Origin of the sequence: Corynebacterium meridianum (assembly GCF_016342265.1) — a bacterium.
Classification (GTDB): domain Bacteria; phylum Actinomycetota; class Actinomycetes; order Mycobacteriales; family Mycobacteriaceae; genus Corynebacterium; species Corynebacterium meridianum.
Window position 1 is genome coordinate 403,199 of the sequence record NZ_JAEIOS010000009.1, and the last position, 115,343, is coordinate 518,541.

Genomic DNA, 115,343 nt, shown 5'->3' on the forward strand with positions numbered 1-115,343 from the left:
CTATCTCCTCCTCCAGCTCGACTCTGCGTGCATCGAGCTCGACGAGTTTCGACTGGTCGAGGTTCTGCGCCGCCTCGGCCATCTCCGCCGCGAGCGAGGCCTGTCGGGACTGGAGTTTGCCCATCTTGCGCTCCACGGACCGCATCTCCTTCGTCAGTCTCTGCTCCTCCGCGGCCGACATCCTCCGTTCACCCCCACCGGCGCCACGGTCCGATTCTCCGGCGGCCGGCCCCCCGAGGTCATTGGCGGAACCCAGGTTCAGGACCCCCGTGTTCCCCTCCGCTTCCGCACGCGCCCGACGCTGCAGGTACTCGTCAATCCCACCGGGGAGATTGGTCAGGTCACCGTCCCCGAACAACGCCCACGTGCTGTCACACACCCGCTCGATGAGATACCTGTCGTGCGAGATCACGACCAGGGTTCCGGGCCAGCCGTCGAGCAGGCTCTCCAGTTCCTGGAGGGTGTCGATGTCGAGGTCGTTGGTCGGCTCGTCGAGCAGTAGCACGTTCGGCTCCGCCATCAGCACCCGGGTCAGCTGCAGTCGGCGCCGTTCACCACCGGAGAGATCTCCGACGGGGGTCCGCTGCCGTTTCGCGGAGAAGCCCAACCTCTCCGCCAGCTGTGAGGCACTCAGCTCGCGTTTACCCATTTGTACGTAGCTCGCCACATCCTCCACCGCATCGAGGAGCCGCTGTTCCGGGTCCAGGTCGTCTAGCTCCTGACGCAACCACCCGAGACGGACCGTCTTACCCTCGATCCTGCGCCCCGCCGCAAGCTCGTGTTCGCCGGCGATGGTGCGCAACAGAGTCGTTTTCCCGGAGCCGTTCACCCCGACCAGTCCGATCCGTTCACCCGGGTTAAGCCTCCAGGTGAGATCACGGACGAGTTCGCGGCCGTCCGGCGTCGTGATCGTCGCGTCCTCGAGCTCGATGACCACCCGCCCCTGGCGCTTCCGTGAGAAGGCCATGAGTTCCACGGTGTCGCGGGGCGCGGGGACGTTGCTGATCAATGCTTCGGCGGCCTCGATCCGGTACCGGGGCTTGGACGTCCGCGCGGGTGCACCGCGGCGGAGCCACGCGAGCTCCTTCCGGGCGAGGTTCTGTCGCCGTTGTTCGATCGCGTCCGCCTGCCGCGCCCGTTCGGCCCGCGCGAACATCCAGTCGTTGTAGCCGCCCTCGTAGGCGTCCACGACACCGTCGTGCACCTCCCACGTGCGGGTCGCCACGGTATCCAGGAACCAACGGTCGTGCGTGACGACGACGAGGGCGCAGCGACGTGCGACCAGGTGTGCAGCGAGCCACTGGACTCCCTCGATGTCGAGGTGGTTGGTCGGCTCGTCGAGGATGAGCAGATCCAGGTCCCGTACCATGGCCGCGGCGAGGTTGGTCCGACGGCGTTCGCCACCGGACAGCTGGCCGACGGGGGTGTCGAGACCGAGATCGACGATCCCGAGGCCACCCAGGACCTCCCGGACGCGCGCCTGCGACGCCCACTCGTAGGTGTCCAGGCCGAGCGGACGCAGCACGACGTCCGCGACGGTGTCGGTGTCGGTCAGGTTCGCCCGCTGGGTCACCACCGCCATCCGGAGATCACCGGTGTGGGACACCCGACCCGAGTCCGGCGGCTCGATACCGGCGAGGATCTCGAGGAGAGTCGTCTTGCCGCCACCGTTGAGCCCGACGACACCGATCCGGTCACCGGTCTGGATGCCGATGCTCACCGAGTCGAGCAACGTCTTCAGGCCGAAGGTCTTGGACACGTTCTCCAGATTGATCAGATTGGCCACAGCCGTCCTACCTTTCATCGTGGAACAAGTTGGGCCCCTGGTGCGGGGCCGGTGGCGGTCGCCGTCATCCTTATGTCGCAGCAGGCACCGGCCACCGCACCGCCGACCTCGCGGGCGGTGACTGCGTCGGCGCACAGGAAACCACAGGTGGGTCCCGACCCGGAGACGATTCCGGCCAGTGCACCGGCGCTCTCCCCGACCCGCAGTATCTCCGCCAGGCCCGGGGACAACCGCAGGGCGGGCGCACCGAGATCATTCGACAACAGTGGCGCGATCTCCTCGGGTCCCGCATCCGCGAGGAGTGCGGCAAGAAGCTCGGAGGTGTCGCCGGAGGCCACACAGCCCGCCCCCACACGCATCGCGTCGAGGGTCCGGAACACCTCGGGGGTTGAGAGTCCCCGACGGTTGAACGCAAGCGCCCAGTGGCGGGTCCGCGTCGCGGGTATCTCCTCGAGCAGCTCTCCCCGACCGGTCCCGCGGCGCGTCCCACCGAGGAGGGTGAACGGGACATCCGATCCCAGTGCTCTCGCGTGCTCCAGCAACTGCGCCTCTGAAGACCCGGTTCCGGTGACCACACGCAGGACCTCGGCGGTCGCCCGCAGCGCCGCCGCCGCATCCGCGGACCCGCCGGCCATGCCACCCGCGGTCGGTATCCCCTTCTCGATGTGGATGTCCACGGCGGGGACACCGGTGAGATCCCCGAGGACGAGTTCCGCCGCCCGCCAGGCGAGGTTCGTCCGGTCGGTGGGCACCGCATCTGCACCGAGCCCGGCGACGGTGAGTCGCCGGACCCCCGGAGGCCCGTCCACCGGTGTGACGGTCACCCGGTCGTGGATGTCGAGTGACTGGAAGATGGTGTCCAGTTCGTGGAAACCGTCCGCGCGCAGTGGCCCGACACCGAGGGCGAGGTTGATCTTCGCGTGTCCGAGCGCCGTGACCGGGCTCAACGGACGACACCCGCCAGTCGGACGAAATCGGCGACGCCGAGCTTCTCACCGCGGAGCCCCGGATCGATGTGCGCCGCTCGCAGTGCGTCCTCCGCGGCCGCACCGGACCCGTAGTGCCCGGACAGCGCCGCGCGGAGCGTCTTGCGCCGCTGTGCGAAGGCCGCGTCGACGAGCGGGAACACGGCCGCACGGGTCCGGGCATCGATCGGCCAGGGTTCTTCACCCCCGGGGAAACGGTCGATCCGGACCAGCCCGGAGTCGATCTTCGGCGCCGGCCAGAACACGTTCTTCCCGATGGATCCGGCACGCCGGACGGTGCCGTAGAACGCGGCCTTGACACTGGGTACACCGTAGATCTTCGATCCCGGTGCCGCGGCCAGCCGGTCGGCGACCTCGGCCTGGACCATGACCAGCACCCGCGTGATGGTGGGGAACTCGGCCAGCAGGTGCAGGAGCACCGGAACGGAGACGTTGTACGGCAGGTTGGCGACCAGCGCGGTCGGTTCCGGGGCGCCTGCCGCCCGCAGATCAGCGGGCAGCACCGTGAGCGCGTCCTGACGCAGCAGGTTCAGCCTGTCAGCGTGGTCCGGTGCCCGGTCGGCGACGGTCCGCGGAAGGCGCTCCGCGAGGCGTGGATCGATCTCGACCGCGGTGACCGAGCGCACGGTGTCCAGCAGTGCGAGGGTCAGAGAGCCGAGTCCCGGCCCCACCTCGATGACGTCGTCCCCGTCGGTTGCAGCGGCCGCCGACACGATCCTCCGGACGGTGTTGGGATCGTGCACGAAGTTCTGCCCGAGCTTCTTCGTCGGGGTTATGTCGAGTTCCTCGGCGAGCTGCCGGATCTCCACCGGACCGAGTAGTGCGGCAGGTCGCGGACCTGCGTGGGGCTTCTCCTGGGGGGTATCCATGATGCCGCCAAATCTACCGCAGCGCAGCGCCGGAACGACCATCGCCCTCCGGGCCCGCGGTAGTCGTCAGCGGATGCCGAGTTTTGCCGTGCAGGCGGGCCAGGCACCCCACCCCTGACCGGCCCGTACCTTCTCCGCGACCGCGATCTGCTGCTCCCGGGTGGCCTGCCACGCCATCGGTGCGTACTGTCCGCCGCCGAAGGCGAGCCAGGTGGACGGGGTGAACTGGAGTCCACCGGAGAATCCGTTGCCGGTGTTGATCGACCAGTTGCCGGTGGACTCGCACTGCGCGATCGCGTCCCAGATGGAACCGTTCGTCACGGCGGGCGCGGCCGGGCGGGTGCCACGGGCGATGGTCGCCGGGACCGCCGGTGTCAGTTCCGTGTCCTCGACGGTGACACTGGCGACCTCACGGCCGTTGACCCAGCGGACGTCGCGGACGACCCGGCGGGCGCCCTCGACACCTTCCGCGGTGACGGTCTCGGTGCCCTGCTCGGCCTCCGGATCATCGACGTAGACCGGGGGAACGCTGAACGGCACGGTGTCCGTGACGGTGTCGGTGCGGATCCGGTCGATGACGATGTTCATGCCCTCCGTCACCGGTGCGTCCACCGACGGGGAGATGGTGTCCAGCTCACCCAGGGTCACCCCCTCCGCGTCGAGGAAGTCACCGACCGTCGCCGCCGGTACCGTCGCGGTGCGCCGCGTTCCTCCGTCGAAGAGATCGACGGTCTTCGGGGTCGTGATCCCGAGGGTGAAACCGGAGACCGGGAGCGCGGTGTCCGGGGAGGCGCTGAGCCTGTCGTCGGGGCCGACCGTCCCCAGCTCATCGACGAAATCACCGACCGTGAGCGCGGTGGTCTCCACCGTGCGGGCTTCACCGTCGACGGTGACCGTCACGGGGCGCAGGGTACGCACGGTGATACGGGCGTCCTGGCCGTCGAGTTTCGCACCCAGTTCCGGGGTGACCACGGCCTGGGTCGAGCGGAGGTCCACTCCGGCCTCGTCGAGTACGTCGTCGACGGTGGTGGACAGCGTCGCGAGCCGGATCGTCTCCCCGTCGACGTCTAGCGCGACGTCCTTCTTGGCGATGACCGCTAGGCCGCCACCGACCATGAGGGTCGCGAGCATGCCGCCGGTGGCCATCCGCAGCGGAACGCTGTGGCTGCCGTTGAGACGGTTGATACGGGACTGCCGGTGCTGTGCTGTCATGATGGGGTGGGAGTACCTGTCTGCCTGGAGTAACTGGGGGCCGGGGTGATTCGGGGATCGTCCTCACCCGGCTCAATCACAGTCACGATACGGTAACGAAGGCAGCCTTGTCGACCTTTCAGCGGACGTTAAGCCACATGAGTCACAGCAGGTGACAGGCGGTTTCCCGGACACCTTCCGTTTCATCGTCGCCGTGATACCCGATGCCGTCATCCCAGCGCGAGAAGAGTCACGACGCTGGCGACGACGACTACGGCGGGAAGCACCCAGTGGACGGGGCGGAGTTCGATCGCGTGGTGCAGCGTCCGGGTCCGGTAGGCCCCGAAGGCCCGACCGTCGACCGCGACGGAGAGCTGCTCCCCCTGCCGCATCGACGCCGCGAGAACCGGCACGGTCGCCGCAGCCATCACCCTCGGCTGCGCCACCCTGTTCCCCCGGGACCGCAGCACGGACATCCGCCCGACGGTGAACAGGTCCCGACCGATGATGCGTAGATAGCGCAGTCCCAGTCCGAGAATGTCAACCACCCGGTAGCTGACCGGAATGTACCGGAGAACGGTGTCGGTGAACTCGCGCCAGGTAACCATGAGCAGCAGTGGGGCCCCGACGGTGCCCGCGGCCGTCGTCCGCAGGCCACCGGTCAGCCCCTGCAGCACCTTCTCCCGCGGCGGATCCCCGGGCAGCCAGTTCACCGGCGGCGAAGGCACCGGTGGATCCGGCAGCCAGAACAGGAAACTCAGACCCACGACGACCACGAGCACCGGCAGCGACAGCGTCGCCGCCAGCCCCCACCGGGGATTGAGCACCCAGATCGCGACGAGGGTGACAGACAGGACCACCGCGGGAAGCTCGGGTCCCCGGGCCATGAGGGTGACCACCATGGGTACGACCAACGCAACGGTCACGAGCAGCGGATGAGCCCACCGGCTTCGTGGTGTGCGACGGTCGTGGGCACGGACAGCCTCGGTTCTCTCCTGCTCCGTCAGCGTCCGCATCTTCTCCGGAACGGAACTCATGCCGGGGTCACTCCTTCGGTTCTTCCGCCGACCAGGCGCATCCGGTGGGTCGCCACCGCATCGGCGAAGTCGGGGTCGTGGGTGGCGATGACGGTCACCCGACCCGCGGCGTGGGTCGAGACGATGTCGGCGATCTGCCGGGCACCCGTGCCGTCCTGTGAGCTCGTCGGCTCATCGAGCAACACGAGTTCCGGGTCCCCGATCATCGCGGCGAGCACGGCGAGGCGCTGCCGCTGCCCGCCGGAGAGTTTCAGTGGATGCTTGTCTCCCGCGTCCGCCAGGCCTATCGTGCGCCGCCACCGGGCGAGATCATCCGCGGTGACGGTGAGTCCGGCGGCCCGGGCGGCCGCGGTCAATTCGGCGTCGACAGTACCGCTCAGGATGAGGTCGCCGCTGCGCTGCGGGGCCCAGCCGATACCCGCCCGGATCCGGTCCCGGCGATCCGGGGACACCCGGCCACGGAGGCCCCGACGCACACCCGACAGCACCCGGATCAGGGTCGTCTTTCCGGACCCGTTCGGGCCACGTAGTGCGAGGACCGAACCCGCAGGCACCTCCGCGTCGACGCCGTCGAGAAGCTCCCTGCCGTGCCCGTGGACACCGACACCTTCAAGGCGGATCCCGGGGTCCCCGTCCGCCGCAGGGCGGCTCGACGCCGTGGGACAGTCCAGACCGGAGCCGACGAACGTCTCATCGTGCGCCCAGGGTTCCGGCACCCGCAGCCCCAGTTCCCGGCATTCCGCGGAGTGGCGTCCGTAGACCTCCTCGGGTGTTCCGTCGACCGCCACGGAACCGCCCGGCGCGATGACGACGACCCTGTCCGCGAGTCCCATGTGTGCCTCCGCGTGGTGGTCGACCGCGAGAACGGTGATGTCCCTGGTACTCCGGATCCGTTCGAGAACCTCGGTGAACCGCTGCGTCGCCTCGTCGTCGAGCTGGCTGGTCACCTCATCCAGCACCAGCACCGGGGTGTCGAGGACGAGAGCGGCAGCGAGCACGAGCCGCTGCTGCTCACCGCCGGAGAGGGTCCAGGGGTCGCGCAGCGGATGGATGTGGGAGAGCCCGACATCGTCGAGGGCGGCGAGGGATCTGCGGGTCCCCTCCTCCGCGGGAACGCAGAGATGGTCCAGGCCCCGGCGGATCTCATCGATCACCGTCGCGGCGAAGAGCTGGCTCTCCGGATGCTGCCACACCGCGGCGACCCGTCGACTGACGTCGGCCACCGGAGCCACCGTGCCCTCGGGGCCGGCGACCGTCGTGCCGTCGATACGCACGGACCCGGTGGTGTGCGCCGGGAAGCCCGCACCCAGCACACCCGCCACCGACAACGCGACGGTCGACTTGCCGGATCCGGTCGGCCCGGACACCAGCGTGTAGCTGCCGGCTTCGAGGGTGATGTCCACCCCATCAACCGCGGGAGCGGGCGCACCCGGATACGTGACACTCAGGTGGTCGATGATGACCTCCGCGGAACGCGGGGCCACATCTCCCCCATCCGGAACCCGGGTGATCCGGTCCGCGTCCCGGGACCTCGCCTTGTCCAGCGCGATGCCGCGCAGGTCAAACCCGGCATTGACCAGACGTTCGGCCAGGAGCCAGGCCAGCCAGCCGTACACCGCACCGAGACCGATGCGCACGACTCCGGCCATCACGATCCAGACGGTGTCCAGCAGAAGGAACTCGCGGTAGAAGAACATCGAGATCCAGTTGACCGTACCGACCGCCATGCTCGCGAGGACGGCCGCGAGGAGCCAGCCACCGCTGGAGTCGCGGTTCCGGCGCAGGGTCCACGGCGCGAGAACCGCGTCGATGATCAGGCCCGATATCGGCGAGAAGGGGTTGAATCCGACGATGCCCGCGACGACGGAGGTGATCGTGGCGACCCCCGGGCGGCGCAGCAACAGGGCCGCGGTGATCATCGGCAGCATCCACGGGAAGGGCGTGGGAAAAGCGAGCCACGGAACCGTGACCTTGAGGACCCACCCCACGGGGCGGGCGATCTGGATGAGCAGTCCGGATGCCGCACCGAGGACGCAGCAGACGATGAGCGCCCGGGTGGTGAGGGTCGGGAGTCGGAACCGGCTCCGCGGTGGGACACCGCCGGAGGTTCTCGCCCCGCTCACAGCGGCATCAGCGGGCATCGGCCCCCGGACTCGTCGCGGTGCTGCGGAAGATACGGCGGTTGCGGTGACTTCGGGGGCACGGAGGGATCCTCTCGGCGGGGTCGGACGGAGAGACACGACCGCCGGGCTGGGAGCGGAGCGTCAGCTCCGTCCGGTGCGGTCCGGCGGAATTACCATCAGGCTAACCTTATCTCACCCGCGGGCTTCATCCGCGCTCCCCGGCCGCCGGGGACGGCTCAGCCCGGGAGATCCAGCCCGTAGACCCGGTCGAACGTCGCGTTGACCTCGTCCGCGAGCTCCCTGACCTCCACGCCGCGCACCTCGGCGATCCGCGCGTAGGTGTGCCCGATGAGCGCCGGTTCATTCTTCGCTCCGCGGTACGGGACGGGCGTCATGTAGGGCGCGTCAGTCTCCACGAGCAGTTGACCGGCGGGGGCGATCCGCGCGGCCTCCCGCAGATGGTCGTTCGCGTTGAAGGTGACGTTGCCGCTGAAGGAGAGGACGTATCCGCGGGACAGGGCCTCCTCCGCCACGTCCAGTGGAGAGGAGAAGCAGTGCAACATCACCTCGCGGGGCGCCGGGGAATCGGCGAGGATCCGCAGGAGGTCGGCGTCGGCCTCCCGGTTGTGGATCATCAGGGTTCGCCCGGAACTGACGGCGAGGTCGATGTGCCAGCGGAGCGCCTCCTCCTGGGCGGACATCGACGCGCAGGTGTCGGACCGGGTGATCCAGTAAGCGTCCAGACCGGTCTCCCCGATCGCGACGCAGCGCGGATCGCGGGCCATCTCGGTGAGTCGGGCGCGGACGACGTCATCCATCTGATCCGCCCGCGTGGGGTGCACGGCACACGCGGCGTAGACCCGCTCGTGGGTGTTGGCCGCCTCGAGTGCGGCGCACGCCTCCTCCAGCCCGTCGCCGACGGTGCAGAGCTTTTCGACACCGGCGTCCACGGCACGGGCGACGATGGCATCGACCTCCTCCGGAGTGCGGGCACCGCAGCTCGCGAGGTGCGTGTGGGCGTCGACCAGTCCCGCGACTCGGTCCGCGGGAACAGGTGTGGGGCGGGGCTTTTTGTTCTTGGCCATGTCGGTCGATTCTAACGACCCAGGACGGGGCACCCACAGAGGACCATGAATCCGGTACAGGGTTCCGGTCGGATGCCACCGGGCCACGGGGAAAGTCCCCATGAGCCACCCCGCCTCCCCTGTCAAAAAGGGTAAGCCTATGCTATTACTGAATAGCGATCACAGTTATGGGGAACGGGCCCCAGATACCCCATCCACAAACGGCACGACAGATCAAAAGACCAGGCAGTCGCGCCGCGACTCTCATCACCCCAAGGAGCAACGAGTGGCATCCCGCCTCGACACCAGAGATTTCATCAATGTCGGCATCTTCACCGTCATATACTTCCTCATCCTCTTCGCCACCGGCATGCTCGGGATGATCGGTCCCCTGATCATGTTCGTCGGGTTCGGACTGGGCCTGCTGCTCAACGGCACCGTCATAGCCCTCTATCTCGCACGTACCCCGAAGATGGGCGCACTGACCCTGATGAGCCTGATCGTCGGCATCCTCTTCGTCCTCACCGGCCATCCCTGGATCACCCCGATCGTCTCCACCCTCGCCGGGTTCTGCGGCGACATCGCCTTCGCCCGTCTCCGCGGCAGCTGGCGCATGCCCGTCGCCTACGCGATCTTCTCCCAGCTCTACATGGCACCGTGGGTGCCCCTGCTGTACAACTCGACCCGATACGTCGATGACATCGCCGGGACCATGGGCCAGGACTACATCGACGCACTGGAGTTCTTCCTGCAGCCCCGGTCCATGATCGTCTGGATGATCCTCGTCTTCGTCCTGGCCCTGATCGGAGGATGGATCGGCGTCCGCGTCGGGCGGCGGAACTTCGCACGGGCAGGGCTGGCGTGAGGCACGCCGATCCACGCACCCTCATTCTGTTGCTGCTGACCGTCAACGCACTGATGATGGGTCGGACCGATCAACTCGTCGCCATCGCGGGCGCACTGATCACGGTCATGGCTCTCCTGGTCACGGGACGGACCCGGTGGGCGATCCTGCTCCTGGTGTCGGTTGTCCTCCTGACGGCCGCCGCCTACTGGATCCCGGCCCACTGGGCGAACGCACCTACGGCACTGGTGGGGGTGCTGGCCTACTGGATCTCCCGGTTCACGGTCGCCGTCGGTATCGCCGCGTTCGTCCTCACTCAGCTACGCCCCACGGAGTTGAATGCGGCGCTGCGCAGGATGCATGCCCCGAACTGGCTCATCATCCCGCTGGCCGTGGTCGTACGGTTTCTCCCCGCGCTACTGGCGGAGACCCGTGCGATCAACGAGGCCATGAGCCTGCGCGGGATCCGGCCCGGCGCGCTCGGTCTGTTTTTCCACCCGGTGCGCTACGGCATCTACGTCGTCATCCCGCTGCTGTCCTCGGCGATCCGGATCAGTGACGAGCTCGCGGCCGCCGCGTTGATCCGGGGGCTGGGGGTCACCGCTCTGCCCGACGGATCAACCGTCCGCCCGACCACGGTGACCCGGATCGGGTTCGGGCTGACCGATCTGGTGCTGCTGCTCGCCATCACCGCGCTCGTCGGCCTGCACTTCAGCGGATGGGAACTGCAGCGATGACGGGCACGGGACGAATCACCCTCGACGGCGTCAGCTTCAGCTACCGCGCCGACCGCGCCGCCGGAGCCGACGATGTCTTCGGGGTCGTCGAGACAGATCCAACCGCGCCGGTGGAGCCCGGACGTGGGGTCAGCGACATCACCCTGAGCTGCCCACCGGGAAGCCTCACATTGTTGTGCGGTCCCTCCGGCTCCGGAAAATCGACCGTGCTCCGTCTCATCAACGGACTCGCCCCGAACTTCCATCCGGGCGACATCAGTGGGACGGTCCGGGTCAGCGGAGCCGACATGCCGACGACCCCGCTGGCGGAGGTCGGGGGATTGAGCGCCACCGTGTTCCAGAATCCCCGCACGCAGTTCTTCACCTCGACGGTGACCACGGAGCTCGCCTTCACCCCGGAGAACTTCGGCGTCACTCCCCCGGAGATCCGTGCCCGGGTCACCGCAGCGGCCGACCGGTGCGGAATCTCCGGATTACTCGGGCGGAAGCTGTCGACGTTGTCCGGTGGGCAGCTCCAACGGGTCGCCTGCACCTGTGCGGTCGTCGCCGGGGTACCGGTCCTGCTCCTGGACGAAGCCACATCGAACCTCTCGCCGACCGCCGTCGACGAGCTCGCGGAACTGCTCGCCGAGCTCAAGGCAGAGGGTACGACAATCATCACCGCCGAGCACCGCCTCCACCACCTGCGGGATCTGGCCGACACGGTGCACTACCTGCGCGACGGCCGTATCGAACGCAGCTTCACGGGGCGGGAGTTCTTCACCCTCGACGACGGTACGCGACGACGACTCGGGCTCAGATCCCTCACCCGTCCAGTGGCACCGGTCCCCACGGCGGACCCCGGAGCCCCGGCCGGTACCGCCGGTCTGGAGCTACGGGACATCCGTTTCTCGTACGGGTCACGGACCGTACTGGACATCCCCCACATGGTGTTCCCCGCAGGAACCGTCACGGGACTGACCGGACCGAACGGAGCGGGGAAAACCACCCTCGCCCGACTGATCTGCGGACTCGAGAACCCGGCCAGGGGTGGTCGCGTCTCGCTGGCGGGCCGTCCCCTCTCCGCCCGGGCCCGGGCGGCGAACGGGTACATCGTCATGCAGGACACGGGCCGGCAGTTGTTCGCGGACACCGTCATCGATGAGGTCACCCTCGGCACGGACGGCGACCACCACGGCGGTGACCACGCCGCCGAGCTGCTGGCGGCTCTGGGCCTGGCCGACACGGCCACCCGCCACCCGCTGTCACTGTCCGGGGGCCAACGCCAACGTCTGGTCATCGCCACAGCGCTCGCGCAGGACAAGCGGATCTACGTATTCGACGAACCCACCTCCGGGGTCGATCTCGCGCATCTGGACGCGATCGCGACCAAGCTGCGGGAGCTCGCGGAGACCGGCGCGGTGGTGATCGTCATCAGCCACGACGTCGAACTGCTCGCCGCCTGCTGCGACCGTGTCATCGAACTCACACCACACCGAACAGAACACGAATCCGAGGAATGACATGACAACCAACCACACGAAACCGGACGATGAGAGAATCACCGATGCCGCCGAGCGCTCCGCCGCGGAGAAGGCGGCGCTGAAGGAACTGCTCTCCCCCGTCGCGGGCGCACTGAACATCGGGCGGGTGTTCGGTGTGCTCTCCGGCATCGCCGCCATCGCCCCCTATATCGCCCTCGTCCGGCTCGGTGAGATCTTCCTCACGGCACGGGCGTCCGGGGTGTCACCCGACCGCGCCGAGGTGACCACCGTGACCGCATGGCTCATCGGCGCCTTCGCCGCCCAGGCGATGCTGATGCTCACGGGACTCGGAATCACCCACTACGCGGACCTGAAACTGGGCACCCTCGTCCGCAACCGCCTGGTCGCCCGCGTCGCCACCGCCCCGCTGGCGTGGTTCAGTGAGACCAATTCAGGACGGGTGCGCAAGGCCGTGCAGGACGACATCCGTACCCTGCACACACTCATCGCCCATGCACCCGTGGAGTCGGCCGCGGCATCGGCGGCCCCCGTCGCGCTCATCGTCTACGCGTTCCTCGTGGACTGGCGGCTGGGTCTGCTCGCCGTGGCGAACCTGCCCCTGTACATCCTGATCATGATCCTGTCGATGCGCGGCATGGCGGAGAAGACCACGGAGATGGATGTCCTGCTCGGCGACGTCTCCGCGACCGCGGTCGAGTTCGCCGACGGCATAGAGGTGGTCAAGGCGTTCGGGCAGACCGGTCGTGCCCACCGGCGGTACGCCGATGCCGCGGACCGGTTCTCCTCCTTCTTCTACGACTGGTGCGGACCGCAGATGCGCCGCTCGGCGATCGCGGAGGCGATCATCAGCGTCCCCCTGCTGATCCTGGTCAACTTCGCCGGTGGCTCACTGCTCGTGCGCAACGGAACCGTCTCCATCGCGGACGTCCTCGCCACGACCCTCATCTCCCTCGTCATTCCCACGGCCGTCGTCGTCATGGCCAACTCCTCCTGGGGCTATCTCACGGCCGGAGCCGCGGCGAAACGACTGCAGGAGACCCTCAACGCCCCGTCACTCCCGGTGGGCTCCGGCGGAACACCCGACGGGCACACCGTCCACTTCGAGGACGTCAGCTTCTCCTACGGCGACGGCACCGGGAACACCGCCCTCGATCATGTCGACCTGACCTGCCCGGAGGGGACCGTGACCGCACTGGTCGGTCCGTCCGGTTCCGGCAAGTCGACTCTCGCGACGATGCTCGCACGATTCACGGACCCCGATTCCGGACGCGTGCTCATCGGCGGCGTCGACGTCCGTGAACTCACCACCCGGCAGCTCTACGGCGAGGTCAGCTTCGTCCTCCAGAACCCCAAGCTCCTCCAGCTCACGATCCGGGACAACATCCGCCTCGCCACTCCGGAGGCGACCGACGAGGAGGTCTGGGCCGCGGCTCGGGCGGCTCGCATAGCCGAGGAGATCGAGGCACTGCCGGACAGGCTCGACACCGTCATCGGCGGTGAATCCGGGACGGACCTCTCCGGCGGCCAGGCGCAGCGCATCGCCATCGCCCGTGCGCTACTGGCCGACGCCCCGATCCTCATCCTCGACGAGGCCCTGGCCGCGACCGATCCGGACGCCGAGTCCGAGATCCAGCTCGCACTGAACAGACTCGTCGCCGGACGCACGGTGCTGGTGATCGCGCACCGCCCGGAGTCCGTCCGGGGCGCGGACCAGATAATCCGCCTCGAATCAGGCCGGATCACCGGCCGACTCACCGGCGACGAGGTCACCGACCACGCCATCGACGCCCTCATGGGCCTGACCACCGAAGGGAAGTGACCGTCATGGCCACACACGGAATCGATCCACTGCAGCTCGGAATCCTGCGCCGCCAGATGAGCGACAGCGGCATCCGCCAACTCAACAAGCACCTGTTCGCGAACGTCGCCAATGGCGCACTCGAGGGGATCTCCCTCCTCGCGCTCCTGCCCGCGGCGAGCACGCTCGCCACCGGAGACGAGGCACTGGGCATCCGGTTCAGCGGCTGGCTGATCATCCTCACGGTCCTCGCCGCGATCACCTTCTACTTCCGCTACACCCAGGCGGTGACCGGATTCACGGCCACCACCGACTACATGCGGCACACGCATCACGCGCTCGGCGACCACCTGGCGACACTGCCACTGGGATGGTTCAGTTCACTGTCCACCGGCGGATTGTCCAGACTGGTCTCCACCAGCTTCGTCCTCATCTGCCAGATCCTCGCCCACATGCTGCAGATGGTCATCTCGCAGGCGGTGTCGGTGTTCGTCATCCTCATCGGCTGCTGGCTGTGGGACTGGCGCATCGGTTTGACGATGACCGTCGCGACGCCGTTCATCTTCATCTCCCTGGCCGGACTCCGGGCGGTCAAGATACGCAGCGATGAACGGGTGAGCGCCACCGACGCGGTTCTCGCCGACCGCCTGGTCGAGTTCGCGGTGTGCCAACCCGAGCTTCGCGCGGCGGGTCTCACGGATGATTTCACCCCGCTGGTCGAGGCGGGTGAACGCAACGACTCCGAACGGCTCCGCGACTTCTTCATCTCCGCGGTGGTCCTGGGGATCAACGGTCTGCTCATCCAGCTGGTGTCGGTCGCGCTGATCACCACCGCGGCGATCCTGGCGACGAACGGCGCACTGGGACCGATCGAGACGATCGCGTTCATCGGCATGGTCCTCCGCTTCACGCAGAATCTGCAGGCACTCGGCGAGGGCTACGCCGGAATCAGCGTCGTCCGGACCCCGATGAAGGAGATGCGGCAGATCCTGGACGCCCCCGTGTACGAGGCCCCGGAGAACCCGGCCGGCGTGACGGAACCCGGGGAGGTCGTCCTCGACGACGTCGCCTTCGGATATGAGCCCGGTTCGCCCGTCCTGGAGGGTGTCTCCTTCACCGCGGGTCCCGGGACCCTGACCGCACTCGTCGGTCCCTCGGGTTCCGGGAAGACCACGATCGCGAGACTTATCTGCCGTTTCTACGACGTCGATTCCGGATCCGTGCGCGTGGGCGGGGCCGATGTCCGGGACCAGTCGACCGAGCAGCTGATGGAACAGGTCTCGATGGTGTTCCAGGATGTCTACCTCTTCGACGACACACTCGAGGCGAACGTTCGGATCGGACGCCCCGACGCCACCGACGAGGAGGTCCGGGACGCCGCGCGCCTCGCCGGGGTCGACGACATCGCGGACCGTCTCGGCTGGGACACCAGGGTCGGTGAAGGCGGCCGTTCCCTGTCGGGCGGCGAACGCCAGCGTGTGTCGGTCGCGCGGGCGCTGCTGAAGAAGGCGCCGATCGTGCTGCTCGATGAGGCCACCGCCGCTCTCGACGCGGAGAACGAGGCCAACATCGTGGCGTCCGTCGCGGAGCTCGCCCGGCATTCGACCGTCATCGCGATCGCCCACAAATTGGACACGGTCCGGGCCGCGGACCAGATCATCGTCCTGGATGAGGACGGGCGAATCGTACAGAAGGGTACGCACGACGAGCTCATCACCGAACAGGGCCCCTACCGCCGTTTCTGCGAACGTCGCGAAGCTGCCGCAGGGTGGCGGCTGACACATTCCTGATACCCTTGTGACCCATGGAACATCATCAGGCCCCACGTCGTAAGACAGGCCCCAAACCGGTCTTCACACTTGATGAGGCGGTGGATGCCGCGATCGCACAGGGAATCGACCGCTTCACCCTCACCGGTGTCGCGAAGAGTCTGGGGGTCGCCGCCCCCAGTCTCTACCGGGTGATCAACTCCCGGGACGATCTGCTGATGCACTGCTTCCTCCGGGTCACGGGCGATCTCGACCTGCCGGATCCGGAATCCAGCTGGCAGGACCAGCTCCGCGCGTACACGGTCACGGTGTGGGAGATGTGCGGGGCGTATCCGGGGATCGCCCATTCGCTGCTGACGTTCCCCGGTTCGCACTTCGCCATCCAGGACTACCTGGACGACCTCACCGAGGGACTGCTCCGCGGCGGTTTCCCCGGCGGAGACGACGACATGCACTTCATCGTGGACATGGTGGGGGACAATGTCCTGGTGGCGAGCATGGTCACCCAGTCCCTGCGTGACGGTGACGGGTTCGAGCTCGCCAAGCAGCGCCTAGGCTCCGTCCGCAGCGAGGACCGACAGCACTTCCCGATCCGGGAGGATCTCTGGGACTACAACTGGCTGCAGCGCAAGACCGAGTTCGTCATCCGGGGAATGGAACTGCAGCTGCGCGGATGACCGCGCAGCCGTGACCCGGATTCACTTCTTCTTCGACGAACCCTTCTCCGGTTTGAGCAGCTGACTCACACCGTCAAGCATCTCGTTGGCCTGGAACGGGAACTCCCGCACCGAGTCCTTCGAGGAGATTCCCGACAGCACCAGGACGGTGTACAGCCCGGCCTCCATCCCCGCGACGATGTCCGTGTCCATCCGGTCACCGATCATCCCGGTGTTCTCGCTGTGGGCACCGATCTTGTTGAGTGCGGAACGGAACATCATCGGGTTGGGCTTGCCGACCACGTAGGGTTCCTTCCTGGTGGCCTTGGTGATCAACGCGGTGATCGCGCCGGTGGCGGGAATGATCCCCTCCGAGCTGGGGCCTGTGGGGTCCGGGTTGGTCGCGATGAACCGAGCCCCCTCGTCGATCAGCCGGATCGCCGTCGTGATCGCCTCGAACGAATAGTTGCGGGTCTCCCCCACGACGACGAAGTCGGGATCCCGGTCGGTGAGTACGAAACCCGCCTCATGCAGTGCGGTGATGATTCCGGCCTCGCCGATGACGTAGGCGGTACCTCCCGCGGCCTGCTCCTTGAGGAACGTCGCGGTCGCCAGCGCGGAGGTCCAGATACGGTCCTCCGGGACGTCGAGCCCCGAGTCCTGGAGTCGGGCCGCGAGATCGCGCGGGGTGTAGATGGAGTTGTTGGTGAGCACCAGGAACGGGGTCTCGTCCTTCTTCCAGGTCTCGATGAGGTCCTGCGCCCCGGGGAGGGCCTTTTCCTCGTGAACCAGGACACCGTCCATGTCGGTGAGCCAGCTGGATACATCTGATCGGGTACGCATGCTCCCCACGGTAGTCCATCCGGACCGGCTCCGGCCGCGGGTCGGTGCGTGCGGAAACCACCGCTGCGGTCCATCCGCTACTGGTACCGGGTGGTTCCCTCCGGCCCCACGTCGTTGGAGACCAGACGGTCGTAGCAGTCGTCATGCCCGAAACCCTCGTTCCGACACCACTGTAGAGCACCTTCCGCGGTGGGGAACCCGATCCCTGAGAGGGTGACCCACCAGTCCTTGCGGTCATAGTTCCGCCAGTCGCCGCTCCACACCAGACGTGAGGTCGGGTACGGGTCCCGGAACTTCAGGTGGGCGCGGAGAATCGAATCGCAGTCGTGTCCCCCGGTCCCCGGGCGCATCGACGCCAGCTGTGGCTGCCACTGGCCGGCGAGTTCAGCGGCGACGATCGGCCGGTCGCGCCGACGGATCTCCTCGAGTGCCGCGCAGGCCGTTTCGACGACCTCATCGGCTGCGAGGCCGTTGTACCGGGCGACCCCGGCTTCCGCGGATCCGCTGAGGTCGACTTCCGCCAGTCTTGTCTTTCGGTCTCCTCCTGTGCCTTCACCGCGTTCACATTCGACGATGAGGGGCGCACCCGACAGTCGCACGGTTCCGGACGCCTCCCCCCGGGGCCGCGGCCCGGTCACCGGCGAGGCTGCCCGGGGCGATCCAGTAGCTGCCCTCGGGGAACACGAACCGGACGCTGCGTCCTGACGCCGGAATCCCGACAGGGGACGTGGAGAGATCGAACACTCCACTGGCGACGGTTGTGCCACCATCCGTGATCAGCCGGATCGTGAAGCCGTGTCCTGCGAGGACATCTCCCTCGGGGCAGGTGGGCTTCACGAACATGTCGGCGGTGAGGGTTCCGCCGTCGAGGGACATGGCCTCTGCCTTTAGCTCCGGTACAGTGCCGCAGGCGGTGATCGCCTCCGGTTCTGCAGTGGAAACCTCCACTGAAGAGACGGTGGAGGTGTCCGTCCCGCGTGTGTCGGCAGTTTCTCCCGGACCGGCGACGGCGATGCCCGCCTGCCCGGGGAGCGAGGTGACGGGATCGCCCGTCGCACGGTAGTAGTTGACTCCGGCCCGGTCACTCACGATGAGACCGTCCGGTGCCGTACCGACCCCGCCGCCGGAGCCTGCGACGGGTAGCGTCCACACCACGTCACCCGTCGCGAGGTCGACCGCCTGGCCGGTGGTGAAGAACAGAAGTCGGCCGTCTGTCCCCACAGGTTTCCCGGCTTCCTCAACTGGCCCGCTCCAGAGGAGCTCACCGGTCGCCAGATCGACGCCGGCACGTTCCTCTGTCGCGGTGAACACGGCGGTATCCCCGACCACGACCAGACCGGACATCCCCGGGTGGGAACCCGGCGTCCACGGGAGTAGATCGGCGGTGACACTGCCGGTGGCCAGGTCCACGAGATCACCGTCGGCGACGGCGACGTCCCTTGGCGTTGCACTCACCTGCCAGGACGGCAGAACCACGGACTCGTAGTCGCCGACGACACTCCCGTTCAGGGCGGTGAGTGTTCCCGGGCCTGCGGGACCTCCACTCGCACCGGGGCCGGGGTTGGTGCAGGGCCTGGCGAACAACGTTCCGTCCGGACCGGGGACCGCGGAAAAGTTGGCACTCGTCGTGAGGATCTCGAGGGTGTCCGGATCGAACACGAAGGCTCCCGCGCTGCCCGTGTCCAGTCCGATCGAACCGTTGAATGTCGCGGAGGACACCGGGTCACCGAGGATCGGGCACATCTGGGACGCGGCGATCTTCCCTGTCGACCACCCGGAGCCGTTGACGTCTCTTCTGGCCAGCAGGTAACCGTCCTCCCGCACCGGGATATCCGTGGAGGTACACCGAACCGCGGTACACGAATCCGCCCACCAGCATCCGCATGGCCCCCGTCGCCGTCGGACTCCCCCGAGCTCATCACCGACACCGGTGGCCGCGTCGATCAGTCGGAGACCCGTACTGCCGGAGCTGCACACGAGCTGTCCGGAGTGTGCGAAATCCGGGAAACACCGCAGTTCATCGTCCCGCCACACCTCCGCTCCGGTACCGGTGTCGTACGCAACGACACCATCAGAGTCGAGCACCGCCACACCCCGGTCGACGTAGAGCGGCGCCCTGGTGATGGGGTTTGACCCGGGGGCTCCGGCGGACCTCCCGGACAGGGCCGGCGCATGCCACCCACCGACAGGAGTCGTCGGAAACGTGATCTGCGACAGATACGGGGAGCTGACGGTGTCCGTATCCTCAGCAGAAGCACCCCTGCTCGAATCAGCTGCTGTGCCCCGGGATTCTCCGGGGCCCCGCAGGCGACGACACCGGGAAGAAGAAGCAACGCTGCGGCCGCCCCGAGGATCACCCGCCACGGCTTCGCGTCCGTGTCGGATCTGCCTGCACCATGAGGGTCAATCACTGCTGTCAGCTTCCGGTGTAATCGGCCGTCGCCGAGAGCGAGCCCTCAGCGGACCCCGGGAACCCTGGGCTACGTGCACGAACAACTGTCTCCATCCGAGACTACCGGTGTCGGTGCAACGGGTGACCGGGAAAAGGGGGAACGCTGAGGCGGATCAGCCCCTCACTGTACCGGCGCCCACTCCGGGCCGGTTTCCCCGAGTTCCGGATCGAGCTTCGCGATGAGCGGTTTCGGCTTCGCGAGCGCGGTCCCCGGAATGACGTCGGTGCGCTCCCAGCGGGCCAGCTGGTTGGCGTAGTCGCCCATGATGACCGGGTAGCTGCGTCCCTTCTCCGGCACGCCCACACCGACCGGCTCGACCGGCATGTCGTCGGTCACCTCGTGGATCTCGGGCATCGCGGCCCAGACACCGTCGCGACCGAGGGTCTCGTGGACCTTCTGCGCGGTGTGCGGCAGATACGGCGTGAGCAGGGTGTTGCAGTCGCTGACCACCTGCAGCGCGGTGTGCAGCACGGTGGCCAGTCGCTCGCGCTGCAACTCATCCTTCGCGAGCTTCCATGGTTCCTGCTCCGCGATGTAGGCGTTCGCCTCCCCGACGACGTGCATCGCGTGCGTGATGCCCGCCTTGAATTTCGACTGTCCGAGTGCCCCACCGACGACGTCGAAGGCCTCGGCGGCGAGGTTGAGAATACGGTGATCAGCCTCGGTGAGTTCGCCCGGCGTCGGAACCTCCCCGAAGTTCTTGTGCGCCATCGACACCGTCCGGTTGACCAGGTTGCCCCAGCCGTTGGCCAGTTCGTTGTTCACCCGGCGGACGAACTCGTCCCACGTGAAGTCGGTGTCGGTGTTCTCCGGTCCGGCGACGGCGATGAAGTAGCGCAGCGGGTCGGGGCCGAACTCCTTCAGGAAGTCCTTGACGTAGATGACCACACCCTTGGACGACGAGAACTTGGAGCCCGACATGGTGAGGTACTCGGAGGACACGACCTCGGTGGGGAGCTGAAGGGCACCGAACTCGCCCTGCTGTCCTCCCCTGGCGCCCAGGCCACGGTATCCCAGGAGCTCTCCCGGCCAGATCTGGGAGTGGAACGTGATGTTGTCCTTGCCCATGAAGTAGTAGGACAGGGCCTCCGGGTCGGTCCAGAACTTCCGCCACGCCTCCGGTTGCCCGGTGCGCCACGCCCACTCGATGGATGAGGACAGGTACCCGACGACGGCGTCGAACCAGACGTACAGCTTCTTGGCTCCGTTCTCGGACCAGCCGTCGATCGGGACCGGAACGCCCCAGTCAATGTCGCGGGTCATCGCCCGCGGACGTAGATCCCCCAGCAGGTTGAGCGAGAACTTCAGGACGTTGGGACGCCAGTCGGTGCGCCCCTTCAGCCACTCCTCGAGCACCCCGGCGAGGGCGGGAAGATCGAGCAGGAAGTGCTCGGTCTCGACGAACTCGGGGGTTTCACCGTTGATCTTGCTGACCGGGTCGATGAGGTCGGCCGGGTCGAGCTGATTGCCGCAGGCGTCACACTGGTCGCCACGGGCCCCTGCGGCGCCGCAGAGCGGGCAGGTTCCCTCGATGTACCGGTCGGGCAGGGTACGGCCCGTGGACGGGCTGATGGCACCCATGGTGGTTTCCGCGACCATGTACCCGTTGTCGTGGAGTCCCCGGAATAGTTCCTGCACCACCGCGTAGTGGTTCCGGGTCGTGGTCCGGGTGAACAGGTCGTAGGACAGGCCGAGTCCGGCGAGGTCCTCGACGATCTGCCGGTTGTACCTGTCAGCGAGTTCCTGGACGCCCACGCCCTCCTTCTCCGCCTGGACGAGCAGCGGGGTGCCGTGTTCGTCCGTACCGGAAATCATGAGCACGTCCGAGCCCGACATTCGCTGGAAACGGGCGAACACGTCGGAGGGGACACCGAACCCCGCCACGTGTCCGATGTGGCGGGGACCGTTGGCGTAGGGCCAGGCAACAGCAGTGAGCACAGACTTCGTCATGTGCACCAGCCTAATTTATCGGTTTCCCGGGTGCCGCCCCCGGGGCCCGGAGCACGATGAAACCCCGCCTCCGGATGAACCGTGGGCGGGGTTTCGGTGATGCGTGGAAAACAGTTACCTGCCGGTTTCCTTCTTCGCGGACCTGGAGGAGGCCTTGACCTTCGGCGATTTCGCCGCCTTGGCCGCCTTCTTGGCCTCCCGCTTCTGGTGCTCCGCGTGGATGCGGGCCTCGCGGGCGAGGTTCATGGCGAACTCGCGCTGCGCCTTGTGATCCAGGTAGAGCTGGTCGTTGCGCAGATCCTTCACGATCGCGAACATCAGCAGGAAGATCACGAGAAGGAAGGGGCTGGCGACGATGATGGTCACATTCTGCAGGTTGCTCAGGACGTCCTCGCCACCACTCATCAGGAGGGTGAGCCCGATTGCTGCGGTACCGATTCCCCAACCGGCGGTGACGAAGCGGTTGGCCTCCAGCCGGCCGTTCTGGCTCATCGAGCCCATCACCGTGGACGCGGAGTCCGCCGAGGTGATGAAGAAGGTGGCCAGCAGCAGCATCGCGAGGAATGCGGCGATGGAACCGCCGGGCAGGGTGTAGAGGAGATCGAACAGCTGACGCTTGGCGTCACCGTCGCCGTAGATGGACTCATCGATCTGCTCGAGGTGGATCGCGGTGCCACCGAAGATGCAGAACCACACGACGGAGACGGCGGTCGGCACGGCGATGACGCCGATGACGAATTCACGGATCGTGCGACCACGGGAGATCCGGGCGAGGAACATGCCGACGAAGGGGCTCCACGAGATCCACCACGCCCAGTAGAAGATGGTCCAGCCCGCGAGCCAGTCGCCGGCGGTGCCGTTGGCGGAGTCCGCGGTCCGGGCGGCCATCTCGAAGAACTCGAGGAGATAGTTGCCTGCGGCGGTCGGGATCATGTTGAGGATGTGGACCGTCGGCCCGAGGATGAACACGAACACGGCGAGGAGTCCGGCCAGGATCATGTTCACGTTGGAGATGTACTGGATGCCCTTGCCGACGCCGGACATCGCGGAGATGACGAAGGCGAGGGTCAGAACGAGCACGATCATGAGGATCGTGTTGTCGGAGGCGTCCGGGATCAGACCGGTCTTGTCCAGGCCGGCGGAGATCTGGACCGCGCCGATGCCGAGCGATGCGGCGGTACCGAACACCGTCGCGATGATGGCGAGGATGTCGATGATCTTGCCGAGCACGCCCTCTGCCCCCTTGACCCCGATCAGCGGGGTGAACGCGGAACTGAGCAACTGCTTACGACCGACGCGGAACGTGGAGTAGGCGATACCGAGACCGACGATGGCGTAGACGGCCCACGGGTGGAGGGTCCAGTGGAAGAGGGTCGTGGCGAAGGCGGTGCCCACCTCCTGCTCCTCGTGACCGGGGACCCCGGCGCGGTAGTGGCCGAGCGGCTCGGAGGTTCCGTAGAACATCAGACCGATACCCATGCCCGCCGCGAACATCATCGCGATCCAGCTCACCGTGGAGAACTCGGGAGCCTCGTTGTCCCGGCCCAGTTTGATGTGGCCGAACTTCGTGGCGGCGAGGATCACGATGAACGCGACGAACACCGTACCGAACAGGGCGAAGGCCCAGCCGAAGTTGTTCACGACGACCGCGAGGGTGTCGGAGGCGAAGTCGGAGAAGGTCAGCGGACTGACCAGCCCCCAGACGACGACGGCGATGACGATCGCCATCGCCGGTATGATCACGGGCCAGCAGAGCCGGTGGAACTCGGCGTCGGCCTCCGAGACGATGTCGTCGGTGTCATCGATGTGTTGGAGATGATCCGGCGATTCCAGCATCGACGCCAGTGTCTGCGTCGCTGACCGGGGCTCGGGTTCAGTCAGACCGTCCTTCGGTCCGCGCTGGTGTGTGTGGTGCGCGTCTTGTTCATTCGGGTCAGAGTTGGTCATGTTTCCAACATGGTGCCAAACAGCTGATTAATCAAACGACCAGCATTTTTTATCACCCGCTTAAGGAAATTACGGGGTCGATCGCAGCTGTGCGTTCCCGTCATATCCCCTGACCAGAGCGGATGCCGGACCATTTGCATAACAGATCGGCAACAGTTCAGTCACGGAATGCAACAACGCCGTCGTAAATCTGTTTCTTGGAGACGCCGTGCGCTGCGGCGAGTTCCGCACAGACGGTCTTCAGACGCTCCCCGGCCGCCGCCCGGTCGGCCGCTTCCGTGACGAGATCGGAAATGTCCTTCGTGACGGGTTGCGCACCCTCGATGACTACGGAGATCTCACCCCGGACACCCCCGTCGGCCCATCGGGCGAGCTCCTCCAGGGTTCCCCTCTTCACCTCTTCATAGGTCTTGGTGAGTTCCCTGCAGACCGCGGCACGCCGTCCGGCACCGAGCACCGCGACCGCATCGGCCAGTGTCTGCGCCAGCCGGTGCGGGGACTCGAAGAAACACACCGCCCGACGTTCGGTCGCCAGCTCCTCCAGCCAGGAGACCCGGGCCCCGTGCTTCCGGGGCGCGAAACCGTCGAAGCAGAACTTTCCGACGGGCAGTCCCGACAACGCGAGGGCCGTCGGTACCGCCGAGGGGCCGGGGAAACAGGTGACCGCGATTCCGGCGTCATGGGCCGCCTCGATGAGCGGAAAACCAGGATCGGAGACCCCGGGCATTCCGGCGTCACTGACCACGACCACGGTTCCCGTCCGGGCGACATCGATCAGCTGTTGGACCCGACCGACCTCATTGTGGTCGAAATTCGAGATGATCCGCCCCCGCGGTCGCACCCCCAACGCTGAAGCGAGTGCGGAGCACCTCCGGGTGTCCTCCGCGGCGATGACATCGGCGTACTCGAGGGCCGTGACGAGACGGGGCGACGCATCCGCGATGTTCCCCAGTGGGGTGGCGGCGACGATCACGCCTGTGGGTAGATGGCGGGGTTCGGACTGCATGCGCCAAGTCTCCCATATCGGGCTTCCGGCGCACCGCCCGCGGCGGATTGGGCCACCTGCACTGTCGCACCCGCAGCCCAACCAATAGACTCGGTCGGGTGACCGATGCAACCGCTACCCTATCGTCCGCCGAGCCCCCGGCCGTGGCCCCAATGGATCGGAGGACGGGACACCGTTTTCAACTACCTCCCCCCACCGGCCCGATGGTGCATCCGTGGACCCGCACAGATACGGCCACGTTCCTGGTGATCGGCCTACTCGCGCTGATCACCCGCTTCTTCAGGCTCACGGCAGCCACCGGTGACGGCACACCCGTCTTCGACGAGAAGCACTACGTGCCCCAGGCTTGGGACATGGTCCGGTCTTCCGGGAATCCGGTCACCGGGGGCATCGAGGCGAACCCGGGATACGGGCTCGTGGTGCATCCGCCGTTGGCGAAGCAGCTCATCGCCTACGGGGAGACGCTCTTCGGATATACCCCCATGGGGTGGCGTTTGAGCACAGCGGTGTTCGGTGTCGCGACTGTCATCCTCGTGATGGCACTGACCCGGCGCCTCACCGGTTCCCCGGTTGCGACGGCTGCGGCCGGGCTCCTCGCCGTCGTTGAGGGGGTACTCCTCGTGTCGTCCAGGTTCGGCATGCTGGACATCTTCCAGGCCTTCTTCGTCGTCGCCGCGGCCTACTGCCTGGCCCGGGACTTCGCGCAGGTCTGGGACCGTTACCACCGGGCGTGGACGGACGGTACGCTCCGGGCGGTGCCCTCGGCATTCGGCCCCCGGGCCGGATTCAGGTGGTGGCGGTTCGGTTGCGGGATCCTGCTCGGCATGACCCTCTCCATCAAATGGTCCGGCCTCTACTACATGGCCTTCTTCGGAGTCCTGACGGTCTGCCTCGACATCTGGCTCCGGCACCACTACCGCATCGCCCGCCCACTGACGGGGATGATCGTCCGCGACGCGGTACCGGCGTTCGCCTCCATCGTCGTCGTACCCGTCCTCGTATATGCCTGGAGCTGGCGGGCGTGGTTCGCCTCGGAGACGGGGGTGTACCGGCACTCGGCGGTCAACGGCGACATCTCCCCGGACTCCCCACTGACCAGGCTTCCCGATGCACTGGCGGGATGGCTGTACTACCACCACCGGGTCCTCGATTTCCATGCCTCGTTGACCAGCTCCAGCGGCCACAGTCATCCGTGGGACTCGAAGCCCTGGTCCTGGCTCGCCGCCACCCGCCCGATCCTCTACTACTCGCAGACAGGCCTCAGCTGCGGCGACGACACCTGCAGGCGGATGGTCATCCTCTTCGGCAACCCCGCCGTCTGGTGGCTGACCGTCCCGGTCGTCCTGTGGGGTCTGTGGTGCCTGATCATCCGGCGTGATCTCCGGTTCGCCGTCCCGGTGACGGGATTCATGGCGGGTTGGCTCCCGTGGCTCGTCGCCTACGACCGGCAGATGTACTTCTTCTACGCCACCGCGATGGTGCCCTTCACGGTCATCCTGCTCGGGATCACGCTCGCCCAGATCGCCCGCGCAGGGAACACGGTGCAGTCACGGCTACCCGGATTCCCCGTCCCCCGTGACCTCACCACCGGTGGCCTGGGAGTGATCTGCTACCTGGCTCTCACCGTCACCCTGTTCCTGTACTTCCTGCCCATCCTCTACGGCTTCCGCATCACCGACTCGCACTTCGAGTCGATGATGTGGCTCCGCAGCTGGAAGTGATCCCTACCGTTCCCGGCCGCACACCACCCACGGTGTGCGGGCGGGAACGCCCGTCACCGGCCGAAGCCGTAGATCTCCTCACCATCCCGGGTTATGCGCACGGTCACCGACGGCTCCAGTGAGAGTTCCACCCGGAGCCGTTCGTCCCCTTCTCCGACACAATCGTAGGTGTACGCCGTGTTGGACAGCTCGACCGTCTCCACCCTTGCCCGGACGAGCCAGGGATGGTTCCGGCGCACACCGATCAGGTCGTGGTGGAGACGGCGCAGCCGGTCGTCGGTCTCCCCCAGATCATCCGGTGACGCCGGGAACGCCGGGCGGACCTCGTCGTCGCCGCCGATCCGCTCGTACTTCTCCCCTTCCATCCCGAACTCGTCGCCGTAGTAGACCGCGGGTACGCCGCCGACGGTGAACAGGACGGCAGCCGCGACAGCGGCCTTCTCCCGGCCGACCTTCGTTGCGATCCTGGTGACGTCGTGGTTTCCGACGAACGTGTACGGGGTGAAGCTCTCCAGCATGTCGTTGTGCCGACGCAGGCTCCACTCGAGCTCGAAGAAGTTCTCGTCGTTGAGTGAACTCCACGTCGCCTTCCAGAGTTCATACGCCGTGATCGAATCGACGCCGGAGCGCCGCACGTAGTCCGCGTAGTCACCGTGGATCATCTCCCCGTAGATGAACGCCTCCGGGAACTCCTCCCGCACCCGCGGTAGGACGGAGGACCAGAACTCCGCGGGAACCGCGTAGACCGCATCCAGACGCCACCCGGCGATACCCCGCCGGAGCCAGTGGAGCATCACCTCCGTCACCAGATCCGCGACACGGGGGTCATCGTGGTTGAACTCGACGAGCCCGTCGTGTCCCTCGAAGGTCTCCGCGGTCGCCCTCTCTCCGTCGAAGGAGATACGGAACATTCCCGCGTACTCACCGTCCGGACCTTCCGACAGTGCCCGCTGCACCAGCGGATGCTCACTGCTGACGTGATTGAACACCCCGTCGAGGAGCACTCCGACCCCGCGGTCCGTGGCGGCGTCGATCAGCTCATCGAAATCTCCGTCGTCCCCCAGGCGCGGGTCGATACGGTGGAAATCCAGGGTGTCGTAGCCGTGGGAGGTCGAATCGAAGACCGGTCCCAGCTGCACCGCGTTGAATCCGAGACCGACCGCGTAATCCAACCAGTCGATCAGAGCGGGCAGCCGGTGGGTGAGTTCACGCTCCCCGTCGCCGGACGGCCGCACCGGAGCACCGGTGAATCCCAGGGGGTAGACGTGCCAGATGATGGCGTGATCGACGAAACTCATGACGTGTTTTAGCTCCTGGGGAATCGGGTTCAGGTAGACGGGATCCGAAAACGCCGATCGGACCTGGCCCCAGTCTGCCACGGAGGCCCCATATGCACACAGCCCGCGGAAACCCCTCAGTCGGGTCGCGCGGTCGCCGCCCGCCAGGCCCGGCCCATGGCCACCAGGCCGAAGTCGGACAGCCACGTCCACAGCAGGACCAGTGCCGAGAGAAGCAGCAGGACGAGCCCGAAGACGTCGGAGGCGCTCGCGTACCCCAGGACCACGTCCCGGGTCGCGAACCCGAAGCTGAACGCCCACAGTGCGCCGTAGACGGGTACCATGCCCGTGACATTCTGCGGCCGCCAGGCCGCGAAGAACAGGCCGAACGCGAGCGCGAGCCGCACGGCCGCGGCATCGACGAACAATCCGGCGGTGACGGACGTGTCGACACCCGGATCGACCGGTGGCGCCGCAACGGCGGCCGACTCTCCGAGGAGCACGATCGCCCAGATGACGTAGGCGACCCCGAGCCCGAGCAGGACCACCCTTGACAGGGCCAGGCCGAAAGCCCGGGCCGCGGCCCGGCGCCGGGCCTCCGGCTCTATGCCCGCGAGGATGGTCTCGGACAGGTCCGGGGCGATCATGGGCCCTGAACCGGAGGCGGTGGACAACTTCAACTGACGGTTCAACGCGGCAGCGGAGTCGAGGAACGCCCGGCACTCAACGCATGCGGCGACATGGGCATCGACGACGTCATCGGCGATACCCGTGGGCTCCCCGTCCAGTCGGGCCGACAACGCCCGCTGGATCCCGGCGCAGTCGATCATCTGCTCAGGACCCCGTCGATGCTCGCGCGCCCGGGCCCGAACACCACGACCATCAGCAGAGCGACGATGAGCACGATGACGTACTCGAATCCCCCGTCCGCTACGAACACCGTCGAACCGAGGTGAACGAAATAGAACGCGCAGGCCATCAGGAGCGCGAGCCCCGCGGCGACGAACGTCGCCAGCAGCCCGACGACGAGCATTCCCCCACCGACGAGCTCCGCCAGGGCCGCGATCCACGCCGACAGCTTCGGCTGCGGCACACCCGCCGCACTGAACTGTCCCGTGGTCTCGGTGATTCCGGTGAAGAAGAGCTTGTCCCATCCGTGGGCCACGAACACCAGCCCGAGGATGGCGCGAAACACCAGCAGCATGCCGTCCCTGACAACCGGTTTATCCATATCGACAGACTACCCGGTAGCACCGACCCGCACGGACCCGACGGCCCGAGGTTCCTAGAACTCCTTGAGGATGCTGCCCCGGATCTCGAACCACTTCAGGGTGTCGGCGATGCCCTCCTCAATGGAGTGCTCCGCGACCCAACCCAGTTCATCCTTCGCCCGGTGAGACCGGGTGAAGGCACCCGCGACATCGCCGGGGCGCGGCGGCCCGGTGACGACCTCCAGCTTCTCACCGGAGACCCGGGAGAACGCATCGGCCAGCTCGAACACGGTGGTTCCGTCGCCGGTGCCCAAGTTGATCACACGGTAGGAGCTTTCGGCGTCGGTACCCGGGACCACGTCATCGAAGCGCTCCACGGCCCGGCAGTGCGCCTGGGCGAGGTCCCAGACGTGGATGTAGTCGCGGATTCCGGAACCGTCCCTGGTGGGCCACTCGACACCGGTCACGGTGAACGGCTTGCCGGCGTTCTTCGCCTCGATCATCTTGCCCATGGCGTGGGAGGGGAACTCGAGCTGCAGACCGGTGCGCATCTTCGGGTCGGAGCCGATCGGATTGAAGTAACGCAGGGACAGTACCTTCAGGTCGGTGCCGTGGGCGATGTCCCGCAGCATGCCCTCGACGTGGGCCTTCGTGCGTGCGTAGGGGCTCGTCGGTGAGATGTCACAGTCCTCGTCAACCGCGAAGTCCTCCCGGACCGCATAGATGGACGCCGACGAGGAGAAGATGATCCGCTGGCAACCATTGGCGAGCAGCGCGTCGACGAGCTCGAGCGTTCCCTCGACGTTGTTGCGGTAGTACATGATCGGCTCCGCGACGGACTCGGGGACGACGATCGACGCAGCACAGTGGATCGTCACGGCGATGTCCGGGTGCTCGGTGAAGATACGGTCCACCACGGACCGGTCCGCGATGTCGCCCTCGTACACGGTGCGGTCGGTGACGAACTCCCGCCGACCGGTGGAGAAGTTGTCGAGCACGATGACGTTGTGGCCGAGCTCCATCAACGCGGAGCCGACCGTCGATCCGATGAAGCCTGCACCGCCGGTGATGAGAATGTCCATTTGGGTTCCTTGCCTGGGTTCGTCTGTCGCGCGACCGGTTCGAAGTCGTGGCCGCCGGCCTCTGTCGGCGGGTAACGGAACGGTCTCGTTTCCACTGAACCTATCACTGCCGGGCCGACATCAGGCGGGGCACCGCCGGGAAACCGGCCGATTCAACAGCATCTTCCGGATTCAGATTCTGTGCAGCAGTATCGTCCCTCCGCGTACGTATTACGGGTGCATCACCCCCCCCCGGACCGGCACCTCAACGCGACACCCTCACCGGGCCGGGCGAAGTCCGTGGTTCTCCAGTCGTCGGGCATCCCCGCGCGGAGTCCCTTTCCTGTTGTCTGGCGGGGTGCGGGGAGCCCCGTTACCCTGGCATCACCGGGAACATCCCTGTCCCGGCCCGCCCGACGACGCGAAGGAACCGCCGACAGATGCTCGAACTACCGCCGATCACCTGGCAAGCGGTACTGCTCGGACTCACCGTCGCCCTGTGCGGCTATGTCTTCTCCCGGCTCATGAACTGGGCGACCTCCCGGTTCCTCCACTGGCGGGGCCGCAGCGACTCCTCCCGCAGGGTGTTCGCGGGCCTGGTTCAGGCGGCCGTGATCGTCGTTTCCCTCGGTGCGGCCCTGACCATCGTCTTCCCCAGCGTCAAACCCGTCGACATCCTCGGCGGGATCGGACTGTTCTCCCTCGCGATAGGTATCGCCTTCCAGACGGTGCTGGGCAACATGTTCGCCGGGATGGTCATTCTCGCCCGTGACCGGTTCCGCGTCGGCGACCAGATATCGCTGAAGGATCACGCGGGAACAGTCGTGGAGATGCAGTTGTCCCACACCGCGATCCGTACCTTCGACGGTCGGCTGGTGCTCATCCCGAACTCCGCACTGCACTCCGAGATCGTCACCGTGCAGACGGGCTTCGAGTACGTCCGCTCCACCGTCGTATTCAACCTCACCATCGGTACCGATCCCACCGCAGCCCGAGAGGTCGCGCTGAATGCCATCCGCGAACTGCCCAGCGTGCTCTCCGATCCCCCGGCCCAGGCACTGTTCTCACAGGTCGGAACCGGGACGATACAGCTGGATCTGAGGTTCTGGACCAGCGCCCGCCAGCTCGACACCAAGGAAGCCCAGGACGCGGTGATCGAGCACGTCCTGGGTTCCTTCGCCGGGAACGGAATCACCATCGGAACGCCACCGTTGGCTGTACAGCTCACGGAGATCCCCGAGGCGGACAACGAAGGGCCGGAAGAACAGGCCTAACTACCCTGGATCTGCATCAGGTGGGAAACACGCGTGCCGCAGTGCTCCGCTGCCCCGGGACCCCGCGATACGGGTTGTCGTAGGTACATGCGGAGCATTGTCCTCCCGGGACGGACAGATCCCGTCGGCAGCAGGAGATCCGGGTGCCGGCGGTCTCTTGCGGTGGGGTCAGGGGCACGTGTCCGACTCCATGCTCGTGGGGATCATGTGTTGCCTGCTTCTGCGTTGGTTACGCAGGTGGACTGCACGACATCAATCGTGCTGTCGTGGATGCCGCGGATGAAGAAACGTTATCGGCGTACATTCACCGATGCGGCCCATCCCTCTGCGGTCGGGTCTGAAGCATCGCCGGTTCGGACCTCAGAGGAAGCTCGACACGAGGGTCACGCACGACAGTGCCAGCATCCCCAGGCAATTGACCCGGAAAGCGGCTCCGGTTGCTTTCGCCCGGATGTGGGCTGCTGATGCGCACAGGAAATAGGCGATGACCCCGCTGTTGGCTGCAAAGGCGATTCCGGGGACCCAGATGCCTGCGATGAGCCCCCCTGCCGCAAGCACCTTGACAACGAGCAGGATCCACCACCACTCCTCGGGGAACCGGACACCGTGGAGACACATGCGGATGAAGCCGAGCGGCCGGATCGACAGCGCCACGTCCAGGAGAAGGACGGCGGCCAGGAGAGCTGGTGGCACCCACCACGACGGAAGCAGAATCACGGGTGACCTCCCTCATGCGGGCAGATCGCCGCGAAGACGTCCCGCAACTGAGCCGTGAATTCCGATACGGACCTCTCCGGCGTGGCCGACCACATGAACAAGCTCCCGATGTACGCCGCGTGGAACGCGTCGGCACATCCACGTGCGTCGACGGACCTCGGGCAACCGCAGGCTTCCACCAGATGCTCGAACACAGCGATCAGCCGCCGCGCGAGGTCGGTGAAGACCACGGAGGAATGTCTCCCACCGACCAGAATCGAGGCGTACGCCTGCGCGAGGTCACGACGCTCATCGAAGAGCGACACGAACGGCTCAACCACTGCCACCGCCTCTTCGTCGCACCGGGTTCCGACACCCGGGGCGAGAGCATCGGCGTGCTGCTGACGCTCCGCGATGAGGCCGTCGAAGAACTCCACCAGCAGGGTTTCCTTGTCTCCGGCCGCCATCACGGTCCCGACACTCACACCCGCTTTCCGCGCGATATCCCTCACGGTCGTCTCAAGGAATCCACGCTCGTCGAACAACTTGCCTGCCGCCTCCAGCACGGCACGGCGCGTCGCCTGACGCGCCTCAGCCCGGATGCCGTTCATCACCACCTCCTGAACTTGTTCACTGAACATGTTCAGACTACTTCAGGAGCCGGAGTTCTTCAAGGGACGTTGGCGGTACCCCCGCACAGAGAGTCAACCCGGGGGCGATGCCCGACATGGCCCGACATGCCCCACACATGCCCGAACGCACCTCCCCCTCGGGTGCACCTCCGTCACGTAGCGGGACCAGTCGGAATGGCGACGTTTGACGATCGGGTTCCCGACACCGAGATGCCCTCCTCCCCAGCAGTGGACACGACAGATCTCCACCGGCAGACACACGGGGCCGACCGGAAGATTCCGGAAAGCCCGGAAGCTCGCAGGAAGGCCGTTGAGACTCCACGCGGTGACTTCATTGAAGCAATAAGGCCCTGGCATATTCAATGGCTCCACCAACAAGCCATGAAAAAGACTCGAACGACAAGAAGGAACCAGAACGAAGCAATCCGACTCCATAACGCAGAAGCCACACTCTCCGAAAGCGGGCCTGCACCGGTAGCGTCCGGGAGAAATACGCCCGCACCACGGTGGACACCGTTGAAACGCGGGATCCCCCCTGGACACTCCACTGACAAGATCTTCATCGGCGACCACACCATCACCGTCGCCTCACGGTGCCTCGACCACGGAGACACCGTCGTCCCCCGGAAAACACGGAAAAGGGGAAGTGAGAACCCCAAAGAGTTCGACACTTCCCCTCGACGTGGAGCTAAGGGGAATCGAACCCCTGACCTCCTCGATGCGAACGAGGCGCGCTACCAACTGCGCTATAGCCCCTCAAGGTGTTTCCCTAGGGAGACAACCGGGTACCGGGATCCGGCGTTGACCGGACCACTCGGTGCTGGTGGACATGTTACGCCCACAGGCCCGATGACACAATTTGGACCCGATCCCTCCGGACCGGTGCCCGTCACCCGCCCGAAACCGGTGTCCACCGGTGCGCGGTCAGCCCGCCCGGCGCGGGTGGTAGGTCGAGATGTCGATCACGGTGTCCTCGTCCGATCCGGTCCCCGCGAAGCCTTCGTGGAGTTCGAGCTCGTGGAAGTCGGGGCTCTCGTCGTCGATCTCCAGGACGATGGCGCCGGGGCGTCGCAGACGTGCGGGGAGTCCGAGTTCGGCGTCGGCTGAGTTCCGCACGCCGAGGCGTGCGCGGCGGATCTGGCGGATTCGGCGGGCGCGGAGTTCCTGTTCGGCCATGACCTGGGTGCGCAGCGCGTAGAGGTACATGCCGAGCAACAGTCCGACGGCCGCTGGTGCGAGCCAGTACAGTCCCCCGAACAGGAGGCCGATCCCGAGGCCCGCCAGCAGGAGCACGGCGAGGATGATCAGGGTGCGTTGGCGCCGTCGGAACCGGGCCGCGGCGTAGGCGTCGTGGGTCTCGGGGTCGAATCCGCCACGACCACGGCGGCGCGCGGCGAACGCGATGTCCTCTTCGGTGAGTTCCGGTTCGGCCTCCTCGATCTCGGCGACCGCGGTCTCAGCGACGTGCGGTTCATCGCCGTAGTCGTAGGCCTCTCCGGTGTCGTCGGCGGGGCGGTAGTCCCCCGCCGGGTGCAGGAGGTCGGCGGGGTCGGTGTAGGCGTCGTCGTGGTGGAAGGCCTCTTCGTCGTCGTCATAGTCGAGGTCAACCGCGGAGATCACCACTGTGTCCACCGTTCCGGGGTGCGCGGCCAGGGCAGGCAGCTCCGTGACGACCTCACCTTCGAGGATCTCGATGGTGTCCTGCTCCGCGGGGTGTCTCCGGGCACTCATGCGGCTGCGGATCTCTGCTGCGGCCGCTCTGCGGCGTTCACTTGCACTGTCGGGCCCGCCGGTTTCATCTCCGTCTTGAGCCTCCGAGCGGTCGTTTTCCCCGGACGCCGCAGTCCGTCCGAACAGGGCGGAGAAGAAGCCGCCGATCCCGGAGCCGCGTGCCGCCCCCTCGTCCTCCCGGACGGTGGGCTCGTCGGCGTCGTGTTCCACGGTATCGTCGTCGACGCTGCGCCTCTGTCCGTCGATGACCTCCGGGTCGTCGAGCAGTTCATACTCGTCGGCGTCCGGTTCCCGGGAGTCGATCGGAGCTGTCGGGGATCCCGCGTGGCCGTGCGCGTCGTAATGACCGAGACGTGGTCGGCGACGTGGGGCCTGCGCTGCATCGTCGCCGGAGAAAACGATGCGGGTGTCGTCGAATCCCTCACCCGCGTGCCGGATGGGGCGACGGTTGCGCAGCACGAGTGGAAGGAGCACAAACAGCCAGACCACGACCATCAGGCCGATCACGAATGTTCCGAACATGAGCGTGTGCCCACCTTCCACTTGGATACAACAGAATGACGGGCAGGGTGACCTGCCACTTCTCCCCAACACTAACTGTGTTCCACGGGGCCGCCCGGTAGGCACGCCGGGACCACCCGGTGGTGGGATGGCCTGCGTCAGTCCGACTTTCCGAGGATTCTCCCGCTGCGTATCAGCCGGTTCACGCAGGTGTCGAGGAACTCTCCCGCGGTCAGCGCCACGAGGTGGTGGTCCCGCCAGTCGCCGTCGATGTGGAGACAGCGCACCAGATACCCCTCCTCGCGGAAGCCGTTGATCGCGAGGACCCTGCCCGATGCCGGATTCGCGGGCAGGTAGGTGGCCGTGATCCGGTGCACACCGACCCTGTCGAATGCGTGGTCGACTCCGAGCGCAACGGCGGCCGTCGCCACGCCCCGCCCCGTGTAGCGGCTGGACACCCAGTAGCCGATCCAGCAGTCGGAGACGACACCGTGCTGAATGTTGCCGAGGGTCAACTGCCCCGCGAAGTGTCCGTCGCATTCGATCGCCATGGGCACCAGTACCCCGGTGTTCGCCATGGTGCGCAGGGAGAGCAGAAGCCGCCACCAGGCGGAGCGGTCGTGGGCGCGTTCCCAGGTGCCCGCGACGGTGGGTTCGACGGGGCGGAGGATATCGACGTCCTCGGTCCGCATGGCGGACCAGGATCCGCCGTCACGCCGCAGCAGTGGGCGCAGCCGAACCAGTGTGCCATCCGGGGTCATGACACGGTCGGTGGTTTCGGGCCATCCCGGGTGTTCGGGATGCGGGTCGCGGCTCGCCTGTCGCTCCGCCCTTACGACCGCACGCCCGAGGGGATCAATCACGTGTGCCCACTTCCCCGGCCGGTCCGGTCACTGACTCTGGGAGAGGAAGAGGACATCGACGACGTCTCCGGGCCGGATCGCGGTGATCTCCTCGGGGATCCGGATCATCGCGTTCGCCGCGCCCATTCCGGCGAGCAGGTGGGCAGGCGCGCCGCCGGCACCGCCGAGTCCCTCGACGAGGTAGTCACGTGTCTCGGCGTCGCGCATGAGCCGGGCACGGATGAGTCCGCGGCGTCCCTCTCTCGACGTGATGCGGTTGAGGGCGCGGGCCTTCACGGTCCGGCGGGTGGCGTTGCGCTTACCGAGCGACAGTCTCACGACGGGGCGGATGAAGGTCTCGAAGATGACGAGGGCGGATACCGGGTTCGAGGGCAGGAGGAACACCGGGATCCCTTCATCGCCGAGGAGACCGAACCCCTGCACGGATCCCGGGTGCATGGCCACCCGGGTGGTGTCGATGTCGCCGATCTCCGAGAGCACCCGGCGGATGGTCTCCGAGCCGGCACCACCGACCGCACCCGAGATGACGATGATTTCGCTGCGCAGCATCTGCCCCTCGATGATTTCGCGCAGCCTCCGGGGTTCGCCGGCTGCGATACCGACGCGGTGGACGTCCGCGCCGGCTTCTCGTCCGGCTGCGGCGAGCGCGTAGGAGTTGACGTCGTAGACCTGTCCGCGGCCCGGATCCCGGTCGATGTCGACGAGTTCGGCTCCCGCGGAAATCACGGACATCCGGGGACGGGGATAGACGAGGACCTTGGAGTGGCCGACGGCGGCGAGCAGTCCGATCTGCGCGGGTCCGAGGACGCTGCCCGGTGACACCGCGACATCACCCTCGCGGATATCGTCCCCGACCTTGCGCACGAACTCACCGGAGCGCACGGGACGCTCGGCGGTCATCCGCTTGTGTCCGCGATCCGACCAGGCGAGTGGGAGAACCGCATCAGCGAGCGTGGGCAGCGGAGCTCCCGTGTGCACGCGGACGGCCTGCCGGGGCTGCAGCCGGAGCGGCTGCTGCGATCCCGCGGGGACTTCACCGACGACGGGGAGAGATTTGGCGTTCCCCTTCGGTTCGCCGGTCTGACCGTCCCTGGCGGGGGTCAGTTCCGGGGAACCGATTCCGCGTTCTCCCCCGACGTCGACGGCGCGGACCGCATACCCGTCTATCGCCGCCTGGGTGAATCCGGGTAGGGGGCGGGTGGCCTGCACTTCCTCGGCACACATGAGGCCGAGTGCCTCGGAGATGGCGATGCGAACCGGTTCCGGGGTGACCGCGGCACGGGTCACGAGGGACAGTTGCTGTTCGACGGAACGCACTCGCTTCGTCTCCTTCCCGACGGACACGGACCTGATCACCGCGTCGTTCCGCCGTAATTGTAGTGCGGTGAAGCGCCTCCGGGGCGGTATCCTGCGCGGAGCGCCCGGATGTCGCGACCCGGGTGCCCGTCAGCCCGGTGCAGCGTCTAGTCGGACTCGAGGAGTTCGGCGACCCATCTGCGCAGTGAGGGGCCGTACTCCGGATGGTGGATTCCGTAGTCGACGCACGCCCGGATGTACCCTCCGGGGTTTCCGAGGTCGTGGCGTCGGCCGTCGTGGATGACGATGTGCACGGGGTGTCCCTCGGTGATCAGGAGTTCGATCGCGTCGGTGAGCTGGAGTTCGCCGCCCTTGCCCGGTTCGATGCGGCGCAGCGCGTCGAAGATCGCCCTGTCGAGCAGGTATCGGCCCGTCGCCACGAAGGTCGAGGGGGCATCCTCCCGGGCGGGTTTCTCGACCATGCCGAGGACACGCTTCACGTCCCCCGCCTCGGTGTCCACCTCCTCGATGTCGAACACTCCGTAGTTGCTGACCTGGTCGGGCTCGACCTGGAACGCACAGAGCACGCTGCCCCCGAGTTCGGCTCGGACCTCGGCCATCCGCTCCATCACGCCGGTGGGGAGGACGAGATCGTCGGGCAGCATGACGGCGACAACGTCCTCGTCATCGTCCAGCACCTCCTCCGCGAGTCCGACGGCATGGCCGAGTCCGAGTGGCTTGTCCTGTTCCACGGGGACCGCACGGATCAGTGAGGGCGCACGGCGCACCTTGTCGAGTTGCTCGTCCTTACCGCGTTCCTCGAGGGTGCGCTCGAGTTCGGGATGCTCCTGAAAATGCGCGAGTACCCCCTGCTTCTTCGGGGCGGTGATCACCGCGAGCCGGGACGCCCCCAGCTCCGCTGCTTCCTCGGCGATCAACTCGATTCCGGGTGTGTCGACCACCGGGAGGAGTTCCTTCGGGACGGTCTTCGTCGCGGGCAGGAAACGGGTGCCCAGGCCCGCTGCGGGGACAACAACCGTCTTCACCGCATGCTTGTGCAACTTCATCGGCTTGCTCATACCTTGAGCCTACCGGCCCAATATAACGAAACGGACAACGGCTCCCCGGGCGGGTGTAACGGCCGGGGATTAGGATCGTTTGACATGGATATTCGGAGGCGACGGCCTGATTCGGGACCATTCGACGACCCCCGGGAAGCGAAGGAGCCCCTGCGCCGATCGATCCTGCACGCCCGTGGTTCCCTGTCCCCCGGACGTCGTCGTTCCATGGACGCCCGCGTGGTCGAAGGGGTGCTCCGGCTGATCGGATCCGGGCACCCGACCGCGGTTGCCGCATACTCACCCATGCCGGGGGAACCCGGTGGCGAACAGTTGGTGGGTGCGTTGCTGTCGGTACTGCCCGGCGTGTGGTTGCCGGTGAGCGGACCGGACGGGCGACTCGGTTGGTCATGTTGTGGATCGCCCCGCGATCTGCGCAGGGGCCGGTTCGGGATCCTCGAGCCGGCGGGGCCGGAGGTGGATGCCGTTCCGGGGGACGTGGAGCTTCTGCTGTGTCCCGCGCTGGCCTGCTCCGTGGACGGGGTTCGGCTCGGCCGAGGTGCCGGCTACTTCGATCGGGCGCTGGCCGGTGTGAATCGGGACCGGTGCCGGATCATCGCCTTGACGTACGATTCGGAACTGCTCGAGCGGTTGCCCGCGGAGGAGCATGACGCACCTGTGGACGGTGTTCTAACCCCGGAGAGATTCCACACCTGTGTTTGGCCGAAGGCTGACCCGGGAACCTCGGACGATCCCGGGTTGTCTGAAGGATATGAGACTTCCCCGCAGAACAAGGCATGAGGCCCGGACGGCCGAGCCGCCCGATCGGTGGCGTTCCACCGTCAACCGGGCACTGACACCGGGCTGGCGCCGGCACCGGGCTCTCCGGCGGTGCCTGGCCCTGATACTCGTCGTATCGTCCGCGGTCACCGCGGTCACATCGACCCGGAACGACGATCCCTGGGCCGTCACCCTCGCACACCCCGTCGACGCGGGAGCGGAACTGCGACGCGAGGATCTGAAGTTGGTGCGGGTCCCACCTGCCCTGCACCCGGAGGGCACCCTGGATTCGGTTGCCGCGGCCGTCGGAAGAATTGTCGTGGCTTCGGTGGATCCGGGGCAGATCCTCACCACGACCCTGCTGGTCGATCCCGGCACGACGGCGCGGATGTTCGACGGATGGGATCAAGGGCCAGGTCGTGGCGGACCGACTCTCGTCCCACTGCGGCTCGCGGACCCTGCGGTCGTTCCGTTCCTCATCCACGGCGATACCGTCACCGTTCTCTCGGCCCGGGATGACAGTGCGGGAGGCCCCTCCGACCACGGTGGACCGGGGGTGGGCGGCGACTTCCGGGTCATCGCGACCGAAGCACGTGTGGTACTCGCCGGAGCTCCCGCCGACCACGGTGGTCAGGGTGCCGACACCGTGCTGCTCGCGCTGCCTGAACAGGACGCGCGGACCGTCGCCGCCATCTCCCTGACGTCCCCCGTCACGGTGGTTCTCACGGGATCACGGGCGGGGAGGTCGGACAAACCGACCTGAGACGTCTAGAGTGTTGACGTCGCCTCAGCGTCATCGGCGCAATTTCGGCGGCAAACACCGTGTTTTTCACCTAACTAGGAGCTACAGACCTTCATGCTTAACGGTTTCAAGAATTTCATCATGCGGGGCAACGTCGTCGACCTCGCTGTCGCGGTTGTGATCGGATCCGCGTTCACCGCGATCGTCACCGCTTTCTCGAACAACCTCATCAACCCGTTGCTGGCCGTCTTCGGCGGCACCGACTACGCCGGGCTCGGTTTCCACCTGCGCCCGGGCAATGACGCCACGTTCATCGACTTCGGGGCGATCATCACCGCAGCGATCAACTTCCTCATCATCGCGGCGGTGATCTACTTCGTGCTCGTCGCCCCCATGAATCGGATCAAGGAGATCCAGGCGGCCCGCGCCGGCGAAGAGAACGAGGACGCCCCCGCACCCGTGGAGGTCGAGCTCCTCACGGAGATCCGCGATCTGCTCAAGGAGCAGGGCAACGGCCCGACGGCGGACCGCCTGGGCTAGCTCCAGTGCGGCGGACGCTGACTCCGCCAGTACGTTTCATCGAAGCCCTCGGACACGGCAGCATCGGATCCCCCGTGTCCGGGGGCTTCCGTGATGCGGCGGGTGACCGAAGCCTTGTCCACCGAGCGGTCTATGTGCGGCGCGGTGGACGGGCGCACCACCCGGCGGCGGGGTCTTGAGCGACGGGGCATACGAACTCCGCTAGTCGGCGGACCAGGCCTGGAGCTGATCGATGATGTGGTGGACCAGCGGCCCGAGGGTGGCCATTCCGTCACGGATCGCAGCCCGGGATGAGGCGAGGTTGACTATGACGGTCGATCCGGAAACTCCGGCGATGCCCCTGGATGTGCCCGCGTCGATAGCGCCGCAGGCGAGGCCGGAGGCGCGCAGCGCCTGGGCGACCCCGGGGAGGATCTGATCGAGGACGGCGCGCGTGGCGTCGGGTGCCTTGTCCCGCGGCCCGACACCGGTGCCACCGACGGTGATGACCAGGTCCGCACCCCCGACGACGGCGGTTTCAATCGCTTTCCGGATGGTGCTCTTCGTGGAGGTGACCTTGACCACCGCATCGACGGTGAAATGGTCCTCCTGGAGCAACTCGGTGACCAGGCGATCGGTGTCATCCCGGTCGTCGGTGATCTTGTCCGTGACTAGTACCACGAGCGCGCGGCGGGGAGCCGGGAGGGGGTGGTTCCCCTCGGCGGCCATCAGGAACTCCGGATCCGGTTCACCGAAATCGTCGAGGACGCTGCTGTCGGGGGCCAGGTTGTTGTCCATGCTCTAGGAGTGTACTTTCTCCGCACCGGCGGCGTCGATTGATCGTTTCATTTCGGCGGACGTTGGCGGTCTCCTCCGATCAACTGTCGGTCAACGTGACCTCGACGTCCCGACTGGTCCTCGTCTCCGGATCAGCCACCTTCAGTGTGACAGTTTCACCGAACTCATGCGAGCGAATCGCGGCGATGAGTGCGTCGTTGCTGTCGATCACCCGGTCATTGACCTTGAGGACCAGCTCACCGGGGCGGATGCCGGCTTTCTCTGCGGGCCCACCGGGGGTGAGCGATTCAACGAGACCACCCCGGTACCGCGACTTCTGGGCGAGCAGCACCCCGAGGAGCGGGTGTGTCACCTCACCGGTGTCGATGAGCTGCTGCGCGATACGCCGGGCCTGATTGACGGGAATGGCGAAACCGAGTCCGATGGATCCCGCCTCTCCACTCGCGGTCGAGGCGATGACGGAGTTCATCCCGATCAACTGCCCCTCCATGTTCACCAGCGGGCCGCCGGAATTGCCCGGGTTGATCGCGGCATCGGTCTGGATCGCGTCGATGAGGGAGGACTCCCCACGGTCGCCACCGGCCCGCACGGGACGGTTGAGCGCCGAGACGATGCCTGTCGTCACCGTCGCGCTCAGGCCGAGGGGCGAACCTATGGCGACGACCTGTTCTCCCACGGTCAGGTCATTGGAGTCGCCGAAGGTCATCACGGGCAGGTCCTTCGCGTCGCGGAGCTTGATCACGGCGATGTCAGTCTGGGCGTCGGTGGCGACGATGTCCGCGAGGTACGAGCGGTCGTCGTTCAGATTGACCCTGATCTCCGCCGGTTCACCGACACCGGTCACGACGTGGTTGTTTGTCAGGATCATGCCGTCCGCGGAGATGATGGATCCGGACCCCTCCCCCGCCTTGGTCGGCCCGGTTACCTCGATGGAGACCACGGCGGGCAGCACACTCGCCGCGACGTCCTCGACGCTTCCGGCCGCCGGCAGGCTGGTCCGGTGCGCCGCGGGTTCGTTGAGGGCGTTCACCTGCTTTGCAGGCGGAACAGGCCCCTGGCCGTCCCGGCTCACCACCACCCCGGTGATCGTTCCGGTGAGTATCGCGGTGGTGAGCATGAGTGCTGTCACCGGGATGACGCCCAGACCCTGCTTCCTGGTCGACCGGTGACGCTGTGGCTGCGGGAGTACCGGAGTCATGCTCTGTGTGGGAGCCCCACCCTGGGGTGGCGGGGTCTGCCCGCCCCCCGGTTGCCGCGGATGCGAGGATGTGGTCTCGCCCGAGGCTCCACGGCCGACGTCCCACGGCGCGGAGACGTCCCCGGTGCCCGGGGCACCTGATCCGGTGATGCCGTACGGGTTGTCTGTCGAACCACCCGGGGCTTGGCTGCGGTCGAAGCTGTCATCATTCATGTGTCTGATTATCGTCCTTGCTTCTGTACGTTTGCTGTGAGGCGACTGTAGTTACGTTGGATGCCGGCGTCAGGTCAGCTGTCGACGCCGTCCCCGACGGAGGGTGTGCCGGGCAGGGTAACCCGCATCATCGCTCCCCCATCGTCGGATTCCTCGGCGACGATGGTCCCCGCGTGCCGCGCGATGACCTGTGCCACGATCGCCAGGCCGAGTCCGGATCCCGGCATACTGCGTGCGGCGATGGAACGGTAGAAACGCTCGAATACCTTCTGCCGGTCCTCCACGGGGATGCCCGGCCCGGAATCCGAGAACCGGACCTCGATCACGCCGTCCCGCACCTCGCGCATGTCTATCCGCACCTCACCGCCTTCGGGCGACCACTTCGCGGCGTTGTCCATCAGGTTGAGCGTCGCCCGCCCGAGAGCGAAGGGATCCCCGTAGAGAAACCACGGCGTCGAGTTGAAGGTGAAGGTCACGTCCGGTCGGCGGCGGCGGACTCGCTCGAGGGAAGTCTCCATGCACTCGACCAGGTCGATGCACTCGACTATCTGCTGTGGCCCATCCTCACGGGCGAGATCGACCAGGTCCCCGATGAGGGTGGACAGCTCCTCGATCTGCGCGATGACGTCGCGTTCGAGATCCCTCCGATCCTGCTGACTGATCGACGCCCCGCCCTGCCGGTCGACCATCATGAGCAGCTCGATATTGGTGCGCAGGCTGGTGAGGGGGGTCTTCAGCTCGTGTCCGGCGTCGGCGACGAGTTCCGCCTGCCGCCGCCGGGAGGCGGACAGTGCCGCGAGCATTCCGTTGAAGCTCCGGGTCAGCTGTGCGAGCTCGTCATTGCCCACCACCGTGATCGGCCGCAGGTCGTCGGTGCGGGCGACATAGTCGACGGCCTGCCGGAGTCGGCTGACGGGCCGCAGTCCGGTTGTGGCGACGACCATGCCCGCGGCGATGGCTATGAGCACCCCGATCCCACCGATCAGGAGCAGCACCAGCCCGAGCGACGAGATCAGCTGATGGGTGCCGCGCATGTCCTGGGCGAGGATGACGGTCGCGCCGATCTTGTTCTGCTGCGCGAAGATTCGCTCGTCCCCGCTGCTCCGCACAGAAACCTCGCGACTGCCCTGGAGCACATCGACCTCATCGAGTATCGGAACATTGTCCCCGATGGGTTTCACCGAACCGGGTGGGTAGTAGGCGACACGGATGTCAGGGTTGTAGGTCTTGAAGGCCGCGACCTCGACCGCGGGATTGTAGACGAAGGCGGGATCGAAGCTGTTCTGGAGCAACGAGGAAGCCTTGTCCTCGAGCTCCTGATCCACGTGCTGGGTGAGGGAGGTCGACACCGTCCAGTAGGCGACGAGGGTCATCACGCCGACGGCGACCGCGACCATGAGCGCAGTGACCATTGACAGCTGCCAACGAAGCGGCGCACGTCGGGACCAACCGACGTGCGTCTGTTCGAGCGGATCCGGGCCCTCGTCCCCCACCGCCGGGCCGGAGTCCGGCGTCGGCGTTCGGAGAATCACGGAGCGGTCTCCCGGAGGACGTAACCGACGCCGCGGACAGTGTGGATCAACCTGGGCTCACCATCGGCCTCAGTCTTACGGCGCAGATAGCCGATGTAGACCTCGAGAGCGTTGCCGGAGGTCGGGAAATCATAGCCCCAGACCTCCTCGAGAATGGACGCACGCGACAGCACCCTCCGGGGGTTGCTCATCAGCAGCTCGAGAAGGGCGAATTCCGTCCTGGTCAGGCTGATGGACCGATCCCCCCGGGTCACGTCGCGGGTGTCCGGATCGAGCCGGAGGTCCTCGAACTCGAGCTCCCGGGAGCCGACGCTGTTCACGGCATCCGCCGCGGCGCGCCGGAGCAGTGACCTCACCCGGGCGAGGAGCTCCTCGAGCGCGAAGGGCTTCGGCAGATAGTCATCGGCCCCCGCATCGAGACCGGCTACCCTGTCCGAGACCCCGTCGCGGGCCGTCAGCACGAGGATCGGACGATCATCTCCCGTGGAGCGCAGGCTCCGGCAGACCTCGAGACCGTCGATCTTCGGCATCATCACGTCAAGAATCACGAGATCGGGCTGTTCCTTGGCGATCAGGTCGAGCGCGGCCTCGCCGTCCTCAGCGAGCAGGACGTCGTATCCGTTGAAGGAAAGCGAACGTCGCAGCGATTCGCGGACCGCCTGTTCATCATCTACAACCAGAATCTTCATGTCCCCATTGTGCCTTCATCAGATGTGTTTTCGCTGAGCATCGTCTGCATGCGCAATGTGATGGGTCCTGACGTGGGAAAACACAACACTCAGATCGTCTCCGGTTCAACTGCGGTGGCACCGGGGTGCTCCGGAGTGGACGGAGCGGAGCGATACGCCGGGTGCGGACACGAGAAAACCCGCCCCCGCACACGGAGTGCGGGGGCGGGTTCCGGTACCGCCTGTCGGCCGTGGCCGACGGACGTCTACCCTAGAACTGCTCGACCTCGACGAGGCCCAGCTGCGCGGCCTTGACCAGGCGGCGCGGGATCAGGTGCTCGCGGCCGTCGATCTTGACCTGCTGGAGGGCGACATTGTCGGCCTTCCACTGGGAACGACGGTGGTGCGTGTTAGCACGGGACATACGACGCTTCGGAACTGCCATTTTCTATTCCCTCCTCAAGCCTTCTTGGCGCGACGGGCACGGGACCCGTAGCGGCGCTGGAACTTCTCGACACGGCCCGCGGTGTCCATGACACGCTGGGCACCGGTCCAGAACGGATGCGACTCGCTGGTGACGTCGACGACGATGAGCGGGTACTCGTTGCCGTCCTCCCACTCAACGGTGCGCTGGCTCTTGGCGGTGGAACGGGTCAGGAACTTGTGACCCGTGCCCGCATCCTGGAAGACCACCGGGTGGTAGTCGGGGTGGATATCCTTCTTCATTCTCATCCCTTTAAGATCACGTACGTGTGCTGATCGGCGTACTGCGCTCAGGGAGCGCGGTGTGCAGCCGCTGACAGATACTGGTACTAACGGTGCCCGCAGGCCTGCCACGCCACCTCGATGAGCGACGTCATCCGGATGAACCGGCACCGTACCCGCCCACGCTGGTGACACCTCTCGAAAAGGCCGACTGCAGCCTTCTCGGAGGCATACCGCGGCGCAGCCGTGTATGCATCGGTGAATCCTACAACGTAGAACGCCGAATACCGAAATCCCGGTAGGACGACATCCATCGCACCTTATATTAAGAGCGAATGGAGGGCGCCACCGCAGCGAGACCACCCCGCATCCCGAAGGACGTCCGGACGGACCCGAACCATGGATTCAATTCGACCCGTCCATACTAGTCGCAGGTCCGGTAGAACCGCAAGGTTGCCGGGCCCCGGCACATTGACACCTCGCAGACACGTTGCACCCGACCAACGCGAATCAGCTCATCGGGTGACACCGGCACCGGCGCGGAACGGATGGCGGCACACACGCGGGCCCGGAGGCCACGGGGCGGAACCGCACGACCCCCCGTCGGCATGTCTCCACACGGAACCTGAACGATCGGTGGCCCGGCACACCCGGTGATCACGGACGAGCCGACGCCGGGCCGGTCGATCCGTCGGGCCCCACATCCCGGCGCATCCGCCCCGGTGACCCGAACCCGGCACACCGGGATCGACTCCGGAACCCGCCCCTCCCCTCCCGGCCACCGGGTCAACCAAGGAAATCCGTGCCAGCCCGGGAGGACCGGCAGATTAGGCAAAAGTTCGTCTTGGCGGTATGGTTGTCCCTTGCTGTTGTCGAAATATTCGTTATCGCCCGCGCATCTGTCATGGCCGCGCCCCGTTTCCGCCCTGTTAAAGCAGGTCAGAGAACCGGAGCGGCTGCGGTCAGCGTTGTAGTCGGGCGGCTAGGAGAAAGAAACCCATGTCGGCTATTTGCCAGGTCACGGGACGCAAGCCGGGTTTCGGCAAGTCCGTCTCGCACTCGCACCGGCGCACCAACCGCCGTTGGAACCCCAACGTGCAGCGCCGCAAGTACTACCTGCCCTCTGAGGGCCGGACCATCACGCTCAACGTGTCCACCAAGGGCATCAAGGTCATTGACCGCGACGGCATCGAGGTCGTTGTCGCCCGTATCCGAGCTCGCGGAGAGAAGGTCTAGAGATGGCACGTAATGATATCCGTCCGATCATCAAGCTGAAGTCCACCGCGGGCACCGGCTACACCTATGTGACGCGCAAGAACAAGCGCAACAACCCCGATCGCATCACGCTGAAGAAGTTCGATCCGATCGTCCGCAAGCACGTCGAATTCCGCGAGGAGCGATAATTCATGGCCAAGAAGTCAAAGATCGCCAAGAACGAGAAGCGCAAGGAAATCGTCGCCCGTTTCGCGGAGCGTCGCAACGAGCTCAAGGCCATCATCAAGAACCCGAACTCCTCCGACGAGGAGCGCATGGATGCGCAGTACGAGCTGAACCGTCAGCCGCGCGACGCCTCCCCGGTTCGCGTCCGTAACCGTGACGCCGCTGACGGCCGTCCCCGCGGTTACCTCCGCAAGTTCGGCCTGTCCCGTGTCCGCGTCCGTGAAATGGCTCACCGCGGTGAGCTCCCGGGCGTCCGTAAGTCCAGCTGGTAAGGGAGTAGCTAAATGAAGCGCACCAACATGAAGAAGGCGCGGATGGAGCAGTCCCGCCGCCCCAAGAAGAACCCGCTCAAGGCCGCGAAGATCGACCGCGTCGATTACAAGGACATCGACACACTGCGGCTGTTCATCTCCGACCGCCACAAGATCCGGTCCCGCCGGGTCACCGGTCTGACCCCGCAGCAGCAGCGTCAGGTCGCCACCGCGGTCAAGAACGCACGTGAGATGGCTCTTCTGCCGTTCACCAGCCGCTAGATCGAGGATTCAACCGGGGGATCCGCGAGGATCTCCTTCCGCAGCCGTCTGAATAGGGCGTCTATGCGATGACAGCGAACTTTTGCCGCTGACACTCGTGACACGGCCAAAGTAACGTCGGTCCACAGCCGTCGTGAACAACCGGCCCGCAACAACCACCCCTTCCCGGGTAGTGGCGCTTGCGGGCCGGTTTTCGTGTGTCTGGACCCGTTACAACCGACGATCACGGGGTCTCCACCCGGTGCTGGTAGATTGGGCCGGAAGATCCTCAAACACATGACCATTTCGGAGGACGGCACCGTGCTGCATGATTCCCTGATCGACCTGGCTGAACAGGCCCCCCTGTGCACTTCAGCGGCAACCGTGCGGGGAGTGCTGACGGAGTCTCACGATCTGCTGCGCAACGCCCTCAACCACGGTGCCGATGTCCCGGAGGTCACCCGCTGGTACACGACTCTGGTGGCCGATGCACTCCACAGCCCGGGGGCGGGATCGCTGACCGGTGGCGCCGAGATCGTCATCACGGGCGCGTACAGCCGTGGGTCCGGCACACCGACGGCCAGGCTCCACTGGTTGACGGTTCTTCCGTCCGGTGCCGAGGACACCAGCGGTGATCCCTCCGCGGAGCTCGCGACACTCGTCACTGAATCCGGGATCCTGCTCGGGCGCCCACCCGGGACAATGGGCCCCGCAAGCAGGTCCACCTGGTCCGCTCGCATCGACGCCGCGGTCGAAGCCGGTGAGGGTGCGGCGCTGGGCTGGCTCGCCGACGCCGGCGACTGGTTCACCCGGGCGGTCATCGAGCGTTGCCGGGACTTCACTCCACTGCTCGCCGAGGCGGTTGCACACCGGCCTCCTGCGGTTCGGTCCCGGGAAGGACTGCCGCGCAAGGATGTCCCTATCGATGTCCAGGGGCAACTGCTCACCCCACTCGGCCAGATCGCCCGCTGGGCCGGAATTGCCGCCGGGTGCACGCAGACCGGTGTGGTCGAGAGAATCGGTGCCGCACGGGCATCCGGAGTCCTCCTGGCCTCGGAGGCCGACTATCTTCTCGAGGCGTGGGAGGCCGGACTCGAATTGGCCCTCACCCGGTGGCTGGAGCGGGTTCAGGATGAACCGACGACACTCGACATGCTCCCCCAGCTCCAGCGCTCCACCTTCGGTGCAGCGTGTCGCATGCTCGCGGACGTCACCCGATCCACGGCGGAACGCCACGGCGTCGACACCCGGAACAACGGCAGCGAAGCATGACGACCTCACCCGGGAGATGCAGGTACGCCCAAGGCTCACCGGCTAGACTCTGGAGATCCATGGTCCTCGAAGAAGAAAGGCGGGTGAGCTAGATGGCTGGCGCTGTCGGACGGCCACGCAAGAACAGCCCCCGCCGCCGGGGGAACACGGCCCGCGAGGAGATCCTCGACGCAGCCGCCGAGCTCTTCACCACCCAGGGGTTCGCAACGACCTCGACGCACCAGATCGCCGATGCCGTGGGGATCAGGCAGGCGTCGTTGTACTACCACTTCCCCTCGAAGACGGAGATTTTCCTGACACTGCTGCAGTCCACGGTGGAACCGTCGCTCGCTCTCGCCGAGCGGCTGGAGGCATCGGACGCCGGGCCGGAACTCAAGCTCTGGGCTCTCGTCGCCGCCGAAGCCCGGCTGCTGCTCTCCACACGGTGGAACGTCGGCAGGCTCTACCAGCTGCCCATCGCATCGTCGGCCGAGTTCACGGATTTCCACGGTGAGCACCGCGAGCTGAAGGAGATCTTCCGCTCGATGGCCGCGAAACTGACTGGGCGTAACGATCAGCGCATCGAACTGCCCTTCTATCTCGCACAGTCCGCCACGGAGATGCGGAGCAACGACGGTGTGGTGCCGTTCCCGTTGTCCGCGGACACCCTTCCCCCGATCGCCGTGATGCTCGCCGACGCGGCACTGACGGTCCTCGGCGGTCTCGCCCCGGCGGACCGCGTCGCCCGGACCCTGGAACTGCTCGTCACCGGCTGAGCCCCGGCCAGGAGCCTATCCCGCGCGAGCCACCAGGCGGTGGGCTTGGGCGATGAGGGGCGCGTCGATCATCTCACCGTCGATCTTGAACGCACCGGGATGTCTCCGAGCCTCCTCGACGATCCTGCGGGCCCGCTCCAGCTGGGCGGGCTCGGGGGCGTAGGCGCGGCGGACGACCGCGATCTGCCGGGGATGGATGCAGGCGGTGGCGGCGAATCCGGATCGGGCCGCATCGGCGGCCTCCTCGTAGAGGCCGCGGTCGTCGTTGAAGTCGGCGTGCACGGCGTCGACGGTGAATTTACCGGCGGCCGCCGCGTGCATGTGCATGAGGGAGCGGGCCATCAGCATGGTGTCCCGGTAGCGGCCGGGCCGGTCCTCGGGAGCGCCCTCGTCAGGCTGCAGCCGGGAGTGCGTGCCGCCGAGATAGGCGCAGAGATCCTCGGCACCCCAGTACAGCCCCACGACATCGGGATCCGCCGCGAGTGCGCCGAGGTTGAGGACGGCCTGCGGCGTCTCGATGAGCGCGATGATCCGGAAACCGCGCACCTCGTCAGGGATGCGGTCGGTCACCTTCGGGACGATGACGGTGCGGTAGTCGGTTTCCCGGATCGCCCTGACATCGTCGATGAAGCCGGGGTCCTGCGGGCCGCAGACCCTCGCTATCGTCCGCCGTGGGTCCATGCCTGAGTTGATGATGTTGCGCCGCCCCTCCTCGCGGGAGACCGAGCCTGCCCCGTCCTCGAGGTCGAGGATGACCATGTCCGAGCACTCCGCCGCGCGCACGAAGCGCTCGGGGCGGTTGGCCGGTGCGAAGAGCAGTGCGGGGCCGGTGATGACGGGATCCGGTGCCCCGCCATTTCCGTTGGTTCCGGTCATGGTCGGTCCTCTCGCGCTGGGCGGTGCGACCGCAATCGGCCGCAGGGGCCGCACCCGGGATACCCGGGACGGCGTCTCACTGGCCATTATGCCGGAGTTCCCGCGCCGACACGCGGGATTCCGAGGCTAAACCGGTCAGTGGGCGAAGTGCCGTGCTCCGGTGAGGTACATCGTCACGCCCGCCTTCTCGGCGGCCTCGATGACCTCGGCGTCACGGATCGACCCTCCGGGCTGCACGACCGCGGTCACACCTGCCTCGGCCAGTACCTCGAACCCGTCGGCGAAGGGGAAGAAGGCGTCGGACGCGGCGACCGCACCCCGGGCCCGGTCCGCCCCGGCCCGCTGGACGGCGAGACGCGCGGAATCGACCCGGTTCACCTGTCCCATGCCCACTCCGACGGTCGCGCCGTCTGCGGCGAGCAGGATCGCGTTCGACTTCACCGCACGGACGCTGCGCCAGGCGAAGACCAGATCGGCGAGGGTCCCGTCATCCGCGGCCTGACCGGCCGCGAGGGTCCAGTTCGCCGGGTCGTCTCCGTCGGCGTGGACGAGGTCGCGCTCCTGGACGAGAACACCGCCGGATATCTGGCGCTGTTCGAATCCGCCCCGGACGGGTGCCTCGGCGACGAGGATGCGGATGTTCTTCTTCCGGGAGAGCACCTCGACCGCACCGTCCGCGTAGGACGGCGCGATGATGACCTCGGTGAAGATCTCGGCGACCTGCTCGGCCATCTCGACGCTGATCTCCCGGTTGGCGGCGATCACGCCACCGAACGCGGAGACGGGGTCACACGCGTGCGCCGCCCGGTGTGCCGCGGCGATGGACTCGTCGGAGACTGCGATCCCGCAGGGGTTGGCGTGCTTGATGATCGCGACGCAGGGACGTTCGTGGTCCCAGGCGGCACGCCAGGCGGCGTCGGAGTCGGTGTAGTTGTTGTAGCTCATCTCCTTGCCGTGCAGCTGCGTCGACTGGGCGAGTCCGGCGCCGTCGACGTCCGCGTAGAGGGCTGCGGACTGATGGGGGTTCTCCCCGTAGCGCAGCGTCGCGGAGCGCACGTGGGTGGAGCCGATCCAGGTGGGGAACGCCTCGTCCGCGCCGGTCTGTCCGGTGAGCCAGCCGGCGACGGCCACATCGTAGTCGGCGGTGTGCCGGAACGCCTCGGCGGCGAGACGGGCGCGCTCATCGCGGGTGAAGCCGCCCTCCGCGGCCGCACGCGCGACCTCCCCGTAGCGCGCGGGGTCGACGACGACGGCGACGGAGGGGTGGTTCTTGGCGGCGGCACGCACCATCGACGGACCTCCGATGTCGATCTGCTCGACGCACGCGTCGAAGTCCGCGCCGGAGGCCACGGTCTCGGTGAACGGGTAGAGGTTGACCACGACCAGCTCGAAGGGCTCGACACCGAGCTCACTGAGCTGGTTGAGGTGCTCGGGACGACGGGTGTCGGCGAGGATGCCCGCGTGTACGCGGGGATGGAGTGTCTTGACACGTCCGTCCAGACACTCCGGGAATCCGGTGAGTTCCTCGACCCGGGTGACCTTCACCCCGGCCTCGGCGATCCGGGCGGCGGTGGAGCCGGTGGAGACGATCTCCACGCCCGCGGAATCGAGGGAACGGGCCAGTTCCTCCAGACCGGTCTTGTCGTAGACGCTGATGAGTGCGCGGGTGATTGCCTTGCGGTCGTCGCTCATGGCTGCTGTGTGGGCCTTTCGGTCGTTCGGGGTTGTGTCGTTGTGGTCCAGCGTAGGTGCCGGGGGTGACTCCCGGCGTGTCCCAGGGGTGTGCGGCTACGGTGCGGTGCCGCGCACGTCCGCGGGGTCGACGGTGTCGAGCAGTTCGACGATGAGCCGGCGTTCGACGGTCTTGATGCGCTCGTGGAGGCTTTCCACGTCATCTTCCGGTAGGACGGGTACGGCGGACTGCGCGAGAATCGGCCCGGTGTCGACTCCTTCGTCGACGAGATGGACCGTGCAGCCGCTGACCTTCACCCCGTGCTCCAGGGCGTCCGGTACCGCGTGTGCCCCGGGGAAGGACGGAAGGAGCGCGGGGTGGGTGTTGATGACCCGGTCCGGGAAACCCGCTAAGAACCGGGGTCCGAGGATCTTCATGAAGCCGGCGGATACCACCAGGTCCGGTTGCATCGCTGCTACCGTCTCCCGCAGTCGTTCATCCCACTCCGTCCGGGGCCGGTCCCCGGTGAGCGGTACGACCTCCACCGGGATTCCGGACTCGGCCGCGCGGTCCCCGGCCCCGCAGGGCTTGTCGGTGACGACGCCGACGACGGCGTAGTTCGGGTCATCGGCGTCGAGGATCGCCTGCAGCAGAGTTCCCGCGCCGGAGGCCAGTACCACCACTCTGGTCAGCTGTCTGTCTTCACTCACCGGGACAATGTTAGTACCCGGTGCGCGGGCCTGCGGGTTGGCGTCACCTTTCGGCCCCGACGGGTGCGCCCACCCGATCAGGGCAGTGGTCGGGTCCCCTGGTCCGGATCGGATCCGCTCTGCGATGGGCCCGTCGACGTGTCCGGTTCCCCGGGGTCGCCCGTCTCCTCCTCCGTAGCCTCACCTTCCTCTGATTCGACGGGCTCGACGGACCCGGTGGACTCTCCGATTTCGCCGGGTTCGGTCTCGCCGGAATCCGTACCCGCCGGTTTCTCCGGGAACTCCCCCTCCACGCCGACCACCACACCGGGATCCGCGGGGTCTGCGGGGTCGCCGCCTTCGGATTCCGGGAAGGATTCACGGGAGGGGCAGACCGCTCCGGTATCCGGCTCCGCATCCGGATCTTCGTCACCGGCCGCAATGAGGTCCTCCTCGTCGACGACCTCTGCGGGTTCCGGCCCGTCGATGTCCCCGTCATCGGCCGCGGAGTCGGTGTCAGCTGCCTCCGGTTGTTCCACGGGAGCCGCCACCGCACCTTCGGCCCCGGTGTCCGGGGTGGTGCGACCGGCCTGCCGCTGACGCAATCCGACGAAGGCATTGACCACGGCCCCCACCGCCGCGAGCTCCACGGCCACGAGAACGGCGGTGAGGACGACCATCATCCCGCTGGGCCCGTAGACGCCGGCGGTACCGCCCGCCAGCCCGCCGACGATGAGGGTGAACACGCCCGCCCAGACACCCGCCGTGAGCACCTCCGGCCAGGTCCGCGGGGCGGTGCGGCAGTATGCGTGGGACGCGGTGCCCGCGAGCGCGAGTGGAATCACGATGAGCGCGAGCGCCCACCCGGCGACGGAGCCCGGGAAAGCGGCCAGGATGGGCAGCGGCGGCAACGGGACGACCGTCGCGTCGTAGAGGGACACCGATGCGTCCCCGATGTGGAACTCCGATCCGACCAGCACCGCGGCTCCGGCAACTGCGGCATCCGGGAGATAGAGCAGACTGACACCGAGGAGCCCGGCAGCGGCCGATCCTTCGTCGAAGGCGGAGAGCAGCTCACCCAGCACCCGCCAGTGCACGGCGAGCGACACCAGGACCAGTGCGAGCCCCGCGAACCCGAGGGACAGGGTGAACCGCACCGCCGGCGCCACGGGGTCGATGATCCTCGCCGGCACCGAGAATCTCCGTGCGAGTGCCCGCCAGAGCTTCGGCCCCATTCCTATACCGAGCGCAACGCCATGCAACAGCAGAACCCGGCCGAACACCGCCGCGAACGGGGGCACCTCCACCGGGAGAACGGGGCGGGCGTCGATAAGCATCACCGTGGCGGTCAGCGCCAGGAGAACCGGAACCACGAGGACACAGCCGGTGAGCACGGCCAGGTCCAGAACGGAGATCCGGTGACGGACCGCGACCCGGACCCGGTGTGCGACGAGCCACACGATTCCGAGGGCGGGGAGCATCGGAAGCTGGGACAGGACGGCAGAGTCGGACGCTACGGGAGCCAGGTTCACCGCGAGCCAGAGTTGGGCCACCGTGGCCGCGAGCGGAACGAAACCGGAGTCCGTGAGCATCAGCGCACACAGGGCGAGGAGAACGACGGCGGCGACGACGACCGCGTTGGGGATCAGGGCCACGGGCAGGAAGGCTCGCAACCGCCGCCGGAGGGAGCTGGCCTCCGCGGGCTGGGTTTCCGCACCGGCCTCAGCGGTCGGAGCGTTACGGGGGCGTCCCGGGGCTCCCGACTTCCGTGGACCGCCACCCGGGCGGTTTCGGGACATGCCGGGGCGATTCGGGCGGGGGTTCTGACGCGTCTTTCTGCTCACCGGTCCAACTGTGCCATCTTCCCCGCCGCCCGGGGCGCTGACACGACCAGCGGATTCCACCGGGCGGGGTACCCGCGGGGATCGGGATACGCGGAAACCGGAGGATGTCGGACCTCGTGACCGGATCAGACTCCGGTTCCCCGGCGTGATCCGGACGTACAGTGTACTGTTGCCCGGGTCGGACAGCCGACGACGATACGAGGTGTCAGACAAGTAGATCCAGATCAACTTCTCACACCCGGGGTGACGATCCTCACAAATTATATGTGGGAACGACTTGCCAGGTTTGTAACAAACCGTTATCGTTGTGAAGCGTTAGGTAACGGGACGGTCACATCAGACGATGTATCGGCGATTGTGGCGAAAAAAGATGGAAGAAGGCTTCATGCACAAGCAGGCTCAGCGGAAGACCGCAGGCGCGCACCGCAAGCAGTCCGTCTCGTCGAACGCCAAGAGCCGCATCGCTCTCGTCGCCGTAGCGACCGGAGCGGTTTCCACCGCGGGAGCGGGCGGCGCAGCCGCCGCCCACGCCACCCACCCGGCCCCCTCCGCCGAGGCGCGGAGCGAAACCCCCGACTACACCCTCGTCGCCGACTCGGCGGCACCGGTCATCGGCAGCTCGGAAGCCCCGCAGATCCTCAACATCGCGGAGTTCAAGCCGATCGACAACCTCGCGGAGCAGCTCAACAAGGCCATCCAGTACAACGCCGAGCGGATCGCCGCTGACCTCGCCGCCCGCGCCCCGAAGAGCTCGGCCCCCGCCCAGGGCACCCTCACGTCGACGTTCGGTGCCCGGTGGGGGACCCTGCACGCCGGCGTCGACATCGCCAACGCTCTCGGAACCGCCATCACCGCGGTCGAGGACGGCACCGTGATCGATGCCGGTCCCGCATCCGGCTTCGGCCAGTGGGTCCGCATCAGGCACGCCGACGGCACCGTTACCGTCTACGGACACATGGAGACCATCGAGGTGGCCGTCGGCCAGCAGGTTTCAGCCGGACAGCGCATCGCTGGAATGGGTTCGCGCGGTTTCTCCACGGGCGTACACGTTCACTTCGAGGTCCACCCCAACGGTGGCGGCGCCATCGATCCCCTCCCCTGGCTCGCCGAGCGCGGCATCTTCCTCTAGGCCTTCTTCGGCACAGCGGGAGCGGCAGACATTGCCCGCCTCGCCGCAATCAACACCGTACACGTCACGGATCACCCTGTGACGTGTCTTTTCGTGTGTCTCGGCGTCTGACGGAGCACCCCGTACCCGAAGATGCTCCCGGGAACGGGCGATCCGTCAGTTGCCGACAGGCGATCGTCATGAACCCTAGAGCTTCTCCATCGGGAGCCCCGCCATGAGCATGAGTCGGACCGTACCGGAGGACCCGAAATCGATGGTGGCGGAATCGTACGCCCCCACCGGAGCCACCTCCTGCACGGTCCCGAGGCCGTATTTGTCGTGGTTGACCCTGTCCCCCACCGCGAGCTTGAGCGCCGGGCGCCCGGAACCGCTCAACCGCGGACGCCGGGAGGCCCCGCCCGTCCCACCTGTCGATCCTCCGGATGTCGCGCCGTAGCGACCGCGGTAGGTCCCGCGATTCCCGACTCCCCCACCCCAGGAACCGCTCCCGGTCCCCTCGGGTTCCTCGCGGCGCCAGTCGATCAGCTCAGCCGGGATCTCCGCCAGGAACCGCGACGGGGGATTCGTCATGGGGTTTCCCCAGGAACTGCGCAGCACAGCCCTGGTCAGATAGAGATGCCTGCGGGCACGGGTGATGCCGACATAGGCCAGACGACGCTCCTCCGCCAGTTCCCCCGGATCACCGAGTGACCGCAGATGCGGAAACTGGCCGTCCTCCCAACCGGTGACGAATACGACCGGGAACTCGAGCCCCTTCGCGGTGTGGAGCGTCATCAGGGTGACGACCCCCTGATCATCATCGGGAATCTGATCGGCGTCCGCCACGAGGGAGACACGTTCGAGGAAGGCCTGCAGGCTACCGGGCTCCGGTTCTCCCGGCTCCGGCTCGTAGGTCCCGCCGTCCATCTCCTCGTAGGCGATCCGCATCGCGGCGTCGCTCGAGAACTCCCGCGCGACGGCGGTGAGCTCCTTGAGGTTGTCCAGCCGGGTCGCGTCCTGCGGGTCGTTCGATTTCTCCAGCTCCGCGAGGTAACCGGTACGCGTGCAGACCTCGGTGATGAGCTCCCCGAGATCCGGCATCCGGGTCTCCTCATTCACCGTGTTCGCACCCACCTCACGGAGCTCGGTGAGCAGGTTCACGAACCCGGCGATCGCGTTGCGTCCCCGGGCACCGAGCATGTCGACCTCACCGGCCGCGGCATCGAGCAGCGCACGGTGGAAACTGATGCGGTTGGTGTCCGCGTGCAGCGCGACGAACGCCTGCGCCCGGTCGCCTATTCCGCGCCGTGGGGTGTTGATGATCCTGCGGAGGCTCACGGTGTCATCGGGATTGTCCAGCACCTTGAGATAGGCGATGATGTCCCGGATCTCCCGACGTTCGTAGAACCGGGTGCCGCCCACGACGCGGTAGGGCACGCCGGAGCGGATGAACACCTCCTCCAGTGCGCGGGAGGCGTTGTTCGTCCGGTACATCACCGCGATGTCGGAGTACCGCATGCCCCTGTCCGCCAGGGAATCGATCTCCGCGGCGATGAAGCGGGCCTCGTCGTGCTCATTGTCGGCCACGTAGCCGACTATCGATTCGCCTTCACCGAGGGCGGTCCACAGCTTCTTCTCCCGCCTGCCCTCGTTCCGGGCGATGACCGCGTTGGCCGCCGAGAGGATCGTCTGCGTGGAACGGTAGTTCTGCTCGAGGAGAATGGTCCGCGCCTCCGGGTAATCCCGCTCGAATTCCTCGATGTTCCGGATCGTCGCCCCGCGGAAGGCGTAGATTGACTGGTCCGCGTCACCGACCACGCACAACTCACTTGGCGGCACTGCGTGGGGACTCTCCGGTTGCGGCGGTCCGACAAGTTCGGCGACCAGCCGGTACTGGGCGTGGTTGGTGTCCTGGTACTCGTCGATGAGCACGTGACGGAACCGGCGCCGGTAGTGTTCGGCGACATCCGGATGGGAGGCGAGGAGCCCGACCACCTCGCCGATGAGGTCGTCGAAATCGACCGCGTTGGAGCGCCGCAGCCGCGTCTGGTACTCGGCGTAGACCTCCGCGACGGTCATCGCGAACCTGTCCGCGGAGCGGGACGCCTGTGCCGCGGCGTCCGCCGGGTCGACGAGTTCGTTCTTCAGGTTCGAGATGGCGTTCGCCAGAGCCCGCGGGGTGAACTTCTTGGCGTCGAGTCCCCGCTCCTTCGCGATCATCCCGAGCAACCTGCGGGAATCGTCCGAGTCGTAGATGCTGAAGTTCGTGTTCAGGCCGTCCACGAGGCTCGCCTGTTGGCGGAGGATACGGACGCAGGTGGAGTGGAAGGTGGACACCCACATGCGCTCAGCCTGCGGCCCCACCAGGCCACGGACGCGTTCCCGCATCTCGGTGGCGGCCTTGTTGGTGAAGGTGATGGCGAGGATCTGCCCCGGATGCATGCCCCGGTGCGCGAGCAGATAGGCGATGCGCCTGGTCAGCACCGCGGTCTTGCCGGATCCGGCGCCCGCGACGATCAGCAGCGGGCCGCCGGTGTGTTCCACCGCGGCCCGCTGCTGATCGTTGAGCCCCTCGACGAGATCCGTCGGGGAGCCGAAGGCATCGGCGGCACTGTGCCCGGCACCGGGAATGTCCCGGTGCTCAGCCCCTCCACGGGGCGGTGTCGCGTCCCCGCCGCCGGAGCGGAACGGGGATGAAGGCTGGGTTCCATCGGACAAGGTGCTCATAGTTCCTCCAACTTACAGTTCCCATCAGACGGTCCCGGTTCCCCCTCCGGGACGCCCGCCCGCAGACGGTGGGCCATGCTCCCCTGCCCGCCACCACCCGGGCCCGTTCCGCCGTGGGCGTGGCAGAATACGGTGCATGAACGCCGAACGCTTCGAGATCCGCAGCCCCTCCGGGACAGATGACCCGTTGTCCGACGCCGAGATCCAGCTGTACCGGCAGGAGATCGACAGGCTCGACCGCGAGATCATCGCCGCGGTGAAACGTCGACGGGAGATTTCCCGGGCGATCGGCAAGACCCGGATGGGTTCGGGGGGGACCCGCCTGGTCCACGGCCGGGAGGTGGCGATCATCAACCAGTTCCGCGACGAGATCGGCGAGGAGGGGCCGGCACTGGCCGGGATCCTGCTCCGGATGGGACGCGGCAAGCTCGGCTGATCCGGTGCCGCCTCCCCGGGGATCACCCCCGGCCGGAGCTCACCGACGGGTCATCGTCGCCGATCCCACGGGCGCGCCGGTGCAGGAAATCGAGTTGCTCGCGCCATGACGTGAAGTCCCGGTCCCCGTCACCCGAACGGAAACGGAGCTCCGCGATCCGTTCGAGGCGCACGTACTCGCGGAGGACGTGCTCGATCAACGCGTCCGTCTCGGCATCGTGCCGTCGCGCGCATTCCCGGAGTTCAGCCAGGAGCTGCGTGTCGATCTCGATGTGGTTTCCGTGTCCGTCGCTCATGTCTCCACTCTCGCGCCCCGGGTGTCCGGTGTCAATGAGGTCAGTAGGCCGGACGCCACGTCCACGGTTCACCCCGGGCGTGACCGGATCGGTCCACCCGAGTGCCACCCCACGCGCACGGCCCCGACAACGCCCGGAGAAGCAACGACGGGAGGGATTCACCGCGTCCGGAATGCGGTGAATCCCTCCCGTGCCCGGTCGATGATCAGCTCGGCAACGAGATCAGCTTCGTCTCCAGGAACTCGTCGATCCCCTCAAGTCCGCCCTCACGCCCCAGACCGGACTGCTTGACGCCACCGAACGGCGCGGCCGGATCGGACAGTGCCCCCTTGTTGACGGCGACCATTCCGGCCTGGATCTTCTCCGCGGCGTCCAGTGCCCGGGTGAGGTTCTCGGAGAACACGTAGGCGGCCAGACCGAAGGGGGTGTCGTTCGCCATGCGGATCGCCTCCTCGTCGGTGTCGAACGTGGTGACCGATACGACCGGACCGAATATCTCCGCTGACCGGATCTCGGCGTCCTCCGGGGCGTCGGTGAGCACGGTCGGCGGGTAGTAGCTTCCGCCTTCGGGGACGTCGGGAAGCTCGGAGGTGTCGCCACCGAGAAGAACCTTCGCGCCCTTCTCCTTCGCGTCGTCGACGAGTTTCCGGACGGTCTCGAGCTGATCATCACCGGACAGCGGGCCGACGGTGGTGTCGGGATCGGTTCCCCGTCCGACGGTGAACCGGCGCATCCTCTCGACGACACCGGCCACGAACTCGTCCTTGATGGACGAGTGGACGAGGAACCGGTTCGCGGCGATGCACACCTGTCCCGCACCACGCATCTTCGCGGTGGCCACGGCGTCGACGGCCGAATCCAAATCGGCGTCATCGAACACCACGTACGGGGCGTTTCCGCCGAGCTCCAGCGAGACACGCACGGTGTTCTCCGCGGCCTTCGCCGCCAGCATCTGTCCGACCTCCGTGGACCCGGTGAACGTGAGCTTGCGCAGGCGCGGGTCCTCCAGCAGCGACGAGACGTTCGACGCCTTCGCGGTGGGCAACACAGAGACGACGCCTTCCGGAACACCTGCCTCGGACAGCAGCTTCGCCAGGTAGAGCATCGTGAGCGGTGTCTTGGAGGCGGGCTTGATGATCATCGTGCAGCCCGCGGCGAGGGCCGGTCCGAGCTTCCGGGTGCCCATCGCGAGGGGAAAGTTCCACGGGGTGACCGCGAGGCTCGGCCCCACGGGCTGCCGGGTGACCACCAGCCGGGCGTTACCGGACGGGCTGTGCCGGTAGTCCCCGGTGATCCTCACCGCTTCCTCGGCGAACCAACGGAAGAACTCGGCACCGTACGCGACCTCACCCCGCGAATCGGGCAGGGCACGTCCGAGCTCGGCGGACTGGAGGTGGGCGAGTTCCTCGGTGTGGTCCAGCACGAGCCGGTTCGCCCGGTAGAGGATCTCGGAACGTTCACGCGCGGGAGTCGCGGCCCAGGCCTCCTGAGCCGCGACTGCCGTGTCCAGTGCCCGGCGGGCATCGTCGCCCGTCGCGGACGCCACGGTTGCGAGGACGGAACCGTCGGAGGGATTGGTGACGTCGAAGGTTCCGCCGTCCGAGGCATCGACGAATTTCCCGCCGATGAACAGTTTCTTCGGGGCATCCCCGATGAGTGTGGTCAAGTTGATCGCGGAGTCAGTCATGCCCCCACTATGCCCGCTTTCCCGTCGGCGTGCGATCCCCGTTAACCGAATCGGGGTACGCACCTCTGCTTCCCGGCACCCCCACATGCCTCGGGGCGTCCCCGCGCGGGACAACCGGCCGGTTCTCAGGCTCGGCCCACGGGCGCGAGAACGACTAACGTGGGGATGTAAACGACGACACCGGGACCGGCGCAGTGCGGCACCCCGTCATCCCGACTGGTAATCCTCCCTGCGCCCGGCCCGGCGACCGACATCCCTATAAAGGAGACGTCCATGCCCAACGACATCACCACCACCCCGCAGTGGAAGGCCCTCGCCGAGCACTACCGGCACTTCGCCGGCACCAACCTCCGGAGCCTGTTCAGTGAATCCCCCGACCGGGCGGACAGGTACACGATCGATGCGGCCGGACTACGGGTCGATCTGTCGAAGAACCTCGTCTCCGACGAGACCGTCGACCTCCTGGTGGACCTCGCCGAGGCCGCCGACCTGAAGGGGCGCACCGAGGCGATGTTCACCGGTGAGCACATCAACATCACCGAGGACCGTGCTGTCCTCCACACCGCACTGCGTATGCCCGTGGAGGAAGAGCTCACCGTCGACGGCCAGGACGTCGCCGCGGACGTCCACGAGGTACTCGGCCGGATGCGGGACTTCTGCCACGCGCTGCGTTCGGGTGAGTGGCTCGGCCACACCGGTCACACCATCAAGACCGTGGTCAACATCGGTATCGGCGGCTCCGATCTGGGCCCCGCGATGGCGGTGAAGGCGCTGCGCTCCTACGCCACCGCCGGAATCGACGCGAAGTTCGTGTCCAATGTCGATCCGGCGGACATGATCGCCGCCCTCGACGGCCTCGATCCGGGCTCGACCCTGTTCATCGTCGCGTCGAAGACGTTCACCACCCAGGAGACGCTGGCGAACGCCCACGCCGCGAAACGCTGGCTGCTCGAGGCATTCGACGGTGACGAGTCCGCCGTGGCCAAGCACTTCGTCGCGGTGTCCACCAACGCGGAGAAGGTCGCCGAATTCGGTATCGACACGAACAACATGTTCGGCTTCTGGGACTGGGTCGGCGGCCGGTACTCGGTCGATTCCGCCATCGGACTGTCCCTTATGGCGGTCATCGGGCCGCAGGACTTCATGCGCTTCCTCGAGGGCTTCCACGACATGGACGTCCACTTCCGCACCGCCCCCATCCGCGAGAACATCCCCGCGCTCATGGGCCTGTTCGGTATCTGGTACGGCGATTTTCACCGTGCCGGCACCCACGCGGTGCTCCCCTATTCGGAGGACATGTCGCGGTTCCCGGCATACCTCCAGCAGCTGACGATGGAGTCCAACGGCAAGTCCGTGCGCATCGACGGCGCCGCGGTGAACTGCGCGACCGGCGAGATCTACTGGGGTGAACCCGGCACCAACGGTCAGCACGCCTTCTACCAGCTGATGCACCAGGGCACCCGCATGGTCCCGGCCGACTTCATCGGCTTCGCCCGTCCGAAGCAGGACCTGCCCACCGCCGACGGCACCGGCAGTATGCACGACCTGCTGATGAGCAACTTCTTCGCCCAGAGCAAGGTCCTGGCCTTCGGCAAGAACAAGAACGAGATCGCCGACGAGGGTGTGCCGGAGCACCTCGTCACCCACAAGGTGATGCCCGGAAACCGCCCCTCCACCACGATCCTCGCCGAGGAGCTGACCCCCTACATCCTCGGCTCCCTCATCGCCCTCTACGAACACATCACCTTCACCCAGGGCGTGATCTGGGACATCAACAGCTTCGATCAGTGGGGCGTCGAGCTCGGAAAGAAGCAGGCCGGTGACCTGCTCCCGGCCGTCACCGGTGCCGAGAAGCCTGAATCCGGTGACTCCTCCACCGACTCCCTGATCAACTGGTACCGGTCCAGGAAGTAGCTTCCACACCTCACCGGCCGTCAACCGAACGCCGTTCCCGTCCCCGCATCAGTCAGTGGGCCGGGACGGCGTTCGTTTTGTTCTGCCCCGTTTTCCATCCGCAGGTTGAAAGACGACGGATCGGGTCCCGCGAAATCGGGATCGGCGCTCACCGGCGGGCGCCTTTGGACCGGGACGGCGGTCCGGGCCGTCGGTATAGTCGAGAGGATGTGCAGATCAGCGCATCCTCGGCCCACGCCTGCCGACCGATGGAAGGTAACACCGTGAGCGACGAACACGTCAGCGTCCCCCACACCAGTCCCGACTTCCGCACCGAACTCGCCCGGCAACTCGCCGATCTGGCCCCCGAGATAGTCTGCGACGGAAAGCTCGACGTCGCGAGGCTGGCCGAGCTCCTCGACGACGATGCGGTGGCCGCGGGAAGCGAACGCTTCGGTCTCAGCTGGCCGGGCAAACGCGACGCACAACGTGTGGCGCAGATGCCGACGACCGCGACGCTCCGGCCCGACCGGGTGAACTCCAGGGACTGGGAGAACACCCGGAACGTCTTCATCGAGGGCGACAACCTCGAGGTCCTGAAGGTGCTGCAGCGGCACTACCACGGCAGGATCGCGATGATCTACATCGATCCCCCGTACAACACCGGCAACGACTTCGTCTACCGGGATGACTTCCGCGACGGTGTGGGGGCCTACCTGGACTGGACCGGACAATCCGACGGTAGCGGGCCACTCTCCTCCAACCCCGAGACCGCCGGACGCTACCACTCCAACTGGCTGAACATGATGTATCCACGCCTCAAACTGGCACGGAATCTCCTGGCAGATGACGGGATCTTCATGGTCTCCATAGACGACAACGAGCAGGCGAAACTCCGGGATCTCTGCGACGAGATATTCGGCGAGCAGAACTTCATCACCTCGCTGGTCCATCAGCGGGCGAAGGGCGGCGGACAGGCGAAGTACGTCGTCAAGGGACACGATCTCATCCACGTGTACGCCCGTTCCATCACACACGCCCCACCACTCGTACGGGAGAAGGTCATCCAGGGCAGGATCGTCCACCGGGACGGGGTCGCCCATCTGCGCAATGACGACGTGATCCGGAAGGTCTTCGGAAAGTACGGGAAAGGTACCGAACGGCGGTGTTTCTACGAGGAGATCGAGGAGCTGAAGGGCCCGGCCAAGAAGAGCGAGATCGACGCCGAGATCGCGTCAGGTGCCCTCGAACTCGAGGTCGACGAGAAGACGGGGAATCACATCGTCGTACGGTACGAGCCCGTGGACCAGGCGAAGTCGAAGATGTACTCCATCATCAAGGCCCTGTCCGAACGTGGGAAGAATGATCTCGCCGAACTCGGCATGGACGGGTACTTCTCCTATCCGAAGCCCACGGAACTGCTGAAGCTCCTGGTGTCCGCGGCCGTACCCGCCGACGGCACGGTGCTCGATTTCTTCGCCGGGTCGGGAACGACGGCGCACGCCGTGCTCGAACTGAATGCGGGGGACGGGGGACGACGCCGGTGCATCTCGGTCCAGCTTCCGGAACCGACCCGTGGGGATTCCGCCGCGCACGCCGCCGGTTTCCGGACCATCGCCGACATCTCCCGCGAACGCATCCGCCGTGCAGGCGACCGGATCGCATCCGGGGAGATCCACCGGAGCCACCGGGACGGGCAGCTCGACACAGGATTCCGGGCATACACACTGACGGACACGAACTTCGCCGGCTGGGGTGCGCGGGCGGACGCCTCTGCGGAGGAACTCGTCGATCTGCTCGAATCGACACGGGACCCGGTACGGGGTGACGCGTCGCCGGAGGAACTGTTCACCGAGACTCTCCTGAAGCTCGGCGGATCCCTGACCGAAACCTACGCCACCACCACCGTCTGTGGTCTCGAGGTGTTCAGTGTGGATCACGGGCGGGTGGTCGGCTACTTCGATCGGGAGCATTCCCCCACGTTCGGGCAGCTCCGCGGACTGGTGGACGCCACACGGGCACGGCTTATCATCCTGGAGCAAACCTTCCGCGGCGACGATGAGCTGAAGGCGAACCTCATGCAGCTGTGCAGGACCCGGGGCATCGCCCTGTCGATCGCGTAGAGGAGCACCGCGGTGAAATTCGTGTTCGATGACAGCCAGGCCCATCAGCTCGAGGCGATCGACTCCGTCGCCGATCTGTTCCTGGGGCAGCCCGCGGATGCCGGCGCCGGGCGCACCGGGTACCGTCTCGGGCACGATTCCCCGGCCCCCGGGAATCCGGGCACGCGGTCGGCAGGCGACCTCGACCTGGTGGACGAGATCGGCGCCGTGGGCAACAATCTGCTCCTGGACCGGGACACGATCCTGGAGAATCTGCGGAGGGTCCAGGACCGGGGCGGACTGGAGATCACCGATTCGCTGATCGACGGACTGCAGTTCGACGTCGAGATGGAGACCGGCACGGGCAAGACCTACGTCTACCTGCGCACCATACTCGAGCTGGCCAGGCGCTACGCCTTCCGTAAGTTCATCATTCTGGTACCGTCCGTGGCCATCCGGGAGGGGGTGCGCACCTCCATCGATCTGATGCGGGAGCACTTCCGCACCCTCTACCCGGATCAGCCCTTCGATTCGTTCGTCTACTCGGGGAAGCAGCCGGAGGAGGTGCGTTCATTCGCCACCTCCACGGGCGTGCAGATCATGGTGATGACCATCGCCTCGCTGCGCGGAGACAGGAACAACCGGATCATCCACCAGCGACACGACCGACTCAACGGTCTGGAACCGATCGAGTTCCTCGAGGCCGTTCGGCCGATCGTCATCATGGACGAACCACAGAACATGGAGTCCCTGCTGTCACGGTCGGCGGTCGGGGAACTCGACCCGCTGTGCACGCTGCGCTATTCGGCCACCCACCGCACCACCCGCAACACCGTGTACCGACTCGACCCGGTCGACGCCCACCGGCTCGGCCTGGTCAAACAGATCGTGGTCGCCGAGACCGTCCGGGAGGGCGAGGACACGACTCCGTACATCAGGCTGCTCCGGGTCAGAAACAAGCCGAGTTTCCAGGCCCGGCTGGAACTGATCGCAGTGGGCAGGGACGGAGCACTGAAGCGGTCCCGGAGATGGGTCAAACCGGGCGTGGACCTCGAGGGCCTCACAAGGAACCCGGCTTACGCGGGAAACTGGTGCATCGACGAGATCAGCCTCGCGCCGGAATACGTGACACTCACGAACCACCCGGAAAAGCTCATCGTCGGTGGGTCGATCGGCGGGGAGTCAGGAGACATCCACCGGGAGATGATCCGCGAGACCATCCGCGAACACCTGCGCAAGGCCTCCCGGGTGAACCCGGAGGGAATCAAGGTGCTGTCGCTCTTCTTCGTCGACAGGGTCGCCGACTACCTCGGATCGGGCAGCGACAACCTCGACGCCGACGGCGAATTCGCGAAGTGGTTCGACCGGATCCTCGATGAGGAGCGTGAGGGCAATCCGGACTGGGCGACCGCCGTGCCGGGTCCGGCGCGAGACCTGAGAGCCGGATACTTCGCGCAGATGCAGAAAGGCACGGGCACGACGAAGACCGTCACCTTCGTCGATTCCTCGGGAACGACCAGAAAAGACGATGACGCCTACGACCTCATCATGAGGGACAGGTCCCGGTTGCTCTCCACGGATGAGCCGGTCCAGTTCATCTTCTCCCACTCGGCACTACGTGAGGGCTGGGACAACCCCAACGTCTTCCAGATCTGCACCCTCCGCGAGATGGGCGGAGAGACCGAACGCCGCCAGACCATCGGCCGTGGGCTCCGGCTACCCGTGAACCAGACCGGTGAACGGCAAACCGACCGGAGCCTGGCGCAGTTGACGGTCATCGCCAACGAGTCGTACCGGGAGTTCGCCGCGGGACTGCAGGCCGAGTACACCCGCGGGAACGTCTCCGTCGGGCAGGTCCGCGAAGGCGAGTTCGCCCGCATCGCCGTCAGTGACGGCACCGGGGTGCACCGACTCGGTTTCGCGCGGTCGAAGGAGATCCACGGGCACCTGCGGCAGGCCGGCTTCATCGACGACAGGGGCGGGGTAGAGCCGTCTTTCCGTCCCGATGAACCCGGTTTCACTCTGCGATTACCCGATCCCTACACACGGATCGAGACCGAGATCATCGACCGGATCACCACCTGCGTCAACGGCATCACCCGGCCACGGAGGGACCGGACCAGCCGCAGGCTCAACAGACAGCTCTACTCCACCGGCGAGTTCGAGAGATTCTGGGGGACCATCACGGCCCGCACCACCCATCGGGTGAGTCTCGACCGTGGGCAGTTGATCAACGACACCATCGCCACGATCAGGAACGCGCCCCCGATCACCCCGGTCCGGGTCCGCGTCACCCGCTCGGATATCGCGATCACCCGTGGAGGTGCGAAAGCCACCGGTCGCGCGACGCGGACGAGTGCAACTTCCCAGAATCACCCGTTGCCCGACATCGCCGGCCAGCTTCAGGAGACCACCTGTCTGACCCGGCAGACCATCATCGACATTCTGATCGGGTCCGGCAGGCTGGCCGATCTCGCCGCGAATCCGAACGGGTTCACCGGGATGGTCAGAGACGCGATCGACACGCACCTCCCGTCGGCCCTGGTTGCCGGTGTCCGGTACGAGAAGACCGCGGGCTCCGTCTATGAACTGGGTGATCTCCGGGCGGACGCCATCGCGGAGGCGGAGAAGGACCGCTTCATCGACCGCCTCTACCGGGTGAAGAACACCGGAAAAACGGACTTCGACATCGTCGTCTGCGACTCGGACGCGGAACGGCAGCTCGCTGAGCTGCTCGACAACCGTGGGGACGTCAGGCTGTTCATGAAGCTGCCCGACAGGTTCCGGATCGATACTCCGGTCGGCCCGTACAGCCCCGGCTGGGCATTCCTCAAGGTCGGGGGCGGCGGTGAACGTATCTGCACGGTCCTCGACACCGGACGCACATCCGATCCGACCCGGCGAGATCCCTCGAAGAACGCGAAGATCGACGCGGCCCGAAAACACTTCGCGGCGATCGGCGTGAACTACGAGGTCGGAATACCGGGCGAATGGATCCTGTGACTCTGCCTCAGGTACCCGGTGAAGCGAGCACCGGGTACCTGGACCGAAGCCGCCCCCGGTTTTCGGGGTAGCGGGCGGGCACAGGCACCGGATCCTGATCATCAGTCGTACCCGCCGCGACACCGGCGGCAGCGGGAACCCGATGAAATGAATGGTGCGCACTCGGGCCGGATACCTGCACGGAACAGATCAACCCCGACCCCACAGAGGTTCAGATCATTTCGATCTGCGTCTGTGGGGCCGGGTTGCTCATGACATCAGGTGTTCAGCGGGTCAGGCGCGTGGGAACACGCCGTCCTCACCCAGCCGGACATCGGGGTCGAGGATCAGGTTGATCTCCGCCTCGTGTCCGCCCTTCTCGGGGAGCCTGCGCCCGACGGGCACCTCGTAGAGCGGTGCACGGCCGATCATGCCGGCCTCGAGCCTGCGGACACCGGCCTGCAGTCGGGTGCTGGCCCGCCGGCGCCACTCGTCGACGTCGTGGCCGGCGTTCGCCAGGGCCTTCTCGAAGCAGGTCGGGTGTGCGAGCACCACGACGGCCGAGACGTGCCCGAACCCGAGCGAGGTGAGCACGCCGGCCTTCACTCCCCCGACCCCGAGGTCGAGCGGTTCCCGCAGCCACACAAGGTTCGTCGCCTTCGGTGCGATCGCGGGATCGACGCAGTCGAGGGCCGCGTTGGCGGGCAGCTCACCGGTCGCGAGGATGTGGGTCAGACCGCCGATCTGGAAGAGGGCGGCACCACCCTTGGCGTGACCGGTCAGCGTCTTCTGGGAGACCACGAACATGGGGTTGTCCGTGTCCCGGCCGAGAGCCGCCCACAGCTGCGAGTGCAGCTCGGACTCGTTGGGGTCGTTCGCGTTGGTGGAGGTGTCGTGCTTGGACACCACGCGCACGTCGTCCGGGGTGAGGCCCAGACCCTTCAGGTTGCGGGCCAGGGCGGAGCGTTCCCCGCCGCGGGCCGCCCCCAGGGCTCCGAGGCCCGGAGCCGGGATCGAGGTGTGTGCCCCGTCGGCGTAGCTCTGGGCGTGGGCGACGACGGCGAGCACGGGCAGGCCGAGCTTCGCCGCGACATCACCGCGGGCGATGATGACGGTGCCGCCACCCTCGGCCTCGACGAAGCCGCCGCGGCGACGGTCGTTCGCGCGGGAGTAGAAGCGCTCGTCGATGCCCTTGTCTGCCATCGCCTGCGAGCGGGCGGTGGCGTTCATGTCGCCGAAGCCGGTGAGCGATTCGACGCTGATGTCGTCGATACCGCCGGTGACCACGACCTCCGCCTTCCCGACCCGGATCTTGTCCACGCCCTCCTCCAGGGAGACGGCGGCGGTGGCGCAGGCGGCGACGGGGTGGATCATCGCGCCGTAGCCGCCGACCCAGGACTGCATGACGTGTGCGGCGACGACGTTGGGCAGGGCCTCCTGCAGGATGTCGCTGGGGCGGTCCTCGCCGATGAAGCGGGAGACGAACACCTTGTGCAGGGACTCCATGCCGCCGATGCCGGTGCCCTGGGTGCAGGCGACGTCACCGGGGTGCACGGCGGTGAGCAGTTCGGCCGGGGTGAAGCCGCTGGCGAGGAACGCGTCCACGGCGGTGACGAGGTTCCAGCAGGCGATCCGGTCGAGACCGTCGATCATGGAGGCGGGGATGCCCCAGTGGGCGGGGTCGAAGCCGGTGGGCATCTGGCCGCCGACGGTGCGGCTGAGGCACGCCCGGCGCGGGATCGAGGCGCGGGCGCCCTTCGCCTTGTGCACCGTCCATTCGCCGTCGTCGCCCTCCCAGATCCGGGTGGTCGCCGGGTCGGCGTCGAGGTAGTCGCGGGCCTCGGATTCGCTCGCGACGGTGAATTCGATGTCGCGGTCGAGGTACACGGTCGCGAGGTCGATCGATCCCTGGTCGACGAGGGTGAAGTCGTCGACGAAGGTGCGGATGCCGGAGCGGGCGACGACCTCGTCGCGGAAGCGGTCGTAGATGTCCTCCTCGGCGACAGCGGCCCCGGAGTCGTCGTACCAGCCGGGTGTGGGGTCCTCGGCCCAGGTGATCAGACCCATCATCCAGGCGAGTTCCATGACACCGGCGGCGGTGAGATCGACGGTGCCGTCGCGGTGGATCCCGTACTCGGCCTCGGTGCGGGTGCGTCCGGAGCCCCAGGATGAGACCTCACCGACGCCGACGACGACGATGAGGTCCTCGAGGTCGGTGTTCACCTCGCCGATGTCGACGGGCTGCGGCTGTGCGCGGCGGGCCGGGGTGGGCAGGGCGCGGATCGTCGCACCCGTGTCCCCGGCATCGTCGGTGCCGGCCGCGGCCGCGGCCAGTGCGTCACGGTCGATGCCGCGGGCGAGTTCGGGCAGGGACACCTCGGAGTCGGCGAGACCACCGGTCAGGTCGGCGTCGATCGGGGTATCCACCGCGCGGCGGCGGGCGTCCGGGGTGGCCAGTCCGAGCAGGTCTCCGGTGATCTCGTCGGGGGTGTAGACGTGGATGCCGGCCTTCTCCGCCGCGGGCACGAGCAGGTCGTTGCCGCCCATGAGGTTGGTGCCGGACACCCAGCCGATGCGGGCCTGGGCGAGGCTGATGTGCTCGGGCCAGCCGGTCTCGGAGTGCCACTTGGCGAGGATCGCGTCGAACGCGGCCTTGACCTCACCGTAGGCCCCGTCACCGCCGAAGGTGCCCCGGTTCGGGGAGCCGGGCAGGACGACGTGGGCGCGGGTGCCGACGGAGCCGGTCGCCGCGAGTCGGGCGAGCCCGGCGATGGTGCGTTCGACGGACCAGAGCAGCAGGCGGGCCTGGTTCTCGGCGGCCCCTCCGGCGTCGGCGAGCGATCCGGAGACCCGGGGCGCGGCGAACGGGAACGCGAGGGTCGGGATGAGCGCGGGCTTGGTCACGGTGACCTTCTCCCCGACGGTGACCTTCTCCTCGGTGCCGATCCAGTCGATCAGGGAGTCGACGTCCCGGAAGGAGGACATGTTGGCGGGCACGAGCCAGAGCCGGGCGCCGGCGGTGGCGTGTGCCGCGTAGAGGCCGCGCGCGTACTCCTTGCGGGCTTGCGTGACGCGGGAGGCGGTCACGATGACCGTCGCCCCGCGCTCGAGCAGGCCGGCGACGATGGAGCCGGCGATGGAACCGGGCGCCGCGCCGGTGACCAGGGCGACCTCCCCGTCGAACTCGGGGGTGGAGTCGCCCGTGGCGGCCTCGGCGATGCGGGCGAGCACCCCGCGACGGGTCTCGTCGTCGGTGTGTTCCGCCCACCAGCGGGCCTGACCGGCCACGGTCTCTCCGGTGCCCGCGAAGCGGGCGATGGTGGCGGTGTCGTCGGTGGCCGCGTCGGCACCGGTGGCGATGCGGGCGAGTTCCTCGCGGGCGATCGCCCAGCGGTCGTCGAAGAGCACGGCCCGGTCCGCGTCGAACACCGGGGTGACGAGTTTCAGCCACTGGGGGCCGAGCTCCGACTCGACGGCCTCGAGCAGGGCCCCGTCCGCGGAACCGCCGTCGGTCTCCTCGGGCGACGGGGTGAGCCCCAGGGTGTCGAGGATGGTGCGGGCGGTTTCCGCGAGGACACCGTCCGGTCCGGTGACGGTGTCGGCGTAGGCGTCGAGGGCCGCGGAATCGACCACTCCCCCGCCACCACCGGTCGATCCACCACCGAGGGAGACCTCCGTGCTGTTCGCCGCGGCGACGGCGCGCACGGCGGCGTCGATGAGTGCGTCGAAGTCGGCCGTCGACGTCGGCTGCGCGCCGGGCAGGGTACCCAGCTCACCGCCCCGCACCGATTCCTCGGTGCGGGTGCCGAGGACGAGTTCGACCTCGACGGGGGCGACCCAGCTGGTGGGCAGACCCCAGGTTCCGGTGACCCGGTCGCCGATGTGGGCCGCCTTGGACCCCGCCTGCGCGGCGAGGGTGCGCAGGCGCGCGCCGGTCAGTTCGGAGAGCACCGGCCCGAAGGGCGTGTAGCCGGGGGCGGCGGTGGTCACGCGGGACTTCAGCGTGGTGACGTCCGCCTCGGCGGCACCGTCGATCGTGGGGACGCCGAGTTCGGCGGCCATATCCATCAACAACTGGTTCCGCCTCGAGGAGACGCCGTTGGTCAGTGTCTCGGTGGTGTCGGTGCCGGTGATCTGCTCGGTGCGCAGCTTGTTCTGCACCGCGAACAGGGTGATGATCGCGTCGGCCGCGGTGAAGTTCAGTTCGGGCGCGGGTCCCGCGGCCTGCCCACCTGAGGGGGCGGGAGTGGCGGGGGCGGCTGCGATCTCCGCCGTGGCGGGCACGGGATCCGGGGTGGCGGTCGCGGTCCCGGGATCGACGGCGGCGGGTTCGTCAGCGGCCGCGTCGACCTGGTCCTCGTCTGCGGTGTCCGTGGCGGGGGCGTCCTGCTGATCGGTCAGGTACACCACCGGTTCGTCGCGCTCCAGGTTGTGGACCGTCGTGGTCGCGGTCGCGAACTGCGGCAGTTCGAGGGTGCGGGCCATGAGGTTCGCCAGCGTCGGGGAGGACGCAAGGCCGACCTCGACGACGTGCTCCACGCCCCGGTCGCCGAGCAGCAGCGCCTGGGTCTCGATCCACCGGACCGGGGAGGCGAACTGCCAGGACAGCAGCTCGATGAGCAGCAGCCGGGAGAGTGCCGCCGGGTCATCGGAGGCGAGCTTGTCGAACGCGCCGTCCGCACCGAGCAGCTCCCGGAGGGGTTCGGCGGGGACGACCTCGAGGATGGACTCCGCGAAGTCGCGGGTCAGCTCGAAGGGGCGGGCGACGAGGTTCGGGATGTAGCGGTCGACCAGGGCGTCGACGTCCAGGTCGGTGGGCAGCAGGGCGTCGAGTTTCTCCGCGAACGCGGCGACACCGGGGCGCAGCACCGAGGAGTGGAAGGGGACGTCGATGCCGGGGATCGGGATGAACGCGCGGCGTCCGCCCGCGGCCTCCGCGCGCGCGGCGGCGTCGGCCTCGAGTGCCTTCAGCCCGGCGAGGGTTCCGGCCACGGCGTACTGCTGGCCGGCGACGTTGAAGTTCACGATCTCCAGGAACTCGCCCGAGGCTTCCGCGATGGAGCGGACGTACTCCACCACGCCGTCGTCGTCCACGCCGAACTGGTTCGGTCGCAGCGCGCCGAGGCCGTAGTTGGAGCGGCCCCGGTCGTCGCGCGGGACGAGGGAGTGCATGGCCGAACCGCGGGAGAAGACGATGTCGATGACGCCCTCGAGCTCGAATATCCCGGCCGTCGACGCGAGCGAGGTGTACTCGCCCAGCGAGTGCCCGGCGTACATCGAGCCGGGGACGAGCAGTCCCTCGTGCCGCAGACGCTCGGTCTGACCGTAGGCGACGACGGCGAGAGCGACCTGGGTGAACTGCGTGAGGTAGAGGACACCCTTCGGGTGCCGGTAGACGGTCTCCCCCACCTTCAGCTCGACGGGGTTGTCGTCGACGACCTGGATGATGGAGAACCCGAGTGCGGCGCGGGTGTGTTCGTCGGCCCGCTGCCAGACGGCGCGGGACGCTGCGGAGGCTGCGCGGTCCGCGCTCGCCATGCCCTGCGCCTGGATGCCCTGGCCGGGGTAGACGTAGGCGGTGGTCGGTGCCTCGAGGAGCGCCTGGCCGCGGGAGACGACGACCCCGTCGATACGGCAGGTCACCTCCACGGCCGGGTTCGGGCCGCTGCGTCCGACGCGCTCGACGGTGATCTCCACGACGTCATCGAGCTGCACCATGCCGTACATGGAGTAGGTCCAGCCGAGCAGGCGGGCCGGGCGACTGCCGGGCTCCGCTGCGGTGGCGAGGTGCTGGGCGGTGGCCGAGAGCCACATTCCGTGCACCAGCGGCGCGTCGAGGCCGACGAGGCGGGCCGCGTTGGTGGAGGTGTGGATCGGGTTGTAGTCACCCGACACCACGGCGAAAGGGGTCATGTCGCCCGGCGCGGTGACCGTCGCGCGGCGGATGAAGCTGCGCGGGGTGTCGTCGATCGTGGCGTCGACGCCACCGAACTCGGGTGCCGCCGGTGCGGGGTCGGTGGTGGTGACGCGGCCGCGGATGGCGAAGCGTTCGACCATCGTGGCGATCACGTCACCGTCGTGGCGCAGGACGAGGTCCACGGTGACGATGCGGCCCGAGGCGGACTCGTCGAAGGGGCGGGTGCGGGCCTCGACGTCGATGTGCCGGTCGGTGCCGTCGCGCAGTTCGGCGAGCGGGACCCGGAGGTCCACGCAGTGGTCGAGGTGCACGGCGTTGAGCAGCCCCTCGATGACGGGGTAGCCGTCGGAGAGTTTGCCGGAGCCGAGGGCGGTGTAGATCGCGGGCCAGCAGGGCCCGACGAGGGCGTCTGCGGTGCCGGGCGCGGTGCGTACCCCGGTGAGTGCGGCGCCGGTGACCGCGGTGTGCGCGGTGAACAGGTGGGCGGGCAGGGTGAAGGAGTCGCGGACGACGCCGAACGCCGAGCCCTCATCCTCGTGGACGCGGGGCAGGTCGGTGATGTCGTCACCGGCCGCCGAGGTGGACCCGACGCCGGCCACGCCGGCGAGCAGCGCGTAGACGCTGTCGGGGAGGTGTTCCCGGGAGACGACCGGCACGGCGCCGGTGGCGCAGGGTTCCCCCAGCAGGACGGGGATGTCGACGTGCTCGATGACGAAGGGATGCTCACCCTCGAGCCCGTCCCAGTAGGAGTCGCAGAGGATCCGGATCGTCCACGGGTCGCCGTCCGTGTCGGGTTCGAGGAGTTCGAACGCCTCGGGGTCGAGGACGTGGGCGGGGTTGTCGATGAGGTGTCCGTGCCACACGATGTGCGGGGCGGCCAGCAGGAAGTCCCGTTCGGTGACGGCGGAGGCCAGTCGGGAGAACACCTCGTGGACCGGGGCGTCGTGTTCCCGCAGGTCCTCGACGCAGGCGGCCTCGAAGCGGCCGAGGAGTTCCGCGACGGGTTCATCGACGCGGTCGATGCCCGCGACGGAGACCGGTCCGGGGATGCAGCGGACCTTGTCGGCGTCATAGCGGTCGTCGTGGGCCTGCCAGAGTGTGTCCAGTCCCCACCAGCGGGCGATGTCGGCGTCGATGGCCGGCACCCAGGGCATGGGCTTGTGGTGTTTGCGGTTGAGCCCGATGAACCAGGCGGCGTCCCGGGCTCCGACGATGGTGTCGGTGGCCTCCGGGTAGCGGTCCAGGAGTTTCTCGACGGCGGCTGGGCCGTCGGTGATGGAGTCGATGTCGGGGAACAGGGTGGGGATCTCGCCGTGGTCGGCGGGCGCGAGGCGCGCCTCGATCCGGTGGACGAGGTCGAGGAAGCGGTCGGACCAGCTCGGGTCGGTCCAGGGCCAGGCGAGTTCGACGAAGCGCTGCAGCCACTGCGCGTAGGTCATCTCGGAGACCTCACCGAAGTAGGGCTTCGCGGTGGCGTCGAGGGCCGCGATGATCTCGTCGCGGCGCGCGGCGACGGCCTCGTCGGAGGAGGTGTCCAGGGAGCTGAGCAGTCGGGAGCAGCGGGCCGAGGAGTTGTCCACCTCGTACATGTCGGCGTGCAGGTGGGAGAGCCCGGAGGTGACCCCGCCACGGGAGTTGCCGCGTCCGACCCAGCCGCCGGCGTCATCCGGGTCGACGCCGGGTGTGTCGACGAGGAGCTTCTTGACCTGCGGTGAGGTGGTGGCCTCCTTCGTGGTCATCGCCGCGGTGCCGACGAGGACACCGTCGACGGGCATGGCGGGCATGCCGTGGCGGGTCGCCCAGGATCCGGTGATCCACTGCGCGGCCTTGTCCGGGGTGCCGATGCCGCCGCCGACGAGGACGACGACGTTGTCGTGGGCGCGGATCTCCGCGTAGGTGGCCAGCAGCAGGTCGTCGAGGTTGACCCAGGAGTGGTGTCCACCCGCGTGCCCGTCCTCGATCTGCATGATGACCGGGGTGTCCGGGTTGGCCTCCGCGATGGCGAGGCAGGCCCGGATCTGCTCCACGGTGCCGGGCTTGAAGCAGACGTAGGGGAATCCGTCGGCGTTGAGGCCGGTGATGAGCTCGGTGGCCTCCTCGACCTCGGGGATGCCCGCGGAGATGGTCACGCCGTTGAGCGAGACACCCGTGGCTCGGGCCCGGGAGACGATGCGCTGCGCCCCGAACTGGAGGTTCCACATGTAGCGGTCGAGGAACATCGAGTTGAACTGCGCGCAGCGGCCCTGGTCGAGCTGCGCGACGAGTCCGTCCCGGTTCTTGGCGAAGACCTCCTCGGAGTACTGTCCGCCGCCGGCCATCTCCGCCCAGAATCCGGCGTTCGCCGCGGCTGCGACGATGCCCGGATCGACGGTGGTCGGGGTCATACCAGCGAGGATCACCGGCGAGTTGCCGGTGAGGGTGGTGAACTTCGTCTCCACGCTGAACGAGCCGTCGGAGAGGTGCAGCAGCTTCGGGGCGAACCGGGAGAAGTCACTGGCCTGCGGCAGTTCGGTGCCGGGGGTCGCGAGCTGGTCGCGCGCGGCGACGGTGGAGGCGTCGACGATGGCGATTCCCCGGCCCTGCAGGAGTGGACGGGTCATCCGGTCCAGTGCCCCACCCGGATCGATGACCAGCAGGTGCGAGCAGTTGTCGAGGCAGTCGCCGAGCTCCGTGTCCCAGTCGTGGTGGTCGACCAGGATCGACCGGGCGAGATCCGTCGCGGGGACGTCCTCCAGATCGCACCGTGCGGACAGAGCCGCGGCGCGGTCCACGGCCGGGCCCATCACCGAGTGGTGGAAGGGGGCGGCGACCTCGAGGACGTCGAAGAACGGCTCGATCAGTGAACCGCCCCGCTTCTTGTCGATGATCCCCTCGTTGTGGGTCTCGGCGGCCGCGGTGAGCGCCCCCCGGACGCGGGCCAGTCCCTCCGCTGTCCCGGCGAGGACGAAATGCCGGGGGCTGTTGCACAGCGCGACCTCCACCCCGGATCCGGCGACCCCGGCCAGTGCGGCGTCGATTCCCTCGCGGCAGAAACCACGGACACTCAGCATGCAGGATTCGTCCGAGCTGATGTCGAGTTCACGTGCGCGGGCGGAGGTCACCGCGCCGAGGATGAGAGCGAACGCGACCACGTCGACCAACCGGGAACGGTCCCCGTCCGCGATGGCCCCGGCTGCGGCGACACCGAGGCTGCCCTGGGAGTGACCGGCGAACCGCCAGGTATTCAGGGTGACCCCGGCATCGGCGAGCTGGTGGAGGGCGCCGATCTGCGCGAGCGTGATGCCCGCGACGGAAACCGCGGGCTCCCGGTCGAGGGGCAGCCGGTGCGGAGCCGCCCCGCCGATCAGGGAGTGCAGGCGTTCGCGGGCGCCGGGAACGATGATCGAGATGTCCCGGGCGACCGGGGCGCAGCGGTGCCAGGCGGCATCGAGCAGCTCATCGAGGAGCCGGGCGGTCGACGTATCCGTCACACTGTCGGCGAGCGCCTCGACCCACTGCGACGCCTGTCCGGCGAACAGTATCCCCGGGTGCGGGATCTGATGCAGCGGGGTCTCACCGGCGGTGAAGCTCGTGATGTCGTTGGTGTCGGCGTGCGTGGTGGTCACTGGTGGGACTCCTCGGGAAGACGTTGACGGTGGTGCGCACGCGTCGGCCACCCGGCCCGGAACCCCGGGGCTGTGGGAGCTGGTTTCCCGTCGCGTCCGCCCGCCGTCGAACTCGGATTGACGGTGCTGACTGCTGATCGACGGCTCCATCCCGTCCCCCACGTCCATCGACCGGCGAGGTCAACAGGGCATGCGGACAGATGACGGACCCGTCTCCCCGGAGCGTAAGACAGTAAGGTTAGCCTGTCGAATACATTTCTGTATCAAAGCGATACGATCATGTATCGCAGCCGCTCACAGCGACGGCAACCGCTGATGTGTTCTTTCCCGCAACCGCCACGGGATGGCGGATGAGCGTTTCACACGGTCGCCCGAATGGTTGCCCCCACAGCGGTCAGGCACATGCGGGAGATGACATCCGCAACGCGGGTCAACTCCCCGGAACTACTCCGGCACGTCCTCGGTCGCGGGCCTCGATGAGGCCATCAGAAGAGTGAGGACGAGATCCAGGATGTCGTCCAGCTCGAGCATCGTCCCCCGTCGGTGGTGCTCCGCCTCGACATCCGCCAGCCGGTCCCGCCACACCGACACCCCCGTGTAGCGCATCGTGATGCCGATGACGGCCTGCGCGATCGCCTCGGTGCGTTTGACCGGAACCCGGTCGACCTCCGCGAGCATCAGCTCGAGGGCCCGCCCGACTCCGACGACGAAGTCACGGTTGATCTCCATGAACTGCATCGCCCACTCCGGTTCCCGGGCCGCGCGGGCGAGGAGCTCGTTGTGCAGGACGAGGAAATCCCGGTCCAGCCCCAGCCGCTCCCTGGTCCGCAGCAGCGCATCGGTGAGTTTCTCGGCCGCCGCCTCGTCCGGACACGAGGTGTGGCGCGCGCCGGGATGAAACGCTGCGACCCACTCGCGGGTCACGGCGTCGAGAAGCTCGATGACCCGCGCATACTCCTCCCGGACAACCAGGGTGAACAGCGCGTCCTTGTCCGTGAAATTGGAGTAGAACGCACCCCTGGTGAAGCCCGCGGTCTGACAGATCCGCTCCAGCGTGCAGCCCTCGAAACCGTGGGAGACGATGACCTCACGGGTCGCCGCCACCAACCTGGACCGGGTCTCCGGATTACTGCGCACCACGCCTCATCTCCTGGGATCATTCATCGACGCAACGGTGGGGCCGCCTGCGGGGACGGTTCCGCTCAGGCATCGTTCCCCTGCCGATGGGTCACATCTGCACCATCGGGTGGGACCCGACCGGGATCCGGTTGCTGTCGACGATCTGCTTACCGAAGGGGAAACAGGTCACCGGGATCATCTTGAGGTTCGCCAGCGCGAGCGGGATCCCGATGATGGTCACCGCCTGGGCCACCGCCGTGGTCAGGTGCCCGAGGGCCAACCAGAAACCGGCCACGACGAACCAGATGACGTTGCTGAAGGTGCTGAGTCCGCCGGAACCGGTGTCCGGGACGATGACCGAGCGGCCGAACGGCCACAGGGCGTAGTTGGCCATCCGGAAGGAGGCGACGCCCGCGGGGATGGTGACGATGAAGATGCACGCGACGACCCCGAAGATCACGTATCCCAGAGCCAGCCACACGCCGGCGAATACGAACCAGATGATGTTCAGGAGGAGATTCATGCCCTCATTCTATGGCCACTGTCTGGGCATTTCCTGTGCTTCGCCCCCGAGTACGGCACGGATCACGGACCGTCTCCGGCCCACCTGTCCGGCACCGGCTGACAGTGGGGGCACCACCAGATGACCCGCTCCAACTCGCCGTCATCCCCACCCCTGTCGACGCCACCGAGGAAACTCTGCTCGATCAGGCTCCCGCACCTGCGGCACGGGCGGTGGTTGCGTCCGAAGACGTAGGTCGTCTCCCCCGCCCGCTTGACACCAGTGGTCACCCGCACCGGTTCAACGCGGTTCGCCCACATCAGCCTGCGGGTCACATCGAGAACCCGATCCACGTCCACCTCCGACACGGGCTTCGCGGGATGGACGCCGCACAGGAAACAGATCTCCGCGCGGTACTCGTTACCCACCCCGGCCAGATTCCTCTGGTCGAGCAGTGCAGCGCCGATGGCCCGGTCCGGGCGGGCCAGAATGCGGCGCCGCGCCTCATCCCGCCCCCATTCAGCCCAGTCGTCGTAGAGCACGTCCGGCCCGAGATGCCCCATCCGCTCCCGGTACTCGGACGCGGGGAACACCCGCACGAGCCCCAGGTCGAAGCCGACGACCTCGATCGGCGCACGGTCGGGGCCGTCACTGAGCTGCAGAACCACCCGTGCCGCGTGCCCGGGTTTCCGCCACCGGGCCCCCTTCCGGTGCACGGACCAGGTGCCCTCCATCTTCAGGTGTGTGTGCAGGATCCGGTCGCCGAAGGACATGAACAGGTGCTTTCCGAGCGGCCACACCGCGCCGACGGTCTCCCCGGTGAAGGAGACGGTGGCGTATCGGGGTACGCGTATCGACGTCGAGGTCACCTCGCGTCCGCACATGAACTGCATCCGGGCGGACAGCTGGTGGACGGAATCACCCTCGGGCACCGGGCTCCTTTCAGGATCATGGGGGCACCTGATCAACCTGTGGGTGCAGGTGATCGTCTAACGCCGTGAACGCGGGTACACCTCATCAAGCGATCACCAGCTGTGGGCCCCGGCACCGGACCCTGTGTCGGTCAGGTCGGGCAAGGCCTGAGTCTTCTCCTTCATAACCTGCGGTGTCACCGCCAGAATGCCACGACCATCTTTCGGGCGGTGCACCCGTTCGCCACAACGGATCGACGATGTCGATTATGCGTCCACCGTAGATCATCCCGTGACATCGACCGGCTTCGATACCGGCACCGCGCCGGAATCACCTGTGCAACACGACGATTGTGCTGGCACGTATCCGTCCGGAACAACCCAGCATCATTGTGTACAACTTGTACAAGTTGTACACTGCGGTCATGACACCCGTAACGCTGTCCCAGTTCCGCAATCACCAGAGTGATTACATCGCGACCGCGCAGAGCGAGCCGGTGGAGATCACTTCCCGGGGTGCCGGACGCCGGGCCGTCGTCGTCTCGCCTGAGTTCTTCGACCGCGCAGTGAAGGCGATGGAAGATCTGGCGGACATCCTCGCCGCCGACGAGGCACGGAAGGAGACCGGACGAGTATCCCAGGAGGAACTTGAACGCGAACTCGGGCTCTGATCCGGACTCATGCCCCATACGATCAGTTACGTACCATCAGCGGCGAAAGCCCTACGCAAACTCGACAAAAGCACCGCCCGCCGGTTGGTCGCCGCGATCCGGGAATTGGCGTCAGAACCGCGTCCACAAGGATGCATCCAGCTCAAAGGGGGCAAAGGAGAGTACCGGATTCGTGTCGGTGACCACCGGATCATCTATGAAATCCATGACGATGGACTGATCGTTCTCATTCTTAAGGTGGCTCATCGTCGCGAAGTGTATCGATGAGATCCCGGGCACCGGTCGAAACTGTCTTCCGGGAAAGCCGGAACCGGGTTTACTCTGCTCCACGAGCTGGGAACTCCCCACATCCGCGAAGAACGTTACCCTCGGCGGCGCATCCGCTGAGCTTCGCGAGCGGATCACAACGACCACGGACACAGTGAACAGGGAGAACGGTGACGGTCCTCAGGACGGTCGTCGTGCTCACCGGGACAGCCACGATCTTCTTCGTCGTTCTCGGCGTGATTTAGGACCGGGACATGAATTCCGCGGCGAAGAGCATCTTCACCCTACTGTTCAGCACGGTGCCCGCGTGTCTCATATTCCGCACTCACCGGAAGAGTTGATCGCAGGTCCCCGGCCGAACTGCGCCGGCACCGCGCTGAACCGGCCCCGTTCCCGGAGTGTCCGGGCCAGGCTCCCTCACCGCCCCGGTTGCCTCGGCCTGCGGAACCCGCCGCCGGGCGGCGGGTCGTCGAAGGTGACGTCGATGTCGACGGCATCCGCATCGGCTGCGGCCTCGGCCAGCGAGCGCCCCGGTTGTGTACGCGCCACCCGGGGCATGACGGTGCCGGTGGTTCCGGCCAGCCGCAGCCCCTTCGGGGTGATCGCGGCACCCGCCGAGCGGAAGGCCCCGACCAGTGGAGATTCGAGGGCAGGTTCCCCGCCGATCTTCTCCACGGTGAACCGGGACATCCGGCCCGCCGCGACCGCGTCCACCAGGGCGGCGACCACGAGGGCGACCATCTCCGCCTCCCCGACGGGGCAGATCCCGGGGAACAGGGTGAGGCTGCGGCCACCCCGGGTGAGGTACGCCAGCGGCAGCCCGTCGGCCAGGACCACCACGGCACCGGCGCCACGGGTCGGCCGCGCGCCCGGGCAGTCGGGCCACGGTAGAGCGGCTCCGTAGGGGTTCGCCGGATCAGCGGCGGCGAGCAGGACCACGTCCGGATCGGTGGTTCCCGACGGCCAGCCCTCGATGTCCGGGGTGTCGGCCAGTCCCCGGAGCCGGTCGATGACGGCGGTGGTGGAGAACTGTGCGGCGCCGAGCCCGTCGATGACGTAGCCGCGCATCGCCTTGCCGGTCTCATCGAAGGAGGACAGCACCTTGTAGGCGAGCGCGAACCCGCCGGTGACGTCCTCGGCGACGACGCTGCCCCGGGTGACCACGCCGTACCGGTCCAGCCACGCCTCTCCGTGCGCGACGGAGCGGGTCGTCGGGTCGGTCGCCGGGGTCACGGCGGCGGCCCACCGGCCCACCATGTCCGGAGGGGCGGACACCGCCGTCGCGTTCGCCCGTTCGGCCTGCGCGAAGCGGGTGCGTCCCATGCGCAGGCGGTTGCGGGCGGGCCGGCGTTTTGCCCGGTGCGCCGTGGCGCCGGAGCTCGTTCCCGCGAGGCGGGCCCGCAGCGGCGCGAAGCTGTCCGGGCTGACCAGTCCCAGCTCGACGAGCTCCCGGAGGGCGTCCGCCAGATCGCGGGCCTCGACCGTGCGCGGCACGGCGATGTCCAGGTCTTCCTGCGCGAGGGTGGACACCTCCCCGAGCAGCTCGGCGAAGTGGAAACCGCCGCCCCGGCGCAGTACCGCGAGCACCGCCTCCTGCAGTCCGGTGAGCGTGGGCGGGTCGGTCCGCGGGGCGAGCTGTGCGGCGTAGTCGGCGGGCAGCAGCATGATCCACGGGTCCCGGGTCCCGGCGCAGCCCGCGCCCAGGATGAGCACCTCCCCGGTGGCGGTCAGCTCGTCGAGCAGCCGCGGGGTGTAGTCACCGACGCGGGCCGGCAGGACGAGGGTCTCCCAGGCACTCGCGGGCAGGCGGACACCGGCGAGCTGTTCGATGACCGTGTACACGCCGTCCGCGCCGCGCAGTACCGGGTGACGACCGACGCCGGCGATCTGGTGCCAGTCGGTGAGAAAACGCGCGAAGGTCGAACCGCTGACGGGCTCTGCCTGGGAACGGGCGAGCGCCAGTGATCTGCCGCGGATGGTGCGCAGGACCTCGACGGCGCAGTACTCGGGCCCCTCGACCCCGGCACGGTAGTGCCCCTCGATGACGGTTCCGTCGCTGACGGCCTGGCGGAGCGCGGTGTGCGCGGCGGCGGGCGCGAGCCCGAAGGTCTCCGCCAGGTCCCCGAGGGTGAACGGGCCGCGGGTTCGGGCGAAGCGGTTCACGAGCTGGGCCAGGGCGTCGGTGACGGTCGCCGGTTGCGCCGCCACGCCGGCGGGTACCGGCACACCGAGGGCGTCGCGGAGCAGCGGGGCGTCGAGGGACTGCGCCAGGTGCTCGGTTCCGGCGATGCGCACGAGCATGACCCGGTCGCGGAGGTGGTCGAGGGCGAGGTCGACGACGGTGCCGGGCTCACCGAAGGTGCAGTGCTCGTGGACCCTGGTGACGGGGACGGGGCCGATGATGCGCAGCACGTCGGCGAGTTCCTCCGGGCCGCGGGCCTTCCGTCCGTCGGCGGTGCGCTGCAGCTGGGCGTGGACCTCGGTGATGACCCCGGCGTCGAGGAGTTCCCTGAGCTCCACGGTTCCGAGCAGTTTCGCCAGGAGCGCGGGGTCGAGGGCGAGGGCCGCCGCGCGTTTCTCCGCCAGCGGGGTGTCGCCCTCGTACATGAACGCACCGGTGTAGTTGAACAGCAGTGAGGAGGCGAAGGGGCTGGGTTGGTCGGTGGTGATCTCCGCGATGCGGACGCGACGTGCACCGAGATCGGCGCACAGCTGTTTCAGCGCCGGGAGGTCGTAGACGTCCTGCAGGCACTCGCGCACCGTCTCCAGGATGATGGGGAACGACGGGTATTTCCGGGCGACGTCGAGGAGCTGCGCCGAACGCTGGCGCTGCTGCCACAGCGGTGCCCGTTTGCCGGGGGTGCGGCGCGGCAGGAGCAGCGCGCGGGCCGCGCACTCCCGGAACCGGGAGGCGAACAACGCCGAGTTGCCGACCTCCCGGGTGACCAGGTCCTCGATGTCGTCGGCGTCGAAGGTGAACAGGTCGGCGCCGGGTTCACCGTCCATGTCGGGCAGGCGGAGGACGATGCCGTCGTCACCCGCGACCGCCTGGGCGTCCATGCCGGTGTTCTCCGCGATCCGTGCCCCGACGGCGAGCGCCCACGCCGCATTCACCCCACGTCCGTAGGGGCTGTGCAGGATGATGCGCCAGTCCCCCAGCTCGTCGGTGAAGCGTTCCAGCACCAGCGTCCTCTCGTCCGGGACGATTCCGGTGGCGTCGGCCTGCTCCGCGAGATAGCGCGTGAGATTCTCGTGCGCCCAGGTGTCCAGGCCGAGCCCCGCGGCGCGTGCCGGATCGGCGGCGACCTCGCGGCGGAACGCCCCGAGCGCGGCTCCGAGTTCGGCGGGGCGGCCCGCCTGGTCCCCGTTCCAGAACGGCAGCCTGCCGGTGTGCCCGGGGGCCGGGGTGACGATGACCTGGTCGCGGGTGATCTCCTCGACCCGCCAGCTCGACGCCCCGAGGGTGAACACGTCGCCCACCCGCGTCTCGTAGACCATCTCCTCGTCGAGCTCACCGACCCGGCGGGGTGCCCCTCCGTTCTCACCGGCGGTACCCGCGAGGAACACACCGAACATCCCCCGGTCCGGGATGGTGCCGCCGGAGGTGACGGCCACCCGCTGGGCACCGGGCCGGGTGGTGAGCATCCCCGTGACCCGGTCGTAGACGACGCGGGGGCGCAGCTCCGCGAAGTCGGTGGACGGGTAAACGCCGGAGGCCAGATCGATGACGGCGTCGAACACCTCGCGCGCGAGGGTGGCGTACGGGTGGGCGCGACGGACGGCCCCGTACCACTCGTCGACGTGGATGTCACGGGCGGCGACGGTGGCGACGGTCTGCTGGGTCAGCACGTCGAGGGGGTTGCGGGGCACGGTCAGTTCCTCGATCGCCCCGGCCCGCATCCGTTCGACGGTGACCGCGCTCTGGACGAGATCGGAACGGTGCTGCGGGTAGAACGAACCCCTGGAGACCGCGCCGACGGTGTGCCCGGCGCGACCGACGCGCTGCAGTCCGGCGGCGACCGACGGCGGCGAGGCCACCTGGATGACGAGGTCGACGGCGCCCATGTCGATGCCGAGTTCCAGGGATGAGGTGGCCACCACGCAGGTGAGCTCGCCGGACTTGAGCTGCTCCTCGATGCGGGCGCGTTCCTCCTTGCTCACCGAACCGTGGTGGGCGCGGGCGAGGATCGTGTCGGCCCTCCCGGCGACGTCGACGGATTTCATCAGCTGCGCCGGTGGCCTCCGGGTCGGTGCGGAGAGCGCCCCCGGGTCGTGTTTCTCGGCGTGGATCTCGTTGAGTCTGCTGGTCAGTCTTTCTGCGGTGCGGCGTGAGTTGACGAAGACGAGTGTGGAACGCGCCCGGGTGATCTCCTCGTAGAGCTCGGTCTCGATGAACGGCCAGATGGAGCCTGCGGTGGGCAGCGCCGATTCCTGCGGTGCTCCTGTCGCCGGTTCCGGCCCGTCGGTTCCGTCGAGTGGCGCGGTCAGTCCGAGGGGATCGTCGATGACGGCGTCCCCGATGGTGGAGGCGTGTTCCGGGGTGGGCAGGTCGGACATGTCGGGGACGGGGACGTGGACGTCGAGTTGCCACCGTTTCTCGCTGCCCGGCGCGATGATCGCGACGTCGCGGTCGGTTCCTCCGAGGAACGCGGCGACCCGTTCGAGGGGCCGGACGGTGGCCGAAAGTCCGATGCGCTGCACCGGCCGCTCGGTGAACAGTTCCAGACGCTCGAGGGACAGCGCGAGGTGCACACCGCGTTTCGTGCCCGCGAGGGCGTGGATCTCGTCGATGATGACGGTGCGCACGCCGGTGAGTGTGCCCGCCGCCTTCGAGGTGAGCATGAGGTAGAGCGATTCGGGCGTGGTGATGAGGATGTCCGGCGGCTTGCGCTGCTGGCGGGCCCGTTCCTTCGCTGGGGTGTCCCCGGAGCGCACACCGACGGTGATGTCCGGCGCCGCGACGCCGAGCCGGTCGGCGGCCCGGGCGATCCCGGTCAGTGGTGCACGGAGGTTGTTCTCCACGTCGACGCCGAGTGCCTTGAGCGGGGAGATGTAGAGGACCTTCACCCCGGAACCGTCGGTACCGGTGGATGCGGGCACCTCATCGACACCGTCCGGGGCGGGTAGTCGGGTCTGCCCGGGGCGTGCGGTGAGCGAGTTCAGGGCCCAGAGGAACGCCGCGAGGGTCTTACCGGAGCCGGTGGGGGCGACGACGAGCGCGTGCCCACCGGTGGAGATCTCGGCCCACGCCTGTTCCTGCACGGCGGTGGGCCGGGCGAAGACGTCCGTGAACCAGGTCCTGACCTCCGGTCGGAAGCGGTCGAGTGTGGACGTCGGCATGTCCCCCATTCAACCAAATGTTCGCATCGACGGTTCATCCGTGTCGAACGGCCGGACAATTTCCGAACATGCCCGACCGTGTGACGGGTATGACCCCTCGGGCACCGAGCGGATGCCCGTTCCAACAACTAGAGTGGGGACCATGACCGCGAACATTGATGATGCCATTCTCACCGCCCGCCTCGCCCAGGGAACAGGCGACATCCTGAAGGGGGTGCGTGACGTCGGACTGTTGCGGGGTCGTGGGCTCGGCGACGCCGGTGACGAGCTGGCCCAGAGCTGGATCGCCCGGGTCCTGGCGCAGCACCGCCCAGACGACGGCGTCCTGAGTGAGGAGGCCGCGGACAACCCGGCACGCCTCGGCAAGGACCGCGTCTGGATCATCGACCCCTTGGACGGCACCCGCGAGTTCGCCACCGGTCGACAGGACTGGGCGGTGCACATCGCGCTGGTCGACAACGGCAGGCCGCTGTCGGCAGCCGTCGCCCTCCCCGACCTCGGCGTCGTGTTCAGCTCCCACGACGCCCGCGCGGTGAGCGGGCCGTTCGCCCGGAAGATCATCATGTCCCACAACCGGCCCCCGAAGGTCGCCTTCCACGTCGCGGAGAAGCTCGGCTTCGAACCGATGGACATGGGGTCCGCGGGCGCGAAGGCCATGCACGTCCTGCTGGGCGACGCCGACGCCTACGTCCACGCCGGCGGACAGTACGAATGGGACTCCGCCGCACCGGTCGGTGTCTGCCAGGCGGCCGGCCTGCACTGCTCCCGTCTGGACGGCAGTGAGCTGACCTACAACAACAAGGACACCTACCTGCCGGATCTCCTGATCTGCCGGAAGGATCTCGCCGACGAGATCCTGGAGATCGCCGCCGGATTTCTGAAGGAAAACGGCTCCTACACCTAGGCCGTACCTCAATCTCTGCCCCCTGCCCGCACCACGCCGTTGATCCGTCTAATGCCGGGGACGACGTGGTGCCACCGTTAGTCTGGACACCATGAGCGCCACCGCCATCCACACCCCCTACGAGGATCTCCTCGCGCAGATCATGCGCGAGGGAACCCACAAGGACGACCGCACGGGAACGGGCACGACCAGCCTGTTCGCCCGCCAGATGCGGTTCAACCTCGCCGACTCCTTTCCGCTGATCACCACGAAGAAGGTGTATCTGAAGGGCGTCGTCGGCGAGCTGCTCTGGTTCCTGCGGGGCGAGTCGAACATCGGATTCCTGAAGGATCACGGGATCCGGATCTGGGACGAGTGGGCCTCCCCCGAGGGGGAGCTGGGCCCCGTCTACGGGGTGCAGTGGCGCAGCTGGCCGACCCCGGACGGCCGGCACATCGACCAGATCTCCCAGGTCCTGGACCAGCTGCGGAACAACCCGGACTCCCGCCGGATCCTCGTCTCGGCGTGGAACGTCTCGGATCTGGAGAAGATGGCGCTGCCCCCGTGCCACCTGCTGTTCCAGTTGTACGTCGCGGACGGGCGCCTGTCCTGCCAGCTCTACCAGCGCAGCGCGGACATGTTCCTCGGTGTCCCCTTCAACATCGCCTCCTACTCACTGCTCACCCACATGTTCGCGCAGCAGGCGGGGCTCGATGTCGGTGAGTTCATCTGGACCGGCGGCGACTGCCACGTCTACGACAACCACCGGGAACAGGTCGAACTGCAGCTGTCCCGCGAACCGCGCCCCTATCCGCGGCTGCAGCTGCGCGAGGCGGACTCGATGTTCGACTACACCTTCGACGACATCTCCGTCACCGGGTACGACCCCCACCCCGCGATCCGCGGAAAGGTGGCGGTCTGAGCCATGGGCTACCGGGCGATCTGGGCACAGTCCGTCGACGGGGTCATCGGCGACGGTGGGGACATGCCGTGGCACATTCCCGAGGACCTCAGGTACTTCCGGGAAACCACCCTCGGTTCCCCCGTCCTGATGGGGCGGCGCACCTGGGAGACGATCCCGGAACGGTTCCGTCCCCTACCCGGCCGTGACAACTACGTCCTGACCACCCGCCCGGCCGGTACGTGGTCGGAGGGCGCCACCGTGATCGGTGATCCGTCCCAGGCCACGGAAGACGCGTGGATCATGGGGGGCGGCCGGGTCTACGCCGACACCCTGCCGATGGTGGATGAGGTTCGGGTGACGCTCGTCGACGCCGAGCTGCGCGATGTTCTCGGCCCTGTCGCGGTGTTCGCACCGGAGCTCGGGGACGCGTTCACGTGCACCGACGACACCGAATGGTTCGAATCCGCGAAGGGCCGGCTGACCGGTGCAGCCGAGGCGGCCCGGCAGGAGGGGCCGCTCCGTTACCGGGTGCTTACCTACCTCCGCGACCCGGTGGAATAATCCCCACGCCCGGTGTCGTTGTACCGGGCATGAGCGACAATCACATCACAGTTTTCCTGACCGACTGGTGCCCGTACTGTAACCGCCTGGTGAAGGCCCTCAACCGCACGGAGACGCCGTTCACCGCCGTCAACGTCGAAGAGGATGCCGAGGCCTCGGCCTGGGTTGAGTCGGTGAACGACGGCAACCGGATCGTGCCCACCGTGAAGTACTCGGACGGAACGCACGCCACCAATCCCCAGGCTTCCGAGGTGCGCCGCAAGCTGGAGGAGCTGCAGGGCTGACCCCCGAAAGACCGAACGACCCCCGCAAGCCTGGTTTGCGCGGGGGTCGTTTCCTGTCGGTCCGGCGGCCGCACAGCCCCCTGGTTTTTTCGTGGATGGCGCCCGTCGGCGGGGCAACGTGGGGCGCCGGAGATCAGGACCCGCTGCCGGGTTGGCGGGAATGGATCGGCCGGGGACCTGTCCCGTGCGATCCCCCCGGACGCAGCTGAAAAAGCACGCGAATCCGGTCACTCGTCATCCCCCGGGGTTCGGTCCCCGCGACGCGCGATATCCACCGGTTGCTGTCGTGGCCTGGAGCGGATGTGGCGGCAGAATCCGCTAGTCATCTCCGCGCCAGAGGTGCAGTCCTCCCCCGGACCGCCGTGGTGCGGAGAGCCGGAGCAGTGCGAGAGCGAGCCAGGGAACACCGGCGAACAGCACGAGGAGGAACCACCAGCTGAAGGTCACGGCGACCGCTCCGGACAAAATGAGGGCGACGGGGCCCGCGAGACCTGCAGAGGAACGCAGTTCCGGGATGACCGTCACGCCGGTCGCGGTCATGGCGGTGAGCAGGGCACTGACCCCGAATCCCCAGGTGAATGCATCTACACCGGCACGGTACGCGAACAGAGCGAGTATCCCCCAGAGCACCGCGAGGATCCAGGTTACGACGACCCACGGGCTGAATGGCGTGTTCTGCTTCTTCCGCCGCTTCGTGTTCCTGCGTTTCACGGCCATTGCACCGTCACCTTCTCTCGTTCCCGGGACACGGAACAGCCACCGCCGTCCACCGGAGTCAACCTACCTGTGTTCGCGGTGTCCGCCAACCGGTATCAGGGGTTCACCGAGCGTCGAGCTCGCGGAGAAGGTAGGTGTCCATGATCCAGCCGTGGCTGTCCCGGAGCGTGCACTTCAACGCGGCCACCTCGTCGCCGATGTCCTCGACGAATCCCGCGCGGAGGATCTGTTCCGGCGTTCCCAGGTATGCACCCCAGTACATGTAGGTGTCGGGTCCGGCGACCTCGTTCCAGGTCGTCCCTCCGTCGAGCATGACGAAGCAGTTGCGCCTGTCGGCAGCGCTCGTGGCGGGGAGGAGACGCCCCGTGGTCACGTGGATGGGTTCACCGATGCGGTTCGCGGTTATGGCGTGCGCGGCGGTGAGCGCCTGGAGCGCCGTGATACCGGGTATGACCCGGACCACGCACTCGAGTCCGGTCTCCTCGCGCATGCGGTCGATGATGCGGAGAGTGGAATCGTAGAGCGACGGATCCCCCCAGACGAGAAACGCAGCTGTGCCGTCCGGGTCGGTTTCACCGACAATCGCCTCGGAAAGCAACCTCGCGCGTTCCCCGTGCCACCGGCGAACCTCCGCACGGTAGTCGGAGGGGTTGCGGTCCCGCTCTGGATCGGTCACCGCGATTATGGGGATGCCCGGTGAGTGTGCGTCGACCACCGTCCGACGGGCCTGCAGGAGGTCGGCCTTCTGTTCGCCCTTGTCCAGGGCGATGACCACGTCCGCGGAGCGGAGCGCATCTATAGCGCCGAGTGTGAGGTGGCCGGGATCCCCTGCCCCGATTCCGATGACCAGAAGTGTCCGCATCCTGGATCAGCCCTTTCCGCTCCGCCCGGTGAAACGTCCCGGAACCCGGTACCTGTGGCCGGGCCCCGGGACACACCGGATGGTCGTCTAGTCGTCGCCGTGGATTTCCTCGTGATCCTTCGCGGAGAGCCCGGAGGTGAAACCGTCGAAGTTCGCGATGAAGGACTGCCCGAGGTAGCGGGTGCACGCCTCGGAGAGGTGCTTCGCATCGTAGATGTTCAAAAGCAGGATGTTGCTGAGGGTGCCATCCTCCTCGATCCTGTCGAGGGAGAGCACGGGGCCCTTCTCTCCGGTGACGATGTTGGTCACGACCTCAACACGGTTGACGTCGGTGAACAGAGGCTTCTTCTTCGGCATGATGTACCTTCCTTTGATTCGGGGTGGGCCCTCACGGAACCCACAGGTATTACTGCAAGCCTATGTTCTTTTCGCCGCCGTTGAAGTGAGCTCGGGGGTAGTGTCCCGGATCTCACAGGTGGAGCCACCCCCGAGGTCTGTCACTCGCCCGGTTTTCACCACCAGGCACCGATGGGCTAATCTGACACCGTCCGCCCCTGATGAGGTCGGCGGCCAGCCCTAGTAGCTCAGTGGATAGAGCACGGCTCTCCTAAAGCCGGTGTCGGAGGTTCGATTCCTCTCTGGGGCACCAGAGTGTTTCCTCCGCTCACCCGCGGTCTCCCCTCTTCCGTCGGAAAACCGCTGAACGCTTTCTTTTTCGACGAATGCCGGAGACACACGATGGGGGGCTTCCGGAGGTGGACCCGGGGCCGATTTCTCCGGAGTCAAGGATGATTGTCCACGATTCAACTGCCACATCAGCCGGCACACCACGCGATTCAGAGTGTGTGCAGGATGCTCGACCATCAACCCAAGGGTGACCGCTTGCTTCTCCCTGTGTCTGATTCATCGTGTTGGTGCGTCAGCCACTGCCATGGAGAGGAGTGCGCTCCTGATTCCCCGTCGGTCGGGATCCGGTGGGATCTCCGATCACGCCGGGGCGGGGTGGGTCGCTTCCCCGACATACCCAGGCGGCATGCTGTGGCTCCTGTTCCGCCGCGGTGAGATGTCCGGTGCAATCGACGCGCCACTCAAAAGAGATCCGGGGGATCGCCACGGCTGCGGACGCTTCTCCGGCCGCTGCGCGGTATCGGTGTGGACGATGAAACCGCACCGCCCCTACAAGCGGGGCACCCCTCCGACCGGACGCAGTGACGGTCCGGTTGATGGAGGGGATCATCCGTTGATCGGGCTACGAGCCCCTGTATGAGTCGGAGCATTCGGTTTCTGCGCCGATAGCCCGGTTGCCCGATCCACTCTTCACCTGTGGGACGCGGGCACGGTTCCGATACCCGCCGCCTGTCCCCTTCCTGATGCCTTCGAACTGCTCAATCACGTCACATGGGTCGTGCTAACCTCCACTATGAACAGCTCCTCCGGTCACCGTCCCGAAGTCCGGGGCGACCGGTGATCCGATGCCAGAACAGAGCCACGCACCACAGAGTGTCCTCCTCCCCCGACGTTCCCCGGTTGCGGCGTCCTGCGGATCCGCGAGGGCGCATCTTTCGCCACGATCCAGTCCCTTCATACGACGAAAAAGAAGCCCATGACTGCTCCCCACCTGAGTTTCAGATATCCGGCACTGCCCAGTCTCATCACCGCGGGAATTGCCGTCGTCGCAGCTGTGGTGGCGCAGATTGCCTCACACCGCCCTGCGTTCCATCACAGTCTTTTGCTCAACGTCACCGATGGAGAGCCACTCGCACAGTTGATCCGGGCGGAGGACCCGGCGTTCAGGTTCACGTCCGGTGCCGATCACTACGACGGGGTCTATCTGTGGGCGATGGCGCGGGACCCGTTCGCCTCCGGGGAGGCCCACGAGCTGATAGATCTCGCCGCCTACCGCTACGGCCACCCGTTCTACTCGTGGATGGCTTCTCTCCTCGCGTTCGGACAACCGCACCTCCTGTCGACGACGTTCTGGATCCTCGGTCTCATCTCCATCGGAGCGTCCACGTACCTGGTCTCCCGGTTGGCTGTGTCCCACGGATGCTCACCCTGGTGGGGACTGTTGGTCGCGGCCAGTCCCGGACTGTTGTTCAGCGCCACCACAAATCTGACGGAACCTTTCCAACTCGCACTGGTCACAGGACTATTGTTGGCCTGGCGCGCCCGTATTCATCCCGTATGGATAGCGGTGCTGAGCGTGGTGATCTGCCTGTCGAAGGAACAGCTTGTCCTGATTCCCGGTGCACTCGGCCTTCATCTACTCATACACATGGTCCGGGACCGGCGTCTGTACTGGCGGCGGGCGCTGGCACTGGCCGCCGGACCGATCGCCCTGGCGGTGTGGCTGCCATTCATTCGCAGTCGCTTCACCACCGATCAGCTCACCTACGATGACGGCAACATCGGTATGCCGGTCGTCGGATGGCTGAGAATATTCGATCTCGCCGGCGCCATGCGCGTGAGCGGTGACATGAACTCGTCTCAGATCGGGTCCACCGCCGTATCGGCCCTCATCGCGTTGGCGGTACTCATGCTCTCAGCTGCCGTCATCGGTCTGCTCAGACGCGACGAGCTCGGCCTGATCGTCGCTGTCCAGGCGGTGCTCATCTCGTGTCTGGACTGGCGGACACTGTTCTTCCCGCATGAGATGTACCGTATCCCCGCGGTGCCTGCTCTGCTCGCGGCTCTGCTCGTCGTCATTCATCTCACCCATCACAGGATCGCGTCCGCCCGCACGGACGGGCAACAACCCACCGACACCAAAACCGAATCCCCCGGCGGTACCCGGAATGGGGTCATCAGCTCCGACACAACCCCGAATCCGGAGGCGGAACAGATAGTGACGTCCACCGACTCCGTGCGGGTGAACCGGTCCGACCCCTCCCACTGAGTCACTGGTGGGACGTCGACCTGCCGTGGGTATTCCCGGTGGAACTCCCGCCGGCCGGGTCGGACCTTTCGCACCACCCCGACTTGTACCCGGGGGCCCGGCCGTCGACCGGCGCAGAGGCACGAACACCGTCATCCTCTCCCCGAGGATCGCCGGAAGCGACTCACTTGCACCGGTTCCGTGGGGCCGAGGATCCGAACAGCGAACGAAGGCTCCACGCCAGTTCAGCGGGCGCACGACGGACGGGGGCACACGGAATCTGGACATCATACGGCCTTAAAAACCACGGCATTCGCCCTTTCCGGCCCGAGTCCGACACCGGCACGGGGTGTCTACGCCTCCCCCGTTGCGGTAGCGATCCACCGCCGATCGGATCCCCGGGCCTTCGACGATGACCGGATCGGTGGCACCTCCCGCACCCCGGTAGGTAACGGGCGACACCGTCGCCCCCTCAAGTTGCTACTGTGGTGCATGTGACCCGTGTGAATCGCAGGTCGTCCCGATCCTCATCCAGGAAGTACAGCATGACGTCGCGTCAACCCACCATCCACCGCCGTACCCTGCTCAAGGTGGCCGCGCTCGCCGCGGCCGGCGGCACCATCGCATCTTCGACCGGAACGCTCCCCCGGGCGTACGCCGCACGACCCGTGCTGGGAACGGTCCTCGACTACGCCGCGGGCGTCCCCGATGCCCGCGCGATCGCCGCTGCGGGCCATCTGGGTGCCGTGAGGTACGTCTCCCGTCGACGCCCGGGGACCGAGAGCTGGATGTTGGGGAAACCTGTCACCGCGGCGGAGACGTTCGCTTTCAGGTCAGCGGGGCTCGCCACCGCGAGCGTGTACCAGTTCGGTCGCGCCGACACCGCCGACTGGCTCCGGGGCGCGGCCGGCGCGGCCGTCCACGCCCCTCAGGCGATCGCTCTCCACGCTGCGGCGGGCGGGCCCGCGGGCAGACCGGTCTACGTCGCCATCGACGACAATCCGAGCTGGGGGCAGTACGCCGGCCAGATCCGGCCCTACCTCGGGGCTTTCAGGGCTTCACTCGAGGCCGCCGGACTGCGGCTGGGTGTCTACGGCAACTACAACGTCATAACGTGGGCCCTGGCCGATGGGCTCGGCGAGTTCTTCTGGCAGCATGACTGGGGTTCCGGTGGCCGCCTGCATCCGCGGGCGGATCTCCACCAGCCGGCGAAGCGTACGGCCTGGATCTCCGGTGTCGAGGTCGATGTCAACGACGTCTACTCTCGGGACTGGGGCCAGTGGACGGCGACGCTGCCGGACGCTGTGTCCCCAGGCCCGGTGGAGATCCCCGCTCCCCTGCCTCCCGCACCCGACGGGGACCCGGTCAAGGCACTCGGTCAACTGCTGACGCAGCTGAATGGCCTGTCCGGATAAACTCCGGACCTCGGTCAGTCTTCATCCGAGTCGATGGTGATCTCGTCATCGGAGACGGTGCTGCTCTTGGGCCGCGGCTTGGGCCGGCCGGCACCCGATTCCGTAGAATCAGCGCTTTTCCCGCTCCGGTACTCGACTGCCTCGGCCTCTATGTCATTTTCCACCCGGCGTCGCTCCTCCTCGTCACCGGGGTACTCCGGCGCGGGAACATGAGAGTGCACGTTCGCGGCCAACATCGGGAAGAGGAGCACCGTCGCGGCCCCGGTGGCCACCATCACCGAGGCACGCCCCTCACCGAGGAGTCCCCGGTCCACTGCGATCTCGGTGACGGCCACGATGATCGGCAGACCCGTCGCGGAGTACAGCGAGAGCTCCATCTGGTCCCGGAAACCCCGGATCCCCGAGCCGGTGTCCGTGAAGCGTTCCACCAGCAGGATCGGCAGCCCACGCGCGATGTAGATGACGATGATCCCCACGACCACGGCCCAGGGTGAGTGCAGGACCTCGCGGACGTTGATCGCCATGCCGGACGTGATGAAGAACACCGGGATGAGCAGACCGTAGCCCATGACGTCGAGACGCGCCTCGACCGTCTTCCGGGCACGCACGGGAACCAGTCCCCGGAGGATGATGCCCGCCGCGAATGCCCCGAGAACCACGTCGAGTTCGAACACCGCAGCCATGGCCATGAGCGTGGTGAGAAGGACGATGACCATCCTCATGACGGTCTGGCTCGTGTGACTCGCACCGTCGCGCACCGCATGCCCGACCCAGGGCACGAGACGGGAGACGGTACGCGGGAGAAACGCAACCATCATCGCGCCGCCCATGAAGAGGGCGAGAATGATCAGCGTGAGCCACGTCGTGCGCGTCGACAGCAGCAGCGCCATGGCGAACACGGGGCCCAGCTCGCCGACGGCGCCGTGGACGAGGACTCCCCGACCGACCGGGGAATCCGCGCGTCCGGAGTTCTTGATGACCGGCAGTAGCGTGCCCATGGCGGTGGATGACACGGCGATGGCGAGCACGATGCTCCGGAGCAGGTCATCGGTGCCGAGCAGCAGCAGTGCCGCCCCGACGGCGAGCCCCAGGCTGAGCAACCAGGTTCCGGTGGCCCGGCGTCCCTGTCTCCCCCGCATGACATCGGGATCGATCTCCCAGCCAGCGAGGAGGAACAGCATTCCGAGGCCGAGTTCCCGGAGCAGGGCGTTCGACCCGTCCAGATGCGCCAGGTCGAGAACCTCCGGGCCGATGAGCACCCCGAGCAGGAGCATGAAGACCACGCCCGGAACCCGTTTTCCGGTGAGGAAGGACAGGAGCGGGGAGGCGAGGGCGGCGATCGCGATCCACATCATCGAGACGATGACTCCGGGCGCCACCGCGGCACCCGACGCGAGCAGAGTTATCGAGTTCAACATCGACCTTCATTTCATGGAGAGGAGCTTCGGGTGGGCGGTACCGAACCCCGGACGATTGCCCATGATAGGCCGGTGGAGCAGAACCACTACCGTAAACCCCGGCGGGCGGTTTATTCCCCGGCTTCCAGCCGTTGCACAGGAGGCTGAGGGGCGGGCCCGCCTGTGTGGTCACTGACAAGCCCGTACAGTTGGGTCTCCACCAGTGCGGTGAGATCCTCCGCTGAACCCGTGACGGCGGCGGCGGCAACGAAGTCCTCCCCGAAGGTCACCGAGGAATGGAGTGAGTAGTCGTTGGACCAGCCCCACTTGGTCCCCACCGCTCCGGGGAGCACCGCCGTGCCGAAGTCCTGCGGGTACCCGTCGGCGGCGAACTGATCGGACTGGATCATCGCGGTCAGGATCGGCGACATGCGGTCGGTCTCCAGTTTCTGCTGGATGAACGACACGGCGTCATAGGTGGAGGTGACGCTGTACCCCCACCGTTCGTCTGACCTCGTCGACAACAGCCCGTAGTTCCGGGCTGTGACGTCGATCGCCCGCGGGTACCGGTCCCAGAGCTCGTCGGCGAGATCGTCATCGGAGGAGCGGATCATCTCCACCGCCACGAGTTTGTCATCGGGCAACCCGTACCGGAGCACGTAGTCGGCGATGTAGAGCTTGATCAGGCTGAGTGCGGGACGGGCGTATCTCTCGGTGGCGGTACCGGTGTGCCAGCCATCCGAGAGCCGCGTGAACGACACCTGGGAACCGGTCGCGTTGGCGGTGAAGTCACCGAGGTCCTCACTGGAGAGACTGACGTTCGACGCCCGGGTGCCCGTCGGCGATTCACCGGGACCACGGAAGGTCGGACCGACACCAGAGCCCCCCTCTCCTCCGGAGACCGGGAGGAATGGGAGCGATAGAAGGCAGCATACCGCGACGATCACTGGAGTTGTACGACCAATGCGCCGCCAGCGGTCACTTCGTCCGTCCGGACCGTCCGCGGACCCGACGGAATGCTTAGCCATGTCGGACATGATACCGGCGACCCCGTCCACCCCCCCAATTCTCTCGGGTTCTGGTGGACGGGGCCGCCGTCTTGTTCTTCTGTTGTGATGTGATGTGTCCATCCGCCGTCACGGGTGAACCCGATCAGCGTGCGAAGTGGATACGGTACTAGTGATCGACCGCGGCTTCCACGCCGACGCCGGTCAGCGAACGGACTTCCATCTCAGCATGGAGGTCGTCCAGGTTGTCCGGCTTGCCGAAGATGGTGCCGAGGTAGCCCGCGAGGAATGCCGCCGGGATGGAGACCAGGCCCGGGTTGCGGAGCGGGAACCAGGCCCAGTCGGCGCCGGGAACCATCGACGAGTCCGTACCGGACACGGCCGGGGAGAACACGATGAGAACCAGAGCCAGGACGAGACCGGTGTACATCGAGCACAGGGCACCCGTGGTGTTGAACTTCTTCCAGTACAGCGAGTACAGGATCGTCGGCAGGTTGGCCGAGGCGGCGATGGCGAAGGCCAGTGCCACCAGGAAGGCCACGTTCTGGCTCATCGCCAGGATACCGAGGATGATCGCGGTGACACCGATGACGACCACCGTGATCCGGGAGACCCGGACCTGCTCCGCTTCGGTGGACTCACCGTTGCGGATGATCGAGTGGTAGATGTCGTGGGCGACGGAGGCCGAGGCGGTGATCGCGAGGCCCGCGACCACGGCGAGCACGGTGGCGAACGCCACGGCGGAGATCGCAGCCATGAAGAAGGAGCCACCGAGTTCGAGCGCGAGCAGCGGAGCCGCGGAGTTCTGCCCGCCGGGTGCACCGAGGATCCGGTCCGGACCGACCATGGCTGCCGCCGCGTAGCCCAGCATCAGAGTCATCAGGTAGAAGGCACCGATGAGCACGATGGCCCAGGTGACCGAGCGGCGGGCTTCACGTGCGGTCGGAACCGTGTAGAAGCGCATCAGCACGTGCGGGAGACCCGCGGTGCCGAGAACCAGGGTCAGACCCAGGGAGATGAAGTCGATCTTGGTGACGCTGTCCTTGCCGAACTTGAGACCGGGCTCCAGAATCGCGTGGGCGTCGTAGCCCTTGCCCGCGAGGTAGTCGGACTCGGCGTGCTTCTGCACGGCTGCGTCGAGCAGCGTGGGGAAGGAACCGACCTTGATGAAGATCAGCGCGGTCATGATGCCGACGCCACCAACCAGGAGGACGGCCTTGATCATCTGGACGTAGGTCGTGCCTTTCATACCGCCGAAGAGCACGTAGGCGATCATGATGACACCGACGACAGCGACGACGATGGCCTGCTGCGACTTATCGTGCACGTTCAGCAGCACGGCGACCAGCGAACCGGCACCGGCCATCTGGGCGATGAGGTAGAAGAGCGAAACGAACAGGGTGCCGAGTGCGGCGGCCATCCGGACGGGCTTCTGATTGAGTCGGAACGACAGGACGTCGGCCATCGTGAACTTACCGGTGTTACGCAGCGGCTCGGCGACGAGCAGCAGCGCGACCAGCCAAGCCACGAAGAAGCCGATGGAGTAGAGGAAGCCGTCATAGCCCGCGAGGGCGACGGCGCCGACGATACCGAGGAAGGAGGCGGCGGACAGGTAATCGCCCGCGATGGCCAGACCGTTCTGCTTACCGGAGAACTGCGCGCCACCGGTGTAGAAGTCGGAGGCCTCGCTGGTGGACTTGCCCACCTTGATGACGACACCCATCGTGACGACGATGAAGATGATGAAGACGGCGATGTTCAGGATCGGATTACCGGCCTGCGCGCCCACTTCCTGGGCGGAGTAACTGATGATGTTATTCATGAGAGGTATTAGCCTTCCATTCTCTCACGGATCGCTGCCGCCTTGGGCTCGATCTTCTTATTGGCAAAATTGACGTAGATCCAGGTGATGGCGAAGGTGGTCACGAACTGGAGAAGGCCCATGATCACGCCCCAGTTGACGTTGCCGAACACCGGGGTTCCCATCCAGTCCTTCGCGTAGACCGCGAGGAGGACATAGAACATGTACCAGAGGAAGAACGCGATACTCATCGGGAAGGCGAACCCACGGAACGTCTTCTTCAGGTCGAGGAACTCAGGATCTTTCTGCATGGCCCGAAATTCTGCGGCACCGGGTTCCCGGCGCCGCACCGGGGCGGATGAGTCTGCACTCATGTGAGGGTCATCTCGCTTTCTGTAATTAATTTGACGGAGATTCTGTTCGGGTCGGGACGGAATGCCAACCATCGGCCGTCCGTCCCACCACTTCGCACACCGCTGTCGGATACCTGCCGATGGTGACGGAACGGGTCCGCCGGACATCATTGTGCAAGCGATCACAGAACAAGGTGTATGTGTGAAGTTACCTAGCTCACGTTGCAATGTGAAAGCTAATCACCGGAATAGCTGCATTCGCAGCCTTTGCCCACCCCCATAAAACGCCCTCACCGGCATTTTCCCTATTAAGCAACAACCCCCCATCGCCCGCGTGTTCGGGCGTTGTGAAGATTGCGAATACCGTCTATCGCCCTCTTGGGGGGGCTGGACCACCTGAAAAAGGCCCCCCTGTGGGCGTGTCAGGCGCCGAAAGCGAAGACCCTCGCGGGCCGACCGGACCGTTTCTGCCCGATCCACCAGGACGCCTCGATCAATGCGGCACCGATACCACCCACGATGAGCGCCCGGACCAGCAACCCGGGATCTGACGCATCCAGGAAGAGCAGACGCGCGAGCGGCTGCACCGAGAAGATCACCACGTATGCGACCGCTCCGCTGACGATCAACGCGATCCGCCACCACTGGTACGGACGCGCCACGACCGCGAGCACCCAGAGAGCCATCACGAGGGTCACCGTGAGGGTTGCGGTGCCCGCCTGCCTGATGGCCGTGTCCGGCGCGTGGGTGCCCGGGTTCACGAGGATCCAGAACACGACGGTGAACACACCGATGAGTAGTCCCGAGGGCAGTGCGAGACGGAGGACGCGGGGGACGAATCCCGGCCGTGCCCGCTCGTGGTTCGGGGCCAGGGACAGGATGAACGCGGGGATCCCGATGGTGAACCAGCCGATCATCGTCACATGGATCGGCTGGAACGGGAAGGTGATCCCGAACAGCCCGACCACCAGGGCCAGCACGACCGAGTAGATGGTCTTGGTCAGGAAGAGATTGGCGACCCTCTCGATGTTGCCGATGACCCTCCGCCCCTCCGCCACGACGTGCGGCAGGGTGGCGAACCGGTTGTCCAGGAGGACCACCTGCGCGACCGACCTCGTGGCGGGCGACCCCGACCCCATGGCGACACCGATGGATGCATCCTTCAGGGCCAGCACATCGTTGACCCCGTCGCCGGTCATCGCGACCGTGTGCCCCGCAGCCTGCAGAGCACCGACCATGTCCCGCTTCTGCTCCGGGGTGACGCGCCCGAACACCGTGCCCTCGGTGACCTGCCGGACGAAATCGGGGTCATCAGCCGCGGGCAGCTCCCGCGCGTCGACGACCTTTCCTCCGAGCCCGAGGGATGCCGCGACAGCGCCCACGGAGACGGCGTTGTCCCCGGAGATAACCTTCACCTCCACCCCCTCACGGGCGAAGTAGCCCAGCGTCTCCTCGGCGTCCTCCCGGATCTTCTGCCGCAACACCACCAGGGCACACGGGGTCAGTGAGGCACAGCCCGGCGCGGCGGGGGATGCAGAGACCTCCCCGAGCGCCGTCGCCCGGCAGAGCATCAGCACCCGCAGGCCCCGGTCAATGTAGGGTTCCACGGCGGTGAGTGCCGAGTCCCCGTCGGCGACGAGGACATCGGGAGCGCCGAGGACCCAGTCCCCCAGTTCCGCGGTGGAGGCGCCGGACCACTTGCGGGCGGAATCGAAGGACACCGTCGAGGTCACCTCGTCGGGCTCGGTTCCCGCGACACCGTCCGAGATCGCCTGCATGGTGTCGTTCTGATGGCCGTCGGCCGCCGCGATCGAGGCGAGCACCCGGCGCACCAGCTCCGCGTCGTCGTGGTCGCCGACCGGCGCGATCTCGTCGAGTTCCATCCGGTTCTCGGTCAGCGTGCCGGTTTTGTCGGCGCAGACGAGATCGACCCGGGCAAGGCCCTCGATGGCCGGCAGTTCGTTGATCAGCGCCTTGCGTTTCCCCAGCCTGACGACCCCGACCGCGAAGGCGATGGAGGTCATCAGGACAAGTCCCTCGGGCACCATCGGCACGAGGGCCGCGACCATGGACAGGACGGCTTCCTTCCAGGGTGCGCCGGTCCGACCGAGCTGGGTCCAGACGGTGAGGACGCCGGTGGGAATGAGCAACCAGGTGATGATCCGCAGGATCTGGTTTATGCCGTCGAGCAGCTGCGAATCCGTCAGGGTGAACCGGCCGGCTTCCGCGATGAGTCTCGCCTGGTAGGAGTCCTCCCCGATGGCGGTGGCCTGGAACGTCCCTGATCCCGCCGTCACGTAGGAGCCTGACCGGATCTCATCACCGTCCCGCTTGACCACCGCGTCGGATTCCCCGGTGAGCATGGACTCGTCGACCTCGAGGCCGTCGGCGGAACGCACGTAGCCGTCCACGACGATCTGGTCCCCGGGCCCAATGTCGATGAGGTCGTCGAGGACGATCTCATCGCGGACTATCTCGGTGGCCCGCCCGTCACGGATGACCCGGGGCTTCGATTCCCCGAGGATCGTGAGCCTGTCGAGGGTCCGCTTTGCCCGCAGCTCCTGGATGATGCCGATCGCCGAGTTCGCGACGATGAGCAGACCGAAGGCTGCATTGATGATCGATCCGGTGCTCAGGACGATGACCAGCAGCACACCGAGGATCGCGTTGATCCGGGTGAATACGTTGCTCCGCACGATGTCGGCGACGCTGCGCCCGGTTCGTCTCACCGCGTGGTTGACCTGACCCGATTCCACCCGCTCCCGTACGGTCGCGGAGTCGAGCCCCTCCGGGCCGGTGGTGTGGCCGGTGGTGGCGACAGCGGTGGCTGCGGGTTCCATCTTCATGGCGCCAACTCTAATCCGCGGAGCGCGTCGGAGCGCATTCACCGCCACGTCCGCCGGAGCGGATGGCGGGGAGTGCAGGGCCCCGGTTCGTGAACGGTGCACGCGGCCGATCGCGGAGACCGGATGCTCCCCTCGCCTCGGGTGGTGGGGTCACCGACCGGTGAATCTCGGTTGCCGCCCCTCGGCCCGTGCCGCCCGCGCCTCCGCCGCGTCGGTGCTCGCCCAGCACGTCTCGTAGAGTTCCCGGGCTGCGGCACCGGTGCCGGCGGCCGCCGTCCCCGTGTCGTTGAGGGCGAGTTTGAGCTGTTGCACCGACAACGGCGCGAGAGCGGCAACCCGGTCGGCGAGTTCCGCCGCATCCCGGGAGCCGCCGGAGACGTTGGCGAATCCGCAGGCCGCGGCCTCGGTGGCGGACATGCGCAGACCCCCTAGCATCAGCCCACGGGCCCGCGAACCACCGATGAGGTCGACGCACCGGCCCACGGTCCAGTCGTCGAGGGCGATCCCCAGTGCCGCGGGCGGGAGTCCGAACCAGGCGTCCGGCCCGACGACGCGCAGGTCACTCGCCAAGGCCAGCTGCAGGCCGGCACCGACACACGGCCCCTGGATGTCGGCGATCACCGGCAGCGGGCACTCCACGAGGGCACGCAGCAGTCCGCCGAGGGTGTCGAGGAACTCGGGCGAGTGCGCGTGGTTGAGATCCGCCCCGGAGCAGAAAGCCGGTGGGGTACCGCGGAGCAGCAGCGTCCGGGGCCCGACTCCGTGTCCCGAGCGGGTCCCCTCGTCGCCCGCGGTACGGATGGTTTCGGTGAGCGCCGCACAGAGACCGGTGTCGAGGGCGTTTCGGACCCGGGGCCGATCCAGGGTGATGATTCTGACCACGCCGCGGTCCTCGACGTGGAGTGGACGGGTGCCGGGTTCCCGTGCAGGGCTCATTCTTCGGGGAACGTCAGCGGGTTCGGTCCGATTCGACCGGCGATGGTGGAATCGTCCAACGACGTGATGCACTCCATGTCACGGTCGCCGAGGTGGAAGTCGAAGATGTCGAAGTTCTCGCTGATCCGCTTGGGGTGCGCCGACTTCGGGATGATGATGTTGCCCAGCTGGAGGTGCCAGCGGAGCATCACCTGCGCCGGGGTCCGGTCGTGTTCCTCGGCGATCCGCCGGATCACCGGGTCATCGAGCCCCCTGCCGCGACCGATCGGGGACCACGCCTCGGTGGCGATCCCCCGCTCGCGGTTGACCTCGCGGAGTTCCGCCTGGGAGAAACCCGGGTGCAGTTCGATCTGGTTGAGGACGGGGGTGATCCCGGTGCCGGAGATCACCTCGTCAAGGGTCTCGGCGTAGAAGTTCGAGACACCGATCGACCGGATACTGCCGAACCCCTGGAGCTTCGCCATCGCACTGAAGGTCTCCACGGCAAGTCCCTTCCGGGGACAGGGCCAGTGGATGAGGTAGCAGTCCACGTAGTCGAGCCCGAGCCTGGACAGTGACTCCTGGAATGCGCGGGTCGATTCCTCCGCACCCTGGCGGTCGTTCCACAGTTTGGTGGTGACGAACAGCTCCTCGCGGGTGACGTCACCTGCCGCGATGGCGTCCCGGATGGCGTTACCCACCTGCTCCTCGTTGCCGTAGATGGCGGCGGTGTCGATGTGCCGGTAACCGACCTCGATGGCGTGACGGACCGCGGTGACGCACTCGTCGTCCTTCAGCTTGTAGACACCGAATCCGAGCTGCGGTATCTCGTTGCCGTCGTTCAGGGTCACGGTCGTGGGAAAGGTCTTCTCAGTCATGGGCCCCATTGAACACCCATGTCCGGGGACGCGCACGGGGTCCACGGGCACGGGGGCAGCCGGCCGGCATCACCATCCAGCCAACGAAGCAGAGCAATCTCTTGACAGTTCGTTGTGTTTATACAACACTCTAGTTTATGTCCCTATCAAAGAGGTCGACGCGGCCAATCTACAACCGCATCAAGGTCCTGCGGACGGAACGCGGGATGTCACGCGCCGATCTGGCGGCGGTCATCGAGGTCAATCCACAGACCGTCGGCGCCCTCGAGCGCGGCGACCACTACCCCAGCCTCGACCTGGCGATGCGCATCGCCGAGACCTTCCGGTTGCCCGTCGAGGCGGTGTTCTCCCGAGAGGAGTTCAGCCCCATGTCCCATGACCTCTACCCCGCACCGGTGACACGTTGAGCGCACGGAAAGGAGCACGACAATGACCGCATCCAGGACAATCGCACCGACCGCTCCCCTGCGCGGGCGGCGCCTTCTCGCCGGATCATTCACGGCGGCCACAGCCGCCGAGGAGGACGCGTGACCGGCCGCGGAACCTCCCCGATGACCCGCTACCGCAGGCATCGCCTGGACAGTTTCGAACGTCGAAGGGACGTTCTGGACTCCCGCTTCCACCGCTGGCGGAACCGTCGCCACCGGCGGGCCCTGGTTCTGCTGTTCTGCGGGGCCTACCACACCGGGGTGACACTCGGCGTCGCGGCGGTACTCCTTGAACAGGCGACCCTGCTCGCCATGACCGCGGCCCTGTGTCTGGCGTCCTGTGCCATCTGGTCCATGATCCGCACACTGATCCGACTGGAGGACATGGCGCCGCCGGAGTTCCTCGATGAATACGAGCTGGCGAGACAGCTCCGGCTACGCGCCACGACAACCCACTTCTACTACGCGATCGGGCTGGTCTACGCCGGAATCATCACCTTCGGATCGGTCTGGGCGCTGGACAGAGGGTGGGCGATGCGCGATCTGTACGACCTGACGTACACGACCGGCATGACGATGTTCCTCATCATCGGCCTGATCGGCGCCATCCCCGGACTCGTGCTCGCCTGGACCCTGCCCGACCCGACCGACCCCGATCTGCTGTTCCCCGACGCGGACTGAAAACCAGTAAGGAAGAAACACCCATGACACGCTCACCATCCCCGCTCGTCATCGACGGGATATCCAAGAGATACGGCGACCTCACGGCACTCGACGGCATGAGTTTCACCGTGCACCCCGGCGAGATCTACGGCTTCGTCGGATCCAACGGGGCCGGCAAGTCGACCACCATGCGCATCGCACTCGGGGTCATCGCAGCCGACTCCGGCGAGGTCCGGCTCGGTGACGAACCGCTCACCGAATCCTCCCGTCGACGCATCGGTTACATGCCGGAGGAACGGGGGCTGTACCCGAAGGAGAAGATCGGCACACAGCTGATCTACCTGGCGCGGTTGCACGGCGTCGACAAGAGCTCAGCGGAGAACCGCACCACCGGTCTCCTTGAGCAGCTCGGGCTCAGCGACCGAGCCGACGATCAGCTCGAGTCACTCTCCCTCGGAAACCAGCAGCGCGTGCAGCTGGCCGCCGCACTCGTCCACGATCCGGATGTCCTCGTCCTGGATGAACCGTTCTCGGGCCTCGATCCCGTGGCGGTGAACGTGATGAGCGACATCCTCGTCGAGCGGGCGGAGTCGGGGGTCCCGGTCCTGTTCTCCTCACACCAGCTCGACCTCGTCCAACGTCTCTGCCACCGCGTCGGGATCATCGCCGCCGGCCGGATGCGTGCGGAAGGCACCGTCGACGAGCTCCGGGACACCGGTGAGGACACCTACGAGGTGCATGTCGACGCCCCGGGTGACTGGTGGCGGACGGTGCCCGGGGCCACCGCGGTCGGCGACGGCGGCGACACCGTGACACTACTCACCCTCGATCCCGGATCCCCGGCAACCGACCAGGACATCCTGCGCGCCGCGATGGCCGCCGGTCCCGTCCACCATTTCACCCGACGCCGCCCCGACCTGTCCGATCTCTTCCAGGAAGTAGTGAAACCATGAGCCGTCCGACCGACACCTATTCTTCGACTGCGGCAATCCGGCTGATCGCCGCCCGTGAGGCACGCGCCGTCCTCACCCGGAAATCCGTCTGGGTGACCCTCGTCATCATGCTCGTCGCCGTCCTCGGTGGTCTCGGCTGGGGCGCCTGGCAGGGATCGAAGGAAAACGCACCACAGGTCATCGGCTACGTCGGTGCGGAACCCGCCGCACTCGCCGCCGTAACCGGCGACAACGGCGACGGGCCCGCGATGGAATCCGTCGGGTACCCGGACCGGGACACTGCACTCGCAGCACTCTCTGACGGTGACATCGCCGCCATCTACCGGCCCGCGGAATCAGGTCCGGGATGGGAGCTGGTCTCCGAGTCCTCCGTCGACACGGACTCACTCACCGCTCTCCGGGCTGCGCAGGCCGCGATCGCCCGGGACGGGTTCCTCACCGAGTTCGGGATCAGTGGCGAACAGGTCGCCGAGATCACCACCGCCGGTACCGTGACCACCGTCCGCGTCGACGGTGGATCGGACGACGGGGCCTTCGGCGACCCGCGTACGGCGGGCACGGTCATGGTCACGCTGATCGGTCTCGGCGTTCTGGTGATGTCGGTGATGATGTTCGCCATCACCATCGGCTCCGCGGTCATCGAGGAGAAGTCCTCCCGGGTCGTGGAGCTCATGGTCGCCACGGTCCGTCCCCTGGACCTGCTGTGGGGCAAGATCATCGGCGTCGGCGGCGTGGGGTTGGCGTTCGTCGCCACGCTGTTCGCCGTCACGGCCGCGGGGATCGGCTTCACCGGGATCGGCGAACGCTTCGACGTCGAGATCGACCTCACCGTTCTCCCCGTCCTGCTGCTGTTCTACGTCCTCGGCTACCTCTTCTTCTCGGTGCTCTACGCGGCGGCCGGCTCGCTGGTGTCCCGGATGGAGGATTTCCAGGGCGTGCAGACACCGGTGATCCTGCTGCTGATGGCCGTGATGTACGTTCCCTTCTTCGGTCTGACGCAGGTCGACTCGACGTTCATGCGGGTGGTCGCCTGGGTGCCGCCGTTCTCCTCGTCGACGATTCCCCTGCAGTACGCGGTGGGCAACGTCGGTGTCGGAGGGGTCCTGGGTGCGGCCCTCATCCTCGCCCTCGCGACCGCCGTCACTAGCTGGTTGGCCGCCCGGATCTACCGTTCGTCGATCCTGCACACCGGTTCACCCGTCGGCTGGTTGAAGGCACTGCGTGGGGTACGGCGGGGCTGACCCGGAACCGACCCGGTCCACTGTTCCGACGGCTACAGTGTCAGCCATGACGAACACCACCTCCCACGATCTCATCGACCAGGTCCTCGACCCCGGATCCTTCATCTCCTGGGACACCCCACCCGTGTACGGCGACATCAGCGACGACTACCGGGCGACCCTCGACCGGGCCCGGGAGAAATCAGGTGTGGACGAGGCGGTCATCACCGGTGAGGGGACCGTCAACGGGGCGCGGGTCGCATTCGTCCTGAGCGAGTTCGGGTTCCTCGGTGGTTCCATCGGGGCGGCGACCGCCCGCCGGATCATCGACGGAATCCACCGGGCGACGGACGGCGGGCTCCCGCTGCTGATCTCACCGGCGTCCGGTGGGACACGGATGCAGGAGGGAACCCCGGCGTTCGCTCTGATGGTCTCCATCACGACCGCGGTCTACCGGCACAAGGACGCCCATCTGCCGTTCCTGGTGTACCTCCGGAACCCCACAACCGGTGGGGTGATGGCGTCCTGGGGCTCGGCCGGGCACTTCACGTTCGCGGAACCGGGTGCGCTGCTGGGATTCCTCGGACCGAGGGTCGTCGAACTCACCACGGGCACCCCGATGCCGGAAGGCGTGCAGCGGGCGGAGAATCTCGCTGCCCGCGGAGTCATCGACGGCGTCGTCTCACCGGGCCAGCTGCGGGAGGCCGTGGTGAAGATCGTCGATGTCCTGCGTCCCCCGACCACGGACGCGCACTCCATCGACGCCGCGGCGACGGCGCCCCCGGAGGAACCACGGATCGACGTGTGGGACGCGATCACCGCCACCCGCCGCACCGACAGACCAGGGCTGAGGAATCTCGTCGGGCGACTCTCCGAACACCTCATCCAGTTGTCCGGGACCGGCGACGGGCGCATCTCCCCCGCCGTCATCGTCGCCCTCACCCGGATCAAGGGGCAGCCCTGCGTGCTCATCGGCCAGGACCGGCACGCCCAGCCGCCGCACGCGGACACCGAACTCGGACCGGCCGCGCTCCGCTTCGCGCGCCGCGGTGTGGCACTCGCCCACGGCCTGGGGCTGCCGCTGGTCAGTGTCATCGACACACCGGGGGCAGAGTTGTCCGCCGCGGCAGAGGAGGCCGGCATGGCGGGGTCGATCGCCCGGACCCTCGGCGAGCTCGTCGACGTCGATGTCCCGACGGTCTCCGTGATCCTCGGACAGGGGTGCGGCGGCGGGGCGCTGGCGATGCTGCCCGCAGACACCGTGCTCGCGGCGGAACACGCATGGCTCTCCCCGCTTCCGCCCGAGGGCGCCTCGGCCATCATCCACCGGGACACCGCCCACGCCCCGGAGATGATGCGTGAGCAGCGGGTGTCGGCGTTCGCACTGCGGGAGGCGGGCATCGTGGACACGCTCATCCCGGAGAACCCCGACGCGGCGGAGGAACCGGACGAGTTCATCACCCGGGTCCTCTGCTCCGTCGCCGCCGCCCTCCGGGATCTGGCGTCCGATCCGACCAAGGTCGGCCGCGAGCACCGCTTCCGGCACTACGAGCGGTGGGCCATCGAACAGGGGTGACTCGGAGCACACGAAAAAACCGCCCAACGGCCTATTCGGCCGGGGGCGGTTTCCTCATTGTGCGGCGAGAGCCGTCTCCGGCCGTCAGCCGACGCTGATCAGGTCGATCACGAAGACCAGGGTGCGGCCGGAGAGGGGATGTCCACCGCCGGCGGGGCCGTAGGCGGCCTCCGGCGGGATGGTCAGCTGGCGGCGCCCGCCGACCTTCATGCCCGGGATCCCTTCCTGCCATCCGGCGATGAGGCGGTGGAGGGGGAACTCGATGGTCTGTCCACGGTCCCACGAGGAGTCGAATTCCTCGCCCGTCTCGAAGTCGACGCCGACGTAGTGCACCTCCACAAGTCCGTTCGACTGTGCTTCGGGGCCGTCTCCCTCGATGAGGTCGACGATGACGATGTCCTCCGGGGCGGGGCCAGTCTGTGCTTCGATCGTGGGCTTGTCCATGAACGCTCCTTTGGGCTTTAGACGAAATGGGCGGCGGCGCGGCGAATACCGGAACCATCAGATTCAACGGTTTTTCGTAGCGCTGCCGAAAGCCACCTTACGTGGGCTTTCTCGCCCCGAGAAAATCCGGGGGATGCCGGACAGGGAAATACCCGCGGAAATCCGCGGGTATTTCCATCGGAACCGGTACTGCGATCAGCGCTCCGGACGCGGCACGAATTCGCGCAGGGTCTCGCCGGTGTAGATCTGGCGCGGACGGTAGATCTTCGAACCGGGGTTCTCGATGAGCTCGCGGTACTGGGCGATCCAGCCCGGCAGTCGGCCCATGGCGAAGAGCACCGTGAAGAAGTCCGTCGGGAAGCCCATCGCACGGTAGATGAGACCCGTGTAGAAGTCGACGTTCGGGTACAGCTTGCGGGAGATGAAGTAGTCATCCGCGAGGGCGATCTCCTCGAGGTTCAGGGCGAGATCGAGCAGCTCGTCGCCGCCCATCTTCTCCAGCACCTCGTGCGCGGTCGACTTGATGATCGCGGCACGCGGGTCGTAGTTCTTGTAGACGCGGTGGCCGAAGCCCATGAGGCGGACACCGGCCTCCTTGTTCTTGACGCGGGTCATGAAGTCGGTCGCGTCGCCGCCGTTGGCCTTGATCTCGTCGAGCATCTCGAGCACGGCCTGGTTCGCGCCACCGTGCAGCGGACCGGACAGGGCGTTGATGCCCGCGGCGATGGACACGAACATGTTCGCCTGGGCGGAGGCGACCATGCGGACCGTCGAGGTGGAGCAGTTCTGCTCGTGATCGGCGTGGAGGATGAGCAGCTGATCGAGGGCCTTGGACATGACCGGGTCGACCTCGTAATCCTCGGTCGGGAAGCCGAACATCATCCGCAGGAAGTTCTCGCGGGTGTTGAGCTTGTTGTCCGGGTACATCCACGGCTCACCGTGGCGGGCGCGGTGCGCCATCGCAGCCAGCATCGGCACCTTGGCCATAAGCCGGACGGTGGCCTTGTCGCGGTGCTCCGGATCCAGCGGGTCGAGCGAGTCCTGGTAGTAGGTCGAGAGAATGTTGAGGGATGAGGCCAGGACGGACATCGGGTGCGCGTCACGGGGGAACACGCGGAACTGGCTCTTGAAATCCTCGTCGATGAGGGTGTGGTGACGGACCTCGTCGTTGAACTTGGTCAGCTGCTCCTGGGTGGGAAGCTCACCGTGGATGAGCAGATAGGAGACCTCGTTGAAGGTCGCCTTCTCAGCGAGGTCCTCGATGGCGTAGCCGCGGTAACGCAGAATGCCCTTGTCACCGTCGATGAAGGTGATAGCGGACTCGGTGGAGCCGGTGCTGACGTAGCCCGGGTCGTAGGTGACGAGTCCGGTCTCAGCGAGCATCTTACCCAGGACGATGCCGTCCTGACCTTCGGAAGCCCGCTTGATGTCCATCTCGAACTCACCACCGGGGTAGTGGAGTACGGCCTTGTCCTTGTTGTCAGTTGCCACAATGTACCTTTCAAGCTTTGTCAAATGTCACCCTCCCGGATCTGGGACGGCCAGTGCACCGCAGCGCGATCCGCCGCGTTGGACTTCCACGCTCACCGGGAGGTGTTGTCCGGACCACAGTCCGGATAATCACCTCCACGCTATACGGTTTGCCACGCGCAGGCATCAACTCCGGTTGCACCCGCGGTGTCACGCCTGGTCCACGACGATGACACAGACCGATTCCCGCAACCGCCGCTTCAGTCGGCTCACCGGCCGGTGGAACTGAGGAATCCCGGCACGTGGCACTCTCTGTGAAGTTGGCTTCATTTCCCCAGTTGAAGGGGGTTTCCGGAGGCCGGGATCCGGGAATCAACGGTACCGGTCCCATAGCTCCGGCAGGTCATGATTTCACGGCTCGACCCCGAACACCCAATGGAGTGGGGTGTGGCACAGTTTAGCAAACGATGTGACCGCACCGACACGGGAAGTCCACCGCGCACAACCCCGCTACACCCGCTACGGGGGAGAAAGAGACCCCCGACCACCCCCGTCGATCACGCCTCCCCGGGACACCGGAACCCAGCGCGCCCCGTCCCGATCTCAGACGACCCTGTGTCTCCGGATACGGGCTACGGCCGCACTGACGATACCCTCCCGATGATATCCCGGGATCCGGGAGCTACCGGGACCACCTGCGTCACCGACGCCCGAGCCTGTCCCCCACCCCGGATTGCGCCCCTGCTTCCGCCCCGGGGACTAGAGTTGCCTGGGTACGGTTCCGGTGCCTGAACCCGGCCACGGAACCGATCACGGCCCCAGTACCCGACGAGGAAGAACACACCTACCGCCATGACCGATCAGTTCCCCACTCTCCCCGCGAACCTGTTGCCCGCTGACGGCCGCTTCGGCTGCGGCCCGTCGAAGGTTCGTCCCGCGCAGCTCCAGGCCATCGTCGACGGTGCCACCGGAATCGTGGGCACCTCCCACCGCCAGGCCGCCGTCCGCGATGTCGTGGGCTCCCTCCGCGAGGGTCTGACCGAACTGTTCAGCCTGCCGGAGGGATACGAGATCGTCCTGTCCCTCGGTGGCGCAACCGCGTTCTGGGATGCTGCTACCTATGGCCTGATCCGCGAGCGCTCCGCCCACCTGACCTTCGGTGAGTTCTCGGGCAAGTTCGCGACCGCGGCCAAGAAGGCACCGTGGCTCGCCGACCCGGAGATCCTCGCGGCCGATCCCGGCGACGCCCCCACCCCGCGTGCGTTCGACGGCTGCGATGTCATCGCCTGGGCACACAACGAGACGTCGACCGGTGCAATGGTCCCCGTCACCCGCCCCGAGGGCTCCGGTGATTCGCTGGTGGTCATCGACGCGACCTCGGGTGCGGGCGGTCTCCCGGTTGCGATGGACCAGGCAGACGCCTACTACTTCTCACCGCAGAAGTGCTTCGCTTCCGACGGTGGCCTGTGGTTCGCCGCCATGAGCCCGGCGGCGATCGAGCGGATCGCCGAGATCAACGCCTCCGACCGGTTCATCCCCGCCTTCCTCAACCTGCAGACCGCCGTGGACAACTCCCGGAAGAACCAGACCTACAACACCCCGGCCGTCGGCACGCTGCTGATGATGGACAACCAGGTCCAGTGGATGAACGCCAACGGTGGTCTGGAGGGCATGGTCGAGCGAACCACCGCGAACTCCCGCGCGCTATACTCCTGGGCGGACGCCCGCCCCGAGGCGCACTGCTTCGTCACCGATCCCGCCAACCGGTCGCTGGTCGTCGGCACCATCGACTTCGACGATTCCATCGACGCGGCACGCATCGCCAAGATCCTGCGCGCGAACGGCATCGTGGACGTCGAGCCCTACCGCAAGCTCGGCCGGAACCAGCTGCGGGTCGGCATGTTCCCCGCGATCGACACCACCGACATCGAGAAGCTCACCGCGGCGATCGATTACGTCCTGGATGAGGAGCTCGCCGGCGCGTAGCCGCACAACTCCCCCCCTAACCGGGGAAACCGCACCACCAACACACCACCGCGACCGGATCTTGTGACCGGTTCCGCGGTGGTGTGTGCGTTAGAGTGGGATGACAGCCGGAGTCTCTCCGGCACGTCCGTTTCCATCAGAGCACACAGGGAGATCGCATGCGGGAGCTCAACGTCATACCCGAGGAATCAACGCCCGGGTCGCTGGTGCTCCGCCTGGCGGACCGGGCCGCGGGCGCAACCGAAGACGAACAGTTCTTCCTCGTCGTCGACAACGCCCTCCGCGCCGCGATCACCACCCCCGACGCCACCGTCACACGCGACCTGAGCACGAACGACCGCCCGACCGATACCGCGGAGAAGGAACCGTCGCCCGCCCCCCGCACGACGCGCGAACCCGATCCCCGACTGTCCGCACCGTTACCCATGAGCCCCCGGGAAATCCAGGCCCGGATCAGGGGTGGCGCGAACATCACGGACCTGGCGGAGGAGTGCGGGGTGCCGGAGAGCCGCATCGAGCCGTTCGCGCACCCGGTGCTCCTCGAACGCGGCCGCATCGCCGACCTGGCGAAGCAGGCACATCCCGTCCGTGACGACGGGCCCGCTCCACTCACCCTGTGGGAGGTCCTCGCCACCGCACTCGCGGCCCGCGGCGATGATCTGGGTGACAGCGAATGGGACGCCTACCGGGAGGCTGGCGGCCAATGGGTCATCCTGGTCACCTGGCTCGAGGGGCAGACACGGACGACCGCGGAGTGGTCGTACCACCGCCAGGGGATCAACAACGCGACGGCGGTGGCGCGGAACTCCGTCGCGGCGGCACTGCTCGACCCGAACTTCGGACGTCCCGCCCGTCCCCTGAACCCCGTCCGGGAACTGGACGACGACACCGCCGACGACCGGAGGCAGTCCCCGATGGAAACCGGCACCGGATTCACCGGGCGGCGGGACCACGGCACCGCAGCGGAACCGGCTGCCCCGGAGGCCGACGGAGAGAACGACGAGTTCCTCCGTCACCCGGACGAGGACCAGCAACGCCGCCCCCGACGCAGGGCCATAACACCACACTGGGAGGACGTCCTGTTGGGCGTACGGACCAACACGAAACGACCGAGGAACTGAATACAAGGTGAGCACATCCGCCCACACCGGCGCCGTTGTCACGATCTGGTTCGTCACCGCAACGGACCCGGCGGCCGTCATCGCGAGCGAACCACGCTCCGACCGGGGATTCGGCCGCAAGTACCTGGCCCAGCTCAATCCGGCCTGGCCGATCACCCCGATCGGTCAGTTCGCGTTGAACCGCAGCGTCCCGGCATCCACCGACGAGTACTACATCGCGGGTTACCCCGGGGTCACCCTGGTCCAGACCGTCATGGAGGACGTCCACCGCCTCTCGGAGCTGGAGCCCAGGATCCTGACGTCGCTGCCCGCGAGCGACGTCTACGTCTTCGCGTCCGATCCGGAGACGGACTTCGGCGGTATCGCCCACTTCCGGGACGGTGAGGTGGTCCGCTCCCTGTGCGCCCGTCGTGACCGGCTCTACGAGGACATCGGGCTACCCGACCCCTTCGAACTGCCCTTCTGGGCGGGTGACCACGATGACGGAAACGGGACGGGCATCGATCTCCCGTTCCACCCGGTGGACCTGATTCCCGCAGCTCAGCGAGCATGGCTGGGATTCGATCTCGCGGCGGACGGGCCGGACGTCCATGTGACGGCATTCGCCGTCGACGGCCGGCCGGAGCCCCGGTTCCTCAACGAACCGGACCGCCGCGGGGCACAGGACCTCGACACCGTCGTCGGTCGCGCCTCGTCGAAACTCGGTATCTCCGTGCGGGATCCCGGGTACGACGATTACGAGACCCATGACGACGGCGACGGCGACGGCGACGAATTCCGTCGACTGGCGGAGGCGGGGGCCACGGCCGCCCGTCGGATCGGCCGGATCGTGGCTCGCCGCGGCCGCCACCTGGGGGCGACCATCGGGCAGAAGCTACGGCACACCGACCGCCCCTGATACTCCGACGAGGAACGCCTGTCCCTCTTGCACCGGATTGGAACAGTCGGCGGTGTTCTCAGCGTAGGCTGCGCTGCCGCTCGTAGAACGCCACGGCCGCGGCGGTGGCCAGGTTGAGGGAATCGGTCCCGGGTGCCATCGGTATGCGCGCCCGGACATCGGTCGCCCGCATGGCGTGTTCGGATAGTCCCGGCCCCTCCGCTCCGACGAGGAGTGCGAGCCTGTCCACGGGCGCGCCGTCGGGGCGGGTGACGGCGTCGGCGAGATGCACCGCCCGCGGGTCCGGGGTCAGGGACAACAGGGTGAACCCGTCCGCCCGCAGGTCCGCCAGTCCCCGCTGCCACGTCGTCGGTGTGCCGGGCAGGTGCGCGAACGGTGTCCTGAGGACGTGCCCCATGGAGACCCGCACGACCCTGCGGTAGAGCGGATCGGCGCACCCGGCGCCGAAGAGCACCGCGTCCACACCGAGGCCAGCGGCGTTGCGGAACAGCGAGCCGATGTTCTCGTGGTCGCCGACGCCCTCGAGCACCGCGATGGTGCGTGCACCCTCGATCGCGGCACCGACGCTCATGCCCGGTACCCGGTCGGCCGCGGCCAGCAGCCCACGGTGCATGTCGAATCCGACGGTCTCGGCGAGCGTCCGCCGCTCAACCTCGTAGACGGGGATGTCGGCGGCGGCGACCATCCGTGTCATCTCCGGGTCCGCGAGGAACTCGTCGAGCCGGTTGCCGAATCCGACGATGGAACGCACCGGGAACCGGGAGGCGAGGAGCCTGCCGACGACCAGTGGCCCCTCGGCGATCACCAGGCCCTTACCACCCGGAAGATCGGGCCGGTTGTCGGAGTGGTTGAGATCCCGGTAGTCACGGAGACGGGGATCATCGGCTGAGGTGACGGGTATGCGCAACACGCTGCCATCGTAGGACACGGCCCCGGCCGGGCACACGGACGGCGCCGGTCTTGCCCGCGTGGAAGCGGTGTCGGGGCCGGCGCCGTCGGGGTGTGGTCGGGGAGAACTACGCGATGGCGTGCATCACCGGGTCGATGGTGAAGTACACCATGAACAGCGCGGAGATCAGCCACAGCAGCCAGTGGACCTTCTTCGCCTGTCCGCCGGCCACCGCCATCAGCACGTAGGCGATGAAGCCGACGCCGATGCCGTTGGCGATCGAGTAGGTGAACGGCATGATCACGATGGTCAGGAACGCGGGAAGGGCGATGTGGAACTCGGTGAAGTCGATGTCG

The 115,343-nt window shown here is 67.1% G+C and carries 93 protein-coding genes and 2 tRNA genes (2 of these 95 running past the window's edge); 39 read left to right on the forward strand and 56 right to left on the reverse strand.

All coding sequences use genetic code 11. The features are described 5' to 3' along the window. The 7 genes from JDV75_RS01835 to JDV75_RS01865 form a co-directional block, all read right to left on the reverse strand. Positions 1–1,786, reverse strand: the 5' portion of a protein-coding gene (locus JDV75_RS01835) for an ATP-binding cassette domain-containing protein (RefSeq protein ID WP_198737543.1). 50 nt of this gene lie to the left of the window's left edge; only the first 1,786 of its 1,836 coding nucleotides appear in the window; the start codon lies at positions 1,784–1,786; its stop codon lies off the left edge, out of view. A gap of 14 nt (positions 1,787–1,800) precedes the next feature. Then, positions 1,801–2,733 carry a 4-(cytidine 5'-diphospho)-2-C-methyl-D-erythritol kinase gene (locus JDV75_RS01840; RefSeq protein WP_198737544.1) on the reverse strand — a complete coding sequence of 311 codons (933 nt, stop codon included), beginning with the start codon at positions 2,731–2,733 and terminating at the stop codon, positions 1,801–1,803. After that, complete coding sequence (rsmA, locus tag JDV75_RS01845; RefSeq protein ID WP_198737545.1) at positions 2,730–3,641, reverse strand: 16S rRNA (adenine(1518)-N(6)/adenine(1519)-N(6))-dimethyltransferase RsmA; 912 nt, start codon at positions 3,639–3,641, stop codon at positions 2,730–2,732. Before rsmA ends, JDV75_RS01840 begins: the two co-directional genes overlap by 4 nt. A 66-nt stretch (positions 3,642–3,707) precedes the next feature. After that, positions 3,708–4,853, reverse strand: a complete 1,146-nt coding sequence (locus tag JDV75_RS01850) for a resuscitation-promoting factor (RefSeq protein ID WP_232958058.1) — start codon at positions 4,851–4,853, stop codon at positions 3,708–3,710. 209 nt (positions 4,854–5,062) lie between these two features. Then, on the reverse strand, positions 5,063–5,869 hold the full coding sequence (locus JDV75_RS01855; protein WP_198737546.1) for an energy-coupling factor transporter transmembrane component T family protein: 807 nt from the start codon (positions 5,867–5,869) through the stop codon (positions 5,063–5,065). Continuing rightward, positions 5,866–7,992 carry an ATP-binding cassette domain-containing protein gene (locus tag JDV75_RS01860; RefSeq protein WP_198737547.1) on the reverse strand — a complete coding sequence of 709 codons (2,127 nt, stop codon included), beginning with the start codon at positions 7,990–7,992 and terminating at the stop codon, positions 5,866–5,868. The genes JDV75_RS01855 and JDV75_RS01860 overlap by 4 nt, the downstream gene beginning before the upstream one ends. Positions 7,993–8,228: 236 nt before the next feature. Continuing rightward, positions 8,229–9,077 (reverse strand): TatD family hydrolase, encoded by an 849-nt coding sequence (locus JDV75_RS01865; protein ID WP_198737548.1) that lies wholly within the window; start codon positions 9,075–9,077, stop codon positions 8,229–8,231. 265 nt (positions 9,078–9,342) lie between these two features. On the opposite strand from JDV75_RS01865, the gene JDV75_RS01870 reads away from it, so the two are divergent. From JDV75_RS01870 to JDV75_RS01895, 6 genes are read left to right on the forward strand one after another with little or no spacing between them, the layout of a single operon-like run. Beyond that, complete coding sequence (locus tag JDV75_RS01870; RefSeq protein ID WP_198737549.1) at positions 9,343–9,921, forward strand: MptD family putative ECF transporter S component; 579 nt, start codon at positions 9,343–9,345, stop codon at positions 9,919–9,921. Continuing rightward, positions 9,918–10,637, forward strand: coding sequence for a CbiQ family ECF transporter T component (locus JDV75_RS01875; RefSeq protein WP_198737550.1), 720 nt, complete (start codon positions 9,918–9,920; stop codon positions 10,635–10,637). Before JDV75_RS01870 ends, JDV75_RS01875 begins: the two co-directional genes overlap by 4 nt. Next, the gene (locus JDV75_RS01880) at positions 10,634–12,139 is read left to right on the forward strand and encodes an ABC transporter ATP-binding protein (protein WP_198737551.1); all 1,506 of its coding nucleotides are present in this window, start codon (positions 10,634–10,636) and stop codon (positions 12,137–12,139) included. The genes JDV75_RS01875 and JDV75_RS01880 overlap by 4 nt, the downstream gene beginning before the upstream one ends. A 1-nt stretch (position 12,140) precedes the next feature. Continuing rightward, positions 12,141–13,940, forward strand: coding sequence for an ABC transporter ATP-binding protein (locus JDV75_RS01885; protein WP_198737552.1), 1,800 nt, complete (start codon positions 12,141–12,143; stop codon positions 13,938–13,940). A gap of 5 nt (positions 13,941–13,945) precedes the next feature. Beyond that, complete coding sequence (locus JDV75_RS01890; protein ID WP_198737553.1) at positions 13,946–15,709, forward strand: ABC transporter ATP-binding protein; 1,764 nt, start codon at positions 13,946–13,948, stop codon at positions 15,707–15,709. A gap of 14 nt (positions 15,710–15,723) precedes the next feature. After that, on the forward strand, positions 15,724–16,365 hold the full coding sequence (locus JDV75_RS01895) for a TetR/AcrR family transcriptional regulator (RefSeq protein ID WP_198737554.1): 642 nt from the start codon (positions 15,724–15,726) through the stop codon (positions 16,363–16,365). 21 nt (positions 16,366–16,386) lie between these two features. On the opposite strand, the gene JDV75_RS01900 is transcribed toward JDV75_RS01895, so the two are convergent. From JDV75_RS01900 to rsmI, 6 genes are all read right to left on the reverse strand, one after another. Beyond that, positions 16,387–17,187, reverse strand: coding sequence for an HAD-IIA family hydrolase (locus JDV75_RS01900; RefSeq protein ID WP_198737555.1), 801 nt, complete (start codon positions 17,185–17,187; stop codon positions 16,387–16,389). Positions 17,188–17,264: 77 nt separating this feature from the next. Further along, complete coding sequence (locus JDV75_RS01905; RefSeq protein WP_198737556.1) at positions 17,265–17,786, reverse strand: hypothetical protein; 522 nt, start codon at positions 17,784–17,786, stop codon at positions 17,265–17,267. Further along, on the reverse strand, positions 17,749–19,272 hold the full coding sequence (locus JDV75_RS11875) for an outer membrane protein assembly factor BamB family protein (protein WP_198737557.1): 1,524 nt from the start codon (positions 19,270–19,272) through the stop codon (positions 17,749–17,751). The genes JDV75_RS01905 and JDV75_RS11875 overlap by 38 nt, the downstream gene beginning before the upstream one ends. Before the next feature lie 488 nt (positions 19,273–19,760). Continuing rightward, a complete protein-coding gene (gene metG, locus JDV75_RS01915; protein WP_198737558.1) occupies positions 19,761–21,590 on the reverse strand; it encodes a methionine--tRNA ligase in 1,830 nt (609 codons plus the stop codon). 114 nt (positions 21,591–21,704) lie between these two features. Continuing rightward, positions 21,705–23,537, reverse strand: coding sequence for a BCCT family transporter (locus JDV75_RS01920; RefSeq protein ID WP_198737559.1), 1,833 nt, complete (start codon positions 23,535–23,537; stop codon positions 21,705–21,707). A 157-nt stretch (positions 23,538–23,694) separates the two neighbouring features. Further along, positions 23,695–24,543 (reverse strand): 16S rRNA (cytidine(1402)-2'-O)-methyltransferase, encoded by an 849-nt coding sequence (gene rsmI, locus JDV75_RS01925; protein WP_198737560.1) that lies wholly within the window; start codon positions 24,541–24,543, stop codon positions 23,695–23,697. 152 nt (positions 24,544–24,695) lie between these two features. On the opposite strand from rsmI, the gene JDV75_RS01930 reads away from it, so the two are divergent. After that, entirely contained in the window at positions 24,696–26,264 is a 1,569-nt protein-coding gene (locus JDV75_RS01930; RefSeq protein WP_198737663.1) for a dolichyl-phosphate-mannose--protein mannosyltransferase, read from the forward strand. A 53-nt stretch (positions 26,265–26,317) separates the two neighbouring features. Here JDV75_RS01930 and JDV75_RS01935 read toward each other — a convergent pair whose 3' ends face one another. The 4 genes from JDV75_RS01935 to galE all read right to left on the reverse strand — a co-directional run bounded on the left by JDV75_RS01935 (position 26,318) and on the right by galE (position 29,834). Further along, a complete protein-coding gene (locus tag JDV75_RS01935; RefSeq protein ID WP_198737561.1) occupies positions 26,318–27,562 on the reverse strand; it encodes an alpha-amylase family protein in 1,245 nt (414 codons plus the stop codon). 116 nt (positions 27,563–27,678) lie between these two features. Beyond that, positions 27,679–28,371 carry a zf-HC2 domain-containing protein gene (locus JDV75_RS01940; protein ID WP_198737562.1) on the reverse strand — a complete coding sequence of 231 codons (693 nt, stop codon included), beginning with the start codon at positions 28,369–28,371 and terminating at the stop codon, positions 27,679–27,681. Continuing rightward, a complete protein-coding gene (locus JDV75_RS01945; protein WP_198737563.1) occupies positions 28,368–28,772 on the reverse strand; it encodes a DoxX family protein in 405 nt (134 codons plus the stop codon). Before JDV75_RS01945 ends, JDV75_RS01940 begins: the two co-directional genes overlap by 4 nt. A gap of 54 nt (positions 28,773–28,826) precedes the next feature. Continuing rightward, positions 28,827–29,834, reverse strand: coding sequence for a UDP-glucose 4-epimerase GalE (gene galE, locus JDV75_RS01950; RefSeq protein WP_198737564.1), 1,008 nt, complete (start codon positions 29,832–29,834; stop codon positions 28,827–28,829). A 419-nt stretch (positions 29,835–30,253) separates the two neighbouring features. On the opposite strand from galE, the gene JDV75_RS01955 reads away from it, so the two are divergent. Continuing rightward, positions 30,254–31,087, forward strand: a complete 834-nt coding sequence (locus JDV75_RS01955) for a mechanosensitive ion channel family protein (protein WP_198737565.1) — start codon at positions 30,254–30,256, stop codon at positions 31,085–31,087. Positions 31,088–31,447: 360 nt separating this feature from the next. On the opposite strand, the gene JDV75_RS01960 is transcribed toward JDV75_RS01955, so the two are convergent. The 7 genes from JDV75_RS01960 to JDV75_RS01990 all read right to left on the reverse strand — a co-directional run bounded on the left by JDV75_RS01960 (position 31,448) and on the right by JDV75_RS01990 (position 37,885). Continuing rightward, a complete protein-coding gene (locus tag JDV75_RS01960; RefSeq protein WP_198737566.1) occupies positions 31,448–31,804 on the reverse strand; it encodes a DoxX family protein in 357 nt (118 codons plus the stop codon). Continuing rightward, positions 31,801–32,424: a TetR/AcrR family transcriptional regulator gene (locus JDV75_RS01965; RefSeq protein WP_198737567.1), complete on the reverse strand. Its 624-nt coding sequence runs from the start codon at positions 32,422–32,424 to the stop codon at positions 31,801–31,803. Before JDV75_RS01965 ends, JDV75_RS01960 begins: the two co-directional genes overlap by 4 nt. Positions 32,425–33,098: 674 nt before the next feature. Then, a tRNA-Ala gene (locus JDV75_RS01970) sits at positions 33,099–33,171 on the reverse strand. A 168-nt stretch (positions 33,172–33,339) separates the two neighbouring features. Beyond that, positions 33,340–34,668, reverse strand: a complete 1,329-nt coding sequence (sepX, locus tag JDV75_RS01975) for a divisome protein SepX/GlpR (RefSeq protein WP_198737568.1) — start codon at positions 34,666–34,668, stop codon at positions 33,340–33,342. A gap of 137 nt (positions 34,669–34,805) precedes the next feature. Continuing rightward, positions 34,806–35,510: a GNAT family N-acetyltransferase gene (locus JDV75_RS01980; protein WP_418884367.1), complete on the reverse strand. Its 705-nt coding sequence runs from the start codon at positions 35,508–35,510 to the stop codon at positions 34,806–34,808. A gap of 27 nt (positions 35,511–35,537) precedes the next feature. Further along, positions 35,538–36,827 (reverse strand): molybdotransferase-like divisome protein Glp, encoded by a 1,290-nt coding sequence (glp, locus tag JDV75_RS01985; RefSeq protein WP_198737569.1) that lies wholly within the window; start codon positions 36,825–36,827, stop codon positions 35,538–35,540. 146 nt (positions 36,828–36,973) lie between these two features. Continuing rightward, complete coding sequence (locus JDV75_RS01990; RefSeq protein ID WP_198737570.1) at positions 36,974–37,885, reverse strand: UTP--glucose-1-phosphate uridylyltransferase; 912 nt, start codon at positions 37,883–37,885, stop codon at positions 36,974–36,976. Between the two features lie 84 nt (positions 37,886–37,969). On the opposite strand from JDV75_RS01990, the gene JDV75_RS01995 reads away from it, so the two are divergent. The 3 genes from JDV75_RS01995 to mscL all read left to right on the forward strand — a co-directional run bounded on the left by JDV75_RS01995 (position 37,970) and on the right by mscL (position 39,926). After that, complete coding sequence (locus JDV75_RS01995) at positions 37,970–38,665, forward strand: 5-formyltetrahydrofolate cyclo-ligase (RefSeq protein WP_198737571.1); 696 nt, start codon at positions 37,970–37,972, stop codon at positions 38,663–38,665. After that, positions 38,637–39,407: an SAF domain-containing protein gene (locus JDV75_RS02000; protein WP_198737572.1), complete on the forward strand. Its 771-nt coding sequence runs from the start codon at positions 38,637–38,639 to the stop codon at positions 39,405–39,407. The genes JDV75_RS01995 and JDV75_RS02000 overlap by 29 nt, the downstream gene beginning before the upstream one ends. 93 nt (positions 39,408–39,500) lie before the next feature. Continuing rightward, entirely contained in the window at positions 39,501–39,926 is a 426-nt protein-coding gene (mscL, locus tag JDV75_RS02005) for a large conductance mechanosensitive channel protein MscL (RefSeq protein WP_198737573.1), read from the forward strand. A 201-nt stretch (positions 39,927–40,127) separates the two neighbouring features. Here the strand turns inward: mscL and JDV75_RS02010 are convergent, their stop codons facing one another. The 6 genes from JDV75_RS02010 to JDV75_RS02035 form a co-directional block, all read right to left on the reverse strand. Further along, positions 40,128–40,703 (reverse strand): MogA/MoaB family molybdenum cofactor biosynthesis protein, encoded by a 576-nt coding sequence (locus tag JDV75_RS02010; RefSeq protein WP_198737574.1) that lies wholly within the window; start codon positions 40,701–40,703, stop codon positions 40,128–40,130. A 79-nt stretch (positions 40,704–40,782) separates the two neighbouring features. Continuing rightward, positions 40,783–42,114: a trypsin-like peptidase domain-containing protein gene (locus tag JDV75_RS02015; RefSeq protein WP_198737575.1), complete on the reverse strand. Its 1,332-nt coding sequence runs from the start codon at positions 42,112–42,114 to the stop codon at positions 40,783–40,785. A 74-nt stretch (positions 42,115–42,188) separates the two neighbouring features. After that, positions 42,189–43,646, reverse strand: a complete 1,458-nt coding sequence (locus JDV75_RS12180) for a HAMP domain-containing sensor histidine kinase (RefSeq protein WP_248096732.1) — start codon at positions 43,644–43,646, stop codon at positions 42,189–42,191. Further along, positions 43,643–44,335, reverse strand: coding sequence for a response regulator transcription factor (locus JDV75_RS02025; RefSeq protein ID WP_198737576.1), 693 nt, complete (start codon positions 44,333–44,335; stop codon positions 43,643–43,645). Before JDV75_RS02025 ends, JDV75_RS12180 begins: the two co-directional genes overlap by 4 nt. A 250-nt stretch (positions 44,336–44,585) precedes the next feature. After that, positions 44,586–44,759 carry a 50S ribosomal protein L32 gene (rpmF, locus tag JDV75_RS02030; protein WP_198735424.1) on the reverse strand — a complete coding sequence of 58 codons (174 nt, stop codon included), beginning with the start codon at positions 44,757–44,759 and terminating at the stop codon, positions 44,586–44,588. A 14-nt stretch (positions 44,760–44,773) separates the two neighbouring features. Continuing rightward, a complete protein-coding gene (locus JDV75_RS02035) occupies positions 44,774–45,040 on the reverse strand; it encodes a type B 50S ribosomal protein L31 (RefSeq protein ID WP_198735423.1) in 267 nt (88 codons plus the stop codon). A 978-nt stretch (positions 45,041–46,018) separates the two neighbouring features. Between JDV75_RS02035 and rpmB the strand changes: the two genes are divergently transcribed. The 6 genes from rpmB (at position 46,019) to JDV75_RS02065 (ending at position 48,998) form a co-directional block, all read left to right on the forward strand. Beyond that, on the forward strand, positions 46,019–46,255 hold the full coding sequence (rpmB, locus tag JDV75_RS02040) for a 50S ribosomal protein L28 (protein ID WP_198735422.1): 237 nt from the start codon (positions 46,019–46,021) through the stop codon (positions 46,253–46,255). Positions 46,256–46,257: 2 nt separating this feature from the next. Continuing rightward, a complete protein-coding gene (gene rpmG, locus JDV75_RS02045) occupies positions 46,258–46,422 on the forward strand; it encodes a 50S ribosomal protein L33 (protein WP_010187624.1) in 165 nt (54 codons plus the stop codon). 3 nt (positions 46,423–46,425) lie between these two features. Further along, complete coding sequence (rpsN, locus tag JDV75_RS02050; protein ID WP_198737577.1) at positions 46,426–46,731, forward strand: 30S ribosomal protein S14; 306 nt, start codon at positions 46,426–46,428, stop codon at positions 46,729–46,731. Between the two features lie 12 nt (positions 46,732–46,743). Beyond that, a complete protein-coding gene (gene rpsR / locus JDV75_RS02055; protein WP_198735420.1) occupies positions 46,744–46,992 on the forward strand; it encodes a 30S ribosomal protein S18 in 249 nt (82 codons plus the stop codon). Positions 46,993–47,268: 276 nt separating this feature from the next. Then, entirely contained in the window at positions 47,269–48,243 is a 975-nt protein-coding gene (locus JDV75_RS02060; RefSeq protein ID WP_198737578.1) for a putative nucleotidyltransferase substrate binding domain-containing protein, read from the forward strand. A 92-nt stretch (positions 48,244–48,335) separates the two neighbouring features. Further along, positions 48,336–48,998, forward strand: coding sequence for a TetR/AcrR family transcriptional regulator (locus tag JDV75_RS02065; RefSeq protein ID WP_198737579.1), 663 nt, complete (start codon positions 48,336–48,338; stop codon positions 48,996–48,998). Positions 48,999–49,013: 15 nt separating this feature from the next. Here JDV75_RS02065 and JDV75_RS02070 read toward each other — a convergent pair whose 3' ends face one another. From JDV75_RS02070 to JDV75_RS02085, 4 genes are all read right to left on the reverse strand, one after another. Continuing rightward, complete coding sequence (locus JDV75_RS02070) at positions 49,014–49,874, reverse strand: HpcH/HpaI aldolase/citrate lyase family protein (RefSeq protein ID WP_198737580.1); 861 nt, start codon at positions 49,872–49,874, stop codon at positions 49,014–49,016. A gap of 135 nt (positions 49,875–50,009) precedes the next feature. After that, complete coding sequence (purH, locus tag JDV75_RS02075; protein ID WP_198737581.1) at positions 50,010–51,566, reverse strand: bifunctional phosphoribosylaminoimidazolecarboxamide formyltransferase/IMP cyclohydrolase; 1,557 nt, start codon at positions 51,564–51,566, stop codon at positions 50,010–50,012. Positions 51,567–51,662: 96 nt separating this feature from the next. Next, a complete protein-coding gene (gene purN / locus JDV75_RS02080) occupies positions 51,663–52,265 on the reverse strand; it encodes a phosphoribosylglycinamide formyltransferase (protein WP_198737666.1) in 603 nt (200 codons plus the stop codon). 68 nt (positions 52,266–52,333) lie between these two features. Continuing rightward, entirely contained in the window at positions 52,334–54,034 is a 1,701-nt protein-coding gene (locus JDV75_RS02085) for a cell division protein PerM (protein ID WP_198737582.1), read from the reverse strand. 430 nt (positions 54,035–54,464) lie between these two features. Between JDV75_RS02085 and JDV75_RS02090 the strand changes: the two genes are divergently transcribed. Next, a complete protein-coding gene (locus JDV75_RS02090) occupies positions 54,465–55,208 on the forward strand; it encodes a M23 family metallopeptidase (protein ID WP_198737583.1) in 744 nt (247 codons plus the stop codon). A 186-nt stretch (positions 55,209–55,394) separates the two neighbouring features. On the opposite strand, the gene JDV75_RS02095 is transcribed toward JDV75_RS02090, so the two are convergent. Then, the gene (locus JDV75_RS02095) at positions 55,395–57,914 is read right to left on the reverse strand and encodes a UvrD-helicase domain-containing protein (RefSeq protein ID WP_198737584.1); all 2,520 of its coding nucleotides are present in this window, start codon (positions 57,912–57,914) and stop codon (positions 55,395–55,397) included. Between the two features lie 136 nt (positions 57,915–58,050). Between JDV75_RS02095 and JDV75_RS02100 the strand changes: the two genes are divergently transcribed. Next, entirely contained in the window at positions 58,051–58,350 is a 300-nt protein-coding gene (locus JDV75_RS02100) for a chorismate mutase (protein ID WP_198737585.1), read from the forward strand. A 22-nt stretch (positions 58,351–58,372) separates the two neighbouring features. Here the strand turns inward: JDV75_RS02100 and JDV75_RS02105 are convergent, their stop codons facing one another. Then, on the reverse strand, positions 58,373–58,645 hold the full coding sequence (locus tag JDV75_RS02105; RefSeq protein ID WP_198737586.1) for a hypothetical protein: 273 nt from the start codon (positions 58,643–58,645) through the stop codon (positions 58,373–58,375). A gap of 205 nt (positions 58,646–58,850) precedes the next feature. Then, positions 58,851–60,332: an NAD-dependent succinate-semialdehyde dehydrogenase gene (locus JDV75_RS02110; protein WP_198737587.1), complete on the reverse strand. Its 1,482-nt coding sequence runs from the start codon at positions 60,330–60,332 to the stop codon at positions 58,851–58,853. 273 nt (positions 60,333–60,605) lie between these two features. On the opposite strand from JDV75_RS02110, the gene pgi reads away from it, so the two are divergent. From pgi to JDV75_RS02125, 3 genes are all read left to right on the forward strand, one after another. Next, positions 60,606–62,246 (forward strand): glucose-6-phosphate isomerase, encoded by a 1,641-nt coding sequence (pgi, locus tag JDV75_RS02115; protein ID WP_198737588.1) that lies wholly within the window; start codon positions 60,606–60,608, stop codon positions 62,244–62,246. Positions 62,247–62,509: 263 nt separating this feature from the next. Then, positions 62,510–64,348, forward strand: coding sequence for a DNA methyltransferase (locus tag JDV75_RS02120; RefSeq protein ID WP_198737589.1), 1,839 nt, complete (start codon positions 62,510–62,512; stop codon positions 64,346–64,348). 12 nt (positions 64,349–64,360) lie between these two features. Then, complete coding sequence (locus JDV75_RS02125; protein ID WP_198737590.1) at positions 64,361–67,330, forward strand: restriction endonuclease; 2,970 nt, start codon at positions 64,361–64,363, stop codon at positions 67,328–67,330. Positions 67,331–67,603: 273 nt separating this feature from the next. On the opposite strand, the gene JDV75_RS02130 is transcribed toward JDV75_RS02125, so the two are convergent. The 4 genes from JDV75_RS02130 to JDV75_RS02145 form a co-directional block, all read right to left on the reverse strand. Beyond that, positions 67,604–76,831, reverse strand: coding sequence for a fatty acid synthase subunit beta domain-containing protein (locus JDV75_RS02130; RefSeq protein WP_336244271.1), 9,228 nt, complete (start codon positions 76,829–76,831; stop codon positions 67,604–67,606). A 444-nt stretch (positions 76,832–77,275) separates the two neighbouring features. After that, complete coding sequence (locus JDV75_RS02135) at positions 77,276–77,971, reverse strand: TetR family transcriptional regulator (RefSeq protein ID WP_198737592.1); 696 nt, start codon at positions 77,969–77,971, stop codon at positions 77,276–77,278. An 88-nt stretch (positions 77,972–78,059) separates the two neighbouring features. After that, positions 78,060–78,473, reverse strand: coding sequence for a YccF domain-containing protein (locus JDV75_RS02140; RefSeq protein ID WP_198737593.1), 414 nt, complete (start codon positions 78,471–78,473; stop codon positions 78,060–78,062). Between the two features lie 62 nt (positions 78,474–78,535). Then, positions 78,536–79,384, reverse strand: a complete 849-nt coding sequence (locus tag JDV75_RS02145; RefSeq protein ID WP_198737594.1) for an Fpg/Nei family DNA glycosylase — start codon at positions 79,382–79,384, stop codon at positions 78,536–78,538. 404 nt (positions 79,385–79,788) lie between these two features. Here JDV75_RS02145 and JDV75_RS02150 point away from each other — a divergent pair, with 404 nt between their 5' ends. Next, entirely contained in the window at positions 79,789–80,034 is a 246-nt protein-coding gene (locus JDV75_RS02150) for a type II toxin-antitoxin system prevent-host-death family antitoxin (RefSeq protein WP_198737595.1), read from the forward strand. A 9-nt stretch (positions 80,035–80,043) separates the two neighbouring features. After that, on the forward strand, positions 80,044–80,301 hold the full coding sequence (locus JDV75_RS02155; RefSeq protein ID WP_198737596.1) for a type II toxin-antitoxin system RelE family toxin: 258 nt from the start codon (positions 80,044–80,046) through the stop codon (positions 80,299–80,301). Positions 80,302–80,718: 417 nt separating this feature from the next. Here the strand turns inward: JDV75_RS02155 and JDV75_RS02160 are convergent, their stop codons facing one another. After that, positions 80,719–85,641, reverse strand: a complete 4,923-nt coding sequence (locus JDV75_RS02160; RefSeq protein ID WP_198737597.1) for an Lhr family ATP-dependent helicase — start codon at positions 85,639–85,641, stop codon at positions 80,719–80,721. Positions 85,642–85,783: 142 nt separating this feature from the next. Between JDV75_RS02160 and JDV75_RS02165 the strand changes: the two genes are divergently transcribed. The 4 genes from JDV75_RS02165 (at position 85,784) to JDV75_RS02180 (ending at position 88,273) form a co-directional block, all read left to right on the forward strand. After that, positions 85,784–86,545 (forward strand): 3'(2'),5'-bisphosphate nucleotidase CysQ, encoded by a 762-nt coding sequence (locus JDV75_RS02165; protein ID WP_198737598.1) that lies wholly within the window; start codon positions 85,784–85,786, stop codon positions 86,543–86,545. A 91-nt stretch (positions 86,546–86,636) separates the two neighbouring features. Further along, on the forward strand, positions 86,637–87,446 hold the full coding sequence (locus JDV75_RS02170; RefSeq protein ID WP_198737599.1) for a thymidylate synthase: 810 nt from the start codon (positions 86,637–86,639) through the stop codon (positions 87,444–87,446). Between the two features lie 3 nt (positions 87,447–87,449). Continuing rightward, a complete protein-coding gene (locus tag JDV75_RS02175) occupies positions 87,450–87,989 on the forward strand; it encodes a dihydrofolate reductase (RefSeq protein ID WP_198737600.1) in 540 nt (179 codons plus the stop codon). A gap of 29 nt (positions 87,990–88,018) precedes the next feature. Continuing rightward, entirely contained in the window at positions 88,019–88,273 is a 255-nt protein-coding gene (locus tag JDV75_RS02180) for a mycoredoxin (protein ID WP_198737601.1), read from the forward strand. A 318-nt stretch (positions 88,274–88,591) separates the two neighbouring features. On the opposite strand, the gene JDV75_RS02185 is transcribed toward JDV75_RS02180, so the two are convergent. From JDV75_RS02185 to JDV75_RS02195, 3 genes are all read right to left on the reverse strand, one after another. Beyond that, positions 88,592–88,984 carry a hypothetical protein gene (locus tag JDV75_RS02185; protein ID WP_198737602.1) on the reverse strand — a complete coding sequence of 131 codons (393 nt, stop codon included), beginning with the start codon at positions 88,982–88,984 and terminating at the stop codon, positions 88,592–88,594. 109 nt (positions 88,985–89,093) lie between these two features. Beyond that, positions 89,094–89,852 carry a precorrin-6A synthase (deacetylating) gene (gene cobF, locus JDV75_RS02190; RefSeq protein WP_198737603.1) on the reverse strand — a complete coding sequence of 253 codons (759 nt, stop codon included), beginning with the start codon at positions 89,850–89,852 and terminating at the stop codon, positions 89,094–89,096. 87 nt (positions 89,853–89,939) lie between these two features. After that, positions 89,940–90,209 (reverse strand): cg0963 family protein, encoded by a 270-nt coding sequence (locus tag JDV75_RS02195; protein WP_198737604.1) that lies wholly within the window; start codon positions 90,207–90,209, stop codon positions 89,940–89,942. A 216-nt stretch (positions 90,210–90,425) separates the two neighbouring features. Here JDV75_RS02195 and JDV75_RS02200 point away from each other — a divergent pair. The 3 genes from JDV75_RS02200 (at position 90,426) to JDV75_RS02210 (ending at position 94,142) form a co-directional block, all read left to right on the forward strand. After that, positions 90,426–90,501: transfer RNA gene (locus tag JDV75_RS02200), tRNA-Arg, on the forward strand. A 954-nt stretch (positions 90,502–91,455) separates the two neighbouring features. Continuing rightward, entirely contained in the window at positions 91,456–92,748 is a 1,293-nt protein-coding gene (locus tag JDV75_RS02205; protein ID WP_198737605.1) for an ArnT family glycosyltransferase, read from the forward strand. Between the two features lie 524 nt (positions 92,749–93,272). Further along, positions 93,273–94,142: a DUF1906 domain-containing protein gene (locus JDV75_RS02210; protein WP_198737606.1), complete on the forward strand. Its 870-nt coding sequence runs from the start codon at positions 93,273–93,275 to the stop codon at positions 94,140–94,142. Between the two features lie 14 nt (positions 94,143–94,156). Here JDV75_RS02210 and JDV75_RS02215 read toward each other — a convergent pair whose 3' ends face one another. The 7 genes from JDV75_RS02215 to JDV75_RS02245 all read right to left on the reverse strand — a co-directional run bounded on the left by JDV75_RS02215 (position 94,157) and on the right by JDV75_RS02245 (position 103,339). After that, on the reverse strand, positions 94,157–95,560 hold the full coding sequence (locus JDV75_RS02215) for a cation:proton antiporter (protein WP_198737607.1): 1,404 nt from the start codon (positions 95,558–95,560) through the stop codon (positions 94,157–94,159). Positions 95,561–95,670: 110 nt separating this feature from the next. After that, a complete protein-coding gene (locus tag JDV75_RS02220; protein WP_232958060.1) occupies positions 95,671–96,567 on the reverse strand; it encodes a hypothetical protein in 897 nt (298 codons plus the stop codon). A 148-nt stretch (positions 96,568–96,715) separates the two neighbouring features. Continuing rightward, positions 96,716–98,368 carry a solute symporter family protein gene (locus JDV75_RS02225; protein WP_198737608.1) on the reverse strand — a complete coding sequence of 551 codons (1,653 nt, stop codon included), beginning with the start codon at positions 98,366–98,368 and terminating at the stop codon, positions 96,716–96,718. 8 nt (positions 98,369–98,376) lie between these two features. Then, positions 98,377–98,721 (reverse strand): DUF485 domain-containing protein, encoded by a 345-nt coding sequence (locus JDV75_RS02230; RefSeq protein ID WP_198737609.1) that lies wholly within the window; start codon positions 98,719–98,721, stop codon positions 98,377–98,379. 401 nt (positions 98,722–99,122) lie between these two features. Continuing rightward, positions 99,123–101,540, reverse strand: coding sequence for an HAD-IC family P-type ATPase (locus JDV75_RS02235; protein ID WP_198737668.1), 2,418 nt, complete (start codon positions 101,538–101,540; stop codon positions 99,123–99,125). Positions 101,541–101,696: 156 nt separating this feature from the next. Then, positions 101,697–102,428, reverse strand: a complete 732-nt coding sequence (locus JDV75_RS02240; protein ID WP_198737610.1) for an enoyl-CoA hydratase — start codon at positions 102,426–102,428, stop codon at positions 101,697–101,699. A 50-nt stretch (positions 102,429–102,478) separates the two neighbouring features. Then, positions 102,479–103,339: an aldo/keto reductase gene (locus JDV75_RS02245; RefSeq protein ID WP_198737611.1), complete on the reverse strand. Its 861-nt coding sequence runs from the start codon at positions 103,337–103,339 to the stop codon at positions 102,479–102,481. A 137-nt stretch (positions 103,340–103,476) separates the two neighbouring features. Here JDV75_RS02245 and JDV75_RS02250 point away from each other — a divergent pair, with 137 nt between their 5' ends. The 5 genes from JDV75_RS02250 (at position 103,477) to JDV75_RS02270 (ending at position 108,179) form a co-directional block, all read left to right on the forward strand. Then, positions 103,477–103,746: a helix-turn-helix transcriptional regulator gene (locus tag JDV75_RS02250; RefSeq protein ID WP_198737612.1), complete on the forward strand. Its 270-nt coding sequence runs from the start codon at positions 103,477–103,479 to the stop codon at positions 103,744–103,746. A 120-nt stretch (positions 103,747–103,866) separates the two neighbouring features. Beyond that, positions 103,867–104,448: a hypothetical protein gene (locus JDV75_RS02255; protein ID WP_198737613.1), complete on the forward strand. Its 582-nt coding sequence runs from the start codon at positions 103,867–103,869 to the stop codon at positions 104,446–104,448. Positions 104,449–104,471: 23 nt separating this feature from the next. After that, positions 104,472–105,383, forward strand: a complete 912-nt coding sequence (locus JDV75_RS02260; protein WP_198737614.1) for an ABC transporter ATP-binding protein — start codon at positions 104,472–104,474, stop codon at positions 105,381–105,383. After that, on the forward strand, positions 105,380–106,624 hold the full coding sequence (locus JDV75_RS02265; protein WP_198737615.1) for an ABC transporter permease: 1,245 nt from the start codon (positions 105,380–105,382) through the stop codon (positions 106,622–106,624). The genes JDV75_RS02260 and JDV75_RS02265 overlap by 4 nt, the downstream gene beginning before the upstream one ends. Positions 106,625–106,670: 46 nt before the next feature. After that, positions 106,671–108,179 (forward strand): carboxyl transferase domain-containing protein, encoded by a 1,509-nt coding sequence (locus tag JDV75_RS02270; RefSeq protein ID WP_198737616.1) that lies wholly within the window; start codon positions 106,671–106,673, stop codon positions 108,177–108,179. An 84-nt stretch (positions 108,180–108,263) separates the two neighbouring features. Here the strand turns inward: JDV75_RS02270 and fkpA are convergent, their stop codons facing one another. Both fkpA and JDV75_RS02280 read right to left on the reverse strand, forming a co-directional pair. Then, positions 108,264–108,623, reverse strand: a complete 360-nt coding sequence (gene fkpA, locus JDV75_RS02275) for an FKBP-type peptidyl-prolyl cis-trans isomerase FkpA (RefSeq protein WP_198737617.1) — start codon at positions 108,621–108,623, stop codon at positions 108,264–108,266. Between the two features lie 195 nt (positions 108,624–108,818). Next, positions 108,819–110,114, reverse strand: a complete 1,296-nt coding sequence (locus JDV75_RS02280) for a citrate synthase (protein ID WP_198737618.1) — start codon at positions 110,112–110,114, stop codon at positions 108,819–108,821. A gap of 831 nt (positions 110,115–110,945) precedes the next feature. Here JDV75_RS02280 and serC point away from each other — a divergent pair. The 3 genes from serC to JDV75_RS02295 all read left to right on the forward strand — a co-directional run bounded on the left by serC (position 110,946) and on the right by JDV75_RS02295 (position 114,098). Next, a complete protein-coding gene (serC, locus tag JDV75_RS02285; RefSeq protein WP_198737619.1) occupies positions 110,946–112,079 on the forward strand; it encodes a phosphoserine transaminase in 1,134 nt (377 codons plus the stop codon). A gap of 158 nt (positions 112,080–112,237) precedes the next feature. After that, positions 112,238–113,200, forward strand: coding sequence for a septation protein SepH (gene sepH / locus JDV75_RS02290; protein ID WP_198737620.1), 963 nt, complete (start codon positions 112,238–112,240; stop codon positions 113,198–113,200). Between the two features lie 7 nt (positions 113,201–113,207). Continuing rightward, on the forward strand, positions 113,208–114,098 hold the full coding sequence (locus JDV75_RS02295) for a DUF6928 family protein (protein WP_198737621.1): 891 nt from the start codon (positions 113,208–113,210) through the stop codon (positions 114,096–114,098). A gap of 58 nt (positions 114,099–114,156) precedes the next feature. On the opposite strand, the gene JDV75_RS02300 is transcribed toward JDV75_RS02295, so the two are convergent. Continuing rightward, complete coding sequence (locus tag JDV75_RS02300; RefSeq protein WP_248096671.1) at positions 114,157–115,008, reverse strand: TrmH family RNA methyltransferase; 852 nt, start codon at positions 115,006–115,008, stop codon at positions 114,157–114,159. Between the two features lie 106 nt (positions 115,009–115,114). Next, positions 115,115–115,343: the end of an NCS2 family permease gene (locus tag JDV75_RS02305; RefSeq protein WP_198737622.1), read on the reverse strand. 1,262 nt of this gene lie beyond the right edge of the window; the window shows 229 of its 1,491 coding nt (coding positions 1,263–1,491); its start codon lies beyond the right edge, outside the window; the stop codon is at positions 115,115–115,117.

Excerpts from the sequence above, each read along its gene's own strand:
- rsmA (WP_198737545.1), bottom strand. The coding sequence starts at position 3,641 with ATGGATACCCCCCAGGAGAAGCCCCACGCAGGTCCGCGACCTGCCGCA.
- JDV75_RS01850 (WP_232958058.1), bottom strand. The coding sequence starts at position 4,853 with ATGACAGCACAGCACCGGCAGTCCCGTATCAACCGTCTCAACGGCAGC.
- JDV75_RS01855 (WP_198737546.1), bottom strand. The coding sequence starts at position 5,869 with ATGAGTTCCGTTCCGGAGAAGATGCGGACGCTGACGGAGCAGGAGAGA.
- JDV75_RS01865 (WP_198737548.1), bottom strand. The coding sequence starts at position 9,077 with ATGGCCAAGAACAAAAAGCCCCGCCCCACACCTGTTCCCGCGGACCGA.
- JDV75_RS01880 (WP_198737551.1), top strand. The coding sequence starts at position 10,634 with ATGACGGGCACGGGACGAATCACCCTCGACGGCGTCAGCTTCAGCTAC.
- JDV75_RS01885 (WP_198737552.1), top strand. The coding sequence starts at position 12,141 with ATGACAACCAACCACACGAAACCGGACGATGAGAGAATCACCGATGCC.
- JDV75_RS01890 (WP_198737553.1), top strand. The coding sequence starts at position 13,946 with ATGGCCACACACGGAATCGATCCACTGCAGCTCGGAATCCTGCGCCGC.
- JDV75_RS01895 (WP_198737554.1), top strand. The coding sequence starts at position 15,724 with ATGGAACATCATCAGGCCCCACGTCGTAAGACAGGCCCCAAACCGGTC.
- JDV75_RS01900 (WP_198737555.1), bottom strand. The coding sequence starts at position 17,187 with ATGCGTACCCGATCAGATGTATCCAGCTGGCTCACCGACATGGACGGT.
- metG (WP_198737558.1), bottom strand. The coding sequence starts at position 21,590 with ATGACGAAGTCTGTGCTCACTGCTGTTGCCTGGCCCTACGCCAACGGT.
- JDV75_RS01920 (WP_198737559.1), bottom strand. The coding sequence starts at position 23,537 with ATGACCAACTCTGACCCGAATGAACAAGACGCGCACCACACACACCAG.
- rsmI (WP_198737560.1), bottom strand. The coding sequence starts at position 24,543 with ATGCAGTCCGAACCCCGCCATCTACCCACAGGCGTGATCGTCGCCGCC.
- JDV75_RS01930 (WP_198737663.1), top strand. The coding sequence starts at position 24,696 with ATGGATCGGAGGACGGGACACCGTTTTCAACTACCTCCCCCCACCGGC.
- JDV75_RS01935 (WP_198737561.1), bottom strand. The coding sequence starts at position 27,562 with ATGAGTTTCGTCGATCACGCCATCATCTGGCACGTCTACCCCCTGGGA.
- JDV75_RS01940 (WP_198737562.1), bottom strand. The coding sequence starts at position 28,371 with ATGATCGACTGCGCCGGGATCCAGCGGGCGTTGTCGGCCCGACTGGAC.
- JDV75_RS01945 (WP_198737563.1), bottom strand. The coding sequence starts at position 28,772 with ATGGATAAACCGGTTGTCAGGGACGGCATGCTGCTGGTGTTTCGCGCC.
- galE (WP_198737564.1), bottom strand. The coding sequence starts at position 29,834 with ATGGACATTCTCATCACCGGCGGTGCAGGCTTCATCGGATCGACGGTC.
- JDV75_RS01955 (WP_198737565.1), top strand. The coding sequence starts at position 30,254 with ATGCTCGAACTACCGCCGATCACCTGGCAAGCGGTACTGCTCGGACTC.
- JDV75_RS01965 (WP_198737567.1), bottom strand. The coding sequence starts at position 32,424 with ATGTTCAGTGAACAAGTTCAGGAGGTGGTGATGAACGGCATCCGGGCT.
- sepX (WP_198737568.1), bottom strand. The coding sequence starts at position 34,668 with ATGTTCGGAACATTCGTGATCGGCCTGATGGTCGTGGTCTGGCTGTTT.
- JDV75_RS01990 (WP_198737570.1), bottom strand. The coding sequence starts at position 37,885 with ATGAGCAAGCCGATGAAGTTGCACAAGCATGCGGTGAAGACGGTTGTT.
- JDV75_RS01995 (WP_198737571.1), top strand. The coding sequence starts at position 37,970 with ATGGATATTCGGAGGCGACGGCCTGATTCGGGACCATTCGACGACCCC.
- JDV75_RS02000 (WP_198737572.1), top strand. The coding sequence starts at position 38,637 with ATGAGACTTCCCCGCAGAACAAGGCATGAGGCCCGGACGGCCGAGCCG.
- mscL (WP_198737573.1), top strand. The coding sequence starts at position 39,501 with ATGCTTAACGGTTTCAAGAATTTCATCATGCGGGGCAACGTCGTCGAC.
- JDV75_RS02010 (WP_198737574.1), bottom strand. The coding sequence starts at position 40,703 with ATGGACAACAACCTGGCCCCCGACAGCAGCGTCCTCGACGATTTCGGT.
- JDV75_RS02015 (WP_198737575.1), bottom strand. The coding sequence starts at position 42,114 with ATGAATGATGACAGCTTCGACCGCAGCCAAGCCCCGGGTGGTTCGACA.
- JDV75_RS02025 (WP_198737576.1), bottom strand. The coding sequence starts at position 44,335 with ATGAAGATTCTGGTTGTAGATGATGAACAGGCGGTCCGCGAATCGCTG.
- rpmF (WP_198735424.1), bottom strand. The coding sequence starts at position 44,759 with ATGGCAGTTCCGAAGCGTCGTATGTCCCGTGCTAACACGCACCACCGT.
- JDV75_RS02035 (WP_198735423.1), bottom strand. The coding sequence starts at position 45,040 with ATGAAGAAGGATATCCACCCCGACTACCACCCGGTGGTCTTCCAGGAT.
- rpmB (WP_198735422.1), top strand. The coding sequence starts at position 46,019 with ATGTCGGCTATTTGCCAGGTCACGGGACGCAAGCCGGGTTTCGGCAAG.
- rpmG (WP_010187624.1), top strand. The coding sequence starts at position 46,258 with ATGGCACGTAATGATATCCGTCCGATCATCAAGCTGAAGTCCACCGCG.
- rpsN (WP_198737577.1), top strand. The coding sequence starts at position 46,426 with ATGGCCAAGAAGTCAAAGATCGCCAAGAACGAGAAGCGCAAGGAAATC.
- rpsR (WP_198735420.1), top strand. The coding sequence starts at position 46,744 with ATGAAGCGCACCAACATGAAGAAGGCGCGGATGGAGCAGTCCCGCCGC.
- JDV75_RS02060 (WP_198737578.1), top strand. The coding sequence starts at position 47,269 with ATGACCATTTCGGAGGACGGCACCGTGCTGCATGATTCCCTGATCGAC.
- JDV75_RS02065 (WP_198737579.1), top strand. The coding sequence starts at position 48,336 with ATGGCTGGCGCTGTCGGACGGCCACGCAAGAACAGCCCCCGCCGCCGG.
- JDV75_RS02070 (WP_198737580.1), bottom strand. The coding sequence starts at position 49,874 with ATGACCGGAACCAACGGAAATGGCGGGGCACCGGATCCCGTCATCACC.
- purH (WP_198737581.1), bottom strand. The coding sequence starts at position 51,566 with ATGAGCGACGACCGCAAGGCAATCACCCGCGCACTCATCAGCGTCTAC.
- JDV75_RS02085 (WP_198737582.1), bottom strand. The coding sequence starts at position 54,034 with ATGTCCCGAAACCGCCCGGGTGGCGGTCCACGGAAGTCGGGAGCCCCG.
- JDV75_RS02090 (WP_198737583.1), top strand. The coding sequence starts at position 54,465 with ATGCACAAGCAGGCTCAGCGGAAGACCGCAGGCGCGCACCGCAAGCAG.
- JDV75_RS02095 (WP_198737584.1), bottom strand. The coding sequence starts at position 57,914 with ATGAGCACCTTGTCCGATGGAACCCAGCCTTCATCCCCGTTCCGCTCC.
- JDV75_RS02100 (WP_198737585.1), top strand. The coding sequence starts at position 58,051 with ATGAACGCCGAACGCTTCGAGATCCGCAGCCCCTCCGGGACAGATGAC.
- JDV75_RS02105 (WP_198737586.1), bottom strand. The coding sequence starts at position 58,645 with ATGAGCGACGGACACGGAAACCACATCGAGATCGACACGCAGCTCCTG.
- JDV75_RS02110 (WP_198737587.1), bottom strand. The coding sequence starts at position 60,332 with ATGACTGACTCCGCGATCAACTTGACCACACTCATCGGGGATGCCCCG.
- pgi (WP_198737588.1), top strand. The coding sequence starts at position 60,606 with ATGCCCAACGACATCACCACCACCCCGCAGTGGAAGGCCCTCGCCGAG.
- JDV75_RS02140 (WP_198737593.1), bottom strand. The coding sequence starts at position 78,473 with ATGAATCTCCTCCTGAACATCATCTGGTTCGTATTCGCCGGCGTGTGG.
- JDV75_RS02150 (WP_198737595.1), top strand. The coding sequence starts at position 79,789 with ATGACACCCGTAACGCTGTCCCAGTTCCGCAATCACCAGAGTGATTAC.
- JDV75_RS02155 (WP_198737596.1), top strand. The coding sequence starts at position 80,044 with ATGCCCCATACGATCAGTTACGTACCATCAGCGGCGAAAGCCCTACGC.
- JDV75_RS02160 (WP_198737597.1), bottom strand. The coding sequence starts at position 85,641 with ATGCCGACGTCCACACTCGACCGCTTCCGACCGGAGGTCAGGACCTGG.
- JDV75_RS02165 (WP_198737598.1), top strand. The coding sequence starts at position 85,784 with ATGACCGCGAACATTGATGATGCCATTCTCACCGCCCGCCTCGCCCAG.
- JDV75_RS02170 (WP_198737599.1), top strand. The coding sequence starts at position 86,637 with ATGAGCGCCACCGCCATCCACACCCCCTACGAGGATCTCCTCGCGCAG.
- JDV75_RS02175 (WP_198737600.1), top strand. The coding sequence starts at position 87,450 with ATGGGCTACCGGGCGATCTGGGCACAGTCCGTCGACGGGGTCATCGGC.
- JDV75_RS02180 (WP_198737601.1), top strand. The coding sequence starts at position 88,019 with ATGAGCGACAATCACATCACAGTTTTCCTGACCGACTGGTGCCCGTAC.
- cobF (WP_198737603.1), bottom strand. The coding sequence starts at position 89,852 with ATGCGGACACTTCTGGTCATCGGAATCGGGGCAGGGGATCCCGGCCAC.
- JDV75_RS02195 (WP_198737604.1), bottom strand. The coding sequence starts at position 90,209 with ATGCCGAAGAAGAAGCCTCTGTTCACCGACGTCAACCGTGTTGAGGTC.
- JDV75_RS02205 (WP_198737605.1), top strand. The coding sequence starts at position 91,456 with ATGACTGCTCCCCACCTGAGTTTCAGATATCCGGCACTGCCCAGTCTC.
- JDV75_RS02210 (WP_198737606.1), top strand. The coding sequence starts at position 93,273 with ATGACGTCGCGTCAACCCACCATCCACCGCCGTACCCTGCTCAAGGTG.
- JDV75_RS02215 (WP_198737607.1), bottom strand. The coding sequence starts at position 95,560 with ATGTTGAACTCGATAACTCTGCTCGCGTCGGGTGCCGCGGTGGCGCCC.
- JDV75_RS02220 (WP_232958060.1), bottom strand. The coding sequence starts at position 96,567 with ATGGCTAAGCATTCCGTCGGGTCCGCGGACGGTCCGGACGGACGAAGT.
- JDV75_RS02225 (WP_198737608.1), bottom strand. The coding sequence starts at position 98,368 with ATGAATAACATCATCAGTTACTCCGCCCAGGAAGTGGGCGCGCAGGCC.
- JDV75_RS02230 (WP_198737609.1), bottom strand. The coding sequence starts at position 98,721 with ATGAGTGCAGACTCATCCGCCCCGGTGCGGCGCCGGGAACCCGGTGCC.
- JDV75_RS02235 (WP_198737668.1), bottom strand. The coding sequence starts at position 101,540 with ATGGAACCCGCAGCCACCGCTGTCGCCACCACCGGCCACACCACCGGC.
- JDV75_RS02245 (WP_198737611.1), bottom strand. The coding sequence starts at position 103,339 with ATGACTGAGAAGACCTTTCCCACGACCGTGACCCTGAACGACGGCAAC.
- JDV75_RS02250 (WP_198737612.1), top strand. The coding sequence starts at position 103,477 with ATGTCCCTATCAAAGAGGTCGACGCGGCCAATCTACAACCGCATCAAG.
- JDV75_RS02260 (WP_198737614.1), top strand. The coding sequence starts at position 104,472 with ATGACACGCTCACCATCCCCGCTCGTCATCGACGGGATATCCAAGAGA.
- JDV75_RS02265 (WP_198737615.1), top strand. The coding sequence starts at position 105,380 with ATGAGCCGTCCGACCGACACCTATTCTTCGACTGCGGCAATCCGGCTG.
- JDV75_RS02270 (WP_198737616.1), top strand. The coding sequence starts at position 106,671 with ATGACGAACACCACCTCCCACGATCTCATCGACCAGGTCCTCGACCCC.
- fkpA (WP_198737617.1), bottom strand. The coding sequence starts at position 108,623 with ATGGACAAGCCCACGATCGAAGCACAGACTGGCCCCGCCCCGGAGGAC.
- serC (WP_198737619.1), top strand. The coding sequence starts at position 110,946 with ATGACCGATCAGTTCCCCACTCTCCCCGCGAACCTGTTGCCCGCTGAC.
- sepH (WP_198737620.1), top strand. The coding sequence starts at position 112,238 with ATGCGGGAGCTCAACGTCATACCCGAGGAATCAACGCCCGGGTCGCTG.